At 70.3% G+C, this 115,343-nt stretch carries 102 protein-coding genes and 2 pseudogenes (2 of these 104 only partly in view); 48 read left to right on the plus strand and 56 right to left on the minus strand.

The window, feature by feature from the left end; all coding sequences use genetic code 11:
• Nucleotides 1-459, minus strand: the 5' portion of a protein-coding gene (locus tag OG975_RS04945) for an MEDS domain-containing protein (protein WP_406327697.1). The gene continues 453 nt to the left of window position 1, outside the view; the window shows 459 of its 912 coding nt (coding positions 1-459); the start codon lies at nt 457-459; the stop codon falls past the left edge of the window.
• Between the two features lie 117 nt (nt 460-576).
• Between OG975_RS04945 and OG975_RS04950 the strand changes: the two genes are divergently transcribed.
• From OG975_RS04950 to OG975_RS04960, 3 genes are all read left to right on the plus strand, one after another.
• Complete coding sequence (locus OG975_RS04950; RefSeq protein WP_406327698.1) at nt 577-2,643, plus strand: ATP-binding protein; 2,067 nt, start codon at nt 577-579, stop codon at nt 2,641-2,643.
• Between the two features lie 172 nt (nt 2,644-2,815).
• Complete coding sequence (locus OG975_RS04955; protein ID WP_406327700.1) at nt 2,816-4,000, plus strand: transposase; 1,185 nt, start codon at nt 2,816-2,818, stop codon at nt 3,998-4,000.
• 99 nt (nt 4,001-4,099) lie between these two features.
• The gene (locus OG975_RS04960) at nt 4,100-4,783 is read left to right on the plus strand and encodes a zinc ribbon domain-containing protein (protein ID WP_406336147.1); all 684 of its coding nucleotides are present in this window, start codon (nt 4,100-4,102) and stop codon (nt 4,781-4,783) included.
• Between the two features lie 9 nt (nt 4,784-4,792).
• Here OG975_RS04960 and OG975_RS04965 read toward each other — a convergent pair whose 3' ends face one another.
• Together OG975_RS04965 and OG975_RS04970 are read right to left on the minus strand one after the other, a co-directional pair.
• Entirely contained in the window at nt 4,793-5,605 is an 813-nt protein-coding gene (locus OG975_RS04965) for a helix-turn-helix domain-containing protein (RefSeq protein WP_406327702.1), read from the minus strand.
• Nucleotides 5,606-5,730: 125 nt separating this feature from the next.
• Nucleotides 5,731-6,363, minus strand: a complete 633-nt coding sequence (locus OG975_RS04970; RefSeq protein ID WP_406327703.1) for a hypothetical protein — start codon at nt 6,361-6,363, stop codon at nt 5,731-5,733.
• Nucleotides 6,364-6,463: 100 nt separating this feature from the next.
• Here OG975_RS04970 and OG975_RS04975 point away from each other — a divergent pair, with 100 nt between their 5' ends.
• Nucleotides 6,464-7,297, plus strand: a complete 834-nt coding sequence (locus OG975_RS04975; RefSeq protein WP_406327705.1) for an alpha/beta hydrolase — start codon at nt 6,464-6,466, stop codon at nt 7,295-7,297.
• A 59-nt stretch (nt 7,298-7,356) separates the two neighbouring features.
• Complete coding sequence (locus OG975_RS04980) at nt 7,357-8,178, plus strand: alpha/beta fold hydrolase (RefSeq protein ID WP_406327707.1); 822 nt, start codon at nt 7,357-7,359, stop codon at nt 8,176-8,178.
• Between the two features lie 215 nt (nt 8,179-8,393).
• Here OG975_RS04980 and OG975_RS04985 read toward each other — a convergent pair whose 3' ends face one another.
• From OG975_RS04985 to OG975_RS04995, 3 genes are all read right to left on the minus strand, one after another.
• Nucleotides 8,394-8,675 (minus strand): hypothetical protein, encoded by a 282-nt coding sequence (locus OG975_RS04985; RefSeq protein WP_406327709.1) that lies wholly within the window; start codon nt 8,673-8,675, stop codon nt 8,394-8,396.
• A 220-nt stretch (nt 8,676-8,895) separates the two neighbouring features.
• Complete coding sequence (locus OG975_RS04990; RefSeq protein ID WP_406327710.1) at nt 8,896-9,588, minus strand: SDR family oxidoreductase; 693 nt, start codon at nt 9,586-9,588, stop codon at nt 8,896-8,898.
• Between the two features lie 138 nt (nt 9,589-9,726).
• The gene (locus tag OG975_RS04995; protein ID WP_406327712.1) at nt 9,727-10,542 is read right to left on the minus strand and encodes a methyltransferase domain-containing protein; all 816 of its coding nucleotides are present in this window, start codon (nt 10,540-10,542) and stop codon (nt 9,727-9,729) included.
• A 54-nt stretch (nt 10,543-10,596) separates the two neighbouring features.
• On the opposite strand from OG975_RS04995, the gene OG975_RS05000 reads away from it, so the two are divergent.
• A complete protein-coding gene (locus tag OG975_RS05000) occupies nt 10,597-12,192 on the plus strand; it encodes an alpha-amylase family glycosyl hydrolase (RefSeq protein ID WP_406327714.1) in 1,596 nt (531 codons plus the stop codon).
• Here the strand turns inward: OG975_RS05000 and OG975_RS05005 are convergent.
• The 5 genes from OG975_RS05005 to OG975_RS05025 all read right to left on the minus strand — a co-directional run bounded on the left by OG975_RS05005 (nt 12,189) and on the right by OG975_RS05025 (nt 18,406).
• A complete protein-coding gene (locus tag OG975_RS05005; protein WP_406327715.1) occupies nt 12,189-14,093 on the minus strand; it encodes a hypothetical protein in 1,905 nt (634 codons plus the stop codon). The genes OG975_RS05000 and OG975_RS05005 overlap by 4 nt on opposite strands.
• Before the next feature lie 295 nt (nt 14,094-14,388).
• Complete coding sequence (locus OG975_RS05010; RefSeq protein ID WP_406327717.1) at nt 14,389-15,159, minus strand: SDR family NAD(P)-dependent oxidoreductase; 771 nt, start codon at nt 15,157-15,159, stop codon at nt 14,389-14,391.
• Nucleotides 15,156-16,457 (minus strand): histidinol dehydrogenase, encoded by a 1,302-nt coding sequence (hisD, locus tag OG975_RS05015; protein WP_406327718.1) that lies wholly within the window; start codon nt 16,455-16,457, stop codon nt 15,156-15,158. The genes OG975_RS05010 and hisD overlap by 4 nt, the downstream gene beginning before the upstream one ends.
• A 48-nt stretch (nt 16,458-16,505) precedes the next feature.
• A complete protein-coding gene (locus OG975_RS05020; protein WP_406327720.1) occupies nt 16,506-17,444 on the minus strand; it encodes a VOC family protein in 939 nt (312 codons plus the stop codon).
• Nucleotides 17,441-18,406 carry a fumarylacetoacetate hydrolase family protein gene (locus OG975_RS05025; RefSeq protein ID WP_406327721.1) on the minus strand — a complete coding sequence of 322 codons (966 nt, stop codon included), beginning with the start codon at nt 18,404-18,406 and terminating at the stop codon, nt 17,441-17,443. Before OG975_RS05025 ends, OG975_RS05020 begins: the two co-directional genes overlap by 4 nt.
• A gap of 259 nt (nt 18,407-18,665) precedes the next feature.
• On the opposite strand from OG975_RS05025, the gene OG975_RS05030 reads away from it, so the two are divergent.
• From OG975_RS05030 to OG975_RS05065, 8 genes are all read left to right on the plus strand, one after another.
• Nucleotides 18,666-18,971 (plus strand): antibiotic biosynthesis monooxygenase family protein, encoded by a 306-nt coding sequence (locus OG975_RS05030; RefSeq protein ID WP_381248581.1) that lies wholly within the window; start codon nt 18,666-18,668, stop codon nt 18,969-18,971.
• A gap of 41 nt (nt 18,972-19,012) precedes the next feature.
• Entirely contained in the window at nt 19,013-20,137 is a 1,125-nt protein-coding gene (locus OG975_RS05035; protein ID WP_406327723.1) for an FAD-dependent monooxygenase, read from the plus strand.
• Nucleotides 20,134-21,138 (plus strand): amidohydrolase family protein, encoded by a 1,005-nt coding sequence (locus OG975_RS05040; RefSeq protein ID WP_406327725.1) that lies wholly within the window; start codon nt 20,134-20,136, stop codon nt 21,136-21,138. Before OG975_RS05035 ends, OG975_RS05040 begins: the two co-directional genes overlap by 4 nt.
• Complete coding sequence (locus tag OG975_RS05045; RefSeq protein ID WP_406327726.1) at nt 21,135-22,103, plus strand: cyclase family protein; 969 nt, start codon at nt 21,135-21,137, stop codon at nt 22,101-22,103. Before OG975_RS05040 ends, OG975_RS05045 begins: the two co-directional genes overlap by 4 nt.
• Before the next feature lie 11 nt (nt 22,104-22,114).
• The gene (locus OG975_RS05050) at nt 22,115-23,521 is read left to right on the plus strand and encodes an FAD-binding oxidoreductase (RefSeq protein WP_406327728.1); all 1,407 of its coding nucleotides are present in this window, start codon (nt 22,115-22,117) and stop codon (nt 23,519-23,521) included.
• 3 nt (nt 23,522-23,524) lie between these two features.
• Complete coding sequence (locus OG975_RS05055; RefSeq protein WP_406327730.1) at nt 23,525-24,481, plus strand: fumarylacetoacetate hydrolase family protein; 957 nt, start codon at nt 23,525-23,527, stop codon at nt 24,479-24,481.
• A 191-nt stretch (nt 24,482-24,672) separates the two neighbouring features.
• The gene (locus OG975_RS05060) at nt 24,673-25,662 is read left to right on the plus strand and encodes a LysR family transcriptional regulator (protein ID WP_406327732.1); all 990 of its coding nucleotides are present in this window, start codon (nt 24,673-24,675) and stop codon (nt 25,660-25,662) included.
• Between the two features lie 42 nt (nt 25,663-25,704).
• Nucleotides 25,705-26,475: an SDR family NAD(P)-dependent oxidoreductase gene (locus tag OG975_RS05065; protein ID WP_406327734.1), complete on the plus strand. Its 771-nt coding sequence runs from the start codon at nt 25,705-25,707 to the stop codon at nt 26,473-26,475.
• A gap of 40 nt (nt 26,476-26,515) precedes the next feature.
• Here OG975_RS05065 and OG975_RS05070 read toward each other — a convergent pair whose 3' ends face one another.
• The 10 genes from OG975_RS05070 to OG975_RS05115 form a co-directional block, all read right to left on the minus strand.
• The gene (locus OG975_RS05070) at nt 26,516-26,695 is read right to left on the minus strand and encodes a hypothetical protein (protein WP_406327736.1); all 180 of its coding nucleotides are present in this window, start codon (nt 26,693-26,695) and stop codon (nt 26,516-26,518) included.
• Nucleotides 26,696-26,744: 49 nt separating this feature from the next.
• Nucleotides 26,745-28,013 (minus strand): RNA polymerase sigma factor, encoded by a 1,269-nt coding sequence (locus OG975_RS05075; protein ID WP_406327737.1) that lies wholly within the window; start codon nt 28,011-28,013, stop codon nt 26,745-26,747.
• On the minus strand, nt 28,010-28,351 hold the full coding sequence (locus OG975_RS05080) for a YciI family protein (RefSeq protein WP_406327739.1): 342 nt from the start codon (nt 28,349-28,351) through the stop codon (nt 28,010-28,012). The genes OG975_RS05075 and OG975_RS05080 overlap by 4 nt, the downstream gene beginning before the upstream one ends.
• Complete coding sequence (locus OG975_RS05085; RefSeq protein ID WP_406327740.1) at nt 28,348-29,094, minus strand: nuclear transport factor 2 family protein; 747 nt, start codon at nt 29,092-29,094, stop codon at nt 28,348-28,350. Before OG975_RS05085 ends, OG975_RS05080 begins: the two co-directional genes overlap by 4 nt.
• 161 nt (nt 29,095-29,255) lie before the next feature.
• Nucleotides 29,256-30,797: an MFS transporter gene (locus OG975_RS05090; RefSeq protein ID WP_406336148.1), complete on the minus strand. Its 1,542-nt coding sequence runs from the start codon at nt 30,795-30,797 to the stop codon at nt 29,256-29,258.
• A gap of 17 nt (nt 30,798-30,814) precedes the next feature.
• A complete protein-coding gene (locus OG975_RS05095) occupies nt 30,815-31,237 on the minus strand; it encodes a VOC family protein (protein ID WP_406327741.1) in 423 nt (140 codons plus the stop codon).
• A gap of 6 nt (nt 31,238-31,243) precedes the next feature.
• Entirely contained in the window at nt 31,244-32,014 is a 771-nt protein-coding gene (locus OG975_RS05100; protein ID WP_406327743.1) for an SDR family NAD(P)-dependent oxidoreductase, read from the minus strand.
• 126 nt (nt 32,015-32,140) lie between these two features.
• The gene (locus OG975_RS05105) at nt 32,141-33,394 is read right to left on the minus strand and encodes a cytochrome P450 (protein ID WP_406327744.1); all 1,254 of its coding nucleotides are present in this window, start codon (nt 33,392-33,394) and stop codon (nt 32,141-32,143) included.
• A 102-nt stretch (nt 33,395-33,496) separates the two neighbouring features.
• Entirely contained in the window at nt 33,497-35,101 is a 1,605-nt protein-coding gene (locus tag OG975_RS05110; protein WP_406327745.1) for a Na+/H+ antiporter, read from the minus strand.
• A 78-nt stretch (nt 35,102-35,179) separates the two neighbouring features.
• Nucleotides 35,180-36,223: an NAD(P)-dependent alcohol dehydrogenase gene (locus OG975_RS05115; protein WP_406327746.1), complete on the minus strand. Its 1,044-nt coding sequence runs from the start codon at nt 36,221-36,223 to the stop codon at nt 35,180-35,182.
• Nucleotides 36,224-36,721: 498 nt separating this feature from the next.
• Here OG975_RS05115 and OG975_RS05120 point away from each other — a divergent pair, with 498 nt between their 5' ends.
• Entirely contained in the window at nt 36,722-37,651 is a 930-nt protein-coding gene (locus OG975_RS05120) for a helix-turn-helix transcriptional regulator (protein ID WP_406327748.1), read from the plus strand.
• 33 nt (nt 37,652-37,684) lie between these two features.
• On the opposite strand, the gene OG975_RS05125 is transcribed toward OG975_RS05120, so the two are convergent.
• The 3 genes from OG975_RS05125 to OG975_RS05135 all read right to left on the minus strand — a co-directional run bounded on the left by OG975_RS05125 (nt 37,685) and on the right by OG975_RS05135 (nt 39,925).
• On the minus strand, nt 37,685-38,350 hold the full coding sequence (locus OG975_RS05125; protein WP_406327749.1) for an SDR family NAD(P)-dependent oxidoreductase: 666 nt from the start codon (nt 38,348-38,350) through the stop codon (nt 37,685-37,687).
• Nucleotides 38,351-38,474: 124 nt separating this feature from the next.
• The gene (locus OG975_RS05130) at nt 38,475-39,491 is read right to left on the minus strand and encodes a zinc-dependent alcohol dehydrogenase family protein (RefSeq protein ID WP_406327750.1); all 1,017 of its coding nucleotides are present in this window, start codon (nt 39,489-39,491) and stop codon (nt 38,475-38,477) included.
• 26 nt (nt 39,492-39,517) lie between these two features.
• Nucleotides 39,518-39,925: a cupin domain-containing protein gene (locus tag OG975_RS05135; RefSeq protein ID WP_406327751.1), complete on the minus strand. Its 408-nt coding sequence runs from the start codon at nt 39,923-39,925 to the stop codon at nt 39,518-39,520.
• A gap of 193 nt (nt 39,926-40,118) precedes the next feature.
• On the opposite strand from OG975_RS05135, the gene OG975_RS05140 reads away from it, so the two are divergent.
• Nucleotides 40,119-40,949 carry a helix-turn-helix domain-containing protein gene (locus OG975_RS05140; RefSeq protein ID WP_406336149.1) on the plus strand — a complete coding sequence of 277 codons (831 nt, stop codon included), beginning with the start codon at nt 40,119-40,121 and terminating at the stop codon, nt 40,947-40,949.
• A 54-nt stretch (nt 40,950-41,003) separates the two neighbouring features.
• The gene (locus OG975_RS05145; protein ID WP_406327753.1) at nt 41,004-41,864 is read left to right on the plus strand and encodes a helix-turn-helix domain-containing protein; all 861 of its coding nucleotides are present in this window, start codon (nt 41,004-41,006) and stop codon (nt 41,862-41,864) included.
• Nucleotides 41,865-41,923: 59 nt separating this feature from the next.
• Here the strand turns inward: OG975_RS05145 and OG975_RS05150 are convergent, their stop codons facing one another.
• Nucleotides 41,924-42,844, minus strand: a complete 921-nt coding sequence (locus tag OG975_RS05150) for a zinc-binding dehydrogenase (protein ID WP_406327754.1) — start codon at nt 42,842-42,844, stop codon at nt 41,924-41,926.
• Between the two features lie 103 nt (nt 42,845-42,947).
• On the opposite strand from OG975_RS05150, the gene OG975_RS05155 reads away from it, so the two are divergent.
• The 3 genes and pseudogenes from OG975_RS05155 to OG975_RS05165 all read left to right on the plus strand — a co-directional run.
• Nucleotides 42,948-43,778, plus strand: a complete 831-nt coding sequence (locus OG975_RS05155; RefSeq protein ID WP_406327756.1) for a class I SAM-dependent methyltransferase — start codon at nt 42,948-42,950, stop codon at nt 43,776-43,778.
• A gap of 301 nt (nt 43,779-44,079) precedes the next feature.
• On the plus strand, nt 44,080-45,222 hold the full coding sequence (rho, locus tag OG975_RS05160; RefSeq protein ID WP_406327758.1) for a transcription termination factor Rho: 1,143 nt from the start codon (nt 44,080-44,082) through the stop codon (nt 45,220-45,222).
• Between the two features lie 89 nt (nt 45,223-45,311).
• A pseudogene (locus OG975_RS05165) lies at nt 45,312-46,154 on the plus strand (D-alanyl-D-alanine carboxypeptidase family protein); the annotation flags it as partial.
• Nucleotides 46,155-46,213: 59 nt separating this feature from the next.
• On the opposite strand, the gene OG975_RS05170 reads toward OG975_RS05165, so the two are convergent.
• The 14 genes from OG975_RS05170 to OG975_RS05235 form a co-directional block, all read right to left on the minus strand.
• Nucleotides 46,214-47,596 carry a glycosyltransferase 87 family protein gene (locus OG975_RS05170; protein ID WP_406327759.1) on the minus strand — a complete coding sequence of 461 codons (1,383 nt, stop codon included), beginning with the start codon at nt 47,594-47,596 and terminating at the stop codon, nt 46,214-46,216.
• A 14-nt stretch (nt 47,597-47,610) separates the two neighbouring features.
• On the minus strand, nt 47,611-49,005 hold the full coding sequence (gene mptB / locus OG975_RS05175) for a polyprenol phosphomannose-dependent alpha 1,6 mannosyltransferase MptB (RefSeq protein WP_406327760.1): 1,395 nt from the start codon (nt 49,003-49,005) through the stop codon (nt 47,611-47,613).
• A gap of 140 nt (nt 49,006-49,145) precedes the next feature.
• Nucleotides 49,146-50,084, minus strand: a complete 939-nt coding sequence (locus tag OG975_RS05180; RefSeq protein ID WP_406327761.1) for a glutaminase — start codon at nt 50,082-50,084, stop codon at nt 49,146-49,148.
• 33 nt (nt 50,085-50,117) lie between these two features.
• The gene (gene aspA / locus OG975_RS05185; protein WP_406327763.1) at nt 50,118-51,539 is read right to left on the minus strand and encodes an aspartate ammonia-lyase; all 1,422 of its coding nucleotides are present in this window, start codon (nt 51,537-51,539) and stop codon (nt 50,118-50,120) included.
• Nucleotides 51,540-51,699: 160 nt separating this feature from the next.
• Nucleotides 51,700-52,722 carry an asparaginase gene (locus tag OG975_RS05190; protein ID WP_406336151.1) on the minus strand — a complete coding sequence of 341 codons (1,023 nt, stop codon included), beginning with the start codon at nt 52,720-52,722 and terminating at the stop codon, nt 51,700-51,702.
• Between the two features lie 8 nt (nt 52,723-52,730).
• Nucleotides 52,731-54,197, minus strand: coding sequence for an amino acid permease (locus OG975_RS05195; protein ID WP_406327764.1), 1,467 nt, complete (start codon nt 54,195-54,197; stop codon nt 52,731-52,733).
• The gene (locus tag OG975_RS05200; RefSeq protein WP_406336152.1) at nt 54,194-54,871 is read right to left on the minus strand and encodes a FadR/GntR family transcriptional regulator; all 678 of its coding nucleotides are present in this window, start codon (nt 54,869-54,871) and stop codon (nt 54,194-54,196) included. Before OG975_RS05200 ends, OG975_RS05195 begins: the two co-directional genes overlap by 4 nt.
• A 170-nt stretch (nt 54,872-55,041) precedes the next feature.
• Nucleotides 55,042-55,878: an undecaprenyl-diphosphate phosphatase gene (locus tag OG975_RS05205; RefSeq protein ID WP_406327765.1), complete on the minus strand. Its 837-nt coding sequence runs from the start codon at nt 55,876-55,878 to the stop codon at nt 55,042-55,044.
• Nucleotides 55,879-55,961: 83 nt separating this feature from the next.
• The gene (crcB, locus tag OG975_RS05210) at nt 55,962-56,336 is read right to left on the minus strand and encodes a fluoride efflux transporter CrcB (RefSeq protein ID WP_381248674.1); all 375 of its coding nucleotides are present in this window, start codon (nt 56,334-56,336) and stop codon (nt 55,962-55,964) included.
• Entirely contained in the window at nt 56,333-56,725 is a 393-nt protein-coding gene (locus OG975_RS05215; RefSeq protein WP_406327767.1) for a DUF190 domain-containing protein, read from the minus strand. Before OG975_RS05215 ends, crcB (OG975_RS05210) begins: the two co-directional genes overlap by 4 nt.
• Nucleotides 56,722-57,198, minus strand: a complete 477-nt coding sequence (gene crcB / locus OG975_RS05220) for a fluoride efflux transporter CrcB (RefSeq protein ID WP_406327768.1) — start codon at nt 57,196-57,198, stop codon at nt 56,722-56,724. Before crcB (OG975_RS05220) ends, OG975_RS05215 begins: the two co-directional genes overlap by 4 nt.
• A gap of 291 nt (nt 57,199-57,489) precedes the next feature.
• Nucleotides 57,490-57,777: an ArsR/SmtB family transcription factor gene (locus tag OG975_RS05225; RefSeq protein ID WP_406336153.1), complete on the minus strand. Its 288-nt coding sequence runs from the start codon at nt 57,775-57,777 to the stop codon at nt 57,490-57,492.
• Between the two features lie 189 nt (nt 57,778-57,966).
• Nucleotides 57,967-59,526: a glycosyl hydrolase 53 family protein gene (locus OG975_RS05230; protein ID WP_406327769.1), complete on the minus strand. Its 1,560-nt coding sequence runs from the start codon at nt 59,524-59,526 to the stop codon at nt 57,967-57,969.
• A gap of 223 nt (nt 59,527-59,749) precedes the next feature.
• Nucleotides 59,750-61,771, minus strand: coding sequence for a beta-galactosidase (locus OG975_RS05235; protein ID WP_406327771.1), 2,022 nt, complete (start codon nt 61,769-61,771; stop codon nt 59,750-59,752).
• A 184-nt stretch (nt 61,772-61,955) separates the two neighbouring features.
• On the opposite strand from OG975_RS05235, the gene OG975_RS05240 reads away from it, so the two are divergent.
• The 7 genes from OG975_RS05240 (at nt 61,956) to OG975_RS05270 (ending at nt 69,214) form a co-directional block, all read left to right on the plus strand.
• A complete protein-coding gene (locus OG975_RS05240) occupies nt 61,956-63,275 on the plus strand; it encodes an ABC transporter substrate-binding protein (protein ID WP_406327772.1) in 1,320 nt (439 codons plus the stop codon).
• Nucleotides 63,272-64,195, plus strand: coding sequence for a carbohydrate ABC transporter permease (locus OG975_RS05245; protein ID WP_406327774.1), 924 nt, complete (start codon nt 63,272-63,274; stop codon nt 64,193-64,195). The genes OG975_RS05240 and OG975_RS05245 overlap by 4 nt, the downstream gene beginning before the upstream one ends.
• Entirely contained in the window at nt 64,192-65,097 is a 906-nt protein-coding gene (locus tag OG975_RS05250) for a carbohydrate ABC transporter permease (RefSeq protein WP_406327776.1), read from the plus strand. Before OG975_RS05245 ends, OG975_RS05250 begins: the two co-directional genes overlap by 4 nt.
• Nucleotides 65,094-66,125, plus strand: coding sequence for a LacI family DNA-binding transcriptional regulator (locus OG975_RS05255; RefSeq protein ID WP_406327777.1), 1,032 nt, complete (start codon nt 65,094-65,096; stop codon nt 66,123-66,125). Before OG975_RS05250 ends, OG975_RS05255 begins: the two co-directional genes overlap by 4 nt.
• A gap of 176 nt (nt 66,126-66,301) precedes the next feature.
• Nucleotides 66,302-68,233 carry a protein kinase domain-containing protein gene (locus OG975_RS05260; protein WP_406327779.1) on the plus strand — a complete coding sequence of 644 codons (1,932 nt, stop codon included), beginning with the start codon at nt 66,302-66,304 and terminating at the stop codon, nt 68,231-68,233.
• A 120-nt stretch (nt 68,234-68,353) separates the two neighbouring features.
• A complete protein-coding gene (locus OG975_RS05265; protein WP_327426632.1) occupies nt 68,354-68,707 on the plus strand; it encodes a VOC family protein in 354 nt (117 codons plus the stop codon).
• 114 nt (nt 68,708-68,821) lie between these two features.
• Entirely contained in the window at nt 68,822-69,214 is a 393-nt protein-coding gene (locus OG975_RS05270) for a MarR family winged helix-turn-helix transcriptional regulator (RefSeq protein ID WP_406327781.1), read from the plus strand.
• A gap of 62 nt (nt 69,215-69,276) precedes the next feature.
• On the opposite strand, the gene pqqB is transcribed toward OG975_RS05270, so the two are convergent.
• Together pqqB and OG975_RS05280 are read right to left on the minus strand one after the other, a co-directional pair.
• Entirely contained in the window at nt 69,277-70,161 is an 885-nt protein-coding gene (pqqB, locus tag OG975_RS05275; protein WP_406327782.1) for a pyrroloquinoline quinone biosynthesis protein PqqB, read from the minus strand.
• Between the two features lie 60 nt (nt 70,162-70,221).
• The gene (locus OG975_RS05280; protein ID WP_406327783.1) at nt 70,222-71,337 is read right to left on the minus strand and encodes a hypothetical protein; all 1,116 of its coding nucleotides are present in this window, start codon (nt 71,335-71,337) and stop codon (nt 70,222-70,224) included.
• Nucleotides 71,338-71,718: 381 nt separating this feature from the next.
• Here OG975_RS05280 and OG975_RS05285 point away from each other — a divergent pair, with 381 nt between their 5' ends.
• The 3 genes from OG975_RS05285 to OG975_RS05295 are packed head-to-tail and all read left to right on the plus strand — an operon-like array spanning nt 71,719 to nt 75,327.
• The gene (locus OG975_RS05285; RefSeq protein WP_406327785.1) at nt 71,719-73,140 is read left to right on the plus strand and encodes a family 2B encapsulin nanocompartment shell protein; all 1,422 of its coding nucleotides are present in this window, start codon (nt 71,719-71,721) and stop codon (nt 73,138-73,140) included.
• 5 nt (nt 73,141-73,145) lie between these two features.
• The gene (locus tag OG975_RS05290; protein ID WP_406327787.1) at nt 73,146-74,420 is read left to right on the plus strand and encodes a family 2 encapsulin nanocompartment cargo protein terpene cyclase; all 1,275 of its coding nucleotides are present in this window, start codon (nt 73,146-73,148) and stop codon (nt 74,418-74,420) included.
• A gap of 40 nt (nt 74,421-74,460) precedes the next feature.
• A complete protein-coding gene (locus OG975_RS05295; RefSeq protein WP_406327788.1) occupies nt 74,461-75,327 on the plus strand; it encodes a geranyl diphosphate 2-C-methyltransferase in 867 nt (288 codons plus the stop codon).
• A gap of 44 nt (nt 75,328-75,371) precedes the next feature.
• Here OG975_RS05295 and OG975_RS05300 read toward each other — a convergent pair whose 3' ends face one another.
• Nucleotides 75,372-78,341 (minus strand): carbohydrate binding domain-containing protein, encoded by a 2,970-nt coding sequence (locus OG975_RS05300; RefSeq protein ID WP_406327789.1) that lies wholly within the window; start codon nt 78,339-78,341, stop codon nt 75,372-75,374.
• A 224-nt stretch (nt 78,342-78,565) separates the two neighbouring features.
• Here OG975_RS05300 and OG975_RS05305 point away from each other — a divergent pair, with 224 nt between their 5' ends.
• Entirely contained in the window at nt 78,566-79,828 is a 1,263-nt protein-coding gene (locus OG975_RS05305; RefSeq protein ID WP_406327791.1) for an alpha-L-fucosidase, read from the plus strand.
• Nucleotides 79,829-79,838: 10 nt separating this feature from the next.
• On the opposite strand, the gene OG975_RS05310 is transcribed toward OG975_RS05305, so the two are convergent.
• The 5 genes from OG975_RS05310 to OG975_RS05330 are packed head-to-tail and all read right to left on the minus strand — an operon-like array spanning nt 79,839 to nt 84,640.
• Nucleotides 79,839-80,768 (minus strand): PfkB family carbohydrate kinase, encoded by a 930-nt coding sequence (locus OG975_RS05310; protein WP_406327792.1) that lies wholly within the window; start codon nt 80,766-80,768, stop codon nt 79,839-79,841.
• A 4-nt stretch (nt 80,769-80,772) separates the two neighbouring features.
• Nucleotides 80,773-81,789, minus strand: coding sequence for an ADP-ribosylglycohydrolase family protein (locus tag OG975_RS05315; protein ID WP_406327793.1), 1,017 nt, complete (start codon nt 81,787-81,789; stop codon nt 80,773-80,775).
• Between the two features lie 51 nt (nt 81,790-81,840).
• A complete protein-coding gene (locus tag OG975_RS05320; RefSeq protein ID WP_406327794.1) occupies nt 81,841-82,548 on the minus strand; it encodes a GntR family transcriptional regulator in 708 nt (235 codons plus the stop codon).
• Nucleotides 82,545-83,138: a cysteine hydrolase family protein gene (locus OG975_RS05325; RefSeq protein WP_406327796.1), complete on the minus strand. Its 594-nt coding sequence runs from the start codon at nt 83,136-83,138 to the stop codon at nt 82,545-82,547. The genes OG975_RS05320 and OG975_RS05325 overlap by 4 nt, the downstream gene beginning before the upstream one ends.
• Nucleotides 83,135-84,640 carry a purine-cytosine permease family protein gene (locus OG975_RS05330; protein ID WP_406327797.1) on the minus strand — a complete coding sequence of 502 codons (1,506 nt, stop codon included), beginning with the start codon at nt 84,638-84,640 and terminating at the stop codon, nt 83,135-83,137. Before OG975_RS05330 ends, OG975_RS05325 begins: the two co-directional genes overlap by 4 nt.
• A gap of 224 nt (nt 84,641-84,864) precedes the next feature.
• Between OG975_RS05330 and OG975_RS05335 the strand changes: the two genes are divergently transcribed.
• From OG975_RS05335 to OG975_RS05345, 3 genes are all read left to right on the plus strand, one after another.
• Nucleotides 84,865-85,884, plus strand: coding sequence for a permease (locus tag OG975_RS05335; protein ID WP_406327798.1), 1,020 nt, complete (start codon nt 84,865-84,867; stop codon nt 85,882-85,884).
• Complete coding sequence (locus OG975_RS05340) at nt 85,881-86,762, plus strand: TIGR03943 family putative permease subunit (RefSeq protein ID WP_406327800.1); 882 nt, start codon at nt 85,881-85,883, stop codon at nt 86,760-86,762. Before OG975_RS05335 ends, OG975_RS05340 begins: the two co-directional genes overlap by 4 nt.
• Nucleotides 86,763-86,841: 79 nt before the next feature.
• Nucleotides 86,842-87,819 carry an alpha/beta fold hydrolase gene (locus OG975_RS05345; protein WP_406327802.1) on the plus strand — a complete coding sequence of 326 codons (978 nt, stop codon included), beginning with the start codon at nt 86,842-86,844 and terminating at the stop codon, nt 87,817-87,819.
• Between the two features lie 36 nt (nt 87,820-87,855).
• Here the strand turns inward: OG975_RS05345 and OG975_RS05350 are convergent, their stop codons facing one another.
• Together OG975_RS05350 and OG975_RS05355 are read right to left on the minus strand one after the other, a co-directional pair.
• Nucleotides 87,856-88,914, minus strand: coding sequence for an NAD-dependent epimerase/dehydratase family protein (locus OG975_RS05350; RefSeq protein WP_406327803.1), 1,059 nt, complete (start codon nt 88,912-88,914; stop codon nt 87,856-87,858).
• Nucleotides 88,915-88,925: 11 nt separating this feature from the next.
• Entirely contained in the window at nt 88,926-89,951 is a 1,026-nt protein-coding gene (locus tag OG975_RS05355) for a GlxA family transcriptional regulator (RefSeq protein ID WP_406336154.1), read from the minus strand.
• 200 nt (nt 89,952-90,151) lie between these two features.
• Here OG975_RS05355 and OG975_RS05360 point away from each other — a divergent pair, with 200 nt between their 5' ends.
• From OG975_RS05360 to OG975_RS05380, 5 genes are all read left to right on the plus strand, one after another.
• Nucleotides 90,152-90,742 (plus strand): isochorismatase family protein, encoded by a 591-nt coding sequence (locus OG975_RS05360; protein WP_406327804.1) that lies wholly within the window; start codon nt 90,152-90,154, stop codon nt 90,740-90,742.
• 185 nt (nt 90,743-90,927) lie between these two features.
• Nucleotides 90,928-92,733, plus strand: a complete 1,806-nt coding sequence (locus OG975_RS05365) for a methylmalonyl-CoA mutase family protein (RefSeq protein ID WP_406327806.1) — start codon at nt 90,928-90,930, stop codon at nt 92,731-92,733.
• Nucleotides 92,733-94,907: a methylmalonyl-CoA mutase gene (scpA, locus tag OG975_RS05370; RefSeq protein ID WP_406327807.1), complete on the plus strand. Its 2,175-nt coding sequence runs from the start codon at nt 92,733-92,735 to the stop codon at nt 94,905-94,907. The genes OG975_RS05365 and scpA overlap by 1 nt, the downstream gene beginning before the upstream one ends.
• 4 nt (nt 94,908-94,911) lie before the next feature.
• Nucleotides 94,912-95,898, plus strand: a complete 987-nt coding sequence (gene meaB / locus OG975_RS05375; protein ID WP_406327809.1) for a methylmalonyl Co-A mutase-associated GTPase MeaB — start codon at nt 94,912-94,914, stop codon at nt 95,896-95,898.
• A 182-nt stretch (nt 95,899-96,080) separates the two neighbouring features.
• Nucleotides 96,081-96,800, plus strand: a complete 720-nt coding sequence (locus OG975_RS05380) for an FAD binding domain-containing protein (RefSeq protein WP_406327811.1) — start codon at nt 96,081-96,083, stop codon at nt 96,798-96,800.
• Between the two features lie 79 nt (nt 96,801-96,879).
• Here the strand turns inward: OG975_RS05380 and OG975_RS05385 are convergent, their stop codons facing one another.
• From OG975_RS05385 to OG975_RS05395, 3 genes are all read right to left on the minus strand, one after another.
• Nucleotides 96,880-98,331: a glyceraldehyde-3-phosphate dehydrogenase gene (locus tag OG975_RS05385; protein ID WP_406327812.1), complete on the minus strand. Its 1,452-nt coding sequence runs from the start codon at nt 98,329-98,331 to the stop codon at nt 96,880-96,882.
• 71 nt (nt 98,332-98,402) lie between these two features.
• On the minus strand, nt 98,403-99,485 hold the full coding sequence (locus tag OG975_RS05390) for a sugar ABC transporter substrate-binding protein (protein ID WP_406327814.1): 1,083 nt from the start codon (nt 99,483-99,485) through the stop codon (nt 98,403-98,405).
• Entirely contained in the window at nt 99,482-102,016 is a 2,535-nt protein-coding gene (locus tag OG975_RS05395; protein WP_406327815.1) for a SpoIIE family protein phosphatase, read from the minus strand. The genes OG975_RS05390 and OG975_RS05395 overlap by 4 nt, the downstream gene beginning before the upstream one ends.
• 702 nt (nt 102,017-102,718) lie before the next feature.
• On the opposite strand from OG975_RS05395, the gene OG975_RS05400 reads away from it, so the two are divergent.
• The 3 genes from OG975_RS05400 to OG975_RS05410 are packed head-to-tail and all read left to right on the plus strand — an operon-like array spanning nt 102,719 to nt 105,905.
• Nucleotides 102,719-103,807 carry a substrate-binding domain-containing protein gene (locus tag OG975_RS05400; protein WP_406327816.1) on the plus strand — a complete coding sequence of 363 codons (1,089 nt, stop codon included), beginning with the start codon at nt 102,719-102,721 and terminating at the stop codon, nt 103,805-103,807.
• A gap of 38 nt (nt 103,808-103,845) precedes the next feature.
• Nucleotides 103,846-104,628, plus strand: a complete 783-nt coding sequence (locus OG975_RS05405; RefSeq protein WP_406327818.1) for an ATP-binding cassette domain-containing protein — start codon at nt 103,846-103,848, stop codon at nt 104,626-104,628.
• Between the two features lie 5 nt (nt 104,629-104,633).
• Entirely contained in the window at nt 104,634-105,905 is a 1,272-nt protein-coding gene (locus tag OG975_RS05410) for a sugar ABC transporter permease (RefSeq protein WP_406336156.1), read from the plus strand.
• 82 nt (nt 105,906-105,987) lie between these two features.
• Here OG975_RS05410 and OG975_RS05415 read toward each other — a convergent pair.
• Together OG975_RS05415 and OG975_RS05420 are read right to left on the minus strand one after the other, a co-directional pair.
• Nucleotides 105,988-106,629, minus strand: a pseudogene (locus OG975_RS05415) (GntR family transcriptional regulator); the annotation flags it as partial.
• Nucleotides 106,630-106,845: 216 nt separating this feature from the next.
• Entirely contained in the window at nt 106,846-107,340 is a 495-nt protein-coding gene (locus OG975_RS05420; protein ID WP_406327820.1) for a MarR family winged helix-turn-helix transcriptional regulator, read from the minus strand.
• A gap of 131 nt (nt 107,341-107,471) precedes the next feature.
• Here OG975_RS05420 and OG975_RS05425 point away from each other — a divergent pair, with 131 nt between their 5' ends.
• The 3 genes from OG975_RS05425 to OG975_RS05435 all read left to right on the plus strand — a co-directional run bounded on the left by OG975_RS05425 (nt 107,472) and on the right by OG975_RS05435 (nt 109,956).
• On the plus strand, nt 107,472-108,836 hold the full coding sequence (locus tag OG975_RS05425) for a pyridoxal phosphate-dependent decarboxylase family protein (RefSeq protein ID WP_406327821.1): 1,365 nt from the start codon (nt 107,472-107,474) through the stop codon (nt 108,834-108,836).
• Nucleotides 108,837-109,317: 481 nt separating this feature from the next.
• On the plus strand, nt 109,318-109,569 hold the full coding sequence (locus OG975_RS05430) for a hypothetical protein (protein WP_406327823.1): 252 nt from the start codon (nt 109,318-109,320) through the stop codon (nt 109,567-109,569).
• 198 nt (nt 109,570-109,767) lie between these two features.
• Complete coding sequence (locus tag OG975_RS05435; RefSeq protein ID WP_406336784.1) at nt 109,768-109,956, plus strand: hypothetical protein; 189 nt, start codon at nt 109,768-109,770, stop codon at nt 109,954-109,956.
• A 212-nt stretch (nt 109,957-110,168) separates the two neighbouring features.
• On the opposite strand, the gene OG975_RS05440 is transcribed toward OG975_RS05435, so the two are convergent.
• Entirely contained in the window at nt 110,169-110,966 is a 798-nt protein-coding gene (locus tag OG975_RS05440; RefSeq protein WP_406327824.1) for a maleylpyruvate isomerase family mycothiol-dependent enzyme, read from the minus strand.
• 226 nt (nt 110,967-111,192) lie between these two features.
• On the opposite strand from OG975_RS05440, the gene OG975_RS05445 reads away from it, so the two are divergent.
• From OG975_RS05445 to OG975_RS05455, 3 genes are all read left to right on the plus strand, one after another.
• Nucleotides 111,193-111,414, plus strand: coding sequence for a hypothetical protein (locus OG975_RS05445; RefSeq protein WP_406327826.1), 222 nt, complete (start codon nt 111,193-111,195; stop codon nt 111,412-111,414).
• Nucleotides 111,415-111,672: 258 nt separating this feature from the next.
• On the plus strand, nt 111,673-112,080 hold the full coding sequence (locus OG975_RS05450) for a DUF485 domain-containing protein (RefSeq protein ID WP_406327828.1): 408 nt from the start codon (nt 111,673-111,675) through the stop codon (nt 112,078-112,080).
• The gene (locus tag OG975_RS05455; protein WP_406327829.1) at nt 112,077-113,693 is read left to right on the plus strand and encodes a cation acetate symporter; all 1,617 of its coding nucleotides are present in this window, start codon (nt 112,077-112,079) and stop codon (nt 113,691-113,693) included. Before OG975_RS05450 ends, OG975_RS05455 begins: the two co-directional genes overlap by 4 nt.
• A gap of 62 nt (nt 113,694-113,755) precedes the next feature.
• On the opposite strand, the gene OG975_RS05460 is transcribed toward OG975_RS05455, so the two are convergent.
• Nucleotides 113,756-115,343: the 3' portion of a SpoIIE family protein phosphatase gene (locus tag OG975_RS05460; protein ID WP_406327830.1), read on the minus strand. 833 nt of this gene lie beyond the right edge of the window; the window shows 1,588 of its 2,421 coding nt (coding positions 834-2,421); its start codon lies off the right edge, out of view — the gene reads right to left on this strand; it ends in the stop codon at nt 113,756-113,758.

The raw sequence follows: 115,343 nt of genomic DNA on the forward strand, positions 1-115,343 counted from the left end.
CTGGCAGACGCCGAGCACGGGCAGAGAGGCGAAGACGGGATCGAGGAGGAGCTCGCTGTCGTGCAGCATCTTGAGGCTCTTGCCCGCCCGGCCGCACAACACCTCCATGCTGACGCGCAGACCGAGGAAGCCGTCGGCGACCGCGCGACGGGCCTCCCGGCGGATCACCTCGTCCAGGTCCCACAGCCCCTCGGGGGTGGCCAGCTGCGGGTCGACCGCCAGCCTGCCTACCGCGATCTCCTCGTCCACGGGGCAGCCGTACGCCTCCAGGAAGGACAGGGCCAGGCCCGCCGGAATGTCCCCCGGCGTCAGCACCAGCCCGCGCTGCCCGCTGGCCAGTCCGTCGAGGAGGAACGCGGCGAGTACGGTCTCGCGCTCCTCGTCCGTGTCGTAGCCGAGCAGCAGATGGTCTCCGGGACGCATCTGCCCGACGGCTCGCAGCGCCGGTACGGCTTCCATCCCCCGCACCCCCCAAGGTCGCCACTCGGTGTGCCGGGACGCTTCCACGCTACGCCGGAAGCGGCGGCCGCGTGAGGGGGTTATGGTGACCGCCATCGGGTCCGGTGAGGGGGAACGATGGCGGCCTCAGTGCGCAACGGCAGGTCCGGCAATCTGCCCGCCGAGGCCAACGCCTTCATCGGGCGCACGGACGAACTGGCGGAAATATCAGGCCTGTTGAGCCACACCCGCCTCGTCACGCTCACCGGCCCCGGAGGTGTCGGCAAGTCACGGCTCGCACTCAGGGCCGCGCATGCCGCACGCCGGGCGTTCCCGGGCGGGATGTGGCTCGTGGAGCTGTCGGAGCTGCGGAACCCGGATCTGCTCACCAACGCCGTGGCGCAGGCGACCCGGCTGACCGAGCAGACCCTGCGGCCGCTTCTGGAGGGGCTCTGCGAGCATCTCGCCGGGGCCCCGCCGCTCCTGCTCCTCGACACCTGCGAGCACGTACTCGACGAATGCGCGCGCGTGGTCCAGGAACTCCTCGGACACGTACCGGAGTTGCGCGTGCTGGCCACCAGCCGGCAGCCGCTGGGCGTGCCCGGCGAGCACCTGCTGACGGTGGCACCGCTGCCGCTCGGCGAACAGGACGACGCGGTGGCGCTGTTCGCGGCGCGCGCCTCGGCGGCCGTGCCGTCGTTCGCGCTCACCGACGCCAACCGGGCGGGTGTGGCCGCCGTCTGCGCCCGCCTCGACGGCATTCCGCTGGCCCTGGAGCTCGCCGCGGTCCGGCTGCGCGGTTTCCCCCTCGACCGGCTCCTGGAGGGACTCGACTCCCGCTTCGACCTGCTCGTCTCACCCGCCAGGCCACGGCTGGCCCGCCATCAGACGCTGCGTACGGCGATCGGCTGGAGCCATGAGCTGTGCACCCCGCTGGAGCGGCTGCTGTGGGCACGGCTTTCGGTGTTCGCGGGCGGCTGGGACGTGGAGGCCGCCGAATTCGTCTGCCACGGCGGTCCGTTGGACGCCGAGGAGATCCTCGCGCTGCTCGCCTCGCTCACCGAGAAGTCGATCGTGACCCGCGAGGGCGACGGCGCGGCCGTCCGCTACCGGATGCTCGACACGGTCCGCTCGTTCGGCGCCGAGTGGCTCGGCGGCCTCGGCGAGGAGGAGGCGGTACGCCGCCGCCATCGCGACTACTTCCGCTGGACCGCCCGGCAGGGCGAGGCCGAGTGGCTCGGTCCCGGCCAGCGGATGTGGGCCGAACGGCTCACCGCGGAGCACGCGAATGTGCGGCTCGCGATGGAGGAGTGTCTGACGGCGGCGGAACCGGAGACCGCGCTCGAACTCGCGGGCACGCTCTGGTACTTCTGGTTCGCCTGCGGCTTCGCCGAGGAGGGGCGCGGCTATCTGGAGCGGGCACTGCACCGGACCCACGGCCTCGGCCCCGAGCACACGCTCGCCATCTGGACGCACCGCCTGGTCACCGTCGTACCCGACGACCTGGACGCCGCGGAGTCCGTGAGCGCCGCTTATGTGTGGCTGGCCGAGGAACGCCAACTGCCTGCGCCCGCACTGCCGTTGACCGGCGCGAGCCTGGCGGTGCGCGGGGAGTCGGCGCGGTCGGCGGTGTTGTACGGGAGCGCTCCGCAGTGGCCCGGGGGTGGCGGAGGCGCGGAGTTCTACCAGTTGCTGACGCTCGCCGTACAGGCGTATCTGCTGGCCGGCCAGGGCGCCTTCGAGCGGTGTGCGGTGGTGGCGGAGCGGCTGCGCGCGGACTGCGCGAAACGCGGGGAGCTGTGGATGCGGGCCTGGGGCGACTTCTTCGTCTCGCTCTCCGGCATCGGCCTGGGCCGCCCGGACGAGGCGCTGCGTACCGGGCGCGAGGCGCTGGCCGCGAAGTGGCGCGTGCACGACCGGCTCGGCGCCGCCGCGGTCACGGACCTGCTGGTGGCCGCGCAGGCGTGCCGGGGTGAGCCACTGCTCGCCGCGCAGCTCCTCGGCGTCAGCAGACGCCTCTGGTACGCGGCCGGGCTCCCCCGGCTCGGCAACTCCGAGACGACCGTCTTCCGCAGGGAGTACGTACGCCGGCTCCGCGCGGCCCTCGGCAACGCCCGTTTCACCGAAGCGGTGCGCGAGGGACACGAGTTGGGGCCGGACGCGGCGGTGACGCTGGCGCTGGGCGGGGCGCCGGAACCGGTGTGAGGCTCACGCATTTCCTTCGGGATTTGTAGTGATGTGTCATCCGTCGGCGTCGTGATGTGTGTCCGGCATCAGTGGCGCATCGTAGGTGAGTGCGTAGATCGAATGCGTGACTCTTTCACGGTGGTGTCGTTGATCGGACGACAGCATCGCGCACGCGTGGGGAGGGGCGTCGATGAGCCGGAGGCTGCCGCTCGGCGAGGGCGAGACGGCCCGCACTGCCTGTGCCCGTGGTCTGCTGCGTGCGGGCGTGGTGGAGAAGACGGGTGAGATGCTGTCGGCCGCTGCGCTGGCGGAGCGTGTCGGCTGGGCCGTTGACCTGGTATCCGGCATGGCTGGTGAGTTGACCGCCGGGCACTGGAACACCACCGACGTCGACGTGCTGGCCTCGGGTGAGGACGCCGGGGGCCGCAAGCTGCCGTCGAATGCGTGGATGGCGCTGCGGCGTCTGGGCTGGACCGTCGCACCGCCAGAGGGCATCAAGGTCAATGACCGGATCGTGCGCATGGCTCAGGAACAGGCCGGACGTGCTCTGCGCTCGGCGAAGTGGCGGGCTGATCTCACCGCAGGCGTCCTCGCCACGTGGCCCGTTGGTCCCGCCAAGCGCTCCCCCGACGAGTGGGACCAGGTGCGCGAAGCCATCCCCGGCGGCACGTTCCTGCCGTCCCCCGTGATCCAGTCCCACACCCGCCAGATCGCCGTCTTCGTGCGCAAGCACGGCAGGTTGCCGGTCGATGTGTTCGAGCTGGAGCCCGCACCCCGCATCGCCCGGATGCTGCTGCTGTCCGCGTGCGACGAGCAGCAAGCCACCATCGCGCGCGGCGACGAGCCCGGACGGGCACTGCTCCGCCTGCAGCTCCCCACCCGCCCCGCCCCGGCCTCGTACCGGGACTGGACGTGGGTGGCCTGCCCCATCGCGCTGCCGCCGACGGTTTCCACGGACGCGGTGCTGCACCTGCCCACCCTGCGCATCCACCAGGCAAAGGTGCGGGCCGATCTCGCCTACACCCATGCCGTCCCGAAGCCGCGGCGGAGCGGGCATGTGGTCGCGCTCGGTGTGGACTGGGGCCTGAACACCCTGCTGTCCGCCGGGGCCGCCCGGCTCCACGACGACGGAACCATCACCGTCCTCGGGGCCGGGGCCATGTTCCGCGCCGCCGGGGTCCTCGCCAAACAGCACCGGCTCCGCCGCCAGGGCGAGCACCTGCACGGCAAGGCCGACCACTACCAGCGGCTCATCAACGAGCGCGACGAGCACGCCCTGAGCGGCCCGCAAGCGGTCCTGGCCGAGGAGATCCGTCGGGTGTCCGCGCGCCGCTCGAACCTCAACGACGCTCTCGCCCGGTCTGCCGCACGCTGAGCCGTCGACCAGGCCGTCACCGCCGGGGCCACGGTGATCTATGTCGAAGACCTCCGCTGCATGGAAGCCCGCGGCATGGGCCGCACCCAGAACACCCGCATGTCCCAGACCGTGCGCGGACAGATCGTGAACCGCATGCGGCACCTCGCCGCCGAGACTGGTATCGCCGTCGTGACCGTGCCCGCGAGGAACACATCGAAGCACTGCCCGCAGTGCCTCGTACCTCTGCGGCACCGCAAAGCCCCGGACAGGCCCACCACACCGGGCTGGAAGTGGGCGCTGTGCCGCTCGTGCGGATACCAGGGCGCCCGCGACGTCGGAGCATGGAAGCGCATCGCCGCACGCGGCCTCACCCACCAAACGAAGACCGTCGTTGACCGCGCCAGCGGTGCCATGATCATTCGCGCTGTCGTGGACAAGCTCGAAGCAGGCGCGGTGATCACGCCCGCGCCGAAGACCAGCCGGGATCGGTCCAAGACCGGTCCCACCCGGCACCAGACAACACGCCCCGCGCCCAGGCGACGCAGGGCACCCTCCCCCACCAGACTGCAAGGCCCGGCGGGCAAGCGTCCGGAGGGACACGCACCAACGGGCCGGACCCGGCTGCCCCGCGCAGCCCACCGGCACCAGGGCGTGACGACGATCAGCACACCCACCAACCGGCCCCACAGGCCACGAGGAGCAGCACTCGGCGCTGGCTTTCATCTCCACGCCCACGCTTCCCCTCCACGGTGGGCAGATCCCACGCCGGACACTATGTCTTGCATGGGATCGCTTAGGTGATCAGAGACGCTACAGAGCCCTGCGCGACTCCTGCGGTGTCACCCCGTACGCCTCCTTGAAGCGGCGCGTGAAGTGGCAGGGGTCGGTGAATCCCCAGGCGCGGGCGACCGAGCCGATGGTGCGGGTGAGGCCGACCGGTGAGGCCAGGGTGGAGCAGGCGCCTTCGAGCCGCTGCTCGATGATCGTCTGCTCCAGGCTGATTCCCGCCTGCGCGCACAGCCGGTACAGGGCGCGCACGGAGATGCTGTGGGCGTGCGCGATCCAGGCGGCGGTGAGGTCCGCGTCCGTCAAGTGGGTGTAAATGTAGGCCAGCATGCGCGGGATCAGGGACTCGGCCAGGGCGGGCCGGGAGTAGGCGTCCACTCCGGCGGCCGAGGTGAGCAGGGCTCGCATCAGCTCCACGGTCGCCGTGCCGAGGGCGGCCGTGGAGCGGGTCGGCCACGAGGGTGTCCGCGCCGTGGTGGACCGGCTGCGTGACGCGTTCGAGTCGCTGCCGTCGCCTCCGCCTGCGGGGCAGCTGGCGGAGTTGTGCCGGGCCGCCGCATGGCTGGACCGGTTGCATGAATTCCGGTACCAGATCGGCGAGTTGACCGAGCAGGAGCATGGTCGGGGCGCCGTCACGTACGCCGCCGGCGGGTACTGGTTCGCCGCCCACCAGCGCTTCCTGTCCGGGGAGTGGGAGGCGGCCGGGAGCGCGGCGGAGGCGGGGCTCGAACTCTGCGTGCGGCACGGCCTGGACCTGCTCGCCCAGGATCTGCGGTGCTGTCTGGGGTGGATCGCCGCCGCGCGCGGGGACGACGAGCGCACCCGCGCGTACAGCACGACGGTCGAACAGTGGGCGCGTCCGCGCGACAGCGGGCTGCATCTGGCCCTGTCGGCGAGGAATCTGGCGCTCGCCGCCCTGACCCGGGGGGACTTCGAGACGGCGTACGCCGAGTGCGTACGCGTCAGCCCGCCGGGGCGCCTGGAACCGCACCGGTCGTACGCGCCCTGGATGGTCCTCGATCTCGTCGAGTCCGCCCTGCAGACGGGGCGTACGGAGGAGGCCCGCGCCCCATGTCGCCGCGGTCGGGCGGGCGGCGGTCACGCCCCGGCTGCGGCTGCTGGTCCTCGCCGCGCGGGCCATGGCCGCCGAGGAGGAGGACGCCGTGGCACTGTTCGGGGCGGCGCCGGCGCTGCCGGGCGTCGAGCGGTGGCCCTTCGACCACGCACGGGTCCGGCTGGCCTTCGGCGCCCTGCACCGGCGCCGCCTGCGGCCCGGCGACGCACGGCCCGAGCTGCGACGCGCCGCCGACCTCTTCGGACGGCTCGGCGCGGCGGCCTGGCAGCGCCGCGCCGAGCAGGAGCTGCGCGCCGCCGGAGTCACCACGGACCGCACGCCGGCCGGCGCCGGGGCGCCGCTGACCGCGCAGCAGCTCGAAGTCGCCCGGCCGGCCGCCTCGGGCCTGAGCAACAAGGAGATCGGCGCCCGGCTCTCTGTCACCACGGACGGTGGGCGCCCACCTGTACCGGATCTTCCCGAAGCTGGGCATCACCTCGCGCTCCGCGCTGCGCGACGCGCTGGACTCTCTGAGGTGCACGGGAAAGGAGGGGACTATGACGTCAGCACATACCCGTCCGGGGCGGTAATGCAGTCATTCGACCGATCCCAGGGGCGCCGTTCGCGTCTAGCGTCGAGACATGACCACCAACGACGCACAACAGATCGAGCGGGCCAACGCCACCGGGCGCGCCCCGGTCGTCTTCGTCCACGGTCTGTGGCTGCTGCCGAGCAGCTGGGACCGGTGGGCCGCGCACTTCGAGCAGGCCGGATACGCACCGGTCGCGCTGTCCTGGCCCGACGACCCCGACACGGTCGAGGAGGCCAACGCCCATCCGGAGGTGTTCGCCGGCAAGACGGTCGGGCAGGTCGCCGACCACCTGGAGGGGCTCATCGGCGGGCTGGAGAAGAAGCCCGCCGTGGTCGGCCACTCCTTCGGCGGACTCCTCACCCAGATTCTGGCCGGACGCGGGCGGTCCGCCGCCTCGGTGGCGATCGACCCGGCGCCGTTCCGGGGCGTCCTACCCCTGCCGATCTCGTCCCTGCGCTCCGCCGCACCCGTCCTGGGCAACCCGGCCAACCGGCACCGGGCCGTCCCGCTCACCTACGACCAGTTCCGGTACGGCTTCGCCAACGCCGTCAGTGAGGAGGAGGCCAAGGAGCTGTACGACACCTTCGCGGTACCCGCGCCGGGCGCGCCGCTGTTCCAGGCGGCCACCGCGAACTTCAACCCCTGGACCGAGGCGAAGGTCGACACCGAGAACCCGGACCGCGGCCCTCTGCTGCTCATCTCGGGCGAGAAGGACCACACCGTGCCCCCGGCGATCACCAACGCCTCCTTCAAGAAGCAGCTGCGCAACCCCGGCATCACCGAGTTCGTGGAGCTCATGGACCGCGGGCACGCGCTGACCATCGACCACGGCTGGCAGGAAGTCGCCGACACGGCACTGGAGTTCGTCCGCCGCTTCGTCTGACCCACCGGCCGTACGGCGCCCGCACGCCGCTTCGCAGGATCTCTCGAAAGGGAACGCCCATGAGCACGTTCACCACTTCCGACGGCACGGACATCTTCTACAAGGACTGGGGCAGCGGGCAGCCCGTCGTCTTCAGCCACGGCTGGCCGCTCAACGGCGACGCGTGGGACGGGCAGATGAGGCTGGTCGCCGAGAACGGCTTCCGGGCCGTCGCGCACGACCGGCGGGGGCACGGCCGCTCCGGGCAGCCGTGGCAGGGCAACCACATGAACCAGTATGCCGACGACCTGGCCGAGCTCATCGAGACGCTCAACCTCAGCGACGTGATCCTGGTGGGCCACTCGACCGGCGGCGGCGAGGTGGCCCGCTACATCGGCCGGCACGGCACCGTGCGGGTCGCCAAGGCGGTCCTGCTGGGAGCGGTCCCACCACTGATGCTGAAGACGGATGCGAACCCGGAGGGCACGCCCATCGACGCCTTCGACGGCATCCGGGCCGGCGTCGAGGCGGACCGTTCGCAGTTCTACTGGGACCTGAGCGAGGCTTTCTACGGGTACAACCGCCCCGGGGCCACCGAGTCCGAGGGCGTACGCCGGGCGTTCTGGCTGTGGAGCATGCAGGTCGGGCTCAAGGGCGCGTACGACTGCATCAAGCAGTTCTCGGAGACCGACTTCACCGAGGACCTGGCCCGTATCGACGTGCCGACGCTCGTCGCGCACGGTGACGACGACCAGATCGTGCCGATCGCCGCCGCGGGCCTGAAGACGGCCCAGCTCGTCAAGGACGCCACGCTCAAGGTGTACCCGGGCGCCCCGCACGGCCTGGTGGGCGAGTTCGAGCAGGCCTTCAACGCCGATCTGCTCGACTTCATCCGGGGATGAGCGAGCGCCGGAACTCTCAACGGCCGTACAGAACCGGAGAGTTCACTCACACACCGTAGAGGTGAACTCCTCGCACGTGGCGATGATGTCGCACCACGACCTCGTCACCCAGCTCGTCAAGTCGGCGGCGGCAGCCACCGGTTGACGCCCGCCCACGCAGAGGTCTTTCCCCGAGCCCTCGGGCCGGGGGAAGGCCTCCCTTCTCCGGGCTCCCGTTACACGATCAGGGAGTTGTGGATCTCGACCAGCGTCGTCTCGAAAGGCGGCGTCCCGAGCTCCTGTGCGGCGGGGAAGATCACCTCTTCCGCGAAACGCCGGTACGCCTCTTCCGACTCCCATACGTCGACGACCTGCCAGCCGCCCGCGACTCGGGGCGTGCCGAAGTGGGCGATGAGCCCGCTGGGTGGATTCGTACGGTCCGGGACCACCCGGTCGAAGATCGTGTCGTAGAGCTCCTTGTTCCAGTCGGCACCTTGGTTGTGCACCAGAACGGCCATCTCGGTTCCTCGATTCACCTGCGAAGACGTCTTGATTGCGACGCTATGTCGGCAGGTGGGCAGCGGCGAGCGCGGCTGGGCCGTCGGACGGAACGGGATGTCCACGGAGGCGCGGCGCTCTCCCGTTCAGCGCTCCCCGGCGAACCGTGGGGCGACCGCGGTACCGCGCCGGGTCCACACCGAGACGGCGAGTCGCGGCCCGGTCGCCGTGCCGCGCGGATCAGACGCCATCGGGCACCCCGCCGGACAGTGCGGCCTTGACCTGGCGGGTGATGTCGTCGGCGAGCACTTCCTCGCGGCCGGCCTCGATGGCGTCGAGGACCTGGCGGGCGACGTCGGCGGTGCTGATCTTCGGCCCGTCGACCGTGGCCGCCATGTCCGTGTCGATGAACGCGGCGTGCACGCCCACCGTCAACGTGCCCTGCTCGCGCAGCTCTTCACGGATCGCGTTCGTCATCGACCACGCGGCCGCCTTGGACACGCCGTACGCGCCGATGCCCGGGATCGTGTGCCACGACAGCACGGAGAGCATGTTGACCAGGGCGCCGCCGCCGTTCTTGGCGAGCACGGGGGCGAAGGCGCGGCTCATGGCGAGCGTGCCGAAGAGGTTCGTCTCCAGCTCGGCACGCGCTCCGTCGAGCGATTCGGCGGTGAGGAGCGAACCGCCGCGCACGATACCGGCGTTGTTGATGAGGAGGCCGGTGTCCGCGCACCGCTCCGCGGCCGCGGCGACGGCGGCCGGGTCGGTGATGTCCAGCTCGATGGGCGTGAGGCCGGGGTCGGTCACGGTCCTCGGGTCGCGGGCGGCCGCGTACACGGTGTGCGCGCCCCGCTCCAGGAGCGCGAGCGCGAAGGCGCGCCCCAGTCCACGGTTGGCGCCGGTGACGAGCGCGGTGGCTCCGGTGATGTTCATGAGGTCTCCTGTTACGGGCGTGAAGGCGGCCGCCACCAACCCAGCCAGTTTGAAAAACAGACTCACTATACCTCCGTGAGTTGGAAAAACAAACGCTCGCCCGGGCAGGCCTGCCCCCGACAGATGGACCTGGAGTTCCTAGACGGGCGTCGCGCCGCCGCCCCGCGTGGCCACGACCATCCGGCACCGCGGGCTGCCGTCCCGCCGATACCCGAACTCGGACAGAGCGTGCAGCTCCACCGCGAAGCCGGCCCACGCCAGCTCCCGCTGTACGTCGCCCAGGCGGAACGCCCGGTAGTACATGACGAACGGCGGACGCCAGAGGGCATTGCGCACCCGCATCGCCGCGTCGAAACCCAGCAGAGCCCAGTACCAGGGCGAGCTCGGCCGGGGCGGGGCCGCGATCGGGAATGCGAAACGCCCGCCGGGGCGCAGCACGGAGTGCACCTGGGCGAACAGGCCCGGCAGCTCACGCGGCAAAAAGTGCCCGAAGGCACCGAAGCTCACCACCAGGTCGAACGCGGGGCCGAAGGGGAGAGCGCGGGCGTCGCCGCGCACCCAGGCGACGGACGGGCCGTGCTCCCCGATGGCGGCCGGGCCGCGCTCCCCGACGACGGACGGGCCGTGCTCCCCGATGACGGACGGCGGGCCGCCGGCAGGCAACCGCTCACGCCCGACCGTCAGCATCCCGGCGCTGATGTCGACCCCGGTGACGTTGTCCCGGCACAGCGTCGCCAGGACGTCCATGCCCGCCCCGGTGCCGCAGCACAGATCGAGCCCGCTCTCGAACGGCCCCATCGGGCGCAGCGCTCCTCCCACCGCGTCGAGGATCGACTCCGGTGTCCGGAACGGTGTGTGGTCGAACTTCGGCGCGAGCAGGTCGTAGCCGTGCTCGACGGACGAAAGGGCCTGCACGGCCAGCTCGCGGAGGGTGGGACCTTGCGGGGTGAACATCGCCTTCAGCTTAGGGGCAGCGGGCGCCGCGCGGGCTGATCTATGGTCCCCTGCATGACCTCGTTCCGTCCCGCCCCCGCATGGCTGGCCGACGCCGTCTTCTACCAGATCTACCCGCAGTCGTTCGCCGACTCGAACGGTGACGGCATCGGCGACTTCAACGGGATCGCCGAGCGCCTCGACCACCTCGCGTGGCTGGGCGTCAACACCATGTGGCTCAACCCCTGCTTCGCCTCACCGTTCCGCGACGCCGGATACGACGTCTGCGACTACCTGAACACCGCACCCCGCTACGGCTCGAACGACGAGCTCGCCAAGCTGGTCGACGAAGCGGGCCGCCGTGGCATCCGCGTACTGCTGGACCTCGTGGCGGGTCACACCTCCGACGAGCACCCGTGGTTCAAGGCCGCGGCCGGCGATCCGGCCGACGACCGGTACATCTGGGCGGCCGAGGGCACCCCCGACGGTTTCATCCCCTCCCCCGGGACCCGTCCGGGCGCGTACCTCCCGAACTTCTTCGCCTTCCAGCCCGCCCTCAACTTCGGCTACGCGCGCGAGAATCCGGCCGAGCCCTGGCGCCGCCCGGTCGACGCGGAAGGCCCGCGCGCCAACCGGGCGGCCCTGCGCGCGATCATGGACCACTGGCTGGGCCTCGGCCTGTCCGGTTTCCGCGTCGACATGGCCGCGTCGCTCGTGAAGGACGACCCCGGCAAGACGGAAACCGCCAGGGTCTGGACGGAGTTGCGCCACTGGCTGGACGGCGCGCATCCGGACGCGGTGCTGCTCTCGGAGTGGGGCGAGCCCGAGGTGTCCGTCCCCGAGGGCTTCCACGCGGACTTCTTCCTCCAGTTCGGCGGCCCCACTGACGGCCTCGCCCTGCGCTCGCTGTGGAGCAACGCCGAGGGCACGGTCAGCGAGGCCTGGGATCCGCTCGACTGTTTCTTCGACCCGGACGGCAAGGGGTCGCCCCGCCCCTTCCTCAAGGCCTGGGAGCAGGCCTCCGCAGCCCTCGGCGACAGCGGCTTCATCTCCCTGCCCACCGCCAACCACGACTTCTCCCGCCTCAACTGCGGCCCCCGCACGGCCGGCCAACTCCCCGCCGCCTTCGCCTTCCAGCTCACCTGGCCGACCCTTCCGGCGATCTACTACGGCGACGAGATCGGCATGCGCTACGTCCCGGGCCTGCCCGACAAGGAGGGCAGCGTCCTCGGCCCCCGCTACAACCGCACGGGCTCCCGCACCCCCATGCAGTGGGACGACAGCCCGGGCGCCGGCTTCTCCACTGCCCCGTCCGACCGCCTCTACCTCCCCCTCGACCCTTCCCCGGAGCGCCCGACGGTCGCCGCCCAACTCGCCGACGACACCTCCCTCCTGCATCTCGTACGCCGCCTGATCGCGCTCCGCACCAGCACACCCGAGCTGGGCCCGGGCGGCTCGGTGGAGGTACTGCACGCCGGATACCCGTTCGTGTACGTGCGGGGCGGACGGTACCTCGTGGTCGTCAACCCGCGCCGGAATGCGGCGAGTTACGCCGTCGACGGCGCCCGGGACGCCGGGGCCCTGGAGGCCTCCGGCGTCCACATCGAGGGCGCGACGATCTCCGCGGACGGATTCGCCTACGGGATCTTCGACCTCCGGTCCGCGGACTAGCTCACCGTCAGCACGATCGCACCGGAGTAGCTGACGCCCGCCGCGATCGCCGTCGCGGTGCCGTCGACCGTCATGGTCACGGACTTGCCGCGCGGCGCCGTCACCGCCGCGTCGGAGGCCACGGTCAGCTTGGTCAGGTACGAGGTACCGGTCACCGTCCAGGCCGAGCCGCTGTTCAGCTGCACGATCACGCCGTTGTTGACGGCCGCCTGGACGGTGTTGGTGACCTCGCCCAGCTTGTAGAAGGTCGAGGAGTCGATCGAGGAGACGTTGTGCTTGGCCTTCGTCGCCGAGATGGCTCCCTGGACGGTGGAGTCCTCGAAGGTGAGGACCATGTTCTTGCCCTTGCGCATGCCGTTGTAGAAGTCGCCCTTGAGCGCGATGGAGGTGAAGGTGGCAGCCCCGTCGGCCGTGTGGACGGCGGTGGTGTCGAAGGTGGAGTCCTTGGTCGGGTCGGTCGTGGGCTCGGTGTAGACGCCGACGTTCATCATCTTGCCGTTGACGTTCACCGGGCCCGGGTCGTCCAGCTCGATCATCTGCAGGACGATGCCGTTGCGCGGGTTGAGCCGGGCGCCCTGCGAGCCGTCCACGGTGATCGTGGTCTGCTGGCCCTTGTTGAGGAAGGTCGACTTCTCGGAGTTGATGACCGTGCCGCCGTCGAGCTTCAGGGTGCCGGCGCCGAAGAACATATAGCCGAAGTGACCCGAGTTCACGGTCGTGCTCCGGACCGGGAGGGCCGCCAACTCGGCGTTGCTCAGACCGAGTTCCAGCTCGGTGTTGAGCGCGGCGACCGCGTCGCGGGTGCTGTCGCCGTAGTGCACCGACGCCGCGGGGCCCGCGATGATGGTCGCGTAGCTGCCGACGTCGAACTGCGAGCCGAGCACTCGCACGGTCGCGTCACCGATGGCGTAGGTGCCGTAGCCGTACTCCCCGGTGTTCCCGACGCGGCTGTTGATCGCGGTCAGCTTCAGGCCGCTGCCGCCCTCGACCGACAGGGCGCCCCAGGTCTCCGAGAACACGGTGGAGTTGAGGTAGGTGGCCCGGCTGTTCTTGCCGATGAGGTTGGTGGCGCGGACGTTGCCGTCGAGGCCGAGCATCCACGGCACGGACTGCATGTACGGCGTCTCGACGGTGGCCTGGTAGTCGCTGGGCAGGACGCCGTTGCGGGTGCGGACGGCGGAGTTCTTGACGATCACGTTCGCGCCGTTGTTGGAGATGACGCCCGTGCGCACGACCCCCTTGGTCGCGATGCGCGCGCCGTCCAGGACCAGCTTGGTCGACGATCCGTCGCCGACGACGGCAGCGCCGTATCCGGCGAAGTCGCAACGGCCGTTGCCCGTGAGGGAGATGGTGGGGCCGGTGAGCGTGTAGTCGGCGTCCTGCACGAAGACGCCGTCGAAGCACTCACCGGTCGAGGTGATGGAGATGTTCCTGGCGAGGGTGTTGGTGAGCTTTCCGCCGAGTACACCGGCGAGGACCGACTTCGCGGTCGTGACACCGTCGGCGTCCACGTACACGGCCTGCCGGAAGGGGAAGGTGAGGGTCTCGTAGGTCACCTCGTTGGCCTCGGTCACGGTGAGTACGACGTCGCCCCGGTAGGTTCCGGCCGAGATCAGGGTGTCCGTGCCGCCCGTCTCGGTCAGCAGCTGGCCGGTCTCCACTCCGTCGACGGTCAGCGTGACGCTGTAGCCGTCGGGCGCGGCGATCTTTCCGCCTTCGGCGATGGACAGCTCGCTCACCCGGGTCGTCGTGGAGAGCTCGTATGTCTCGTCGGCTCCCACCGAGATCTTGTTCTTGGTGGACGCCGAGGGCGCGGCGGAGGCGGAGGCCGCCGGAACCAGCAGGGCTCCAGCCGTGGCCGTACCGGCGATAAGGAACGAGCGTCGGGTGATCAGCGTCATTGCATGCCTTCCCAAGGAATGAGTGCGTCATCGCGCAGCGTGACCGTCCGGCCGGCGAAGAGAGCCAAGCGACGGCTCAGACGGAGGCACCGGTGGTGCGCATGAGGGAGTGAATCAGCCCTGCACACAAGGGAATAGGCGTCGTACACACACATACCGGAGCCCGATGCCTCGGATCACGCAGCCCACTTCATGGCGGTCACACAGAGTCGCCACAGCGCGTGCCGGAGGGCACGCACGACGACGAGGCGGGCGGCCTGAGCCGTCCACCTCGTCGTTCAGCGGCACTGGGGAACTACGCCGGGGCGATCATCCCCGCCGACAGATCGATGTCCGCCCCGCACAGCCCCGGCATGGCGAGCATCGCCACCAGCGCGCGAGCTACCTCGTCCTCCTCCACCAGCCGGTTCAGGGCGGCGCGCGAGGCGAAGTCCCGCTCGGCGTCCTGCACGGTGGTGCCGGTGAGCTCGGCCGTCAGGCGGAAGTTGCGGTCCATGCGCGGACCCCGAACCGGGCCCGGGGAAAGGGAGTTGACCGACACACCGTGCGGTCCGACCTCCCCCGCCAGTGTCCGGGTCAGGCCGAGCAGTGCCATCTTGGAGGCGGTGTACGGGGTCCGGTTGAGCAGGGGCCGTTTGCCGCTCACGGAGGCGATGTTGACGATGTCCCCGCGCCCGGCCGCGATCATCGGCGGCAGGAAGGCCCGGCAGAGCAGATACACACCGCGTACGTTGGCCGCGAACACGTCGTCCCACTCGTCGGGTTCGATGTCCGTGAGCGGCTTCACCGGGCCCGCGACGCCGGCGTTGTTGACGAGCAACGACACTTCTTCGTCGGCGAGTTCGACGGCCAGAGCACGCACCGAGTCCGGGTCGGAGACGTCGCACACCGCCGTCCGGGCCCGGCCGCCCTCCTTGACCACCCGGGTCGCCGCGTCGGCGAGGGCCTGTTCGCTCCGGCCCACGAGGATCACCCGGGCGCCGGCTCCCGCCAGGGCGAGCGCGAAGGCCCGCCCCAGCGGTCCGCCACCGCCCGTGATCAGCGCCGTACGCCCGCGCAGCGTCATGCGCCGTTCCAGGGCAGCTCGTCGCCCGCGGCCTTCGCGGCCCGTACGTCACCCGAGCGGGCGTGCCCCTCGAACAGCTCGACGCGCGAGGCGCGCCCGCAGAGTCGGCCGAGCAGGGCCTGCGACTCGGTGTCGGTGACCTCCTGGTACGTCACCGTCTTGAGGTACTTCCCCACCCACAGGCCGCCGGTGTAGCGGGCGGCACCGAGGGTCGGCAGCACATGGTTGGTGCCGATGACCTTGTCGCCGAAGGACACACAGGTGCCCTCGCCGAGGAACAGGGCGCCGTACTGGGTCATCTTCTCCAGCGCCAGCCGCGGTTCGGCGGTCAGCACCTCCACGTGCTCGAAGGCGAACTCGTCGGCGAGCGCGTACATCTCGTCGAGCGAGTCCACGACGTGCACCTGGCCGTGGTCGCGCCAGGCGGGCCCGGCGAAGTCGCGGGTGGGCATGCCGGGGAGGATCCGCTCGATCTCCGCGATCGTCTTCTCGGCGACCTCGCGCGAGGTGGTGATGAGCACGGCCGGCGAGTCGGGGCCGTGCTCGGCCTGGGAGAGCAGGTCGACGGCGCAGACGAAGGGGTCGGCGTCGTCGTCCGCGAGGACCAGGATCTCGGTCGGGCCGGCGAACAGGTCGATGCCGATCTCGCCGAAGAGCTGCCGCTTCGCCTCGGCGACGTACGCGTTGCCGGGCCCGGCGATCAGGTTCACCGGCTGCATGGTGTCGGTGCCGACGGACATCGCGGCGACCGCCTGCACCCCGCCGAGCAGCCAGATCTCGTCCGCGCCCGCGAGGTGCGCGGCGGCGACGGTGGCCGCCGGTATCTCGCCGCGGATCGGCGGCGTGCAGGCGACGACGCGCGGCACGCCTGCGACCTTCGCCGTCACGATGGTCATGTGGGCGGAGGCGGTGAGCGGGTAGCGGCCGCCGGGGATGTACGCGCCCGCCGCCTGCACCGGGATGTGCTTCTGGCCGAGCCGGACGCCCGGCAGGGTCTCCACCTCGAACTCGCCCATGGAGGCGAACTGGTGGCGGGCGAAGGAGCGCACCTGGTCCTGGACGAAGCGGATGTCGTCGATGACCTGCTGCGGGACCGAGGCGACGATCTTCTCGATGTCCTCGTCGGACAGCCGGAAGGAGTCGGGGCTCCACTTGTCGAACTTCTCGGAGTACGCGCGTACGGCGTCGTCGCCGCGCTCACGGATGTCGGCGATGACACCCGCGACGGTCTCGCGCACCTGGTCGAGCGAGGCCGTGACCTCCGCCTTGGGGACGGCGTGCTTCAGGATCGTTGCCACAACTGCGGCCTTTCTGCGGGTGGTTGGGCTGAACGCGAGGGGGGTGGACTAGACGGGGGGCGCGCTGAAGAGCACGTCGGGGTCGTTGAACTGCTCCTTGGCGACCGATTCGCTCATCGGGTCGGCGGTGCCCCACTGGTCCTGGGTGATCGGGTCGTCCACGTCGTGGCGGCCCGGGTGCCACAAGTCCTCTTCGAGGACGGCGAGTTCGGTCGTGTACTCGACGGTGTTGCCGTGCGGGTCGTGGAAGTACGAGAAGGTGTTGTCGCCCGCGAGGTGGCGGCCCGGACCCCAGGTCAGCCGGGTCCCGGCACGCAGCGCCCGCCCGGTGCCACGCATGTACTCCTCGACACCGCGCATCTCGAACGAGGCGTGGTGCAGCGAGACATGGGGTCCGCGTGCGATGGCGAAGGAGTGGTGGAGCGGGCTGCACCGCAGGAAGTACATGAGGTCGCCCATGTGCGTCGAGTACAGGGTGTCCGTGAGCCGGAAGCCGAGGTGCTCGACGTAGAAGTCCCGCAGCCCTTCCGGGTCCTGGGAGTTGACCACGCAGTGCGAGAGGCGGACGGGGATCGCCTCGCGCTCCTCGATCTTGCGGTGAACGCGGGTCTCGACATCCGCCGAGACCTCCACGACCCGGCCGTCCGGGTCGAAGAAGCGGAAGCCGTAGCCGCCGCCCGGGGTGTCCATCACCCCTGGTTCACTGATGAGCTGGATCCCGGCCCGGCCGAGCCGCACATGCAGCTCGTCCACGGCGGCCGGTGACACGGCACCGAACGCGACCAGGTCCATCCGCTTCCGCTCGTCCTTGCGGATACGGACGATGTACTGCTCGGGACTGCCCTCGGCGGCGAAGAACGCGATACCGCTGTCGTTCGCGACCTCGGTCAGGCCCCAGGTGGTGCCGTAGAAGGCGCGCTGCTTGTCGAAGTCCGGTACGGCGAGGTCGACATGGCGCAGATGGGTGATGGGCTGGAAGGTGGTCACTGTCCGCTCCTGACGGTGTTGCGCTGGTGGCCGAGGCCCGTGATCTCCGACTCCATGACGTCCCCGGCCTTGAGGAAGACGCCCCAGTGCGCGCCGTTGCCCGCCGGGGAACCGGTGAGCAGCAGGTCGCCGGGGCGCAGGGTGGTGGTCGAGGAGACGTAGGCGATGAGCCGGGGAATGTCGAAGATCATGTCCTTGGTGGACTCGTCCTGGCGGACAACTCCGTTGTGGCGCAGGGTGATCCGCACGTCCGACGGGTCGCCGACGAAGGCGGCCGGTACGAGGAAGGGGCCGGTCGGCAGGAAGGTGTCGGCGTTCTTGGCGGTGAACCAGTCGGTGCCGATGGCCTTCAGGTCGGGCCGGTAGAGCCGGTCACGGGTGGTGAGGTCGTTGCAGATGGTGTACGCGGCGACGTACCGCATCGCCTCCTCCGCGGGGATGTTCTTGCCCGGCTTGCCGATGACGAGGGCGAGTTCGAGCTCCCAGTCGTGCTGTTCGCCCTGCTCGGGCAGCACGATGTCGTCGTAGGGCCCGCAGATGGCGCGCGGCGAGCCGAGGAAGACATACGGCACTCCGCTGCGGATCCGCTCGTCCATCATCTTCGCGGCGTCGGCGCGCGCCTCCTCGGGCGTGGCACCGTGCACGCTCTCCTTCTCGGCGGCCACCAGGTCCACGACGTGCTTGCGATAGTTGGCACCGCTCTGCAGGACCTGGCCGGGCTCGATGGGCGCGAGGATGCGCAGACCGGCGAGGTCGTACCAGATCGAGGAGACTTCCTGGGACAGCTCCGTCAGACGCGGGAAGAGGTCGTCCCAGTCCTCGATCACGGCGCGCACGGACGGGGCGAGGTCGGACAGGTCGCGCACCAGGTGCCCGACGACCAGGCCCGGGAAGACCCGGGAGTCGTCCCCGAACGTGCCGAGGGCGAACGGTCCGGCGTGGGAGGGAAGTCGGTCTGGCACGGGCGGTCTCCTCGTACGGCGGGGTGGCTTGCCACCGTGGTGCTGGAACGGGTGGCTTGCCCTCGACGCTAGGCAGCGCAGGGGGTGCGGCGGAAATAGCGATCCGCGATGCCTGGCATCAAGGCCCCGCGAGCCCTGTGATCAGCGGCCCATCGTCGTACGGGATGGATGACGTCCCCCTTGCCGATGCCTCGATCCGTTGACCCTGCATCGACCGCCCAAGCAGGCTCGGAGCACCCCACCGAACCGAGGAGTGAGTGTGATCGTCGAGCATGCCGAGCTGACCGTCGAGGCCGGTCGTGAGGAGGACTTCGAGGCCGTCTTCGAGAAGGCGCGCGAGGTGCTCGCCGAGGCCGACGGCTTCCGCTGGGCCGAGCTGCTGCGCTGCGTGGAACGGCCGCGGACGTTTCTGCTGCTGGTCGGCTGGGAGTCCGTCGAGGCCCACACCGTGGGGTTCCGCGAGTCGGAGCGTTTCCAGCGGTGGCGGTCCCTGGTCGGGCCGTTCTTCGCCGAGCCGCCTGCCGTCGAGCACTACCGGGAGCTCGGCGCCCGCTTCGCCGGCTGACCGCACCACTCGTCTCTCTTCTACGTTCGCAAGGATCGCCCATGTCCGTACAAAAGGTGCTCGTCGTCGGTGGCGGCATCACCGGAAGCGTGCTGTCCCTCGCACTCGCCCAGCGCGGCGCCGAGGTCGAGCTCGCCGAGATCTCGCCCCAGTGGTTCGGTGTGGGCCACGGCATCACCATCCAGGGCAACGCCCTCAAGGCGCTGCGCTCCGTGGGCGTACTGGACCGGGTGCTCGCCCGGGCCGTCCCCTTCGACCGGATGCGGCTGCGCCAGGCCGACGGCGAGCTGATCTCCGAGCTGTCCACCCCGCACACCGGAGGCTCCGATCTTCCGTCGACGGCGGGCGCGCTGCGCTCGGACCTCCAGGACGCGCTGTGCGACGCGGTGTACGCGCACGGGGTCCGGGTGCGCCTCGGACTGAGCGTCGAGAAGCTCGACGAGGCCGCCGACCACGTGGACGTCACGTTCACCGACGGCTCCACCGGACGCTACGACCTGGTCGTGGGCGCGGACGGCATCAACTCGAAGATGCGCGCGATGATCGGGATCACCACCAAGCCCCGTCCGGTCGGCATGTCGATCTTCCGGGTGGTCGCGGAGCGCCCGGCCGAGATGGACTGCGCTGAGGTGTACTACGGCGGCCCGCGCTTCAAGGCCGGGTACAGTCCCATCTCGCCCGACCAGTGCTACGCGTACCTCCTCGACGAGAACCTGGACACCTCCCTGATCGGCCCGCGCGTCCCCCTGTCGCTGCTGCGCGAGCGCGGCGCGGGATACGGCGGCACCTGGGGCAAGATCCTCGCCTCGCTGCCCGACGACACCACAGTCGACTACCGGTGGATCGAGGCGATCCTCGTCGACGAGCCCTGGCACCGCGGCCGTACGGTGATCATCGGCGACGCGGCGCACGCGTGCCCGCCGCTGATCGCGCAGGGCGCGGCGATGTGCGCGGAGGACGCGGTGGTGCTCGCCGAGCTGGTCACCGGGGAGGAGCCGCTCGACCGGGCGCTCGACACGTTCATGGCGCGTCGGCTGCCCCGGGTGCGGATCGTGCTGGAGAACTCGCTGCGCCTCGCCGACTGGGAGATCCACCCGGGCACGCCCGGCGCCGACCCCGGCCGGATCATGTCGGAGACGCTCGACTACCTGACGGCGGCAGCATGAGCACGCCGGTGGTCGACTTCCACGGCCATCTCGCCGTCCCCGCCGCCGACGCCCTGTGCGCGGGAGCCCCCGGCCTCGCCGCCGAACTGGCCGCCGAACAGCGGGCCCACTCCCCCGCGTCACTGGCCGTCAACCGTGCCCAACTCCAGCGCCTGGCACCCAAGTTGACGGACGCCGGGGCCCGGCTCGCCGACCTGGACGCGATGGGTGTCGACATCCAGGTGGTCGGCCCGATGCCGATGCACCACTACTGGGCGGACGCGGATCTCGCCGTACGCCTGGCACGCACCGTCAACGAGGCGGTGGCCGCGCACTGCGCCCAGGCGCCCGAGCGGCTGTACGGCCTGGGCACGGTTCCGCTCCAGCATCCCGACCTCGCGGTCGCCCTGCTGGACAAGGCGGTCACCGAGTACGGCCTGTACGGCGTCAGCGTGTCGACGACCGTGGACGGCCGGGAGCTGGCGGACCCGGCGCACGATCCGGTGTGGGAGAAGGCCGAGGAGCTGGGCGCGGTCGTGTTCGTGCACCCCTGGGGCTGTTCGCTCGGGAAGCGCCTGGCCACCCACTACCTCGGCAACACCGTCGGTCAGCCCGTCGAGACGACGGTCGCGCTGTCACAGCTCATCTTCACCGGCGTCCTGGACCGCTTCCCGCGCCTCAAGCTGGTCGCGGCGCACGGCGGCGGCTATCTGCCGACGTACATCGGCCGCTCCGACCACGCCTGGCAGCTGCGGGAGGACGCGCGCGGCTGCGCCGAACCGCCGAGCGCCTATCTGCGGCGGATGTGGTTCGACGCGCTCGTCTACACCCCGCGTGCCCTGCGCCATCTGGTCGAGGAGGTCGGCGCGGACCGGGTGGTCCTCGGCACGGACTTCCCCTTCGACATGGGCGTCGACGATCCGGTGGCCCGGCTGGACGCCGCCGGGCTGCCGGCCGCCGACCGTGCCGCCGTCGCTGGGGGCAACGCTCTGGATCTGCTGCTGAAAGGACGTACCCGATGAGCCTCGGTCCCATCGAGGAGGAGCTCGCCAAGGCCCGTTCCGCGTACCGCAACTGGGGTCGCTGGGGCGAGGACGACGTGCTGGGCACGCTCAATTTCATCGACGACGCGATCCGGGCGCACGCGGCGAGCCTGGTCCGCCGCGGCCGGTCGTTCTCGCTCTCCCAGGAGTTCAACGAGGACGGCCCGCAGCGCGGTTTCCGCGGCCGGATCAACCCCGTCCACTACATGAAGGACACCGGCTCGGACGCGGCCGCCGGAACGCAGGGTTTCCCGCACGGCTTCGGCGGCGCCGACGACCACATCGTGATGCCGCTCCAGGCTTCCACGCAGTGGGACGGCCTCGGTCACATCTACGACAACAAGCAGGCGTGGAACGGCCGTCCGTGCACCATCGTCAACGGCAACGGCGACTCGGTCACCGGCATCGAGCACATGAAGGACGCCTTCACCGGGCGCGGTGTGCTGCTCGACGTGGGCCGTGCGGTCGGCGACGAACACGGCGAGCTCCCGGACGGCTTCGCCATCCTGGAGGAGCATCTGCGGGCCACGATCGAGGCGCAGGGCGCGACCTCGTACGTACGACGCGGAGACCTGGTCCTGATCCGCACGGGCCAGCTGGGCCGGGTGCGGCGGCTGGGCGACTGGGGCGGGTACGCCGCCGGCGACGCCCCCGGCCTCTCCTTCACGACGCTGGGCTGGCTGCACCGCACCGAGATCGCGGCGATCGCCTCCGACACATGGGGACTTGAGGTGCGCCCGTACGAGTTCCCGCAACCCGCCATGTCCCCGCTGCACCAGATCGCGATCCCCAACATGGGCCTCCCGCTGGGTGAGATGTGGGATCTGGAGGAGCTGGCCGAGGACTGCGCGGCGGGCGGTGTCTATGAGTTCCTGCTGGTCGCGGCGCCCCTGCCGGTGACCGGTGCGGTGGGCGCCCCCGTCAACCCGATCGCGATCAAGTGAGTGAGCAGCGCATGACTGCCATCTATCGGGGGACGACCCCCGAACCCCCGCAGAGCAACCGTTTCTCCGGCACCCTCCACTTCCCCGGTGACGAGGATTTCGAGGAGGCGTGCTTCGGGCGGGTCTTCAACGCCCGCCGCCCGTCGGACCGTTCACCCGCGGCCGTCCTGAAGGCGGTCTGCGAGCAGGACGTCGTCGAAGGGGTGCGGCTCGCGATCGAGCGCGGCTGGCAGGTCGCCGTCCGCTCCGGAGGGCACAGCTGGGCGGCCTGGTCGGTGCGCGACGAGGCGCTGCTCATCGATCTCGGGGGTTTCCACGAGCTGTCGTACGACGAGACGACCGGGATCGTGACGGCCACCACCAGTGTGAAGGGCGGCGACGAACTCAACCCGTATCTGGGCACGTTCGGCCGGTTCTTCAACGGCGGGCACTGTCCGTCCGTCGGCATCGGCGGCTTTCTGCTCCAGGGCGGACAGGGCTGGAACGCGCGCGGCTGGGGCTGGGCGGCCGAGAACATCGTCGCCCTCGACATCCTCACCGCCGAGGGTGAGCTGGTGCGCGCGGACGAGACGCACCACAGCGATCTGTTCTGGGCGGCACGGGGTGCCGGGCCGGGCTTCTTCGGGGTGGTCACCCGTTTCCACCTGCGTACGCGCCCGCTGCCGAAGCATCTGGCGCACACCGTGCACGCGTACCCGCTCGACCTCTTCGACGAGGTCATGACCTGGCTGCACGGCATGCACCACACGGTCTCCGACCTGGTGGAGATCGTCGCGCTGACACAGACCCCGCCCGACGGTGACGGGCCGGTGCTGCTGGTCACGGGCGTGTCGATGACCGACACACCCGAGCAGGCCGCCGAGGCGCTGGCCCCGCTGCACGCCAATCCGTTCGCGGACCGGGCGCTGTTCCGGATCGAGGCACAGCCGACCACACTGGCCGAACAGCTCCAGGGCCAGCGGACCGCCAACCCCGAGGGCCACCGCTATCTCGTCGACAACGCCTGGCTCACCGGGACCGCCGACGAGGTCGTCCCGGCGATCCGCAAGGCGTTCACCGAGCAGCCGACCCGGCAGACCTTCACCATCTGGTTCTCGATGGCCCCGCTGCGCGAACTCCCCGACATGGCCTTCTCGTTGCAGTCGGAGATCTACTGCGCGACGTACGTCATCCACGACGAGCCCGGGCGGGACGCCGAGCTGCGCGGCTGGCTCGACGAGGCGATGGCCGCGATGCAGCCGGTCACGGCGGGCCAGTACCTCGGGGACTCCGACTTCACCGTCCGGCAGCTCAAGTTCATGGGCGACGAGCAGTGGGAGCGCCTCCAGGAGATACGGGCCATGCGCGACCCCAAGGGCCTGTTCGCGGGATATCTGAGCGCGGGCTCCGTCACCAACACCAACCACTGGGAGCAGTGAGGCATGCGGTTCACGACATACGCGTACCAGGGCGTGGAGCGCGCCGGGGTCGTCCGGGACGGGATCATCCATCCGCTGCCCGAGGGGGTGACGGTGCTGGAGCTCATCGAGCAGGAGGCGCTCCAGCACGCCGGTTCCGAAGCACTGGCCACGGACAGCGACTTGACGGTTGATCAGGTGCGGCTGCTGCCGCCGTTGAAGCCCCCGTCCATCCGGGACTTCGTCGGCTTCGAGGCGCACATCGAGGGCGTGGCCAAGTCGCTGGACGGCCTGGAGCACGTGCCCGAGGAGTGGTACCGGGCGCCGAACTTCTACTTCACGAATCCGCACGCGGCGTACGGCGCGCAGGACGACGTGCCGATTCCCGCGGGCTGCTCGGTCCTCGACTTCGAGCTGGAGGTGGGCGCGGTCATCGGCCGTCCGGGCCGGGACCTCACCCCCGAGGAGGCCCGCGAGCACATCGTCGGCTACCTCGTCTTCAACGACTGGTCGGCCCGCGATCTGCAGAAGCCGGAGAAGAACCTCGGCCTCGGCTTCTCCAAGGGCAAGGACTTCGCCAACACCCTCGGCCCCTTCCTGGTCACCGCCGACGAGGTGGCGGACCGGCGCGACCCGGACGGCTTCCTCGACCTGGAGATGACCGTCACCCTCAATGGCGAGCTGATCGGCCGCGACACCCTGGCGAACGTCTCCTGGACCTTCGAGGAGATGACCGCGTACGCCACCCGCGACGCCTGGGTGCGTCCCGGCGACATCCTCGGCTCGGGCACCTGCGGCTGGGGCGCGCTCGCCGAGTTCTGGGGGCGTGTCGGCGAGCGTACTCCCCCGCCGCTGAAGCCCGGCGACGAGGTGACGCTGACCGTGGAACGCCTAGGCACCCTCTCCAATCGCATCGTCCCCGGGCGTACGGACGTGTATCTGCCGCGCGCCCGCAAGCGGGGGCGGACACCGAGGCCGTAGCACGCAGAGCTGTGCCGAGCCCGTGCGGGAGCTGTGTCCGCGCGGGCCCTTCGGCATGCGCGTATTCGCTGGTCCGATGGGTGTCATCGGTTCTTTGTGAGTTTTCCCTTACAGGACTTCCTCGCCGGGGAACCCGTCATTACGCTCGCGTTTCACCGATGCTTCAAGGACGTGGCCGGAAGGGGACACCCGTGGGTCTCGGAGCGATAGATCTCAATCTTCTGGTGGCGCTGGAAGCACTGCTGGAGGAGAAGAACGTCACGCACGCCGGTGTCCGGCTCTCCACCAGCCAGTCCGCGATGAGCGGCTCGCTGGCCCGGCTGCGGCGGCACTTCAACGACGAGCTGCTGGTGCGGGTGGGCCGCGAGTACGAGCTGACCCCGCTCGCGGAGCGGCTCCTGCCGGTCGTCCAGGCCTCCCTGTACAAGGCCGAGGAAGCGATGTCGCTGACCCGGCACTTCGAGCCGTCGCGCAGTCGGCAGCGCTTCTCGGTGGTGATGTCGGACTACGTGATGACGGTGTTCGTGGAGCCCCTGCTGCGGGCCATAGCGCAGGAGGCGCCGGGCGTCCGCATCGACTTCCACCCCATCGTGGACGGGCAGCTGGAGACGGAGACCCATCTGCGCTGTCACGACCTGATGATCGTGCCGCTCGGGTACCAGCTGCCGGGCGTCAGCGAGGCAGTGATGCACGACCGGTTCGTGTGTCTCGTCGACCCCGACAACCCACGCCTGGTGGACGGACGGCTCGCCCTGCGCGACCTGGCGGAGATGCCGCACGCCGCTTGCGGCATCGGCAAGCTCACACCCGCCGACCGCCAGCTGGAGACCCTCGGCATCACGCCCAAGGTGCAGGTCAGCACGCCCGGCTTCAACGTGCTGCCGTTCCTTGTGAGCGGCACCGACCTGGTCGCCCTCGTACCCGAGCGGCTCGCCCGGCGCTACGAGGGCTTCGCCCGCTGCGCCGTCGTACCGACACCGTTCCCGGACGTGCCGCTCGTCGAGGCCATGTACTGGCACCACAACCGGCACGCGGATCCCGCGCACCGGTGGCTGCGGGAGACGGTCCGCAAGGTGGGCGCCGCGCTCGACAAACCCGCGCCACCGGAGGCGGTCGAGATCGCGGACGCGGATGCCAGCCATGAGGAACGTGCGTTTCCGGAGCTGGCCCCGGCTTCCTAGCGTGGTGCGGGAACCCGCATCCCGTACCCCCTGGAGGAAGCCGTGAGCCGCACGCGCCTGGCCGGTCGCACCGTCGTCATCACCGGAGCCGCGCAGGGCCAAGGAGCCGCCGAGGTGACCGCCGCGGCCCGCGAGGGCGCCTCGGTCGTCGCGACGGACGTCCTCGACGAACCGGGCGAGAAGCTGGCCGCCTCCCTGCGCGCCGACGGCCTCGACGTGCGCTACCAGCACCTGGACGTGTCGTCCCCGGACGACTGGACGAACCTCGCGGCGTCGCTCTCCGGGGTGCACGGCCTCGTCAACAACGCCGGAATCCCGATGCGCGCCCGCCTCGGCTCGGTCGAGCTCGCCGACTGGAACCGGGCGTTCGCCGTGAACACCACCGGCCCGATGCTCGGCATCCAGGCCCTCTCCCCCCTGATGGGCAAGGGCTCCTCCATCGTCAACGTCGGTTCGGTCGCGGGCCTCACCGCCCATCACGCGGTCGCGTACACGGCCAGCAAGTGGGCGTTGCGCGGCTTGTCCAAGGTGGCCGCTCTGGAGCTGGCGCCCCGTGGCATCCGTACGAACGTGATCCACCCCGGCTACATCGAGACCCCGCTGATGGCCACCGCGAACCCCGTCTTCACCCAGGCGCACCTCTCGATGACTCCGCAGGGCCGCCCCGGCACCTGCGACGAGGTCGCCCCGCTGGTCGTGTACCTCCTCTCGGACGAGTCGTCGTACGTGAACGGCGCCGAGATCACCGTGGACGGCGGCTACTCGGCGCACGGCGGGGTGAAGGCGATCACGAACGCGCTCGATTCGCAGTGACCGTGCGGGGGCCGGAAGTGGTGACGGTGGCGCTCATCGGTCAGCCTCCGAGGCGCAGGCCCGCGAGCCAGACGTCCGGGGCGCCCGGTCCGTCACCGGCCGGCCCGTGCGGTACCGACTCGGGTGGGGTGGCGGGTGTCCGGCGCATCGGCCTCCGGAGCCGGGGAGGCAGCAGAGCGAGGATCGTGCGGGTGCGGTGCGTGGGCACGAGGGTGGTCATGGGAGCCTCCGGTGTCGTGAGGTGCTTTCACCCCACCGACGAAGGGCCCCTACGCCGATCGACACTCCGCTCGGCACTTCGCGAGCCGTCTCTCCAGAAAGCGTCGCTCGGCGTCGTTCTCCACCAGTTCCAGCGCCCTGGCGTACGCCTCCGCCGCCTCCGCCGGGCGCCCGGCACGTCGCAGCAGGTCCGCGCGCGTGGCGGGCAGTAGGTGGTAGTCGTCCAGCTCGCCCTGCGCCTCCAGCTCCGCCACCCTCGCCAGCCCCGCTTCCGGGCCCTCGGCCATGCCCACGGCGACCGCCCGGTTGAGGCGCACCACGGCGGACGGCACGAAGCGCTCCAGCTCGCCGTACAGCGCCGCGATGTCGGCCCAGTCCGTGTCCTTTGCCGTCTCGGCGGTGGTGTGGCAGGCGGCGATGGCGGCCTGGATCTGGTACGGGCCCGGACGCCCGCGGCGCAGGGCGGTCTCCAGCAGGGCGGCGCCATCGTCGACGGCTGCCTTGTCCCAGGCCGTACGGTCCTGGTCCTCCAGCGTCACCAGCTCGCCCGCCGCGTCGACCCGTGTGCCGCGCCGGGCGTCGTGCAGCAGCAACAGTGCGAGCAGACCCAGCGCTTCGGGCTCGTCGGGCATCAAGCGGGCCAGCACACGGGCCAGCCGGATCGCCTCCGCGCACAGGTTCGTCCGCACCAGGTCGGCGCCTGACGTGGCCGCGTACCCCTCGTTGAACAGGAGGTAGACCACACCGAGCACACCCGTCGTGCGCTCGGGCAGCAGATGTGCGGGCGGTACACGGTACGGGATGCCGGCGTTGCGGATCTTCCGCTTGGCACGGACCAGGCGCTGCGCCATCGTCGCCTCGGGGACGAGGAAGGCGCGGGCGATCTCGGGTGTGGTCAGCCCCGCGAGGGTGCGCAGGGTCAGCGCGACCCTGGCCTCGATGGGCAGCGCGGGATGGCAGCAGGTGAAGATCAGCCGCAGCCGGTCGTCCTGGACCCCGCTGTCGTCGCCGTCGTACTCCGGGTCGTACGGCCCCTCGTCCCGCGCCAGCACCGCCACCTCCCGCAGTTTCACCGCCCCGACCGCCTCCCGGCGCAGCACGTCCAGGGCGCGGTTGCGCGCGGTCGTGGTCAGCCAGGCGCCGGGGCGGCGCGGTACTCCGTCGCGCCACCACCGGTCGAGTGCCTGGGCGAAGGCGTCCTGCGCGCACTCCTCGGCGAGGTCCCAGTCGCCGGTCACCCGGATCAGGGTGGCGACGACCTGGCCCCATTCCTCGCGGAAGGCGGCGGCGACCGCCTCCTCGACGCCGTCGTCGTTCACTCCCAGACCGGCCGCACCTCCACCGAGCCGCCGCCCAGCGCCGCCGGGTGCCGGGACGCGAGCGCGATGGCCTCGTCGAGGTCGGCGACCTCGATGATGTCGAAGCCCGCGACGTACTCCTTGGACTCCACGAACGGACCGTCGCTGAGCAGGACTTCGTCGCCCTGGACGCGCACGGTGGTGGCGTCGGTGGCCGGCCGCAGTCGCGCGCCGCCCTTCACCACGTCGCGGCCGCGGACCTCGTCGATGTACGAGGTGTAGCGGAGGTCGTCGGCGATCTCCTCGGGGCTGAGCTCCTCGCCGCCGACGGGGGCGCAGATGAAGAACACGTACTTCATGACCGGCTCTCCGGGTCTCCCTGGATTCCGGCGTCGAACGGGACCGAGGTGTGCTGGTGGACGATCTGCCACTTGTCGCCGGCGGCCCGGTAGCCGGTGGTCACCCGTGCCGTGGTGTCCAGCGAGTCGCCGCCGGCGAGCGTGGCCCGCATCCGTACGAGCGCGTGGCTGAACGCGACGCTCTCGTCGACCCGGACGCGGAAGTCGAGCACTTCGCGCTCCACGGGTCCGACCAGCGTCGCCCACCACCACTCCTCCGCCTTGCGCAGGGCGTCGATCCCGCGCTGTTCGAGACCGCTCACGGGGTGGAAGACCTCGACGTCAGGGGCGTAGCAGGCCATCGCCCGGTCGAAGTCGCGCTCGCGGGCGGCGGCGGTCAGCTCCGCGTCGAGGCGGCGGATCTCCCCCTCGGTGTCCTCGTCGTCCCAGAACGCGCGCACCTCCATGGCCCCGATGGACGCCACGGGATGCTTGGCGGCCGCCTCGACGGCTTCCTCCAGGCTGTCGCACTCGAGGATGTCGTAGCCGGCGACGTACTCCTTCGTCTCCGCGAACGGCCCGTCGGTGCGCAGCACCTCACCGTCGCGCACCCGCACGGTGACCGCGTCGGCGGGGAGCCGCAGCCGGTGCCCGTGCAGCCGCACGCCGCGCTCGGCGCCCAGCTCCTCGACCCAGGGTTCGACGGGTGCCATGCCCGAGGCGTCGGCGGTGTCGTCGCCGCAGACCAGCAGCATGTACTTCATGGTTCCTCCCGGTGCTCATGAGCTTCCTACACCGCACCGACGAACGGGGTCACGACGATTCGACAGGCCTCGAAATGTTTTTCACGTGCGGGCGGACGGGAGCACGCGAGGGGGCCGGGGCATCAGCCCCGGCCCCTTCGCGTTCGCGTGGGTGTCGCGTGCTACGCGGACGCCGCCTGCACCGCCGTCTCACTGGTGGCGCCGACCGTCGCACGGGCGGTGTTCTTGCGCACCAGCAGCAGGGTGACCGCCGCGCCCAACAGGGAGGCGCAGCCGCAGATCAGGACGCCGAGGGCCATGCCGTGGCCGAGCGCGGTCTGGGCGGCCGCCTTGGCCTGGGCGCTGCCCGCGTTGACGACCGCGAGGGGTCCGGCCGCCGCCTCCATGCCCGCGTCCGCGCCGCTGAGCTTGCCCACCAGGGCCGAGGACGCGGCGCTCATCGCGATGGTGCTGATCACGGCGGGGCCGAGGCCCTGGCCGAACTCGCGGACCAGGCTGGTGGCACCGCTGGCCATACCGGTCATCTCGATCGGTACGGCGTTCACGGCCGCCGAGGTCAGCGAGGACACCACGCAGATGAAGCCGATGCCGAGCAGCAGCACCGGGCCGATGAAGGCCGCGAGGGACGTCGTGGTGATGGGGAGCGCGGCGATCCAGAACTGTCCGGCGGCCATCGGCAGCAGGCCGCCCATCAGGAGCCAGCGGGCGTCGACGCGGGTGAGCATCTTGCTCAGCACCGGCGCCAGCAGCAGCGGGATCAGCTGGAGGATCACGAACGGCATGCTGGCCCGCAGCGCGCTCAGGTGCATCACCGCGCCGAGCCGGATCGAGACGCAGTACGCGGTGCCGATGAACCCGAACATTCCGGCGAGGGCGACGACGGCTGCCGCGGCGAACGACGGGATCTTCAGCAGGTCCAGGTTGAACATGGGCGAGGCGGAGCGGGTCTCCGCGACGATGAATCCGACGAGGGCCACGGCCGCCAGGGACAGCGAGCCGACGATCGCCGCGCTGCTCCAGCCGCGTTCACCGCCCTCGATGATGCCCCAGAGCAGGGCGGTGAGGCCGACGGCGATGGTGATCTGGCCCGGCCAGTCCAGGCTGCGGCCCTCGGGAGCCTTGGAGTCGGTGACCAGCTTCCAGCACGCGCCCGCGACCACCAGGCCGAGCACGACCGGCGGCACGAACGCCCAGCGGAAGTCGGCGACCGTGGCGAGAATGCCGGAGGACAGGGGCCCCACGGCGGAGGCGAGGGAGATGCTCAGCGCCCACGTGGAGACCGCTTTCGCACGGTCCTTCCCGTCGGGAGTGGCCGCCGCGATGACCGCGAGGGAGCTGGGGAAGAGCGCGGCGGCACCGACGCCCGCCAGGGCCTGGCCGGTCCACATCATCGTGATGTTCTGCGAGGTGGCGTTGAGAAGCTCGCCGAGGGCGAGAACCAGTCCGCCGAGCACCAGGAGGCGCTTTCGGCCGAAGAGATCTCCGACCACACCGAAATTCAGTTCAAGAATTGCGGTGGGGAGAATGAAAGCGGAAGTGACCCAGGCCACCTGGGAACCCGACGCCCCGAAGGCGGCCTGGATTTCTCCATTGATGGGGGACGGAACGGTAATACACAGCTGCGCGGCGGCAACTGCGAGGCAGCAGGCTATCAGCGTGCCTCTGTCGAGCCTTTTCACGAGATTCGTCATCCCGCACTCCATCTCACTCGGGCTATTTCTCACTTGGAAAAATTGGTGCTGCGCTCTATCAGTTCGATGAGGTTGCCCTCGGGGTCGGTGACCCAGGCCATGCGGATGCCCGGCTCGGGGGACGGTCCCGGCGGCATGGCTTCGCCCGCTCCGTGGGCCACCAGGGCCGCGTGGACGGGGTCGAGTTCGGGGGTGGTGACCGCGAAGTGTCCGTATCCCTCGGTGAGGGCGGCGGTCAGCGGGTCCGGCGCCCGGAGTCCGGGCGTGGATCCGGGCCTGGCGAGGAGTTCGATGCGCCAGCCGTGCGGATGCTCCAGGACGACGCCGCTGAGGCCGGGCCCTTCGAGGGCGAACTCGAAGACGCTCTTCAGTCCGAAGGCGTCCTTGTACCAGGCGGTGAGCGCGGGCAGGTCGCGTACGTTGACGCCCACGTGGTCGAGTCGTGTGTTCACCGGCGCTCAGCCCGCCATCGCGCTGTCGCCGCCGTCGACCATGAGGTTGGCGCCGTTGACGAACGCGGCCTCCTCGGAGCAGAGGAAGGCCGCGGCACGGGCGATGTCCTCGGGCTGCCCCACGCGTCCGACCGGGATCCGCGCCTCCAGCTGCGCCTTCGGACCGTCGGGGTCGTCGAGGAAGGGCGCGGTGGCGGATGTCCGGGTCATGCCGGGGGCGATGGTGTTGACGCGGATGTGGTGCGGGGCGCCGGCCGCGCACAGGTGCATGCTCATCGCCAGCACCCCGCCCTTGGCGGCGCCGTGCGGCACCATCGGCATGAAGGGGGCGCCCCGCACGGCGGCCACCGAGGCGACGTTGAGGACGGCTCCGCCGCCGCGGGCGATCAGATGCGGCCAGGCCGCCTGCGTACAGAAGTACGGGATGTCGAGCTCATTCTTGATGGTGAAGTACCAGTCCTCGGCCGGCATGGTCTCGAACGGCCCGTTCCGCAGGGCGGAGGCGTTGTTGTAGAGGATGTCGATCCCGCCGAAGGCGGCGATCCCCGCGTCGATCCACTCCCGTGCACCCGCTTCGGTGGAGAGGTCCACCGGCGCGAGGGACTGCATGACTCCGCCGGCCTTCTCGACGAGTTCCACCGTTTCGGCAGCGGCATCGGAGTCGATGTCACAGCCGAATACGGTGGCGCCTTCCGCAGCGAATATCTGAGCCGCGGCCCGCCCTATTCCAGCCCCCGTCCCGCTGATGAAAGCGATTTTTCCGGCCAGTCGACCCATGATTGCCGTTCCCTTGTCCAGTGCCGCCGGTGTGCGGTGGTGGAAGCGTAGGTACGGCGTTTGGCGAGAACAAGAAAAGGGTCAGCTCAGGGCCATCGCGGTGTCGTATGGCTGGTATGCGCGGGGTCAGCGGCGGGAGGTCCCCAGCCGCACCGGAAGCGCTCGCACACTGTTGCCCACGAAGCTGGAGTGGCGGGAGAGTTCCGCCTCGGGGAGGGCGAGTTCGAGGTCGGGGAAGCGGGTGAACAGCCGCTCCAGGGCGATGGTGGCCTCCAGGCGCGCCAGTGGGGCGCCGAGGCAGTAGTGGGCGCCGTGCCCGAGGGAGAGGTGCCGGGCGGCGCCGGTCCTGCCGGGGCGCGTGACGTCGAAGCGGTCGGCGTCCGGTCCGTGCGCGGCCCGGTCGCGCCCCGCGGCCGCATACCCGGCGAGGACCGGTGTGCCCTGGGGGATCACGGTGCCGTCGAGGGTCAGGTCCCGCACCGGATACCGGAACGGGAAGTAGCTGACGGGCGCGTCCCAGCGCAGCGTCTCCTCGACCACGTCCGCCCAGCTCGCCTCGCCCTTGGTGACCAGGTCCAGCTGATCCCGGTGGCCGCACAACGCCCGTACGGCGTTGGTGATGAGGTTCAGCGTGGTCTCGTGCCCGGCGATGATCATCAGTACCAGGGTGCCGATGAGCTCCTCCTGGCTGAGCCGGTCGCCCTCCTCGTCGCGGGCGGCGATCAGCGCGCTGGTGAGGTCGGTGCCGGGTTCCTCGGTCCGCGCGGTGGCCACGGCGCCCAGTACGGCCACCAGCTCACGGTTCGCGGCGACGGCCTGCTCCGGGCCGATGTCGGTGGCGACCACCTGGTTCGACAGTTGGTGCAGCCGGTCGCGGTATTCGGCATCGACTCCGAGCAGTTCGCCGATGACGCCCATCGGCAGCGGCAGCGCGAAGTGCCTGCGCAGATCGGCGACTCCGCCCGCCTCCTCGGCCGCCCGGTGCAGGCCGTCGAGCAGTCCTTCCGTCAACTCCTCGATCCAGGGCCGCAGTTCCTCGACCCTGCGCGCGGTGAACGCCTTGCTCACCAGGGACCGCAGCCGCCGGTGGTCCTCGCCGTCGGCGGTCGTCATCCCCCGCACGGTGGCGAAGGTCAGCAACGGCCACCCGGCCGCTATCCGCCCCTCGCTCAGCGCGGTGAAGTGCCGGGCCCCCTTGGCGACATCGGGGTGCGCGAGGAACTCCTTCAGCGCGTCGTGCCCGAGCACCGCCATGCCCTCCACCTCACCGGGCAGCACCACCGGCGCGACGGCACCCCGCGCGAGCAGCCGCGCGTTGTCGGCGTGCGGGCAGCCGCCTGCGGGGTCCATGCGGTGCGGGGTGACGGGTGAGGTGTCCACCGGGTTCTCCTGACGGGGGTGCCGAGTCGATCCGTACGACGAATGATTCTGCCCGTCTCACACGGTCGATCGAACACGCTGGAACGCCCGTTCAGGCGCCGATCACTCGACCGTCTCGCGCCGGGACAGGCGTACCTCCTCGATGTCGAGTTGCCTCTGGACCTGGCGCAACACGGTGTCGTCGATGCGGAGTTCGTCGCGGAGCCGGAGCACGGTGGCGCGTTTGTGGGAGAGGAGGGCGAGGCGGAGCGCGGTGTAGTGGCGGTCGTGGCGCAGCACCTCCTCGTCGTCGGCCTCGCCGCCGTCGGCGCGGACCACGAGCAGATGGGTCTCGTACTCGTGCCGCATGCGTGCGACGACTTCCGGGGCGACGTGGAGGTCGGCCGCGAGCTCCGGCAGCGCCTTGAGCGCTTCCTCCGTGGCGGTGGTCTCGGCGAGGAATCGCTCCTCCTGGACGGAGGTGTCGCGGGGCAGCCGGGCCCAGCGCACCACGCCCGGCAGCAGCAGGCCCTGCACCACCAGCGTGATGACGATGACCCCTGACGTCACGAACACGATCGTGTCGCGGTCGGGGAACGGTTCGCCCGAGTCGAGCGTCATCGGCACCGAGAGCGCCACGGCGAGCGACACCGCGCCCCGGAAGCCCGCCATCGCGCTGACGACCCGGGGGCGGTAGCCCATGCGGCGCAGCCGCTGCTCGGGACGGCGGTCCAGGAGGCGGATCAGGTACGGAACGGTGAACAGGAAGGCAAAACGCACCGCGACGACCACCACCGACACGACCCCGACGGCGATCAGGGCGTGGGTGAGGTCAGTGCCGGTCAGGCCGCGGACGGCGGACTGCGCCTCCACGCCCACGAGGACGAACAGGGCGCCGTTGAGCAGAAACGTCGCCAGTGACCAGAACTCCTCCGCCTGGCGGCGGGTGGCGGCCCCCACCAAGCGCGGCCCCGCCTGGCTCATGATCAGCCCGGCCACCACGACGGCGAGCACACCGGAGGCGTGGATCAGCTCGGCCAGCAGATAGGCGGTGAAGGGGGTGAGGATCGTGGCCACGTTGCCGAGCAGCGGATCGTCGCAGACGCGACGCACCCGGATGCCGAACCAGGCGGTCACCACGCCGGCCGCGGCCCCACCGCCGTACGCGAGCAGGAACAGTCCGCCCACGTGCAGCGCGCTCAGGTGCTCCTCGCCGACGGTGATGCCGACGGCGAGCCCGTAGATGACCAGCGCTGTACCGTCGTTGACCAGGCTCTCGGCGCGCAGCAGGGTCACGTTGCGGCGCGGCAGCGCCTTCGCGAGCACCCCGACGGCGGTGGCGTCGGTGGGCGCGACCGCCGCACCGAGCACCCACGCCGGTCCCCACCCGAGCCCCAGGGCGTGCGCCACCGCCGCGACGGCTCCGGCGGTGCCGATCACCAGCATGGTGCTCAGCAGCACGATGCCGCGCAGGTTGCTGCGGATCTCGCGCAGCGAGGTGGTGAGGCTCTCCCAGTACAGGAGCACCGGCAGGAAGAGCAGCAGCACCACCTCCGGCGGCAGATGCGCCTCACGCAGCGCCGGGATGAACCCCAGCAGCGCGCCGACGGCGAGCAGCAGGACGGGCGGGGCGATGCGGAAGCGCTGCCCGACGGCGTTGCCCACCAGCACCGCCACGCCGAGGACCACGACGAGTTCGAGTGCGAGCACGGTGTTTCTCCTGGTCAAGCGGCCGTTGTAGGTCCACCCCGCACGAGGGGTCGGGGGCGCCTCGTACGGGGTGGTCAAAGCCGGAGCCGGCCATGGTCAAGCCAGCGTCGCGGTGTCGATCACGAAGCGGTAGCGCACGTCGGAGGCGACGACACGCTCGTACGCCTCGTTGATCTTGTCGGCCGGGATGACCTCGACCTCCGCGCCGATGCCGTGCTCGCCGCAGAAGTTCAGCATCTCCTGGGTCTCGCGGATGCCGCCGATGAGCGAACCGGCGTAGGAACGGCCCTGCATGATGAGCGAGAAGACGCTGAGGGAGAGCGGTTCGGCGGGAGCGCCGACGTTGACCATGGCGCCGCCCACCGCCAGCAGCCCGAGGTAGGCGTCGAGGTCGAGCTTCGCGCTGACCGTGTTCACGATCAGGTCGAAGGTGCCGCCCAGCTGCTCGAAGGTGGTCGGGTCGCTGGTGGCGTAGTAGTGGTCGGCACCCAGCCGCAGGCCGTCGTCCATCTTCTTCAGCGACTGGGACAGGACGGTCACCTCGGCACCCATCGCGTGGGCGATCTTCACGGCCATGTGGCCGAGTCCGCCGAGGCCGATGACGGCGACCTGCTTGCCGGGGCCCGCGCCCCAGCGGCGCAGCGGCGAGTAGGTCGTGATGCCCGCGCACATCAGCGGGGCCGCCTCGTCGAGGCCGATGCCCTCGGGGATGTTGACGACGAAGTCCTCGGTCACCACGACATGGGTGGAGTAGCCCCCTTGGGTGAGCGTGCCGTCCTTGTCGATCGAGCCGTAGGTGAGGGTGTTGCCCTTGAGGCAGTACTGCTCGTCGCCCTTGCGGCAGTTGACGCACTCGCGGCAGGAGTCGACCATGCAGCCGACGCCGACCCGGTCACCGACGGCGTGCCGGGTGACCTCTGAGCCGACCTCGGTGACGATGCCGGCGATCTCGTGGCCGGGGACCAGGGGGTAGGTCGCCGGGCCCCATTCGCCGCGGACGTTGTGGAGGTCGGAGTGGCAGATGCCGCAGTACTTGATCTCGATGAGGACGTCGTGCGGGCCGACGTCGCGGCGCTCGACGGTGGTCGGGGTGAGCGGTTCGGTCGCGGAGGTCGCGGCGTAGGCGTTGACGGTGAGCATGGTTCTCCGGTCCTGTGTTTCTGGTGGAACTGCTGGTGGAACTGCCGTTGGGGGTAGGGGGCTTGGTCGGTTCGGGACGATCCGCGTCGCGGCGGAGCTCGCCTCGGGAGTGGTGATGGCCTGGCGACACGCGCGGAATAATGTCCGCGTTTCGCACGGTACGCGGCCTTGACCGCTTCATCGCGCTCCCCATCGGCGTCCACGAGGGTGACTTCCTTGTCGACAGCGCCTGTCCGGATGCGGCCGTTCGTGACCAGGGGGTGCGGTCAGGGCTGGATGAGGACCTTCAGGGCCTCGCCGCCGGCCATCGCCCGGTAGCCCTCCGGTACGTCCGTACGTTGTTCGGATGCGTGTAGAAGAGATCTCCCACGGCACCGACCCTCCCCGCCGGGCTCGCCGCGTGGCAGACCGCGCTGTGCCGGGGAGCCGTGTTCCGGGGTGCGACAGGGCCCCCCACGCGCCTGCCGCACAGGTCACGGCGCCGCCACACTGGAAGCCATGAAGAGTGAGCAGCAGAACGGCACTGAGCTGGGGCGCTTCCTGCGCGCCCGCCGGGCCCGGGTGACCCCCGAGGAGGCCGGCCTGCGGGCCGGCGCCGGCCTGCGCCGTACGCCCGGGCTGCGCCGTGAGGAACTGGCCACTCTGGCCGGGATCAGCATCGACTACTACGTCCGTCTGGAGCGCGGCAAGGAGACCCGCCCGAGCCCGTCCGTGGTCGACGCCCTGGCCCGCGCCCTCCTGCTGGAGGAGACCGAGCACGAGCACCTGCGCAGCCTGGCCGCCCTCGCCGCCCGGCGCGCGCCCGAACCGCCGGCCGCGCCCAGCCGTGCTGTACGGCCCGGCGTCAGACTCCTGCTGGAGAGCCTGCGGCCGGGCCCCTCGCATGTGGTCAGCCGCACCAACGACCTGCTGGCCTGGAACCCCGCCGGGCTCCGGCTGCTCCCCGGTATGGAGGACTGGCCGCTCAGACAGCGCAACATCGCGCGCTACGTCTTCCTCCACCCCGCGGCCCGTGAGCTGTTCCACGACTGGGACCACCAGATCCGCGGCTGCGTCGCCCGGCTGCGCGCCCTGGCGGGCACCGACCCCGACGCCCCCGACCTGGCCGGGCTGGCCGGTGAACTCCTGCTGAAGAGCCCGGAGTTCGCGCGTCTGTGGGAGCGCTACGACGTCAGGGGGAGCACCCACGGGCGCAAGACGTTCCACCACCCCGAGGTCGGCGACCTCACCCTCGGCTACCAGTCGATGGAACTGGAGGGCACCCCCGGCCACCGCCTGATCACCTACTACGCCGAACCGGGCACCGCCGAGTACGAGGCGATCGTCCTGCTCGACATGCTCGCGCCCGAGAACGCCCCCCGCCGGCCGGTGCCGAGCGACGGTCCGTCGGCTTCCGCACCGAACGGCGCCTCGGCTCCGTCCTTCTGACGCCTGGGCGTCAGAAGGACGGAGCCGAGGGGTTCAGCTGTCGAGGTCGTCGGCGAAGTGCCGGAACCCGTGCCGGTCCTGGTGCATGCTCCACAGGGTCTCCGCGAGCGCGGCCGGGTCCTTCCTCGGGTGACCGGGAATGATCGCGCCGGGGATGATGAGCTGCGCGACGTGGATGCCGTCGGCGGCGAGCGTGTCGTGCAGCAGATGACCGTACGCGCTCTCGGCGGCGAAGGCGATCGACGTACCGGCGCGTTCGGGGTGCGGAACCACGGCGGTACCGCCGTTGACGAAGAGGATGGTGCCGCGGCCGAGAGCGCGCATACCGGGCAGCACCTGTCGCACGGCGGCGACCGGCCCGTAGACGGAGAACTCGATCGGGCCCACCAGGTCGGCGGGGCCGGTCTCCAGGACGGGCCGCATGAAGTCCCGGTGCGGGACCGGGCTGTACTGCAGGACCTCGATCGGGCCCAGGGTGGCGGTGGCCGCGTCCAGGGCGGCTTCGAGGGCCTTCGGATCGCGTACGTCGGCGGCGAAGCCGCGCGCCGAGATGCCCTCCCCGGTCACGTCGGCGGCGAGGGCATCGGCCCGTTCCCGGTCGCGGGAGATGAGCGCGACGTCGTACCCCTCGCGGCCGAACCGCCGGGCGACGGCGGCTCCGAGACCGGGTCCCGCTCCGATGACGGCGATGGTGGTCAATGTTTCCTCCGGGTCGTGCGGGTCCGGGTGACCTCTGGCTGACGGTACCCGTCGCGAGGGCGGCTTTCCGGGCCGGGCGCGCGGGCCTGCGGACCCACGGGCCCGGCCTTTGTGTGCAGGGCGTTCAGGGGCGCAGCAGTGCCTTGACGGCGCGGCGTTCGTCCATGGCGCGGTAGCCCTCGGCGACCTCGTCGAGGGGGAGGGTCAGGTCGAAGACCTTGCCGGGGTTGATACGGCCGTCCAGGACCCGGTCGATGAGGTCGGGCAGGAAGCGGCGCACGGGCGCCGGGCCGCCACGCAGGGCGACGTGGGAGAAGAACAGTTCCTGGCCGTCGATGGCCACGCCGTGCGGGACGCCGACGAAACCGACGTTGCCGCCGGGGCGGGTGGAACGCAGCGCCTGGAGCATGGACTCCTGGGTGCCGACGCACTCCAGGACGGAGTCGGCGCCGATGCCACCGGTGAGTTCCTCGACGCGGGCGATGCCTTCGTCGCCGCGTTCGGTGACGATGTCGGTGGCGCCGAACTCGGTCGCGAGCCGCTGCCGCGACGCGTGGCGGCTCATCGCGATGATGCGTTCGGCGCCCAGTTCCCTGGCGGCGATGACCCCGGACAGGCCGACCGCGCCGTCACCGACGACGACCACCGTGGAGCCGGGCCCGACCTCGGCGGCGACGGCCGCGTACCAGCCGGTGCCCATGACGTCGGACAGCGTCAGCAGGCTGGGGATCAGGTCGTCGGCCGGCTGGTCCGGGGTGGCGACCAGGGTGCCGTCGGCCGTCGGGACACGGATGTACTCGGCCTGGCAGGTGCTCATGAACTCCCGGTGCACACACGAGGACTGGTATCCGTTGCGGCAGTTCGGACAGGTGTTGTCCGAGGTGGCGAACGAGCCGACGACGAACTGGCCCGGCTTGACGGAGGTGACCTCGCCGCCGACCTCCTCGACGACGCCGACGTACTCGTGGCCCATCGGGTGGGGCTCGTCCACGGGGTTGATACCGCGGTAGTCCCACAGGTCGGAGCCGCAGACGCAGGTGGCGGCGGTGCGGATGATCGCGTCGGTGGGCCTGAGGATCTTCGGCTCGGGGACGTCCTCGATACGGATGTCACCGGGCTTGTGGATGATGGTTGCGCGCATGGTGGTGTCTCAGCTCATGAGGGGGCTCAGGGGCGGGTGCGGGTGCTGACGCGCTTGCCGCCGCAGTCCGCGTCGGTGACGTGTTCGAGCCAGTTGACGTCGTCGCCTTCCCACAGGGCGATGTGGCTCATGAACTGGTCGGGGGCGGCGCCGTGCCAGTGCTCCTCACCCGCGGGTGTGTGGATGACGTCGCCGGGGTGGGCTTCGAGGATGTCGCCGCCGCGGGACTGGATGAGGGCGATGCCTTCGACGATGTAGAGGGTCTGGCCCAGTCCGTGGGAGTGCCAGGCGGTGCGGGCACCCGGCGTGAAGCGGACCATGTTCGCCCGGGCCCGGGAGGGCTCCTGGCCCCGGTAGATGACATCGGCGTACGCGTCACCGGTGAACCAGTCGGCGGGCAGCTTCATGGTCGGGGGCGGCTTCAACAGTTCCATGGGGTCTCTGTCTTTCTGTACTGTGACGTGCTGCGACGCGGGTGCTGGGGGAATGCCGAAACAAGTGCGAAAAGCAGTCACGCCTGTTCGGACGATTGCCTTTCGTGGACCGTTCACACCACCGGCCGCATCACCGACATTGCCACCGTCGCGTGAGCCCGCAAAGAGGAGAATTCCATCCCGGGAGAAGAACATCCAGGGAGAGAACTCTCCCCCTCACAGGACGGAGAGGTGGTGCCAGACTGGCGGCCCCCGGCGGGCCTCCGGGCTGCGCCGTGCGGAGGTCGCCCTGCTCGCCGCCATCAGCACCGACTACTACACCCGCATGGAGCAGGGCCGCATGCGGCCGTCCGCGCCCGTGCTGGCCACCATCGCCCGTGTACTGCACCTGGGTGACGATCAGCGGGACTATCTGTTCGAGCTGGCCGGAAAGGAAGCGGGACGGCCGCGCAGGCGTTCCGTGCAGAAAGTCCAGCCGCAATTGCAGCGGCTGCTCGACGATCTCACGGCCACCCCGGGAATGGTTCTGGGCCGCCGTGACGACATTCTGGCGTGGAATCCTTTGGCCGCCGCCCTGGTCACCGATTTCGGGAACATTCCGGAGAAGAAGCGGAACTATGTCCGGCTGCTCTTCACCGATCCCGCGATGAAGTCGCTGTACGCGGACTGGGAAGGCGTCGCCCGGGGCACGGTCGCCAAGCTGCGCAGGGAAGCCGCACGGTATCCCGACGATCCCCGGCTGACCGCCCTCGTCGGCGAGCTGTCGGTACAGGACGCCCACTTCCGGCAGTGGTGGGGAGCCCACCATGTGGCGGCCCGCACGGTGGGCACCAAGACGCTCAACCACCCGGTCGCGGGCGAACTCGTCCTCGACTGGGACACCCTCACCTGCAGCACCGACCCCGACCAGCAGCTCGTCATCTGGTCCGCGGAGCCCGGCACGCCCTCGTACGAGGGCCTGCGCTTCCTCTCCTTCTGGGCCACGAGCGACCGCCGGCCGGCCGCGCCCCACACCGCCGGCTGAGCCGGCACCGCCTCCACCCTTCCCCCGTGGCCGGCTCCTGCGAAAATGGCTGCCATGACGCGCAACGCACCCAGTGAGCTGGGGGAATTCCTCAAGGCCCGGCGCGCGGAGCTCACCCCTCGTTCCGTGGGGCTGCCCGGCGGGGCCGTACGGCGGGTGCCGGGCCTGCGCCGGGAGGAAGTGGCCATGCTGGCCGCGATCAGCACCGACTACTACACCCGCCTGGAACAGGGCCGCATTCAGGCGTCCGAGCCGGTGCTGAACGCCATCGCCCGTGTCCTGGACCTGGACGAGGACCAGCGCGCCTACGTGTTCGAGCTGGCCGGGAAGGAACCCGCCCGGCCGCGCACGCACGGCGTGCAGACGGTCCAGCCGCAGTTGCAGCGGCTGCTCGACGACCTCGGTTCCATCCCCGCCATGGTCCTGGGCCGCCACATGGATGTGCTGGCGTGGAATCCGCTGGCCGCCGCCCTGGTCGGCGACTTCGGGCAGATCCCGGAGAAGGACCGCAACTACGCCCTGATGGTCTTCAGCCCCGCCATGCGCGAGCTCTACGCGGACTGGGAGAACACGGCCCGTATCGCGGTCGCCCAACTGCGCATGGAAGCGGCGCACAACGCCGGCTCCGCACGGCTCACCAGCATCGTCAACGAGCTGTCCGAGCGGGACCCGGACTTCCGGCGCTGGTGGGCCGCTCACCACGTGGCCGCCCGCACCGTCGGCACCAAGACGCTGAACCATCCCATCGCCGGGACCCTCGTCCTCGAATGGGACACCCTCACCTGCAGCACCGACCCCGACCAGCAGCTCGTCGTCTGGACCGCGGCGCCTGGCACGCCCACCCACGAAGGGCTGCGTTTCCTCGCCTCCTGGGCCGCCGGCAGCCACGAGCCGACCCGCGGCACCACCAACTGATCGTCCGCTACCCGGGACCGGTGGCACAGGTGAGGTGCCGTCCGGCGTCGGACGCCGCCTCAGCCCACGTCCAGCACCGCCTTCCCCCGCAACCGGCGGCTCCCCAGCGCCTCCACCGCGTCCGCGATCTTGTCCCACGGTCCGCGCCAGCCGACCGGGACGCGCAGCCTCCCCGCCGCGACCAGGGTGAGCAGTCTGCTCAACTGGGCCTGGCGGTCGGTGAGTCCGCCGCCGTTGTAGACCGAGACGATGGCCTTCGGGACGGGGCTGCCCAGGGTGGATCCGACGGGCAGGGTGGCTTCGCGGCCGGAGGCCCAGCCCACGCTTTGCAGGGTGCCGCCGGGTGCCAACAGGGTGTAGGACGCGATCAGTTGGTCGCCGCCCACGGTGTCGATCACCACGTCGACCGGTTCCGTCGGACCGGCGAGGCCGATCGCGACCTCGTCCGCGCCGAGGTCCGTGAGCCCCCGGGCGCTCTCCTCGGAACCGGCGACCGCGATGACGTACGCGCCGCCGAGCGCCGCGAGCTGCACGGCGAACCCGCCGACGCCGCCGGACGCGCCCGTCACCAGGACCCTGCGGCCCACCAGCGGTCCCGCCTGTTCCAGCGCCCGCAGGGCCGTGCCGGCGGCGACCGGCAGTGTGGCCGCCTCGCCCAGGTCGACGGCGTCGGGCACCACGGCCACGTCCGCGACGTCCATGGCGCGCAGCGCGCCGAAGCCGCCACCGTCGGCGAAGCCCACCACCCGGCTGCCGACGGCGGGTCCGCCGCCGTCCGCCGCGGCGGTCACGACGACACCGGCCGCGTCGAAGCCGATGACCTCGCCGGGCTCGGCGCGCTCGGCGAAGAAGAGCTCGGCGGCGTTGAGCGAGGTGTGCCGGACCTCCACCAGGACCTGGGCGGGGCCCGGTACGGGATCGGGGGCTTCGCCCAGGCGCAGCCTTCCGGGTGCCGTGGGGTCGACGATCAGTGCGCGCATGAGAGGTACCTTCTCTCGTAGTCGGCGGCTCGCCACGCACCAACTCCCGCCGATCCGGAGTTCTTCCCACCGCTCCCCCGCCGCGCACGGTTGGATGGTCCCCATGACCGAGGAGCACGAGCGGATGATGCGGGCCAACCAGGCCAACTGGGATGCGCGCACCCCCGTCCATCTCGCCAGCCGGTTCTACGGGCTGCACGGGAAACTCGATCCGTCCCGCTGGTTCGCCGCCTTCGAGTGGGAGGACCTCGGTGAACTCGCGGGCCTCGACGTGCTCCATCTCCAGTGTCACCTCGGCACCGAGACGATCGCCTTCGCCGAGCGCGGCGCCCGCGCCGTCGGCCTCGACATCTCCGAGGCGTCCGTGGCGGCAGCGGCCGGCATCGCGGCACGCGCGGGCGCCGGCATCACCTACGTACAGGCCAATGTGTACGACGCCGTCGAGGCGCTGGGCGGGCAGCGGTTCGACGTCATCTACACCGGCAAGGGCGCCCTGTGCTATCTGCCCGACCTGGAGCGCTGGGCCGCCGTCATCGCCCAGCTCCTGCGTCCGGGCGGGCGGTTGTACCTGGTCGAGTTCCACCCGCTGCTCAACTCGCTCGGCCCCAAGCCCGCCGAGGGCGAGGGAGGCGAACTGCTGCTGCGCCACGACTACTTGGGCGGCCGGGACGCCGTCCACCGGGACGCGACGTACACCTACACCGACGGTCCGGCCGTGCAGGGTGCCACCGACAGCTTCGAGTGGATGCATGGAATGGACGAGGTCGTCAACGCGTTGGTAGGAGCGGGGCTCGGTATCCGGCGACTGCGGGAGAGCGACGAGCTTCCCTGGCCCCGGTGGCCGCAGATGACCCGTACCCCGTCCGGGTGGTGGCGTCTGCCGGAGACCGAGCCGCGTATTCCCCTGCTGTACGGCCTCCTCGCGGGCCGCTGAGTCACAGATCACAGCGGGACCCCGTCACCGGGTGGTACAGTGCGAGCAGCACCTGTGTACGCCCCGTCTCGGGCGCCGGTGCCAGTTCCCTCTCTTATCGCTGAAACGCCCGTTGCTTTCCGACCGGCGGACCAGCTTCTCAGCACAACCTCTTGAGCGCGGCCACGGGCAGTTCTTTCCGTCCGCCGTACCCGAGGTGTTGTCTCCCCGCCGTACGGACGCGTGAGCACGCCGCCTCCGCCGGCACCTCCCCTCCCTTCCTCATGACCTCATGAATCCGTCCTCGAAAGGACCCCCTCTCATGACCACCACACTCGAACACCCCCCTGTACAGCAGCAGCCCCAGGCCCAGGTCGCCACCGGTGTCCTCGACATCGACGGCAACGGGAAGGGGCACCTGCGCTCCGCGAACTGCCTGCCGACGCCGAACGACGTCCAGGTCTCCGCCGCGCTGATCCGCCGTTACGGCCTGCGCAAGGGCGACACCGTCGAAGGCGTACGCGGCGGACCCCGCACGCTCGGCGAGGTCGAGCGGATCAACGGCCGTACGCCCCAAGAGCTGCGCGGCCGCCCGCACTTCCGCGACCTGACCCCGCTGCACCCCCGCGACCGGCTTCGCCTGGAACACCCGGCGAGCGGTCTGGCCGGGCGCGTCGTCGACCTGCTCTCGCCGGTCGGCAAGGGCCAGCGTGGCCTGATCGTCGCCCCGCCCAAGACCGGCAAGACGGTGCTGCTCCAGCAGATCGCCGCCGCCGTCGCGGGCAACCATCCCGAATGCCACCTGATGGTGGTGCTGCTCGACGAGCGGCCCGAAGAAGTGACCGACATGCGGCGCTCCGTCCGGGGAGAGGTCTTCGCCTCGACCTTCGACAAGACGCCGAAGCAGCACATCGCCCTCGCCGAGCTCGTCATCGAGCGCGCCAAGCGGCTCGTCGAGCAGGGCGAGGACGTGGTCATCCTGATGGACTCGCTCACCCGGCTGTGCCGGGCGCACAACAACGCGGCGGCCTCCGGTGGCCGCACCCTCAGCGGCGGCGTCGACGCCGCCGCCGTGCACGGCCCCAAGAAGTTCTTCGGCGCCGCGCGCCTCGCCGAGGAGGGCGGCTCGCTCACCATCCTCGCCACCGCCCTGGTGGAGACCGGCTCCCGCGCCGACGACTACTTCTTCGAGGAGCTGAAGAGCACCGGCAACATGGAGCTCCGCCTCGACCGGACCCTCGCCTCACGACGCGTGTTCCCGGCCGTCGACATCACCCCGTCCGGTACCCGCCGCGAGGAACTCCTGCTGCCCGCCGCCGAGTTGACGGCCATGCGAGGCCTGCGGCGCGCCCTGCAGACACGGGACGGCCAGGCCGGCCTCGAAACACTCCTGGAGCGGATGCGCGCCACCCCGGACAACGCGGCCTTCCTCCGCCAGGTCCAGCCGACCCTGCCGGTCGCCTGACCTGCCTCGCGTGCGGCATCCGGGTACTCGATCCGGCCGCTCGGCCCTGGCACCCCGGCGTACGGCGACTCCGTTCCTACGTTGGCGGAATGACCATCGGATACTCACCCCGCGCCATCGCCTCCCGCGCCGCCGTGTCCTGTTCCATCGTCTGTGCGGTGGGCGCGCTGGCCCTCGCGCCGAGTCCGGCTGCCGCCCGGGCCCACACGGACCCGGGCGCGCCGAGGCCCGCGGCCTCGCAGCCGCCGCCGCTGTACCGGCCGGGGACACAGGTACGGCTCCGGGCCGGGGCGCCCGAGGTCCCCGACGACGTCTCCGCGCTGTCGTGGCTGGTGGCCGACGCCCGCACCGGCGATGTGCTCGCCGCGCGCGACGCGCACCTCAGGCTGCCGCCCGCCAGCACCCTCAAGACCCTGTTCGCACTCACGGCGCTCCCGGCACTGCCTGGCGGCATCCGGCACACCGTCAAGGAGGAGGAGCTCCAGGACATCGGCCCCGGCAGCAGCCTGGTGGGCGTCGCGGAGGGGCGCACCTACCGCGTGGCCGACCTGTGGCGCGGTGTCTTCCTCAACTCCGGCAACGACGCCGTGCACGTGCTGGCGGCGATGAACGGCGGCTGGGAGACCACGGCCGCCCGGATGCAGGCCAAGGCCCGTTCGCTGGGCGCCCTCGACACCCGCGTCATCTCGCCCGACGGCTACGACACACCCGGCCAGGTCTCGTCCGCGTACGACCTCGCGGTCTTCGGGCGGGCCGGACTGCGCAACCCGGAGTTCGCGCGGTACTGCTCCACCGCCGAGGCCATGTTCCCCGGCGACGGCTACGCGTTCGAGATCCACAACACCAACCGGCTGCTGACCGGCGCCGACGGGGTGGAGCCGTACCCGGGCCTGATCGGCGTCAAGAACGGCTACACCTCCGACGCGGGCAACACGCTCGTCGCCGCCGCGCGGCGGGGCGGGCGCACCCTTGTCGTCACGGTGATGAACCCTCAGGAGGGCGGCGGGTTCGCCGTGTACGAGGAGGCACGCTCGCTGCTCGACTGGGGCTTCGGGGCGGCCGGGCACGTCGATCCCGTCGGGACGCTGCTCGACACGCGTCGGGTACCGGCCGCGGGACCCGAAGCCCTGCCCGCGACTCCGGCGGAGAGCGACGGAGCCGGCTGGTCCGAGGCCGCCGTCATCGCGGGCGCGGCGGGCCTGGGCGCCGGCGGCGTCGCCCTGGCCCTGCGGCTCAAGGGCACACGGCCCACGCGTGACTGACCGACGGGCAGCCACAGCAGCAGCCCGAGCGTGATCCACGTATACGTGTTGCTGCCGAGGAACCCGTCGAGGCCGGAGGCGTCGTCGAACCACAGCCACACCACGCTGCTGCACAGCACGACGTACAAGGCGGCCGCGATCCGCGGCCGGCCCCGGTGCAGCAGTACGGCGAAGGACGGCAGCAGCCAGACCAGATGGTGCACCCAGGTGATCGGGCTGACGAGGCAGGCGGCGAGCCCGGTGAGGGCGAACGCGGCCGTCCAGTCCTCGTCGGCCAGGGCACGGGAGGTCCGCCACGCCCACACGCACAGGACCAGCAGGGCGGCCGTCGCCCAGGCGGCCCTGCTCGGTTCGTCCGGTGCCGCGAGCCGGGCCAGGACGCCCTGCAACGACTGGTTGGAGACATAGCCGAGCTGTCCGATGCGGGCTGTGTCCCACACCGCGCCGGTCCAGTAGAAGCGAGAGGCGCCCGGTGCCGCCCAGGCGGCCAGCGCGGTGGCCGCCGCGGCGACGGCCGTCGCGACCCCGGCGGCGCGCCAGCGGCGGGCGAGCAGCAGCAGGCCGATGAAGAGCGCGGGGGTGAGCTTGACCGCCGCCGCCAGGCCGATCCCGACGCCCGCCCGGCGTCCCCGGCCGGTGGACAGCAGCCACGCGTCGCTCAGCACGAGGGCCAGGAGCAGCAGGTTCACCTGGCCGAAGCTGAAGGTGTCACGGACCGGTTCGAGCAGCGCCAGCAGACAGCCCGCCAGGGCGAAACCGAACCAGCCGTAGCGGCGCAGCGCGGGCCCGACCAGGACCCACACGACCGCGCCGAGGGCGGCGAGGTTGAGCAGCAGCCCGACGGCGATCGCCGTGCGCAGCCCGACCAGCGCCATCGGCAGCATGCCGAGGGCCGCGAACGGCGGATAGGTGAAGCCGTACGTCGTCCCCGGCACCCGGTAGTCGTAGATCCGGCCGCCGTGGTGGACCCAGGTGTCGACGGCCCCGTAGTAGACGCGCAGGTCGAACCAGTCGCGCAGCAGCGGCACGGTGGCGGTGAACACGCCGACGGCGACGGCGAGTACGAGCACGAAGAGCAACCGCCGGCGATCGGTGCCGCCCGGTCTTCTCATGCCCTCCGGTCCTCTCATGCCGTACGCCCGAGCACCGGTGCCTGCGCCGCCTGGTGCGCGTGCCAGAGCACGACGAGGGCGAGTACTCCGCCGGAGACGGCCAGGACCACCTGTTCGGCGTCCGGCGGTCCCCCGCTCGGCAGCACGGCGAGCGCGAGCACCGCGCTGGCGGCCGCGACCCGGTGGCGTACCGAACCGCTCGGCGCCGCCGCCGCGATGAGGAACAGGCCCCACAGCGCGTACCAGGGCCGGATCGCCGGGCCGAACACGGCGACGGCGGCCAGGCTCAGGCCCAGCGCGTAGATCGGGCCGGGCCGCAGGCGCAGCCATATGAACAGAACGACCAGCACGGTCAGCGCGAGTCCCGCCGCGTGCCAGACGGGCAGCGCCAGGGGTGCCAGGCCGCTGCCGAGTTTCTCCAGCAGGGCGCCGGTGGCGCGGCCGAGGACGCTGGTGGGCGACCAGTTGTGCGGCGAGACGGGGGTCTTCAGGGCCGCGATCCAGCCGTATCCCGTACCGGTGGCGGCGGTTGCCGCGACCGTCGTGGCGAGGGCGACCCCGGTCGTGGTCAGGGCGGACCTCAGCATCCCCCGGCGCCCGCGCAGCGCGACCACCGCAAGGAGGCCGAGCACCGCGGGCGCCTTCACCAGGGCGGCGAGGGTGATGAGGACGACGCCCAGGACGTGCCACCGGCCGCGCGCGGCCACCAGTCCGACACCGAGCAGACCGAGCATGATGGCGTCGTTGTGCGCACCGGCCACCAGGTGCAGCAGGACGAGGGGGTTGAGCGCCCCCAGCCACAGCGCGGCGGCCGGATCCGCGCCGCTGTGCCGGGCGAGACGGGGCAGCGCCGCCGCCATCAGGGCGACGCCGAGCAGGGCGACCAGGCGCATGCCGAGCAGTCCGGCCGGTATCTCCCCGCGTGTGAGTCCGGACAGCGCGGAGGCGACAGCGAGGAAGACCGGGCCGTACGGCGTCGTGGTCTGCCGCCACACCGGCGCCACCTCGTCGGCGAGCGGACCGCCGAGCTGCGCGGGCCCGTGCGCGTACACGTCGATGTGCGCGTCGACCATGGCGCCCTGCGCGAGATAGCTGTACACGTCCCGGCTGAACAGCGGCGGCGCGAGCAGCAGCGGCGCCGCCCACACGGCGAGAACGAGCAGCAGGGAGCGGGGAGTCGGTGGTTCGGGGCCCCGTACGACGGTGCCCAGCAGCGCCCACGCGGCTATCAGCAGGACGACGCCGAAGTAGACGCCGACCAGGCCGAGTACGGCACGGCCGGACTCGGGGGCGAGAAGGTCCTGCATGGGCAGCGCCCCGGCCGTCTCACCGCCCAGGGCGAGGAAGGCGGTACCGGCCAGGCCCAGGGCCTGGCAGCGGCGGAGATCGACGGGAGCCTTGGCCAACACTTGGCCAGCGTGTCAAGGGCGGGTGGCCGGAAAGCGACGGGGTGCCCTCCGGGCGGGGGCCGTCTCATGGCCTCCGTGTAATCGGACGGGGGTCTGCTGGTGGTTTGTCGGGTGCGGGTGCTTCATGGCTGACACCCTTCTCAGAACACCGACACGCCCGTCAGTGTCGTGAAGCGGTCCAGTGCCGCCACGCCCGCCACCGAGTTACCCCGCTCGTCCAGGCCCGGGCTCCAGACGCACAGCGTGCAGCGGCCCGGTACCACCGCGATGATGCCGCCGCCGACGCCGCTCTTGCCCGGCAGGCCGACCCGGTAGGCGAAGTCGCCCGCCGCGTCGTAGGTGCCGCAGGTGAGCATGACCGCGTTGACCTGTTTGGCCTGGCTGCGGGTGAGCAGCCGGGAGCCGTCGGCGCGGACGCCGTGCCGGGCCAGGAAGCCGGTGGCAAGGGCGAGGTCGGCGCAGGACGCCTCGATCGAGCACTGGCGGAAGTACTGGTCGAGGAGGGCCGGCACCGGGTTGTCGATGTTGCCGTAGGACGCCATGAAGTGGCCGAGCGCGGCGTTCCGGTCGCCGTGCGCGGCCTCGGACGCGGCGACGTCCTTGTCGAAGGTCAGCAGGGGGTTGCCGCTCTCGGCGCGCAGGAAGTCGAGGAGTGCTCCCGCCGCGTCGCCGGTCTGGGTCTGGAGGCGGTCGGTGACGACGAGGGCGCCCGCGTTGATGAACGGGTTGCGCGGGATGCCGTTCTCGTACTCCAGCTGGACGAGCGAGTTGAAGGGGTTGCCGGAGGGCTCGCGGCCGACGTGCTCCCACAGCTCGTCGCCCTCGCGGGCCAGGTCGAGGGCGAGGGTGAAGACCTTGGTGATGGACTGCGTGGAGAACGGCTGCTGCCAGTCCCCCACGCCGTACACCGTGCCGTCCAGCTCCGCGACGGCCATGCCGAAGCTGCGCGGGTCGCGGGCGGCGAGCGCCGGAATGTAGTCGGCGGGTCGCCCGCGCCCCGGCGTCTGCGCGATCTCGGTGGCGATGCGCTCCAGGACCGGCTGGAAGGCCAGAGACGACGAATACGACATGATCACCATTGTGCCGCCCGGCCGGTCCCGCTGCTCATCGGCTCAGACCTCCAGCCGGGCGCCGCTGCCGGCGAGCACCTCGGGCCGCAGCAGCGCCTCCAGGCGCTCGGCGGGCAACAGGCCCTTCTCCAGGACGAGTTCGGCGACGCCGCGTCCGGTGGCGAGGGCCTCCTTGGCGATGTCGGTGGCCGCCGTGTACCCGATGTGCGGGTTGAGCGCGGTCACCAGCCCGATGGAGTTCTCCACGGCCGCCCGCAGCACCTCCGTGTTCGCGGTGATCCCGGCGACGCACCGCTCGGCGAGGGTCAGACAGGCGGCCCGCAGGTGCGTGATGCTCTCGGACAGGGAGTGCAGGATGATCGGCTCGAAGGCGTTGAGCTGGAGCTGGCCGGCCTCCGCCGCCATGGTGATGGTGACGTCGTTGCCGATCACCTCGAAGGCGACCTGGTTGACGACCTCGGGGATGACCGGGTTGACCTTGCCTGGCATGATGCTCGAACCCGCCTGCACCGGCGGCAGGTTGATCTCGTTGAGGCCCGCGCGCGGCCCGGAGGACAGCAGCCGCAGGTCGTTGCAGCTCTTGGAGAGCTTGACCGCGATCCGCTTCAGTACGCCCGACATCTGGACGAAGGCGCCGCAGTCCTGGGTCGCCTCGACCAGGTTGGCGGCGGTGACCAGCGGCAGCCCGGTGATGTCCGCGAGCTGGCGGCGCACCGACTCGGCGTATCCGGCGGGGGCGTTGAGCCCGGTGCCGATGGCGGTGGCGCCGAGGTTGATCTCGTGGATCAGCTCGACGGCCTCGGCGAGCCGGCTGCGGTCCTCGTCCAGCATCACCGCGTACGCCGAGAACTCCTGCCCCAGCGTCATCGGTACCGCGTCCTGGAGCTGGGTGCGCCCCATCTTCAGTACGTCGCGGAACTCGACGGCCTTGGCGGCGAACGCGTCCTGGAGCACGGCCATCGCCTTGAGGAGCCCGCGCACGGCGAAGACGGTGGCGACCTTGACGGCGGTCGGGTAGACGTCATTGGTGGACTGGCCGAGGTTGACGTCCTCGTTGGGGTGCACGTACTGGTACTGGCCCTTTTCGTGGCCCAGCAGTTCCAACGCCCGGTTGGCGACGACCTCGTTGGCGTTCATGTTCGTCGAGGTGCCCGCGCCGCCCTGGATGACGTCGACGACGAACTGGTCGTGCAGTCTGCCGTCCCGGATCTCCCGGCAGGCCTCGACGATGGCGGCCGCCTTGCGGGGCTCCAGCAGGCCGAGTGACTCGTTGGCGCCGGCGGCTGCCTCCTTGACGGCGGCGAGGGCGTCGATCAGATGCGGGTAGGCGGAGATCGGGGTGCCCGTGATGGGGAAGTTCTCCGTGGCGCGCAGGGTGTGGATACCCCAGTACGCGTCGGCGGGGACGTCGCGGTCTCCAAGCAGATCGTGCTCGCTACGGTGCGCTGCTGCGACGGTGGTCATGGCTGGGCGGTCCTCTTTCGGAGGGTGAGGGTGAAAACGTGAGGGTGGGAGGGGTGAGACGTAAAGCAGGGCGAGAGGCAGCAGGCCTAAGGGGCGCGAGGAACTGCGCGACCAGCCACAACGAACCAGCACCCGCCGCACAGCCCTACTCGCACGGCGCTCAGGCGCACACGTCGTGCGCCGGCAACGCTTCGAGCGCCCGCACCGCCCGGATGTGACCGACCACCGCACCGCCCCCAAGGAGCGGCACGCCGGCGAACTCGGCGAGCGCCGCCGGATCAACGCCCGCCCGAGCAAGGGCCGCCGCGGCCACCGGAACCCGCGCCCGATCGGCACCGTCCGCGATCTTCACGGCGACGGCCCGCCCGTCCGGCAGCGCAGCGACCTGCACGCCTTCGAAGCCGTCCTTGGCGAGCAGCCCCGGCACGGCCCGCATCAGCGCGGCCACGTCACGCCCGGACCCCGAGGCCATCTCGGCGTGCTCGCGCATCGCGTCGGCGACGCGCGCCTCGGGGGTGCCCGGCGCGGCGGTGGTGATCCGGGCGGCGGCGCGGGCGAGGCCGTGCAGCGAGACGGAGAACAGGGGCGCGCCGCAGCCGTCGACGGTCACCTGGGCGATGGCCTGTCCGGTGAGGTCCTCGACGATCTCGGCGATGGCCTGCTGAAGCGGGTGCGCCGGGTCGAGGTAGTCGTCGAGGGACCAGCCGTTGAGGTGGGCCGTGTACAGCATCGCCGCGTGCTTGCCGGAGCAGTTCTGGGCGAGCTGGGAGGGCAGGCGCCCCTCGCGCACCCAGGTCTCGCGGACGACCGGGTCGAACGGCAGGTCCGGGACGTTGCGCAGCCGGTCGTCCGGCAGCCCGGCGAGTTCCAGGATCCGCCTGGTTCCGGCCAGGTGCCGTTCCTCGCCGGAGTGGCTGGCCGCCGTCAGCGAGAGCAGTTCGCCGTCGAGCGGGAGTCCGGCGCGCAGCATGGCCACGGCCTGGACGGGCTTGAGCGCCGAGCGCGGGTAGAAGGCGGCCTCGATGTCGCCGATCTGGAGTTCCACGGTGCCGTCGGCGGCCAGCACGACCACCGAGCCGTAGTGGATGCCCTCGATGACACCGCCGCGTACGAGATGGGCGACGGGGGCGTGCAGGGGTTCGCGGATCGCCGGGGCCGCGGCGAGTGAACTGCCGTACGTCATGGCCGGGTTCACGCGTCGGCCCCGTCGCGTATCCCGGCGACTCGGCGGCGCACTCCGTACCAGCCCGCGACGAGCGTGGCCGCGATCAGTGGCAGACACAGCACGGTCGTACGGCCCGCTCCCCCGTCGGCGTACATCAGCACGAGCACGGAGGCGAGGAAGCCGATGGTCACGATCTCGGTCCACGGCGAGCCGGGGAGGCGGTAACCCGGCCTGGACAGTTCGCCGTTCTGGGTCTTCTTCCAGAACAGCAGGTGACAGAGCATGATCATGCCCCAGGTGGCGAGGATGCCGATCGCCGCGAAGTTCAGCACGATCTCGAAGGCGTCGGCGGGGACCACGAAGTTGAGGCCGACGCCGAGGACGCACATGCCGCTGGTGAGCAGGATGCCGCCGTACGGGACCTGGCTGCGGCTCATCACGCCGGTGAACTTCGGGGCGGAGCCGGACATCGCCATGGAGCGCAGGATGCGGCCGGTGGAGTACAGACCGGAGTTGAGGGACGACATGGCGGCGGTGAGGACGACGAGGTTCATCACGCCGCCCGCGGCCGGAATGCCGATGTTCGACAGCACGGTGACGAAGGGGCTCTGGTCCGCGCTGTACTTGCTCCAGGGCAGCAGCATCGACAGCAGGACGACCGAGCCGACGTAGAAGAGGCCGACGCGCCACATGATCGAGTTGATGGCCTTCGGCATGATCTTCTCGGGGTTCTCGGTCTCGCCCGCGGCGACGCCGACCAGCTCGACGGAGGCGTAGGCGAAGACGACGCCCTGGATGATCAGCAGCATGGGCAGCAGGCCGTTGGGGAAGACGCCGCCGTTGTCGGTGATCAGGGACGGGCCGGGGTTGTGGCCGTCGACCGGGTGCTGGGTGACCAGCAGGAAGATGCCGATGAGCATGAAGACGACGAGCGCGCTGACCTTGACGAACGCGAACCAGAACTCCAGTTCGCCGAACAGGCGAACGGATATGAGGTTCACGGTGAGGACGACCGCGAGCGCGACGAGCGCGATCACCCACTGCGGGATGTCGGAGAACATGCCCCAGTAGTGGGTGTAGACGGCCACGGCGGTGATGTCGGCGATGCCGGTGGTGGCCCAGTTCAGGAAGTACATCCAGCCCGCGACGTATGCGCCCTTCTCGCCGAGGAACTCACGGGCGTACGACACGAAGGCGCCGGACGACGGCCGGTACAGGACGAGTTCGCCCAGCGCGCGGACGACGAGGAAGGCGAAGAGGCCGCAGACCGCGTACGCGACGAACAGCGACGGCCCGGCGTCGGCGAGGCGGCCGCCGGCGCCGAGGAAGAGGCCGGTGCCGATGGCGCCGCCGATGGCGATCATGTTGACGTGCCGGGACTTCAGGGACTTGCTGTAACCCGCGTCTCCGGCGTCGACGTGTGCGGCGGGCCGCGCCGACGTCGTCGTCGGGTCGCCTTGAACGGATTCTTCTTGCAGGGACTGCTCGCTCACGCCTCGGGTCCGCCTTCCGTGGGAATGTCCGTACGCGCGGGGCGCACGATGTCGGTGAGGGTGGTCTCCACGCGGTCGAGGTGATGGGACATCGCCTCCACCGCGTCGGTCTCGCTGCCGTCGATCAGCGCCTCGACGATCGCGCGGTGCTCTCGGTTGGACTGCTCGCGGCGGCCGCCGAGTTCGTTCAGGAAGGCCGACTGACGGGCCAGGGCGTCCCGGATCTCCTCGATGACCCGGCGGAACACCGGGTTCTGGGAGGCCTCGGCGACAGCGATGTGGAAGATCGTGTCCATCGCGACCCACGCGGTGGTGTCGGTCTCCCGCTCCATCCGGTCGAGCAGATGGGCCAAGTGGTCGAGGTTCTCCGGGGTGCGGCGGGTGGCCGCGTACCCGGCGACGGGGATCTCGACGTGGCGGCGCACTTCGAGCAGGTCGCTCGCCGCGTAGTCGCCGAAGGTGGGGTCCTCGACCGTGTTGGCGATGACGAAGGTGCCCTTGCCGGTACGGGACACGGTCAGGCCCATGACCTGAAGGGCCCGCAGCGCCTCGCGGAGCACGGGGCGGCTGACTTCGAGGCGGCGGCAGAGCTCCGCCTCGGAGGGGAGCTTGTCGCCGATGGCGTACTCGCCGCGCTCGATGGCGCCGCGGAGGTGGGTGAGCACCGCTTCCATGGCGCTGACGCGCCGCGGTACCGAGCCACCTGTCTGGCTGTCTGACAGGTTCACGGTGGTGATCCTGCGGGTGCCGGGAGGTGACTGTCAAGGGGAGCGAAAAGAAAAATTCAGGGGGCGTGAAGTCTGAAAGTCGACTTCACGCCCCCTGTGATCAGCTGTTTCCGTCCTCAGCTGTCGAGGACTCCGGTGGTCAGCAGCCCGAACAGCGCCACGCCGATGACAATCCGGTAGATCACGAACGCGTTGAAGGAGTGCTTGGCGACGAACTTCAGCAGCCAGGCGATCGAGCCGTACGCGACCACGAAGGAGACGAGGGTGCCGACGGCCAGCGGGGCGGCGCCCACCCCCGTACCCAGGGCGTCCTTCAGCTCGTACAGACCGGCGCCGGTCAGGGCGGGGATGCCGAGGAAGAAGGAGAGCCGGGTGGCGGCGACGCGGTCCAGGTCGAGGATGAGCGCCGTGGACATGGTGGCGCCGGAGCGCGAGAAGCCCGGGAAGAGCAGGGCGAGGATCTGGGAACTGCCGACCAGCATCGCGTCCTTGAACGAGGTGTCGTCCTCACCGCGCTTGTGCCGGCCCATCTGGTCCGCCGCCCACATCACACCACTGCCGACGATGAGGGAGCCCGCGACCACCCACAGCGAGCCGAGCGGGCCGTCGATGAGCTTCTTGGCCGCGAGGCCCACGACCACGATCGGGATGGTCGCGTAGATGACCCACCAGGCGAACTTGTAATCGTGATGCTGGCGCTCCTCCTTGTCGCGCAGCCCGCGCCCCCAGGCGGAGACGATCCGCACGATGTCCTTGAAGAAGTACGCGAGCACGGCGGCGATCGCGCCGACCTGGATGACCGCCGAGAACCCGACTACGGCGTTGTCGTCGACGGGGATGTTCATCAGCCCCTCGGTGATCTTGAGGTGGCCGGTCGAGGAGACGGGGAGGAATTCGGTCACCCCCTCGACGACTCCGAGGACGACGGCCTGACCGACGTTGATGACGCTCATGGGATCCAGTTCTGAGGAGTTGGTCGACAGTGCTGTAGACGGTGCGGGGGACAGTCTTGCCTATGCGCGCGAACGCCCGACGCCTAGGCCCACAAAGCTTGCGCAAACGAGACCCCGGCGAAGGCCGCGCCCAGGCCGGCCGTCACGCTCACGATCGCGTTGGCGGCAGCGTAGAACCCCGCGCCGGTCTCGGTCAGCCGCAGTGTCTCGTACGAGAACGTCGAGTACGTGGTCAGGGCCCCGCACAGGCCGGTGCCGATCAGCAGTTGCAGGTGCCCGGAGGCGTGGCCCGCGGAAGCCGCGCCGGTCAGCAGGCCCAGGATCAGACAGCCTGTCACGTTGACGACGAGGGTGCCCCAGGGGAAGACCGTGTCATGTCTCAGCTGCACCGCCCGGTCGGTCAGATAGCGCAAGGGCGCGCCGACCGCGGCACCGATGATCACCAGCAGCCAGTTCACAACGACTTCTCACCTTTCCCGCCCCTGCCCCGGGGGCGGTCGTGCGAGGTGTCATCGCGTCCGGCGTACCGGATGACCTCGCAGTCGTCGAGGATCACCAGACCCTCGGTGACGAGTTCGTCGAGCTTCGGCAGGAAGGCCCGTACACGGTCCTCGGTGTCCACGATCACGATGGCCACCGGGAGGTCCTCGCTCAGCGAGAGCAGCCGGGAGGTGTGGATCAGGGAGGAGGCGCCGAAGCCCTCGATGCCCCGGAAGACGCTGGCACCGGCCAGACCGGCCGCGTGGGCGCGGTGCACGATCTCCGAGTAGAGCGGCTTGTGGTGCCAGGTGTCGTTCTCGCCGATGAAGATCGTCACCCGCAGGGCGTTGCCCGTCAGCCTTGTCATCGCTGCCTCCATGCCAGAGCGCGGCGTACCGCCGTCACCGCGAGCCACACCGCCGCGAGCGCCGCGAACAGGGTCGCGGCCAGGTAGGCGAACCCCGTCCCGGGGTGGCCCGCGTCCACAAGTTTCTGGATGTCGACGGCGTACGTCGAGAAGGTGGTGAAGCCGCCGAGCACCCCGGTGCCGAAGAAGGGGCGTACCAGCCGGTGGGCCGCCCACACATCGGTGATGACGACCATGAAGGCGCCGATGACGGCGCAGCCGACGACATTGACCCAGAACGTGGTCCAGGGGAATCCACCCGTCTCGGCGGGCCACAGCCGTGCCGCTCCGTAGCGGGCCGTGGCGCCGATGGCGCCGCCGAGCGCGACCATCGCGACGACCGGCCCCTGGCCGCGCCAGGGAGACGCCTTCCGCACGGGCATCCGTACAGGAGTGTCGGGGCCGTCGACACGCTCGGAGTGCGGGACTGTCATGGACGTACTTCTCCTACTCGCCGGGGCCCGGGCAGCACCTGGGCACGCGCCATCGCAAGTAGGGACCGTTGGCGGCACCGATGCCGCGGTTCGGGTACGGCGGGCCCCACCACCGCGCCGCGACACAAGATCGCGGCCGGTCAAAGGGTAACGCCGGGGGTACCGGCGGCGCACACGCGGCTCAGTCCGTGGAACCGGGCAGATCGCGGATCGCGAGGCCGCGTTCCCACAGGCTTCCCAGGATCCGGCGGCCGTCGGCCGCGCAGGCTGGTGACCATGCGGCTCGCGCCGCTACCAGCCCTTCTCGAAGAAGTGGCTGACCTCGGCGATGCGGTACTCGTCGCGGCGGTAGAAGGTCCGCCGTCCGATCTTCGTGGCCCGCAGCAGACCGATCCCGGTGAGCAGGTCGAGATGGGTGCGCGCCACGGCACGGCTCACGCCGAGTTTGGCGGCGAGGGCCGCCGGGCTGACGCCGTCCTCGACGAGGTCGCCGTAGCGCTGTGGTGGGAAGTGCGCGGTGGGGTCCCGCAGCCACTCCAGAATGTCCAGGCGTTGCCCACTGACGGGAACCCTCAGCATCTCGTCCCCCTCCGTCACGGCGGTCTCCCGCTACTGTCCCGCAGCCCGGAGCGTCACGCACGGGCTTCCGCGACCCTGGCCGAGGCCGAGCGGGTGAAGCTCACCCGACGCCGCGGCTCAGAACAGCACGAAGGCCCGGCCACCGCATGGCGGCCGGGCCCTCATGGGCTCAGTGGTGACCCTGCCGGGTCAGCGGTGACTGAACACCGACATGGCCGGAAGCGCCTTGTCGTCGAAGCCGAACAGGGCCTGGTTCTCCCAGCCGTTGCCCGACGTGGCGTCCGTCGGGTCCCAGCCGTTGCCGGTGACCGCCGTCCAGGTGGCCTCCCAGTAGAAGACACCGAGACCGCGGCCGTTCGGGACGGCCTCCACGATGTTCATCACGTCGCGGAACCAGGCGGTCTGCCCGGCCGTCGTCGCCGGGTAGCCGCTGACCAGTTCACCGGTCGTGTCGATCTGGTTGACGAGCGAGTCGTCGCTGTCGAGACGGAAGGGGTAGGCCGTCTCGGCGATGAACACCGGCTTGCTGTAGCGGGAGGCGACGTCGTCGAGGGTGGTCTGCGCGGCCCCGAGCGAACCGTGCCAGTAGCCGTAGTACGAGAGGCCGATCACGTCGTAGTTGATCCCGTACGTGGCCGCGTTGTCGAACCACCAGCGGACCGTGGCGTCGTCTCCGGCGTTGGCCAGGTGCAGGGCGACCAGGGTGCTGGAGGAGACCGCCTTCGCCGCGCTGTAGCCGGAGTTGAGCAGGCCGGCGAGCTGCGACCAGTTGGAGGTCGAGCCCTCGGACCACAGCATGCCGCCGTTGATCTCGTTGCCGATCTGCACCATGTCGGCCGTGGTGCCCTGCGCCTTGAGGGCGTTGAGCACGTCGTACGTGTGGTCGTAGACGTCCGTCTTGAGCTGGCTGTAGGAGTGGCTAGCCCAGGCGGCCGGCTTGGTCTGCTTGCCCGGGTCGGCCCAGGTGTCCGAGTAGTGGAAGTCGACCAGCAGCTTCATGCCCTGCGCCTTGATGCGCTTGGCCATGGCGAGGACGCGCGTCTTGTTGTTGTAGCCGTCGGCCGGGTTCACCCAGACCTTGAGGCGGGCGTAGTTCATGCCGGACGACTTGAGGATGGCGACCGCGTCACCGGTGGTGCCGGAGCTGGTCTTGTAGACACCGCCGAGGGCCTCGCTCTTGGCGAGGGAGGAGATGTCGGCACCCTTGATGGCCACGCTGCTCGTGCCCGAGGTGAACGTCAGGTCGTCGACGTTGATCCAGTTGCCCGCGTTCGCGTCGGAGTAGACGCTGATCGTGCACTGGTTGCCGGTGACGGAGACGGGCACGACCAGATGTATCCACTCGCTGGTGGAGACGGGCAGGTCGGTGCGCTGCTCGGTGCCGCCGCAGTTCTTCAGCGCGAGGTAGGCGGAGTTCTGGCCGCCACCCGAGCGCACCCAGGCGGTGAGCTTGTAGTTCCCGTTGGTCAGCCCGGAGAGGTACTGGTACGTCTCCACCTTGTACGCGGCGGAGGAGTACTGCGTCAGCCGGTAACTCCCACTGTGGCCACCGGCCTCCACGTAGGAGGCGCCGGTGTCGCCGTACTCCGACCAGCCGCTGGGCACGGCGGCGCCGGTCCCGTCGGTCTCGAATCCGGCGTTCGTGAGCGTGCTCGCCGCCTGCGCGGTCTGCGCGGGGAGGGCGGTGAGGGCGAGTCCGGCCACGAGCGGCAGCAGCAGGGCCCTGAGTGTGCGTCTGGGATGGAACATCTTCGTCCGTCGTCCCTTCGACGTAATGGGGATGGGGATGCCCCCCGATGGAGCTGGGGGAACCCCTCCGCCCGCGGCTCGGGTGCTCGCACGGGCGGAGGGGAGTCGGCTCGGCCGTCGGGTCCTGCGGCCCGGACGGCTGTTCACTCGGCCGGACGGGTCCAAGGACCCGGACGGCGGTCGGTGCGGCTGCCCGGGCCGGACGGCCCGGACGGCGGTCGGCTCAGCCGTCGAGTCGTACGACCCGCACGGCTCCCGCGGGTACCGCGAGGCGGCCCGCGGCGCGTTCGCCCGTCAGCAGCTCGGTGCCGTGTGCGTCCAGCGGCACCTTGGCGTCCGACGAGGTGTGGTTGATGGCGAAGACGTAGGTGCCCGACTCACCGGTGCGGCGCACCACTTCGACATCGCGGGGCAGGTCGGCGCGCGGCGCGATGCGCGCGTCGTCGGCGGCCCAGCCGATCAGGGCGTCCAGTCCCTGCGCGGCCAGGCGCGTGGACACGTACCAGGCCGAGCCCTCGCCGAGGCGGTGCCGGGTGACGGCCGGCCCACCCGCGGTCAGACCGTCGGCGTAGGTCCAGACGGTCTCGGCGCCGCGCGGGACCACGAACTCGGTCCACACGTCGCCGGTGAGCTCGGAGCCGTCGGGACCCGTGATCCGGACCAGGTCGCCCTGGAGGAGCGGCGAGAACTCCTCGACGGTCAGGCCGAGTACGTCGCGCAGGGCGCCCGGGTACGGGCCGTCGTGCACGGCGTCGTGCTCGTCGACGATGCCGGAGAAGTACGAGACGACGAGGGTGCCGCCGTTCTCGACGTACTCCCGGAGGTTGTTCCCGGCGGCCTCGGTCATCAGATACAGCGCGGGCACGACGACAAGGGGATACGCCGACAAGTCGGCTTCCGGGTGGGCGAAGTCGACCGTGAGGTGGCGGTCGTAGAGGGCTTCGTAGAAGGCGTCGGCGCGCTCGCGGGGGTCGTGGTCCTCGCTGGGGCGCCACTGGAGGTTCTGCGCCCACCAGGAGTGCCAGTCCCACAGCACGGCGACGTCGGCGACGGTGCGGGTGTCCTTGACGGAGGCCAGCGAGTCGACGGACGCGCCGAGTTCGACGACCTCGCGCCACACCCGGGATTCGGTGCCCGCGTGCGGCAGCATCGAGGAGTGGAACTTCTCGGCGCCGCGCCGGGACTGCCGCCACTGGAAGAACATGGCGCCGTCGGAGCCGCGCGCGACATGCCCGAGGGAGTTGCGCGCCATCTGGCCCGGGGCCTTGGCGGGGTTGCGGGGCTGCCAGTTGACGCCCGACGTGGAGTGTTCGAGCAGCAGCCACGGGGCGCCGCCGGCCACCGACCGGGTGAGGTCGGCGGCCATCGCGAGGTTCACATGGGTGCGGCGGCCGTCGGTGATCAGGTAGTGGTCGTTGGTGACGAGGTCGACCTCGCGGCCCCAGGCCCAGTAGTCGATGGAGTCGCACTGGCTCAGGGCGGTCATGAAGTTGGTGGTGACCGGGATGCCGGGCGAGAGGCGGTGCAGGATGTCCCGCTCGGCCACGAAGTTCTCGCGCATGGTCTCGTCGGCGAACCGCTTGTAGTCGAGGGCCTGGGTCGGATTGCCGACGGTCGGGGTCAGGCGCGGCGGGTTGATCTGGTCGAAGTCCGCGTAGCGCTGGCCCCAGAAGGCGGTGCCCCAGGCCGCGTTGAGCGCGTCGATCGTCCCGTATGTCCGGGTCAGCCAGCGGCGGAAGTGCGCGGCGCAGGACTCGCAGTAGCAGGCCGAGACGGGGACGCCGTACTCGTTGTGGACGTGCCACAGGGCGAGCGCGGGGTGGTCGGCGTACCGGGTGGCGAGCCGTGTGGTGATGTTCGCGGCGGCGGCACGGTAGTCGGTGTTGCTGTGGCAGATGGCGCCGCGCGAGCCGAACTCGTAGCGGGTGCCGTCGGCGGCGACGGGCAGTGCGTCGGGGTGTTCGCGGTAGAACCAGGCGGGCGGTGCCACGGTCGGCGTACCGAGGTCCGCGCGTATGCCGTTCTCGTGGAGCAGATCGAGCAGACGGTCGAGCCAGCCGAACTCGTAGGTGCCCGGTGCCGGTTCGAGCAGCGCCCAGGAGAAGATCCCGACGCTCACCATCGTGACGCCGGCCTCGCGCATCAGCCGGACGTCTTCGTGCCAGACGCTTTCCGGCCACTGCTCGGGGTTGTAGTCCCCACCGAAGGCGAGCCTGGTGAGGCCCCTGGGGGTGGTCTCCGGCATGGATCTCTCCCGGTTAATCGATCATTTGGGAACGTTCACACACAGCGCCAGCGGCGCGAGCCCAACATAACCGCACAGCAACAACCATTGACAAGTGTCCGGGATGTTTCTCTACTGTGAACGCTCACAGAAGCATGGCAGGTCTTCGCAGCAGGCGGAGGCCCAGGTCAGGGGAGAACGATCCATGCCCATCACGAAGCACAGCCGCCTCGTGGCCACCACCATCGCCGTCGCGCTCGGCGCCACCTCTCTCGCCGCTTGCGGCTCGGAGGACGCCAAGGACGACGCCCAGTCCGGACCCGCGTCACTGACGTACTGGACCTGGACCCCGGGCATGGACAAGGTCGTGGACCTGTGGAACAAGGGGCCGGGGAAGAAGCAGCAGATCACCGTCACGGTGAAGAAGCAGGCGTCGGGCGACACGCTGATCACCAAGATCCTCACCGCGCACAAGGCGAAGAAGGCCCCGGACCTGGTCCAGGCCGAGTACCAGGCTCTGCCGACGCTCGTCAGCAATGACGCGCTGGCCGACATATCGAGCGAGTCGAAGGACGCGAAGACCAAGTTCGCCGACGGTGTCTGGCAGCAGACGACGCTGGGTACGGACGCCGTCTACGCGATCCCGCAGGACATCGGCCCGATGATGTTCTACTACCGCGAGGACCTCTTCAAGAAGTACGGCCTGACGGTCCCGACCACCTGGGAGCAGTTCGCGGAGACCGCCCGCGCGCTGAAGAAGAAGGCGCCGGACAAGGACCTCACCACCTTCTCCGCCAACGACTCCGGCCTCTTCGCCGGTCTCGCCCAGCAGGCCGGCGCCAAGTGGTGGACCACCTCGGGCGACAAGTGGAAGGTCGGCATCAACGACGCGGCGACGCAGAAGGTCGCGAAGTTCTGGGGCGGTCTCGTCAAGGAGGGCGTGATCGACAACCAGCCGATGTACCAGCCGGCCTGGAACAAGGCGCTGAACACCGGCAAGCAGATCGCCTGGGTGAGCGCGGTGTGGGCGCCGGGCACCCTCACCACCGCGGCCCCCGACACCAAGGGCAAGTGGGCGATGGCCCCGCTGCCGCAGTGGTCGGACAGCGAGAACGTCACCGGCAGCTGGGGCGGCTCCTCGACGGCCGTCACCACGGACTCGAAGCACAAGGCGGCCGCCGCGAAGTTCGCCGCCTGGCTGAACACGGACCCGGACGCGGTGGCCGCGCTGGCGAAGGAGAGCGGTATCTACCCCGCCTCCACCAGCGCCCAGCTCAGTGACGCGTTCATGCAGCCGCCGGCCTTCTTCTCCAACCAGCAGGACTTCTACACGAAGGCCTCGGCGATCGCCAAGACCACCGCGCCGTCCGCGTGGGGCCCGAACGTGAACGTCGCCTACACGTCCTTCAACGACGCCTTCGGCGCCGCCGCGAAGAACAAGTCGGACTTCGGTGCCGCCCTGAAGACCATGCAGGACGACACCGTCGCCAACCTGAAGAAGCAGGGCTTCGGGGTCGCTCAGTGACAACCGCACGTCGGAAGTCGTACGGGGTCAAGGGGGCCCCGTACGCTTTCCTCCTTCCCGCGACGATCCTGTTCGCCCTCTTCTTCGCGCTGCCCATCGGCTACGCCTTCTGGCTGAGCCTGCACAAGGTGAAGGTCAGCGGCCTGGGCCTCGGTGCCGGCGCCCGCAAGGAAGTCTGGGCGGGCCTGGAGAACTACACCGACGCCCTCACCGACAACGAGCTGCTCGACGGCGCGCTGCGGGTGCTGGGCTACGGCGCCATCGTGATTCCGGTGATGCTCGGTCTCGCGCTGCTGTTCGCGCTGATGCTCGACACGGACAAGGTGCGCCTCGCCCCCTTCACCCGGCTGGCGATCTTCCTGCCGTACGCCATTCCCGGCGTCGTCGCCGCGCTGCTGTGGGGCTTTCTGTACCTCCCGGACGTCAGCCCCTTCTACTTCGTCCTCGACAAGCTGGGGATGCCGCAGCCGAACCTGCTGGACGGCGGCCCGCTGTATCTGGCCCTGTCCAACATCGCGGTCTGGGGCGGCACCGGCTTCAACATGATCGTGATCTACACCTCGCTCCAGGCCATTCCGGCAGAGGTGTACGAGGCGGCGAAGCTGGACGGCGCCACGCCCTTGCAGATCGCGGTGAAGATCAAGATTCCGATGGTGGCGCCCTCGCTGGTCCTCACCTTCTTCTTCTCGATCATCGCGACGCTCCAGGTGTTCAGCGAGCCCACCACCCTCAAGCCCCTCACCAACTCCGTCTCCACGACGTGGAGTCCGCTGATGAAGGTGTACCGGGACGCGTTCAACGCGGGCGACATCTACGCGGCATCCTCCGAGGCCATGATCATCGCCATCGTCACGCTGATCGTGTCCTTCGGATTCCTGCGCGCCGCGAACTCCCGTAACAAGCAGGAGGAAGCACGATGAGTTCTCTTGCCGTAGGCAAGGCGGCACCGGCCGCCGGCACGACCCCCGGAACCGCCCAGGGGCCGCCGCTGCGCCGCCGGATCGCCCTGGTGCCCACGCTGACGCTGCTGCTCGGCGCCCTCTACTGTCTGCTGCCCGTCGCCTGGGTGGTGATCGCCTCCACCAAGTCGGGCCGTGAGCTGTTCTCGACGTTCACGTTCCTGCCGGGCACCGGCTTCACCCAGAACGTGAAGGACCTCAACGCCTACCGCGACGGCATCTACTGGAAGTGGATGGGCAACTCCGCCCTCTACGCCGGTCTCGGCGCCCTCCTGTCGACGACCGTCTCCGCGCTCGGCGGCTACGCGCTCGCGCTCTACCGCTTCCGCGGCCGCGAGACCGTCTTCAGCATCCTGATGGCGGGCGTGCTGATGCCGCCGGTGATCCTCGCGATCCCCCAGTATCTGCTGATGGCGAAGGCCGACCTGACGGACTCGTACGCCTCCGTCCTGCTCCCCCTCGTCCTCTCCCCGTACGGCATCTATCTCGCCCGGATCTACGCCGCCGCGGCGGTGCCCGGTGACGTGGTCGAGGCCGGGCGGATGGACGGCGCGAGCGAGTGGCGGATCTTCACCCGGATCGCGCTGCCGATGATGGTGCCCGGACTGGTGACGGTGTTCCTGTTCCAGTTCGTGGCGGTGTGGAACAACTTCCTGCTGCCGTACATCATGCTCAGCGACGACGAGAAGTTCCCGATCACCCTCGGCCTGTTCACCCTCCTCGAACAAGGCTCCAACACCCCGGCCCTGTACACCCTGGTGATCACCGGTGCGATGCTCGCGGTCATCCCGCTGGTCGCGCTGTTCCTGGTCATCCAGCGGTTCTGGAGCCTCGATCTGCTGTCCGGAGCCGTAAAGTCATGACCATGCATCACACGGGGGGCAGGCGCAAACCGCCGACGATCCACGACGTGGCACGCGAGGCCGGTGTCTCACGGGGGACCGTGTCGCGGGTACTCAACGGCGGGCACTATGTCAGCCCCGCCGCCCAGGAGGCGGTCAACGCCGCCATCCGCAGGACGGGTTACGTCGTGAACCGGCACGCCCGCTCGCTGATCACCGGACGCTCCGACTCGATCGGCTTCCTGCTGACCGAGCCTCAGGAGAGGTTCTTCGAGGACCCCAACTTCAACGTCCTGCTGCGCGGCTGCACGCAGGCGCTGGCCGCGCACGACGTTCCCCTCCTGCTGATGCTCGCGGGCACCCAGGACGAACGGCGGCGCATAACGCGGTACATCACCGCGGGCCACGTCGACGGGGTGCTGCTGGTCTCCAGCCACTCCGGCGATCCGGTCGCCGAGGAGCTGCGCGAGGCGGGCGTGCCGCTGGTCGCGTGCGGCAAGCCCATCGGCATGGGCTCCAAGGTGAGTTACGTCGCCGCGGACGACCGGGACGGCGCCCGGGACATGGTCAGGCATCTGCTCTCCCTCGGTCGCCGCCGCATCGGCATGGTCACGGGACCTCTCGACACCCCCGGCGGAGTCGAGCGTCTCGCGGGCTACCGGGAGGTGCTCGCCGAGGCCGGGATCGAGGCCGACGACCGCCTCGTCGTCCCCGGCGACTACAGTCGGGCCAGCGGCGAGGCGGGCGCGGAGCGACTCCTCGAACGGGTCCCGGACCTGGACGCCGTGTTCGTCGCCTCGGACCTGATGGCACAGGGGGTGCTGTCCGCACTGCACAGGGCCGGCCGCCGGGTCCCCGAGGACGTGGCGGTCGGCGGCTTCGACGACTCCCCCGCCGCTGTCGCGTCCACCCCCGCCCTCACCACGATCCGCCAGCCCTGGGATCGCATCAGCGCCGAGATGGTGCGGGTGCTGCTCGCCCAGATAGGGGGCGATGATCCTGCGGCGGTGATCCTGCCCACGGAACTGGTGCGACGCGAGTCCACGTGAGGCACTCCGATCACCTCTGACGTCCATGCCCCGTGGCCTCCCGGCCGCGGGGCGGACGTCCGTCGCCGCGCTCGCTCGAACACCGATACTGTTCGGATCAGTTGTGTGAGTGACAGCTGATGTGTGAGTGACAGCAGAGCGCTACGGGAGTCGGGAACGTGCAGACGGGTGCGGGGATGTTCCAGCCGCTTGAGGACGACGATCCGCGCACCGCAGGGGAATACCGCCTGCTGGCACGACTCGGCGCCGGGGGCATGGGGTGCGTCTACCTCTCCCACACACCCGGCGGCAGGGCCGTCGCCGTGAAGGTGATCCGCCCCGAGCTCGCCGACGACCCCGACTTCCGCGACCGGTTCCGGCAGGAGGTCGCCAACGCCCGCCGGGTGCAGGGCGTGTGCACGGTGCCCGTCCTCGACAGCGACACCGAAGGGCCCATGCCCTGGCTCGCCACCGCGTATATCCCGGGCCCCTCCCTCGCGGATGCCGTCAAGGAGCACGGGCCGCTGCCCAGGGACACGGTGCTGCTGCTCACGGCGGGGGTGGCCGAGGCGCTCCAGGACATCCACCGCGCCGGGGTCGTGCACCGCGACCTCAAGCCGTCGAATGTACTGCTCGCTTTCGACGGGCCCCGCGTCATCGATTTCGGGGTGGCGCGCGCGGCGGACGCCACCGCCCTGACCCGCAGCGGTTCCGCCATCGGGACGCCCGCCTTCATGGCGCCCGAGCAGGCACTCGGCGGGGAGATCACCGGCGCGACCGACGTGTTCGCGCTCGGCCAGATCGCCGCCTTCGCCGCGACGGGCGCGGGCGCCTTCGGTGACGGGCCCTCGCACGGGGTGCTGTACCGCATCGTGCACGAGGAGCCTCGGCTCGGCGAACTCCCCGACTACCTGGTGGAGTTGGTGGCCGGATGCCTGCACAAGGACCCGGCGCTGCGGCCGTCCCCGGCCGACGTCATACGCCTGTGCGCGGCCGCCGACGCGGAGCGGGGCCTGCGCCGCGCGGAGAGCTGGCTGCCCGCGTCGGTGGCGGGGCAGCTCGCACAGCACGCGGTGCGCGAGCCGGAGCCACAGACCCAGGGCCAGCCGCAAGCGCGGCCGCAGCCGCATTCGTCCCCGGCGGACACGATGGCCCTGCGCATCCCCCGGCAGGGCGCCTTGGGACAGCGAGCCGCGTCCCCCGCACCGGGCATCACCAGCGGTGAGTTCGGTCCCCCGGTCACTCCCTTTCCCTCGGCGCCCGGCGTCGGCGGCGGCCCCGGCGGCGCGTACGCCGGAATGGCGGCTCCCGGTCCTGTGACGCCCGGCGCGGGCGTGCCGTACTCCGCGCCCACCGGTCCCGTCCTCGTGGGGCCCGCGCCGCGGCGCCGTACCAAGCGGCGGGGGCTGGTCACGGGCGGGGCGGTCGTCCTGACCGTGGCCGCGGTGACCGGCGCCCTGTTCCTGTCCGGCATCCTGAGCCCCGAGGAGCCGGCGGACGGCGCGAGCGGCCAGGCCGGACAGGCCTCCAGCTCGGCCACCGAACAGCAGCCGACCGGCTCGGGTGATCCCTCCGCATCGCCGTCGAAGAAGGCCAAGCCGAAGAAGGCGGACCCGTCCGCGTCCGCGACCCGCACCGCCCCGCCCGCCTCCGACGAACCGGCCACGTCCCAGACGTCGGCCGCCGCCCGCAAGCCGACCGCGACCGCGGCGGCCCAGCCGGCGACGGAGACCTATACCGGCATTCGTATGACCGCCAGCCACGACCTGTATCTGGGCGACAGGCCCCCAGGGCCCAAGGCCGACACGGGCACCAGCGACGAGGACTTCACGTACGCCGTGTACTCCTCCGGCGCCGTGGTGGCCCCCGGCTCCACCAGCCAGAGCCAGCTGACCCGCTTGGCGCCGCGCGCCGCCGGGACTTTGGATTCCTGTCTCGCACAGACCGGCAGCGAGAAGTACCTGTGGGTGAGGGACCTCGCTGTCGGCGACCGGCTGTGCGTGGTCAGCGGAACCGGCCACGTCGGCCTCATCACCTTCCGCGGCACGGCGCCCTCGCCGGACACGACGGACTACATCACGGTGGACATCAAGATCTGGCGCAACGCGGTGGACCCGGTGAGCGGCTGACCGGTCAGGATTCGAGAAGCCATCCGGGGCTCCCGGGTCCTAGCGTGAAAGCACCGACGAGACACGCGTCGGCGCAAGAAGAAATTCGCACGCACCGACCAGCACCACGGAGGAGTCGCCATGACCGCCGGCCTGAAGACCATCATCTACCCCGTCAAGGACCTCGCACAGGGAAAGGCGCTGTTCAGCGCGCTGCTGGGGGTTGAGCCCTACGCGGACGAGCCGTACTACGTCGGCTTCAAGGACGCGGGCCAGGATGTCGGCCTCGACCCCAACGGTCACGCCAAGGGCATGACCGGGCCCGTCCCCTACTGGCACGTCGCCGACATCAGGGCGACCCTCGCGGCCCTGCTCGACGCCGGGGCCGAGTCGCTGCAGGACGTCCAGGACGTGGGCGGCGGCAAGCTGATCGCCTTCGTCAAGGACGCGGACGGGAACCTGATCGGGCTCACCCAGGATCCTTCCGGCGAGTAGAGCGGCCGCGCGGAGGGGGCGGGCGGCAGGGCCGCGCCGTGGCAGGGGGCGACTGGATGCAGCCGCACTAGTTGCACACGCAACAACTGGCCGGATCTCTGTTACCGTTCAGTTATGGCAGCGAAGACGCCCGGCTCCCCCCTCGAAGACCAGTGGCGGGAGATCCTCTCGGTGCACGCGCGCACGATGTGCGAGATCGACCGCGCGCTGCATCCCCACGGCCTCGGAGCCAGTGACTTCGAGGTCCTGGACATCCTGGCGTCGGGCGCGGCCACGGAGCCCGGCGAGCAGTGCCGGGTGCAGAACATCGCGGGCCGGGTCCACCTGAGCCAGAGCGCCCTGTCCCGCCTCATCGGCCGGCTCGAGAAGGACGGCCTGGTGGAGCGCACCGTCTGCCAGGAGGACCGACGCGGAGTCTGGGTCGCGCTGACCGAGAAGGGGCGCGACCTGCATGCCGAGGTGCTCCCCCTGCAACGCGCCGCCCTGGAGCGCGTACTGAACGGCTAGGCGGCGTGGGGGCGTGAATGCACTTCCCCGACACACTTCCCCGACATCACTCGGCACCCCCGCTAGACCACGAACTCCGCACCGTCCGGCAGGACTTCGACCCCGGTCCCGGTCACCCGCGCAGAGGCGTCCGAGGCCGGGTCGAGCAGCGGGTTCGTGTTGTTGAGGTGGGTGTAGATGCGGCGCGGCCCTGGATGGCGGGCCAGGGCGGCCAGGCTGCCGCGCGCTCCCGAGACGGGCAGATGTCCCATGGCGGCCTGCCCGGCGGGCGCCCGCACCGCCGTGCCCATCTCGTCGGCCGCGTAGAAGGTGCCGTCGAGCAGCGCGCAGGTCGCCGTGGCCAGCAGTTCGTCCAGCGCGGGTGTCCAACCGCCCAGGCAGGGCGCGTAGACGAGCACTCCCCCGCTGGCCAGGTCCTCGATCCGGTACGCCGTCACCCAGCCGGCGTCCGCGACGGGTCCGGCGACGTACTTCGGGGCCTTGGAACCGACCGGGTGAGCGCTCACCACCAGACCGCCGGCCAGCACGAACCCGCCCTCGGTCAGGCTGTCCGCCCACTCCCACGGGGCATAGCGGTCGAGCATCGCGCGCAGCGGGGCCAGCGTGGCGAGGACGGGAGGCGCGGCGTAGAGCTTGAGGCCCGCGCCGCCGCGCAGGACGGTCAGCCCCATGACGTGGTCGGCCTCGGCGTCCGTCAGGAGCACGCCGCGTACCGGCGTGTCCCTGGGGCCCGGCCCGGGTGCGAGCGCGGGTGTGGTGATCAGCTGCGTACGGATGTCGGGTGAGGCGTTGAGCAGCCACCAGTCACGGGAGTCGCCGCTGACGGCGACGCACTCCTGTGTCCGCGCGGGCAGTTTCCCGTCGCGGGCGGCCGCGCACAGCGCGCAGGCGCAGTTCCACTGAGGGAAGCCGCCACCGGCGGCCGTGCCCAGCAGGACGACTTTCAAGGGAACCCCACCCCTCCGTATCGGACCCTCCGAGGGATCTTCCCGCCAGGACGCGCCGGACTACCCGGCGGAGGGGGGCAGTTCCGGACGGCCTTCGGCGCCCGGGCGCCGGTCCATCGGCCGCCGGGGAGGGATCGGGCTGGTGGCGAAGTCCCGCGGACCGGTCCACAGGGCGGGGACCGCGTCGACGCGACGGCACAACTCGTAGGCGATCGTCTCGTAGTTGACCCGCCAGCCGTGGAAGTGCGGCCATGCCTGCTCGGCGGTCCGCTCGGTGGGGAAGCCCGCCGTCTCCACCATCGCGACGGCCGCGTCGAACTCCAGGAAGGACAGCTGGATCGGCGCGTCGGGGCTGGGGTCCGTTTCGAAGGGAAAGCGCAGCACGCGGGCGATGTCGCGCAGCGCGGTGAAGCCGGCGCGCAGCATCAGGCGCGCCTCGGGCGGGGCGCCGCGCGGTGCGAGCGCCAGCTGCATGGCGGCCGCGTCCATGACGGCGACCAGGCCGACGATCCAGCTACGGTACGGCTGCGGCGATCGGAACGAGAGCAGGATCGGGTACGTCGAGTGGCTCTCACCGATCTCCGCGGCGAGCCGTTCCCAGCCTCGGTACAGCTCGGGCAGCGCGGTCTCGGTGTCGACCAGCCACTGCCGGGCGAGGATCTCCGGGCCCCAGGCGGGTTCCCCCGCGCGCGACTGGAGCAGGGTCACTTCCACTTCGCGGCGGTTGTAGGCGCCGTACAGCGTGGGCAGATACGCGATCTGCAGGGCGATCACCACGGGTCCGGTGGCGGCCGCCACGAAGTCCACGACGGACAGGTGCAGCCGGTGGCCGCTGGCGAAGCCGAGCGTGAACAGGCTGGAGCCCGCCTCCCGGACGGAGTTGGTCCAGGACAGCGTGGACAGGGAGTGCAGCAGCAGCCCGAAGCCGAGCAGCGCTCCGCCCAGCCAGCTCGTGAGCATGCCGACCAGCATGAGCGGGGCCAGCCAGGTCTGCGCGCGGTCGTGCGCGTCGTAGCTGCCGCCCGGCGCGGCCATACGCAGCAGGAAGCGCAGCGAGCGCCACCACCGGGTCACCAGCGAGGAGTAGAGCCCTCGGGGCACCACCAGGGTGCGCAGAACACTGACGAGAACCAGCGCCAGGAGCAGCCCGCCGGCCACGCCGGAGATCCATTTCATGGGGTCATTGTCACGCTGGTGACAGCCGCGTCATTCGCCAGGTGGCGGGCCGCGCCCGTCGGGCGGGGCAGGTTCACCTCAGGGCAGCAGCGGGATGCCGTCCGACGGCAGGCCGAGGCGGTCGCAGCCGACGCGCCGGTGGAGCGGCTCGGCCATGGTGGGGCCGACGTGGGTCCAGTACGTGGCCACGTACCGCCCGGATACCGCCAAGCGGGCGCATCCGGGGGAACCGGGGGTGGTGCGGAGGCACTTCTCCACGCGACGTGCCTCGCACGCCCCGTGAGGCCATCACTCGCCGCGGCCGATCATGGGTAGCTGTAGGCGCGGAACGTGACAGTCCGGAAGCGTACTGTCACCGGTGCGACTGGAGAGAAGGAACCCATGTCGGTCGAGACCGATACGGCGCCCGCGGCGGGCGCCGAGGAACGGGAGCAACAGAGCCTCGGTACCGCCGCGGCACGGAACCTGACGACGACGACCAAGTCCGAACCCCAGATGCAGGGGATCAGTTCGCGGTGGCTGACCCGCATGCTGCCCTGGGTGGACGTGCCGGGCGGCACGTACCGCGTGAACAGACGTCTCTCGTACACGGTCGGCGACGGCCGGGTGACGTTCGTGAAAACCGGAGCGCAGGTCAGGGTCATCCCGGCGGAGCTGGGCGAACTCCCGCTGCTGCGCGGGTTTTCGGACGGCGGAACACTGGGTGCGCTGGCGGAGCGGTTCGAGCAGCGGGAGTACGAGCCCGGCCAGCTCATCGTGGAGGCCGGCACGACGGCCGACCATGTGTACCTCGTCGCGCACGGCAAGGTGGAGAAGGTCGGAGCGGGGCCCTACGGGGACGAGGCGGTCGTCGGTCTGCTGGCCGACGGCGACACCTTCGGCGGGCATGTGCTCGCCGGGCCGGACGGGGCCTGGGACTTCACGGCCCGTGCGGCGACGGCCACCACGGTGCTCGCGTTGCCGCACGCGGCGTACCAGGCGGTGGCGGAGCGGTACGACGGGCTGCGGGCGCATGTCGAGCGGGCCGGCTCCGACGGTTACCGGCCGCGCAACCGCTCGGGCGAGGCCGACATCGCGCTCAGCTCGGGGCATGTGGGCGAGCCGGATCTGCCCGGCACGTTCGTGGACTACGAACTGCGGCCGCGCGAGTACGAGTTGAGCGTCGCGCAGACCGTGCTACGGGTGCACACCCGGGTCGCCGATCTCTACAGCCGGCCGATGGACCAGACCCAGCAGCAACTGCGGCTGACCGTCGAGGCGTTGCGTGAGCGCCAGGAGTACGAGCTGGTCAACAACAGGGACTTCGGGCTGCTGCACAACGCCGACTACGACCAGCGGATCTCCACCCGTTCCGGGCCGCCGACACCGGACGACCTGGACGAGCTGCTCAGCATGCGGCGCGGCACCCGCTTCCTGTTCGCCCACCCGAGGGCGATCGCCGCGTTCGGCCGGGAGTGCAACAAGCGCGGCCTCTACTTCGGCGGTGTCGAGCTCAACGGCCATCATCTGCCCGCGTGGCGCGGAGTGCCGCTGCTTCCGTGCGGCAAGATCCCGGTCAGCCGGGCCCGTACGTCGTCGATCCTCGCCCTGCGCACCGGCGAGGACGACCAGGGTGTCATCGGGCTGTACCAGACGGGGATCCCGGACGAGGTCGCACCGGCGCTGAACGTACGGTTCATGGGCATCAACGAGCAGGCGGTCATCTCCTACCTGGTCAGCACCTACTACTCGGCCGCGGTGCTGGTGCCGGACGCCCTCGGCATCCTGGAGAACGTCGAGGTCTCCCGTTCGAGCGGGAGCTGACGCCCGTGTCCCTCATCTCCAGGACCCTCGCCCCTCCCGCGAGCCATGAGCTGGCGGAGGTCGTGACGGCACTGCTGTCGGAGCGGGTCACGGCCGAACCGCGGCTGCCGCTCGCCCCGCAGCCCTCGGGCACCCCACAACTACCGTCCACACCAACGGGGTTGGGCACCTCCGCGGCACGGCTCCCCCGCCCGACGCTGCCGCCGCGGCCCGGCGTCGTACGACCGTCGCAGCCGGACCTGCCCACCGGTCCCACCGGGCTGGGCACTTCGGCCGCCCGGACGTTCACTCCGGAAGCACCACCACCGCGGGAGCCGCCCTCCGTCGCGCCGGCTTCGCGGCTGTACTGTCCACCCGCCCTCCGTGACGACCCCGCCCTCGGCGAGACCGTCAACGAACGGCTGGTCGAGTGGGCCGCGGAGGTCGGCATCTATCCCGGCCAGCTCGACAAGGTGCGCAGGGCCGACTTCGGGCGGCTCATCATGCTCGCCCATCCGGAGTCCGACGACCCCGACCGGCTGCTGGCGGCGGCGAAGTGCGCGCTCGCCGAGTGGTCCGTCGACGACCACTATGTGGACGGCCTGGTGGAGGAGGCCCAGCACGAACTGCTGGGCCGGCGGCTGGCCATCGCCCACTCGGTGATCGACCAGGCTCACCTCCCGTCGGCGTACGCGCCGCAGTTGGAGGCGGTGGTCCGCAAGGACCCCGTGATGGTCGCCCTGCGTTCCGGCCTCGACAACCTCGCGCGGTACGCGACGAGCACACAGGTCCGCCGGCTCCGCAACGAACTGTCGATCATGTTCGTGGCCTACGGCCAGGAGGGCGTCTGGCACACGGCCGAACAAACCCCGCCGGTCTGGGAGTTCCTGATGCACCGGCACGAGAACAGCTTCGTGCCGTGCATGGTGCTCATCGACGCGGTCGCCGGATACGAGCTGCCGCAGGGCGAGTTCGCCGATCCGCGGGTGCGGCGGGCGTTCACGATGGCGGGCTCGGCGAGCGTGATCGTCAACGACCTGTACTCCATGGGGGTGGAGGACCCGACGGACTTCAGTCTGCCCCGGCTGATCGCCGCCGAGGACGACTGCTCCCTGGAGGAGGCGGTCGACCGCACCGTCGAGATCCACAACGAGCTCATGCACACCTTCGAGGCCGAGGCGGCCGCGCTCGCCCTCACCGGCTCCCCCGAGCTCCGCCGCTTCCTGGCCGGCACCTGGGCCTGGCTCGGCGGCAGCCGCGAATGGCACGCGGGCAGCGCCCGTTACGCCACCGCCGCCTGACATCCCGAAATCCCCCTTGTCGCAAGGAGATCGCTTCAGCATGTCTGTCACCGAAACGGAAAACACCGTGACCAGCGTCCTGCGCACCGCGTACCAGAAGTCGGTCGCCAACTACTGGAACGCGGAGAAGAACGACGTCAACCTCAAGCTCGGCGAGATCGACGACCTCTACCACCACCACTACGGCCTCGGCGACTACGACCCGTCCGTCCTGGAAGGCTCGGCCGAGACCCGCGAGCAGCGCATGATCGAGGAGATGCACCGCCTGGAGACCGCACAGGCGGACGTCCTCCTCGACCATCTCGGCGAGATCCGTCCGGAGCACCGTCTGCTGGACGCCGGCTCGGGCCGCGGCGGTACCAGCATCATGGCCAACGCCCGCTTCGGCTGCTCCGTGGACGGCGTCAGCATCTCGCAGCAGCAGGTGTCCTTCGCGAACGAGCAGGCCTCGCGGCGGGGCATCACCGACAAGGTGGGCTTCCACTTCCGCAACATGCTCGGCACGGGCTTCGACACCGGCTCGCGCCGGGCCATCTGGACCAACGAGACCACGATGTACGTCGATCTCTTCGAGCTCTACGGGGAGTTCGCGCGGCTGCTGGAGTACGGCGGCCGGTATGTGTGCATCACCGGCTGCTCGAACGACGTCCAGGGACTGCGTTCCAAGGCCGTGAGCAAGATCGACGAGCACTACACCTGCAACATCCACTCGCGCAGTGAGTACTTCAAGGCGCTGTCCGCGAACGGCCTCGTACCGATCAATGTCGTCGACCTCACGGCGGCGACCATCCCCTACTGGGAGCTGCGGGCCAGGTCCGAGGTGGCGACGGGGATCGAGGAGGCGTTCCTGACGGCGTACAAGGAGGGAAGCTTCCACTATCTGCTGATCGCGGCGGACCGCATCTGACACGGGTGTGGGGCCCGGACTTCCGAAGTCCGGGCCCCACACGGCTACTTCAGGTACGGCCCGTCACTTCCGATCTTCCCGGGCCCGTTCAGCACGTACACCCGGAGGTTGCCCTTCCCGGGTGCCGCCACGGACAGCGTGCCGTTCGAGACGGTCTTCACGTCACCGGTGACGGCGTCCGTGTAGGTGCCGTTCGGGATGCCGGTGTACGTCGCGTCGCCGGTGACCGTGACGAGCGCGAAGCTGTCCGTCGAACCGCTGGTGTAGCGGCGTTTGAAGGCCATCGAGCCGCTGACGCCGTCGGTGGAGTACTGGCCCATCTGGAGGGCCGGGATCGCCCGGCGGATCTGGTTGAGTCGCTGGAGGTGCTTGACCAGGGGTTGGGCGAGCGTCGTGGCGACCTCCCCGCTCGCGGAGTCCGCCTTGCTGAAATCGGAGGCCGTGACGCTTCCCGCGAGGTGGTCGCCGTAGTACGCGCGGCCGGTGGTCGCCAGCGGGCAGGTCGGGCCGCAGTCGATCTGCTTGCCCTTCTGGAACTCGATCTCCGAGCCGTAGTACAGCGTGGGGATCCCCCGGAAGGTCCACATCAGCGCCATGTTCTCGGCCCACGCGTCGGTGCCGCCGCTGTAGCGGGTGCTCGACTTGTTCGGGCCGTAGTCGTGGCTGTCGACATAGACGACGTTGTACGTCGCGTCGTTGACGGAGTCGTCGGAGTCCTTGCCGTTGTTGTAGGCGTTCTGCGCGTCACCGAAATTCATGTGCATGCGCATGTCGATGATGTTCATGCCGGAGAACTGGCTGCGGTCCGGGGTGTGGTAACTGTTGCCGCTCAGGAAGGCGTTGGTGGACGTCGGCTGATTACCCGTGCCCAACTGCTCTTCGTAGTTGTACTGCTCGATGGCCGCCGTGGCGTCGTCCGCGCTGTATTCCTTTCGCTCCTTCCAGGTGTAGAACTGCGCCGAGTGGTTGACGGACCCGCGGTTCCACTTGTCGTTGACGAACGCGCCGACCTCGCCGAAGACGAAGAAGTTCTTCGCCGCGTCGGTGCCGAACTTCTGGGTGACGCGGTCGTAGATGGCGGGCAGGAAACGGCGGTTCCAGGTGACGCGCGGAATGTGCACGGCGGTGTCGATGCGGAAGCCGTCGACGCCCATGTCGATGTACTTGTCGTACGCGCCGATCAGGTAGTTCTGGACGGTGGTGTTCTCGGTGTTGAAGTCGGCCAGGTCCTCGTGCAGCCAGCAGGAACGCGAGTCCTCGCCCTCCCAGTTGCCGATCCAGCACTGGTGGTAGTACGCCTTCGGGAACATGCCCGAAGTGGGGCTCGGCCACTGGCAGTTGTAGAGCGTGTAACCCTCGGAGCTCTTGGAGCCGGTGGGCTTGCCCCAGTTGAGGCAGGTGTTGCCTGAGGGTTCGGCCGTCGACCACAGGTCACCGTTGTAGTACGACTTTCCGGACTTGGGCTCGACGGTCAGACCGTCGTACTCGAAGCCCTCGTTCTTCTCGTCGTAGTACCAGCTCCACTCGGTGTCGCGGACCCCGTACACGGTCGGGGTGAACAAGCCCTTCGCGCCCCAGCGGGAGCTGTGGTTGTAGACGACGTCCTGGTAGATCTTCATGCCCTTGGCGTGGGCGGCGTTGATCAGGTCCTGGTAGGAGGCGCCGGCCGACTCCAGGCGCGGGTCGACCTTGTAGAAGTCGTAGCCGTGATAGCCGTGGTAGTCGTAGTCCGAGCGGTTGAGGACGACCGGGGTGATCCAGATCGCCGAGAAGCCGAGCGCCTTGACGTAGTCGAGCTTGTCGACCAGGCCCTTGAAGTCGCCGCGGAACATGGGGTCGTTGTTCGCGGCGTTGCCCGACTTCACGTTCTGGCTGCCGCCGCGGTTGTTCGAGCTGTCACCGTCGTAGAAGCGGGCGGTGAGGACGAAGTAGATCGGGTCCTTGCGGGGGTCCGTGCCGAGCGGTGTGCCGGAGGCCGGTTCGGGTGCCTTCGCGCCGGTCGTCGCGGTCGCCTCGGCCGAGACGGGCGAGGTGTTTCCTGCCGCGTCGACGGCCTTCACGATGTACGTGTAGGTGGTCTTCTCCTCAAGTCCCGTGTCGGAGTAGACCGTTGAGCCGATGTCGGTGACGACTGTGCCCTTGGTGCCGCCGGTGCGGGTGACCTGGTACTTGGTCACTGCCGTGTTGTCGGTGGAGGCGTCCCAGGAGAGCACGATCGAGGTGTTGGTGGCGCTCGCGGTGACCTTGGTGGGCGCGGTCGGGGCCTCGGTGTCGGGCGTCTCGGCGGCGCACGGGTCCTTGGCGTCGGCGGTGACCGTCTTGTCCTTCACGGTCGTGGTGCCGGTGGGGATGGTGTAGTCGGCGCTGTTGTTGTTGTCCCAGACGCCGTTGCCGTTGTTGAAGGCGGCCTTCAGCGAGGTCGCCGTGCCGATGTCGAGGGTCTTCTTCCACCAGCCCGTGCAGGCCGTCTCCATGCCGACGCCGGGGACCGTCGTCCAGGAACCGCCCGTGGGCGCGTAGTGGATGTTGGCGGTGGTCCAGCCGGAGGTCGCGGTCGAGTAGTAGACGGTGGCCTGGTTGCCGCTGCCCGTACCGGTGTCGGCGCACGGGTCGCTGTGGGCGATCACGCCGTCCTTGACGGTGATGGTGCCGGTGCCGAGCGCGTAGTTGTTGCCGCCGTTGTTGTCCCAGGTGCCGCTGCCGTTGTTGAAGGTGGCCTGGAGTCCGGTGGCCGAGCCCAGGTCGACGGTCTTCTTCACCCAGTCCGTGCAGGCCGTCTCCATCTGTACGCCGGGCACGGTGGTCCAGGAACCGCCGTCCGGCGCGTAGTGCAGGTAGGTGGCCGGCCAGTTCTTGGTCTTCGTGTAGTAGAAGACGGTCGCCGTGTTGGATGTGTCGGCCGTCTTCTCCATGGGTGTGGAGCCCGCGTCCGGTGGGATCAGTCCGAACAGCCCGGTCGCCGCCACGAACGCCACCAGCGGGCGCGTCAGCAGGCGTGGGGGTCTCCGTCTCATGGACGTCATGGGCGTCATGGGCGTCTCCAATGCGGGGCGGGGAGCGGGGAGTTGGATTGCAAGAAGAACCGGTAACTTCCTGAAAGCCCTTGCGGCCGGAAGCTACAGGGACATGACAGCCGCGTAAAGAGATCGCACAGCGCTCGGAAACCGGGGTGAAAACAGACCAGTAGTGGTGACCGGCGCCCACGCGCGGACCGAGCCTTGGAACCTAGCTTGGGCGCATGCCGATGCAACCCTGGTTCACCGATGCCAAGCTGGGCATCTTCATCCACTACGGCATCTACGCCGTCGACGGATGGGCCGAGTCCTGGTCCTTCTATACGGGCGAGGTCAGCCACGAGGAATACATGAAAGAGCTCGAAGGCTTCACCGCTTCGCGCTACGACCCGCAGGCCGGGGCCGAGCTCTTCGCCCGCGTCGGCGCCCAGTACGCGGTGCTGACCACCAAGCACCACGACGGTGTCGCCCTGTGGGACACCGCTCACGGCGACCTGAACGTCGTACGGCACACACCGGCCGGCCGCGACCTGGTCGGCGGATTCGCCGACGCACTCCGCGAGCGGGGCCTCAAGGTCGGCCTCTACTACTCGCACTCCGACTGGAACCACCCCGACTACCCGAGCATCCGGCACGTCAAGCCGGGCGAGACGCCGAGCCCGTACTCCCACGCCGAGCCCGGCAAGGAGGACCCGGCGGCCTGGGAGCGCTATCTGGCGTACCGCGACGGGCAGGTCGGCGAGCTCGTGGACCGCTTCCGGCCCGATCTGCTCTGGTTCGACGGCGAGTGGGAGCGCACCGAGGAGCAGTGGCGGATGCGGGAGCTGGCCGAGCTGATCCTCGCCGGCAACCCGGACACCGTCCTCAACGCCCGCATGCTCAGTTACGGCGACTACGCCACTCCCGAGCAGGGTGTTCCGCTCCAGGCACCCGACGGCCCCTGGGAGTTGTGCCTGACGGTCAACGACTCGTGGAGCTACCGGCCGAAGGACCGCGACTTCAAGTCGGTGCGCCAGCTGGTGCGTTACTTCACGGAGACGATCGGGATGGGCGGCAATCTGCTCCTCGGCGTCGGCCCCCGGGAGGACGGGACGATCCCCGAGGAGCAGGTCGAACGCCTGGAGGGTCTCGGCGCCTGGGTCACGAAGCATGCCGAGGCCGTGTACGGGACGGTCGCCGGGCTGCCCGCCGGGCACCACTACGGACCCAGCACCCTCTCCGCCGACCGGCGCACGCTGTATCTCATGTGTTTCGACGCGCCGCGCGAGTCCGTGTCGATCCGTGGACTGCGCAACGCGATCCGGCGGGTGACCGTCCTCGGCACGGGCACCGAACTGGGCCACCACGTCACGGGCGGCCTGGACGTGGTCCCCGGCGTGACCTGGATCGATGCCCCCGCCGCGGCCGACCTCGACGAGTACGCCACCGTGCTCGCCGTCGAGCTCGACAGGGAGCTGGACCTCTACCGGGGCACGGGGCGCGACTGAGGCCGGCCCGCTACCCGGGTGCGGGACGCGCCTGACGGAGGAACGCGTCGAGCGCGTCCGCTCCCGGCGCGGTCGCGGGCCCGGACTCCGTGACGGCCAGCGCGGCCGCCGCGTTGGCGCGGCGCGCCGCGGCGGCCGGGGCAAGTCCCCGCGCGAGGCCGGCCATGAAGACGCCCGTGTGCGCGTCGCCCGCGCCGTTGAGGTCGACGGCGCGGACGGCGAAACCGGGGATCGCGTCGAGTGTCCCGCCGTGATGCAGGAAGCATCCGTCGGAGCCGGTACGCACCAGGGCCGAGCCGCGCTTCAGCCGGGACCGCACGGCGTGGGCGGCGGCGGACGGGTCGTCGATTCCGGTGAGCAGCGCTGCCTCGCGGGCGTTGCAACTCCACCAGTCGGCGCGCGCCGTCAGCAACTCCAGTGCGTCAGAGGGAATGTCGCGCACCAGCGGCCCCGGGTCGACGATCACCGTGACGGCCGGGTCCAGTCGGGGCACCCAGGCGGTGAGGGCGGCGCGGTTGGCCTCGTACAGCAGGCTGTAACCGGAGAGGTAGACCAAGTCCCTTGCTGTGGGCCGGAGTTCGATGAGGTCATCGAGGGTCAGTGTCGCCTCGGCTCCCGGGCTGGTGACGAAGGTGCGCTCGCCCTCGGCGTCCACCAGGCAGACCACGAAGCCGGTGTCGCGTTCGGTGCGCGGGGCCAGCAGTACGTCGATGCCCTCGTCCCGCAGCGCGGCTCGCGCCCGGTCACCGAAGGGGCCGCTGCCGTGGGCGCCCGCGTATGTCACCGGCAGGCCCTGGCGGGCGGCGGCGGCCATGACGTTGAAGCCGCCGCCCGGTGCGCTCCGGGTGTCCGTGGCCAGCACGTCGCCGCCCCGCTCGGGCAGCGCGGGCACGGCGAGGACCAGGTCCATCATCACGTTGCCCAGGTGCAGAAGTCTCATGCGATCACTGCCGCCCGCGCAGCGCGAGCAGCGCCATGGCCGTCGCGTCGAGGTCGAGCTTGTTGACGCGGTCCAGGGTGGCCCGCGCGTCGGCGGGGAAGGCCTCGACCCCGTGACACGCGCCCCCGACGGCGCCCGCGACGGCGGCGATGGTGTCGCAGTCCCCGCCGACCGAAGCGGCGAGCAACACCGCCTGCCAGGGGTCGTCCTGACAGGCCGTCAGCACGGCGAAGGCGGCCGGTACGGACTCCTGGGTCGCCAGGCTGGTGCCCACCAGCGCGTACACCCGCTCGCACACGTCGGTCGCGGACAGTCCGCGTACGAGCCCGGTGGCCCAGACGATCCGCTCGGCCACGTCGGCTGCCGCCACCCAGTGCCCGCGCCCGGCCCCGAGGCGGGCCGCGCCGACCGCTGCCTCCACCGCCTCCGGCACGGACGCACCGTCAAGTCCCGCGCTGACCGCGGCGGCGACGGCCGCGGCGCCCGCGAGCGCGACGCCCGTGTTGTGGGTCAGCCTGCTGGCCTCGACCACTCGGTCCACCAGGGCGACCGGGTCCCGGGAGGGTACGGCGATGCCGACGGGCGCGATGCGCATCGCCGCGCCGTTGGTGGTGCCGTACCGGCCGACCTCGTCCACCGGCGTCCCCGCGAGGACCAGCTCCACCGCACGCTTGGTGGACGGGCCGAGCAGGTCGAGCGAACCGCGCGCCCGCATGTCGTCCTCCCAGGCCACCAGGCGCCGGGCCAGCTCCGCCGCGTCGACGGTTCCCTCGCCGTCGAGCAGCAACTGGGCCAGCAGCAGGGCCTGTTCGGTGTCGTCGGTGATGGCTCCGGCAGGCATCCCGGCGGCCAGCGGATGGTCCGGCGCGGCAGCGTGGAAGCCGGTCAGGACCGGCCCGTAGCGGGCGGTGATCCGGGGGCGGGACAGCATTTGCGTCGGCATGCCGAGGGCGTCACCGAGCGCGAGGCCGTAGAGGGCTCCGGTGGCGCGGCTGTGGAGGGTGGGGCTGATGGTGCTCATGGGTGCTTTCCGTGGTGGGGTCAGCGGAACTTCGGGGGCAGGTACCGGGCGTCAGCCGAATTCGAGGGACAGCTGAAAGTGGTCGGGGTCGAGCAGGCTCACGACATGTTCGACGAACGAGCCGTCGGCCGCGCGGCTCGTGCGCCGCGTGTCGAGGAACCAGTCCCCCGGCGCGCGGCGCAGCACCTCCGCCTCCCGGACGTCGATCCGCCGCCCGGCCAGACGCTGCTCACCGTGGTCCGGCCGCAGTCCGGCCCGCAGCATCACCTCGGTGAGCGAGAGGTCGCCGAGGCTTTGCTCCGGCAGTTCCCGGACACCTGGAACGGGCGGCAGGGAGCTGCGCTCGTACGAGATCACGGAGCCGTCCGCGACCAGCTCCCGGGTGCGCTCCACCCGGATGAACACGGGTGTGTCCAGGCCGAGCCGACCGGCCAGCTCCTCGTCGTGGACCTCCTCGACGGCGAGGGTCCGCACGCGCGTGTCGATGCCCTGGTCGGCCAGGGCGTGCGCCCAGCCGAGCCGGTCGTCCAGCGGGCGGCCGTCGAAGAGGACGTACGAGCCCTTGCCCGTGCGGGTGGCGATCAGCCCCGCTTCGTTCAGCTCGGCGAGCGCGGCCCGCACGGTGGTGCGGCTGACGCCGAAGCGCTGGGCGAGGGCGTGCTCGCCCGGCAACTGCTCCCCCGCCGGGCGGTGTCCGCTGCGGATCTCCTTCGCGAGCGCCTCGGTGATCTGCTGGTGCTTGAGCCGGACCGCGGTCATTCCGCGCCCCCTGCGAGCACCTCGTCCACGGTGACGACGCGGATCAGCGGCCGGTACAGGTCCATCACCTGGAGGGCCTTGGCGTGCGAGTCGTCGTCGACGCCCGCGCAGGCGTCGGCCACCACCAGCACCTCGACTCCGGCGTCGGCGGCCGCGAGCGCGGTGGACAGCACACAGCAGTCCGTGCTGACTCCGGCCAGGACCAGCCGTCCGTCGGTGCCCAGGCGTTCGGTCAGTTCGGGGGTCCACTTGCCGAAGGTCGTGGCGTCCACCAAGTGCTGGGCACGTGCGGCGAATTCGTCCGTCAGCTCCCACAGCCGGGCCTGCGGCGGCTGGAGCGCGAAGGGCCACTGGTCGTAGTACGCACGCCAGGCCCCGAAGGGCTTCTCGGGCGCGAGGAAGCGGGTGAAGGTGACGCGGTCACCGAAGGCCGGCAGCAGTCGCCGTACGCCGTCGGCCGCGTCCTCGAACCGCGGGGTCGCCCACGGGCTGTCGGGCTCCGCGAAGACACGCTGCATGTCGATGACGGCGAGCAGGCCGTGCGGTGTCCCCGGGGCCCCGCGCTCAGCCGGTGTGTTCTCCGTGCTCACGCGCTGACCACCTGCTCGCTCGCCGCCGGGCTCGGGTCCTGTCGCTCCTGGGCGCGCACCCGGCCGCGGCCGAGGGCCAGGGTGCCGAGGAAGCCGAGGGCGAGCGCGAGCAGGACGCCGAGGTTGGCGTAGGCCCAGGCGCCGGTCTTGCCGCCGAGTCCGAACGGGTCGAGCAGATAGCCCTGCCACTCCAGCCAGCTCGCGGCGGAGTTGGTGACCAGGCCCCAGCCGAGCGCGGTGGCGGCGAGGGTGAGCAGCAGCGGCTGCAGCGGGACATCGCCGTAGCGGCCGCCCGGACGGAACAGATCCCCCTCGTCGTAGTGGCGGCGGCGCATCGCCAGGTCGGCCAGCATGATCCCGCACCAGGCGGCGACGGGGACGCCCAGTGTGGTGAGGAAGCCGATGAACTGGCCGAGGAAGTTGTCGGTGAAGAAGACGATGTAGACCGAGCCCGCGATCATCAAGACACCGTCGACGAGCGCCGCCAGATAGCGCGGCACGCGCAGACCGGCGGACAACAGGGCCAGGCCGGAGGAGTAGATGTCCAGGACCGCGCCGCCCACCAGGCCGAGCACGGCGACCACGGCGAAGGGGACCAGGAACCAGGTCGGCAGGATCGTGGTCAGCGCGCCGATCGGGTCGATGGCGATGGCCTTGCTGAGGTCTTCGGAGGAGCCCGCGAGAAGCAGTCCGAAGACCAGCAGGAGCAGCGGTGCCACCGAGGCGCCGAAGGTGGTCCAGCCGATCACGCCCCGGCTGGAGGAGGAGCGCGGCAGATAGCGCGAGTAGTCGGCGGCGGCGTTGACCCAGCCGAGTCCGAAGCCGGTCATCATGAAGACCAGGGCGCCGATGAACTCCTGCGCGGAGCCCGCGGGTACGGAGCTGACGGTGTGCCAGTGGATGTGGTCGGCGACCAGCGCTATGTAGACGACGGTGAGTACGCCGGTGACGACCGTGATGACCGTCTGCAGCCGCATGATCAGGTCGAAGCCCATCACCCCGCCGACCACGATCAGCGCGCCCACCAGGATCAGGGCGACCACCTTGGTCTGGGTGCCGCCGCCCCAGCCGAGCCGCCCGAAGACGGTCGCTGTGGCCATCGTGGCGAGCGCCGTGAGCACGGTCTCCCAGCCGACGGTCAGTATCCACGAGATCACCGAGGGCAGCCGGTTCCCCCGTACGCCGTAGGCCGCCCTGCTGAGCACCATCGTCGGCGCGGAGCCCCGCTTGCCCGCCACCGCGATGAAGCCGCAGAGGAGGAAGGAGAAGACGATGCCGATGACTCCGGCGGCCAGCGCCTGCCAGAAGGAGATGCCGAAGCCGAGCGCGAAGGCGCCGTAACTGAGGCCCAGGATCGAGACGTTGGCCCCGAACCAGGGCCAGAACAGCGTCCGCGGGGTGCCCTTGCGCTCGGCGTCGCCGATCACGTCGAGCCCGTGCGTCTCCACCTGGAGCTGCCGGCCGGCGGATCTGCTGTCGAGGGAATCCAGGGAATCTGCCATCGTCGACCTACCTGTCTAGACGTGTTCAGTGGAGGGTAGGCCGACCGCCTGGGACCGTCAAGAGACATGAGCGGACCGGCATCGGCCCGCGGAGGTGGGATGCGCCGATTCGCGGGGCTCGCCGATTCACCGGGACTCGCGGTGAGAAGCTGTGCCCGAACCGGCGTACTCAAGGTCGAGGGGCACCAGCCACCGAGCCCTTCCCTACCGGAGGTACCTCACCCGTGACCATCACCAAGGCAGCCCCGCCCCCGGTCGACCACCGCGAGGCGGCCGACCGGCAGGGCTGGCGGGGCTGGCAGTTCAACTCCCCGCTCGTCCTGACCATGCTGCTGCTCCTGGTGGTCGCATTGCAGGGGACGGTGCGCCGGGCGCTGTCGGCGCCGGTGATGCAGAGCTGGATGACCGTGTTCGTCGCGGTGGTGATCCAGGCCCTGCCCTTCCTCGTCCTCGGTGTGCTGCTGTCGGCGGTCATCGCGGTGTTCGTCCCGCCGTCGTTCTTCGCCCGCGCGCTGCCCAGCCGGCCCGCCCTCGCGGTGCCGGTCGCCGGGATGGCAGGTGCGATCCTGCCCGGCTGCGAGTGCGCCTCCGTGCCGGTGGCCGGGGCGCTGGTACGCCGGGGCGTCACGCCGGCGGCGGCGCTGGCGTTCCTGCTGTCCGCTCCCGCGATCAACCCGATCGTGCTGACCGCCACCGCTGTGGCGTTTCCGCGTAATCCGGAGATGGTCCTCGCCCGGTTCGTGGCGAGTCTGCTCGTGGCGTGCGCGATGGGGTGGCTGTGGCAACGCCTCGGCCGCACGGACTGGTTGCGCCCACCGGCCCGCCCGGCGCACGAGGGCCTCGGAAAGGGGGCGGCGTTCTGGGGGTCCGTACGGCACGACGTGATGCACGCCGGCGGGTTCCTCGTCGTCGGCGCGATGGCCGCGGCCACACTCAAGGCCGTCGTACCGGCGAGCTGGCTGCACGCCGCGGCCGGCAACCCCGCGGTGTCGGTCCTCGCCCTGGCGGTCCTCGCCGTGCTGCTGTCGATCTGCTCGGAGGCGGACGCGTTCGTGGTCGCGTCGCTGTCCCAGTTCTCGCTCACCGCACGGCTGGCGTTCCTCGTCGTCGGACCGATGATCGACCTCAAGCTGTTCGCCATGCAGGTCGGCACGTTCGGCCGCGGATTCGCCCTCCGGTTCGCCCCCACCACCTTCGCCCTGGCGATCCTCATGTCGGTCCTGGTCGGGACGGTGCTGCTGTGAACCGGCAGGCGCAGGCGGCGGTCCTCTTCCTGGTCGGCGCCGCGGTGCTGCACGCGGGCAGCACCGATCTCTATCTGCGGTACGTCAAGGCGGGGTTGCAGCCCTTGCTGCTCGGAGCGGGCGTGGTGCTGATCGTCGCGGCTGTGGCCACGGTCTGGTACGAGGTGCGGGCGGGACGTTCGGGGCGTGGGATGCGCTGGCTGCGCGGGGCGCGTTCGGCACAGGGAGACGGCCTGCCCAAGGCCGAGGACGACGACGTACACGTGGAGGGAGACGGGAGCGGAGACGGAGACAGCCACCGGGACGGCCTTGGGGACGACCTTGGGGACAGCCATGGCGATGAGCACGGGCACGGGCACGGACACGGACACCGTGAACCGCGTATCTCCTGGCTTCTCATCCTCCCGCTGCTCGCCCTGATCCTGGTCGCCCCGCCCGCCCTGGGCTCCTACAGCGCCATGCGCACCGGCACGGCCCTGCAAGCACCGTTCGGCTACCCCGCCCTCCCCGCCGGCGACCCGATCCCGCTCGGCCTGGTCGACTACGCCGGCCGCGCCGCCTACGACCACGGGCGCTCCCTCGGCGACCGGCGGATCAAGATCACCGGCTTCGTGGCCCTCGACCGCAGCGGTACGCCCTACCTGGTCCGCATGGCCCTGAACTGCTGCGCCGCAGACGCCCAGCCCGTCAAGATCGGCCTGTCCGGACGGATTCCGCCCGTCCTCCAGCCCGACACCTGGCTCGAAGTCACCGGCACCTACACCAGCAAGCGGACCAAGGATCCCGTCAATGGCGGCATCATCCCGTTCCTCAAGGTGAGCCAGGCCAGGCCGGTGCCGACGCCGCGCGACCCGTACGACGAGAGCTGGAACAACTGATTTCGTTCAGCCGGGCGTTCGGCTGCCGTCCGCCACCGGCTCGGTGGCGGACGGCAGCGCCCCCGGTCAGGCTGAGGCCATGCGACAACGCCTGCCCGTCGGGATGCTGGCGCCGACCGCCGCGGCGCTGATGCTGCTGTCCGGCTGTGACACCCTCCCGGCCGCCCGCGCCGTGACGGAGACAGCGACCGCCTCCGCGGTCGCGGCGGCGACCGCGGCGAGCGGTGACGTGACTCGGCAGGTGGACATCGGCGGTGGCCGGAAGCTCTATCTGCACTGCCGGGGAAGCGGCAGTCCGACCGTCGTCCTGGAGTCGGGGCTCCACGACTCCTCCGACACCTGGAGCATCACGGACACCCGCCCGCCCGTACCGAAGGCCCCGGCGGTCTTCCCGGGCGTCGCGGAGTTCACCCGTGTCTGCGCCTACGACCGGCCCGGCACGGTCCGGTACACCGAACCCCCGGCTCTCACCACGCGCAGCACCCCGATGGCCGGTACGCGCTCGCTCCAGGACATGGCCCGCGACCTGGACAAAGTGCTGACGTCGGGGCACGTGCCCGGCCCCTACCTGCTGGTGGGCCACTCCTTCGGGGGAATGATCACGCGGTTGTACGCGCAGCAGCATCCGGAGCGGGTCGGCGGTCTCGTCTTCGTCGACTCGTTCGGTACGGACATCGAGCCGCTCTTCGGCACGGACTGGGCCGCGTACGTGCGGCTGCTCAACCATCCGGGCACGCCCTTCGACAACGACCCGGCATTCGAGACCGTCGACATCGGCGGCGCCGTCACGGCGGTCGACCGTGCCGGTCCGCTGCCGAAGGTGCCGCTCGCCGTTCTCAGCAAGACGGAACCCTTCGCCGCCCCGGCGGGAACCCCGAAACAGCTGCTGGCGCGCTTGGAGGCGGCCTGGCCCCGGGTGCAGCAGACGCTGGTGGACCTGGCACCGCAGACCCCTCACCTGCTCGCGACGGGCAGCGACCATTACGTGCAGGTCCACGACCCCGACCTCACGATCAGCGCGATCCGGCTCGTCGTGGGCCGGACCTCGCACGCTTGATCCCGCGCGTCCGGGGTGTCACAGGGCCCGACGCCTTCAGTTCGCCCCTCGCTGCCGCCGCCACGCTTCGTAGTGGTCCAGGAGGGTCTCCTCGATCGGGCGGTAGGTGAGGCCCAGTTCGTGCGCGCTCCTGCTGTTGTCCACCCGGAACCGGATGCCGAGGTGTTTGCGGATGTAGTCCTGGGTCAGACCGAAGGCCGGGCCCAGGACGCGTACCGGCCAGTGCGGGAGCGCGGTACGGGGCAGCCGGAGATCGCGGGGGTAGCGGGTGCGGATGATGCGGGACATCTCGTGGAAGGAGGTCATCGTCTCCGCCGCGACGATGTAACGGCCCTTCGCCGCGGGGTTCTCCGCCGCCGCGATGTGCGCGTCGGCCACGTCGCGCACATCGGCTGTCGTGAAGCTGAAGTCCGGTGCACCGTAGAAGAAGTAGCCCTTGAACAGCTCGTCGAGCAGGAACAGGCTGCCGGACTCCGACATGGGGGTCAGCGACGGGCCCAGTATCAGGCCGGGGTTGACGGACACCATGCGCCAGCGGTCCTGGGCCGCCTCCGCCGCCCATGCCTCGCGTTCCGCGACCGTCTTCGCGTAGTGGTACGGGTTGTTCTCCGCCGTGCTGGTGGTGTTGAAGTACTTCTCCGACAGCACCTCGCCGTCCATGTCCAGCACATCGATGTAGTCGCCGAAGACCGCGCCCACCGTGGACGTGAAGACCAGCTTCTCGACCGTCGCGGTCCTCTCCACGCTCGCCAGCACGTTGCGCGTGCCGATCAGGGCCGGGTCGACCATGTCCCTGCGGCCGTCCTTGATCTTCTCGGGCATGAGGAACGGCGACGCCACATGGAAGACCACGCGGCAGCCGCTCATCGCCTCGTCGAAGGAGCCCTCCGTCAGCAAGTCCGCCTCGGACAGGGCGAGTCGGCCGGGAAAGGCGTCCTGCATCTCCCTCAACGGCGACACCTTCGCCGTGTTCGCCACGCTGCGTACGGTGGCGCACACCCGGTAGTCCCGCTCCAGCAGCCGCCGGACCAGATGGCTGCCGACGAACCCGCTGCCGCCGGTCACCAGCACCGTCGTCGCGCCGTCTCCACCCACGCTGTCACTCCTCACGTCCTGGAATGCCGAAACCGGCTACGGTACTCCGTCGGCGTCGTGTTGAGCTTCCGGCGGAACGCCCGGATCAGGGTGTCGATCGTGTTGAACCCGCAGACGGACGCCACCCGTTCGAGGGTGTCATCCGTGGATTCGAGTCGGTTCCGTGCCGCTTCCACCCGGGCCGACTCGATGTAGACGGCCGGGGTCATACCGAGTTCCGTCTTGAAGATCCGGGTCAACTGCCGTTCGCTCACATGGGCGTGCTGGGCGAGATCGGCCACGGTGAGGCGATCGGCGAGGTGCCGCGCGATGTGGTGCCGGAGATCGTCCATGCGCCGGGTGGTCGAGACGGGCTCGATGGGGACGCTGAACTGGCTCTGCCCGCTGGGCCGTTTCAGGTACATCACGAGCTGCCGGGCGACGCGCAGCGCGACGGCCTCGCCGAAGTCCTCGGCGACGAGGGCGAGCGACAGATCGAGGCAGGCGGTGATGCCCGCGCCCGTCCAGACATGGCCGTCGCGGATGAAGATGGGGTCGGCGTCGACCTCGACGGAGGGGTGGTCGGCGGCGAGTTGCCGCGCGGTCGACCAGTGGGTGGTGGCGCGTCTGCCGTCGAGCAGTCCGGCGGCCGCGAGGATGTGCGCTCCCACACAGACGGACGCGATGCGCTGTGTCCGGCCGGCGAGTGTCTTCACCCAGTGGACCACGGTGGGATCGGTGAGGGCGTGGACGCCGCGTTGGTCGTCGACTTCGACCGCCCCGGGAACCATGAGGGTGTCGATGCTTCTCGCGGCGGCCTCCTCGAAGGTGATGTCCGGGAGGACGCGCACCCCGGCCGAGGTGGTGACGGGGTCCATGGTTTCGGCGGCCAGGACCACCTGGTAGCAGGTGGTGTCGCCGGTTTCGCGCTGGAGCAGGGCGAACACCTCGGGTGGGCCGGTGACGTCGAGGAGGTCGACGCCGGCGAAGAGGAGAACGACGACGAACCGGCTGATGCCGGCCGCGGGCAGGGGCGCTCCGTCCGGAGAGGCGGGCATGGGCGCTCCGTCCAGGGAGGCGGGCAGGGGTGCCGAGTGGTGGGCGGGCAGGCCGGTGGGCGGGTAGGCGGGTACCGGCGCCCGCCCCGATGTCGGTATCTGCAAGTTACGTGACATTGCCGCCATGCGGATCGGGTTCGTAGCGTGGGTTGTGTCACCGCTCGGTGACCTCTTCCCTCCATCCAGCACGAGGTGCAGCCATGCCTACGACGACTCTGCGGGAACTCAACGGCTTCGACCAGACGCCGGCCTCACTCGCGTCCGCGACGCTGATCCTGATCGACTACCAGAACACCTACACCCAGGGGGTGATGGAGCTGGACGGGTGGCAGGACGCGCTCGACGCCGGCGCGGCGCTGCTGGCCCGGGCCAGGGAAGCGGGTGCGCGGATCATCCATGTCATCAACGACGGCGGCGAGGGCACCCCGTACGACATCCGGGCCGAGATCGGCCGGATCCACCCGAAGGCCGCCCCTGTCGAAGGCGAGGCCGTCGTCGTCAAGCAGGTGCCCGACGCCTTCCTCGACACCGACCTGGCCGACCGCGTGGACGCCGCCGGGAACAAGGACGTCGTGATCGCCGGCTTCATGACACACATGTGCGTGGCATTCACCGCCCAGGGCGCGTTCCTGCGCGGCAACCGGCCCACCGTCGTCGCCGACGCCTGCGCGACTAGGCCCCTGCGGACGACGGTTGCCGAGGTGTCCGCCGAGCAGGTCCACCACAGCGCGCTGGCGACGATCGAGGACCTGTACGGCGTCGTCGTCCCGTCCGCCGCCTCCCTGAGCTGACCGCCCCGGCCCGGGTCTCGCTACCGCTCCGCAGGTGATGTGTCCGCTTCGGTGGTGGTGCTGTGATCCACGCAACACCTCCTACTAGTACGCACCCGTCCCGGCTATCAAGGCCACCCCGGAGAGGGCAAGGTCACAGCCGCGTCCCCTGCTGCTCACCTGCGGTTCTGGCCTAGCATCCGAGCATGACGGTCCTGCCTGACGACGGGCTCTCGCTGGCCGCCGAGTTCCCTGACGCGACACATGAACAGTGGCAACGCCTGGTGGCGGGTGTACTGCGCAAGTCCGGCAAGGAAGTCTCGGACGACGCAGCCGAGGACGCTCTGTCCACCGCGCTGGAGGACGGGTTGCGCGCCCGCCCCCTCTATACCGCGCACGACTCCGCGCCCGATCCCGGCCTTCCCGGCTTCGCTCCCTTCGTCCGGGGCGGCCGGGCCGAGGGCAACACCCTCGGCGGCTGGGACGTACGGCAGCAGCACACGGCCGCCGACGGCGACGCGGTCGTCGCGGACCTGGAGAACGGCGTCACCTCGCTCTGGCTGGTCATGGGCGAGGGCGGGATCCCGGTTTCGTCGCTCGGCCGGGTCCTCGACGGTGTCTATCTCGACCTGGCGCCCGTCGTTCTCGACGCGGGACGCGAAGTGGAGCCCGCCGCACGCGAGTTGCTACGGCTGTACGGGGAGCGCGGGGTCGCCAAGGAGGCGGCGCGCGGCAACCTGGGAGCCGACCCGCTGGGCTTCGAGGCCCGTACGGGAGACGACAGCTTCGACTTCGCACCCGTCGCCGCTCTCGCGCGACGGTGCTCCGAGGAGTACCCGGGGCTGCGGACGCTGACCGTGGACGCGCTGCCGTACCACGAGGCCGGCGGCTCGGCGGCCCAGGAGCTGGGCAGTTCGCTGGCGACCGGTGTCGCCTATCTGCGCGCGCTGACCGAGGCGGGACTGACCGTCGAACAGGCCGCCGCCCAGCTGGAGTTCCGGTACGCGGCCACCGCCGACCAGTTCCTCACCATCGCCAAGTTGCGTGCGGCGCACAGGCTTTGGGCGCGGGTCGCCGAGGTCTGCGGGGCCCCGGGCTCACAGGTGCAGCACGCGGTGACCTCGCCGGTGATGATGTCCCGCCGCGACCCGTGGGTGAACATGCTGCGCACGACGGTCGCGACGCTGGCCGCAGGGGTGGGCGGCGCCGACGCCGTCACCGTGTTGCCCTTCGACCATGCGCTCGGCCTGCCCGACGCGTTCGCGCGCCGGATCGCGCGCAACACCTCGACGATCCTGGTCGAGGAGTCGCATCTGTCCCGGGTGATCGACCCGGCCGGGGGCTCCTGGTACGTGGAACGGCTCACGGACGAACTCGCCCACGCGGGCTGGGAGTTCTTCCAGCGGATCGAGCAGGAGGGCGGCCAGGCGGCGGCCCTGCGCTCCGGCCGGCTCCGCCAGGACCTCGCCGACACCTGGGCGGCGCGCAGCGCGAAGCTCGCCAAGCGACGCGAACCCATCACCGGGGTCAGCGAGTTCCCGAACCTCGCCGAGCGCCTCGTGGAGCGCGAACCCGCCCCCGTACAGCCGTCCGGCGGGCTGCCGCGCGTGCGGCGCGACGAGGCGTACGAGGCACTGCGGGCCCGTTCCGACGCCCACCTCGCGGCGACCGGCTCCCGGCCGCGGATCTTCCTGGCCGCCCTCGGCCCCGCCGCCGCCCACACCGCGCGTCTCACCTTCGCCTCGAACCTGTTCCAGGCGGGTGGCATCGAGCCCGTCACCGAGGGCTCGTTCGAGGACAGCGGTGCCACCGAGGTCTGCCTGTGCTCCAGCGACCCGCTCTATGAGGAGCGGGCCGCCGAGGTCGCCGCATCCCTCAAGTCGGCAGGCGCCGCACAGGTGTTCCTCGCCGGGCGCCCCGGGCAGTACCCGGGTGTCGACGCCTACGTCTTCGCGGGCTGTGACGCCGTAGCCGTGCTCTCCGCCACCCTCGACCGCATGGGAGTGTCCTGATGCCCATCCCTGACTTCTCCGGGATCGAGCTGGGCGTCCCGACCGCCGACGCCGGCACCGACGAATGGCGCAGCGCCGTCAAGAAGGCCACCGGTGGCGACGACCTCCTCTGGGAGACCCCGGAGGGCATCGCGGTCAAGCCGCTCTACACCGGGCAGGACCTGGAGGGCCTGGACTTCCTGGGCACCTACCCGGGTGTCGCCCCGTATCTGCGCGGCCCGTACCCGACGATGTACGTGAACCAGCCCTGGACCATCCGCCAGTACGCGGGCTTCTCCACCGCCGAGGAGTCCAACGCCTTCTACCGGCGCAATCTGGCGGCCGGCCAGAAGGGCCTGTCCGTCGCCTTCGACCTGCCCACCCACCGCGGCTACGACAGTGACCACCCGCGGGTGACCGGTGACGTCGGCATGGCGGGCGTGGCGATCGACTCGATCTACGACATGCGGCAGCTCTTCGACGGCATCCCGCTCGACAAGATGACCGTGTCGATGACCATGAACGGGGCTGTTCTGCCCGTTCTGGCGCTGTACATCGTGGCGGCGGAGGAACAGGGCGTACCGCCCGAGAAGTTGGCCGGGACCATCCAGAACGACATCCTCAAGGAGTTCATGGTCCGCAACACCTACATCTATCCGCCGAAGCCGTCGATGCGGATCATCTCCGACATCTTCGCGTACACCTCGCAGCGGATGCCGCGCTACAACTCCATCTCCATCTCCGGCTACCACATCCAAGAGGCAGGTGCGACGGCCGACTTGGAGCTGGCGTACACGCTCGCCGACGGAGTGGAGTACATCCGGGCGGGGCGGGCGGCGGGGATGGACGTGGACGCGTTCGCGCCCCGGCTCTCCTTCTTCTGGGCGATCGGCATGAACTTCTTCATGGAGATCGCCAAGATGCGGGCGGCACGGCTGCTCTGGGCCAAGCTGGTCAGGCAGTTCGACCCGCAGAACGCCAAGTCCCTTTCCCTGCGCACTCATTCGCAGACCTCCGGCTGGTCGCTGACCGCGCAGGACGTGTTCAACAACGTGACGCGTACGTGTGTGGAGGCGATGGCGGCGACACAGGGCCACACCCAGTCGCTGCACACCAACGCCCTCGACGAAGCGCTCGCCCTGCCCACCGACTTCTCGGCGCGCATCGCCCGCAACACGCAGCTGCTGATCCAGCAGGAGTCCGGCACGACCCGGGCGATCGACCCGTGGGGCGGCAGCGCCTACGTCGAGAAGCTGACGTACGACCTCGCGCGCCGGGCCTGGCAGCACATCGAGGAGGTCGAGGCCGCGGGCGGTATGGCCAAGGCCATCGACGCGGGCATCCCCAAGCTGCGCATCGAGGAGGCCGCGGCCCGCACCCAGGCCCGGATCGACTCCGGACGCCAGCCGGTCATCGGCGTCAACAAGTACCGCGTGGAGACCGACGAGCAGATCGACGTCCTCAAGGTCGACAACTCCTCCGTACGCACCCAGCAGATCGAGAAGCTGCGCCGGCTGCGCGCCGAGCGCGACGAACAGGCCTGTCAGGACGCGCTGCACGCGCTGACCCGGGCCGCCGAAAGCACCGGCAACCTGCTGGAGCTGGCCGTGAACGCGGCCCGCGCGAAGGCCACCGTCGGCGAGATCTCCGACGCCCTGGAGAAGGTGTACGGGCGGCACGCGAGCCAGATCCGTACGATCTCCGGTGTGTACCGCACCGAAGCCGGCGAGTCCCCGTCCGTCGAACGCACCCGCACGCTGGTGAACTCCTTCGAGGAGTCCGAGGGCCGCCGCCCCCGCATCCTGGTCGCCAAGATGGGCCAGGACGGCCACGACCGCGGCCAGAAGGTGATCGCCACCGCCTTCGCCGACCTCGGCTTCGACGTCGACGTCGGCCCGCTGTTCCAGACCCCGGGCGAGGTGGCCCGCCAGGCCGTCGAGGCGGACGTGCACATCGTCGGGGTGTCCTCGCTGGCCGCCGGGCACCTGACCCTCGTACCGGCGCTTCGGGAGGAGCTGGCGGCGGAGGGCCGCGAGGACATCATGATCGTGGTCGGTGGGGTGATTCCGCCGCAGGACGTGCCCACACTCCTTGAGATGGGCGCGGCGGCCGTCTTCCCGCCCGGGACGGTGATCCCGGACGCGGCGTACGACTTGGTGCAGCGGCTGGCGGTCAATCTCGGACACGACGTCTGATCCGATGGCACTCGATCTCGACACCTATGTGAAGGGCGTACTCGACGGGAAGCGGGCGCTGGTGGCGCGTGCCATCACGCTCGTCGAGTCGACGAGGCCCCAGCACCGTGCCCTGGCGCAGGAGTTGCTCACCGAGCTGCTGCCGCACAGCGGGCGGGCCCGGCGGATCGGCATCAGCGGCGTGCCCGGTGTGGGCAAGTCGACCTTCATCGACGCGTTCGGCACGCTGCTCACCTCGCTCGGGTTCCGGGTCGCGGTGCTCGCCGTCGACCCGTCCTCCAGCCGGACGGGCGGGTCGATCCTGGGCGACAAGACCCGGATGGAGCGCCTGGCCGTCGACCCGGCGGCGTTCGTACGCCCCTCCCCCACCGCGGGCACGCTCGGCGGGGTCGCCAAGGCGACCCGCGAGTCGATCGTGGTGATGGAGGCGGCCGGTTACGACGTGGTCCTGGTGGAGACGGTCGGCGTCGGTCAGTCCGAGACCGCGGTCGCGAACATGGTCGACTCCTTCCTGCTCCTGACCCTCGCCCGTACGGGGGACCAGTTGCAGGGCATCAAGAAGGGCGTCCTGGAACTGGCGGACGTCATCGCCGTCAACAAGGCGGACGGGCCGCACGAACGTGACGCCCGCGCCGCGGCACGCGAACTGGCGGGCGCCCTGCGCCTGATGCACCCGATGGACGCCGCTTGGACGCCACCCGTGCTGAGTTGCAGCGCGCGCGAGTCAACGGGCCTCGACACGGTCTGGGAACGCCTCGAACAGCACCGCACGCTCCTCGACTCCACCGGCCGCCTCGCCGCCAAGCGCCGCGACCAGCAGGTGGACTGGACGTGGACGATGGTCCGCGACGAACTCCTCGGCCGTCTGCACGCCGACCCGGCCGTACGCGCCCTCGCCCCTGGCCTCGAACAGCAGGTGCGGGAAGGGGAGTTGACGGCCACGCTTGCCGCAGAGCGCATCCTGGGGGTGTTCGGCGCCGAGGGTCGCTGAACCGCGCTTGAAGACGCGGGGAAAGATCCACAGTGCACCTCGTGTGCGAGGGGCGCACCGGGGGAAGGAGTGAGCCCTGTACGCGCCCCCGCGTGCCCGGGGAAAATGCGCCATGTCGACGGTCATGTGGCTGGGGTATCGCGTACCCGGCCGCCAGTTTCCCAGAAAGCAGGTCGGCTGCCGTGCTGTTGCGTCTGCCCACGTCCGTTTCCGAAGCACAGGAGTGCATGGCTGAGGGGGCGGTGCCGATAGGCGGCGCGACGCTCGTGTGGGCCAACTGGCAGCGGGACGGCTTCCCCGAGCACGCCATGTCGCTGCGTGAGCTGCCGGAAGCCAATGCGATCGGGCGGGAGGCGCTGGGCGCGGCCGTGGTGCTGAACCGGATCGACGACCGCGTACCGCAGGCCCTGCGACTGGCGGCCGCCACCGTGGGAACCGGAGCCGTGCGCCGTACGGCCACCGTCGGTGGAAACATCGTCGGCAGCACGCTGCGCGACCTGCTGCCCGCGGCACTCGTCCTGGACGCCCGTGCCGTGGTCCTGGAACCTGACAGCTTCTACGAGACCGACCTGGCCGAGGTTCTGGCCAAGAGCCCCCTGCTGCTCAGCCTCCGCTGGCGCGCACCCATCGCGAGTGGATTCCGCAAGCTGGCGGGCGAAGCGGGTGATCCGCCGCCACTCGTCGCCGCCGCTCTGCACGCCGCCGACGGCGGAGGAACCCGCCTTCGCGTCGCCGTCCGCGACGGCTACGAGGTGCTCAGCGAGAGCACCGAGTGCACCGCCGACTCCGAACAGGCCCTCGACGACCTGCGCCGTACGGCCATCGGCGCACTTCACTCCACGGTTTGGGAAGTGGTCCGCCAGCAGGTCACCGACCTCGTGCCCCGCCCCGCCGACGGTTGAGAACTCCTGGCGGCTCACTTGACGCCCCATGGAACGAGCGTCAAGTGAGCGTCAGCCCACCGGGATCAGGCCACGAAGATCAGGCCACCGGGACGGGGACCGGGTACGTCGGGTACTCCACCCCGGAGACATGCTGGACGACGCGGATGACCTGGCAGGAGTAGCCGAACTCGTTGTCGTACCAGAGGTAGAGGATCGCGTTGTCGCCGTCGACCTTGGTGGCGCCGGCGTCGACGATCGAGGCGTGGCGCGAGCCGATGAAGTCGCTGGAGACCGCGTCGGGGGCGGTGGTGAAGTCGATCTGACGCTTGAGCGGCGAGTTCAGCGACACGTCGCGGAGGTGGTCGAGGACCTCTTCGCGGGTGGTCTCGCGGCCGAGCCGCAGGCTGAGGATCGCGATCGAGACGTCCGGCACCGGGACGCGGATCGAGCTGCCGCTGATCGGCGCCTTGAGGTCGGGCAGCGCCTTGGCGACGGCGGAGGCGGCTCCGGTCTCGGTCATGACCATGTTGAGCGGCGCCGAACGGCCGCGACGGTCCGCGCTGTGGTAATTGTCCAGCAGGTTCTGGTCGTTGGTGAACGAGTGGACGGTCTCCACGTGGCCGCGCAGCACGCCGTACTCGTCCGCCATCGCCTTCAGCGGCGGGACGATCGCGTTGGTGGTGCAGGACGCGCAGGACAGGATCTGCTCGTCCGGCTTGATCGTGTCGTGGTTGACGCCGTGCACGATGTTGGGGACGTCGCCCTTGCCGGGCGCGGTCAGGACGACCTTGTCGATGCCGGGGCGCAGGTGCTGCGAAAGGCCCTCGCGGTCGCGCCACTTGCCGGTGTTGTCGATGAGGATGGCGTCCTTGATGCCGTACGCCGTGTAGTCGATCTCCGACGGGTCGTTCGCGTAGATGACCTGGATCTCGTTGCCGTTGGCGGTGATCGTGTTCGTCGCTTCGTCGACGGTGATCGTGCCCTGGAACTGGCCGTGGATGGAGTCGCGGCGCAGCAGCGAGGCGCGCTTGACGATGTCCTGGTCGCCGCCCTGGCGTACGACGATGGCGCGCAGGCGCAGGCCATTGCCGGAGCCGGACTTCTCGATCAGCAGGCGGGCGACGAGGCGGCCGATGCGGCCGAAGCCGTAGAGGACGACATCGCGACCGTCGCCGCGCTCGATCTTGTTGGCACCTGTGGCGCCGGCGACGGCCTCGGTGGTGAACTCCTCCACGGACAGACCGCGGCCATCGGCTCGGTACGTCGCGGCCAGCATGCCGATGTCGATCTGGGACGGGCCGAGGTCCAGCGTGGTGAGAGCTTCCAGGAACGGCAGCGTCTCCGTGACCGAGAGTTCTTCCCCGGCTATCTGGCGGGCGAATCGGTGAGTCTTGAGAATGCTCACCACCGACTTGTTCACCAAGGAGCGGCTGTGAAGCAGGACGGTGACGTCACGCTCCCTGTGCAGCTTCCCGATGATCGGGATCATCGACTCCGCGATCTCCTCACGGTTCTTCCAGTTGGTGAACGAGTCCTCGTTGACAGTCACAGATTTATCTTTCGAGCTAGGCGGCGCTCACATGCTAACTCCTCGCCACTTTGATCATGTAAGCGGATCGTCTACCGCCCAAGTCCGGCCTTGTCGCAGGCGGGCCGGAGCTGCCCGGTGCAGATCTGGTCGATGGTGTAGACGCCGTCCTTGACGAGTGTCTGCTTGATGTTGCCGACCGTCACCGCTCTCGGAGTGAGCAGGACGGACGGGATGTGCCGGGTGGTGGGGCTGTCGGTCGTCGTCGTGGCGATGTCACGGAGACCCTCGCCGCGCCCCAGGGCGACGGCCATGGAGGCGACCGCGGCGGCTTCCGTCCTGAACGGTTTGTAGACCGTCATGTACTGCTCGCCCTTGATGATGCGCCGCACGGCGTCGAGGTCGGCGTCCTGGCCGGTGACGGGAGGGAGCTTGCCGACACGGGCGCTCTTGAGAGCGGAGATGACGCCTGCGGCTATCCCGTCATTGGCCGCCAGGACACCGCCGATCCGGTCCGGGCCGAGGGCCGCGACGGCGGCGGCCATGCTGGCGTGGGCGTTCTGCGTGCTCCAGCCCACGATGTCGTACGACCGGGCGATGTTCACCTTGCCTGTGATGACGGACAGCGCGCCCCTCCTGAACCACGCGGCGTTGGCACTGGTCGGATCGCCGTTCATCATGACGATGTTCCCGCCGCTCGCCTTGTCGCCCATGCCCTTCAGAAGCGCCTCGCCCTGGAGCCTGCCGACCTGCGCGCCGTCGAAACTGACATAACCCGCGATCGGGCCTTCGGCGAGCCGGTCGTAGGCGACGACCGGGACACCCGCGTTGTGTGCCTCCTGGACCGAGGAGCGGAGCGCCCGGGTGTCGGCGGCGTCGAGGATCAGAACCCTGACCCCCTTGGTGATCATGGACATCATCTGTTGCCGCTGCATCGTCGCGTCGTCCTCGGCGTTGGCGTACTCCAGGGCGCAGTGGGGGCACAGCTCCTTCAGCCGCTTCTCGATCAGCGGCTTGTCGGAACGCTCGAAGCGGGGAACCGCTCGGCTCGGGAGCAGCAGGCCGACGGTGAAGCTGTCCGCGGCCGCCCGGTTCTCCCTTTCGCAGGAGGTCAGGGACATCGTCAGGAGCCCCGCGACGAGCGCCGCGACGACATGGCACGTACGGGGCCTCATCGCAGACCCCCCTGCTCCGTTCGGGGCCCCGAGTCCGCAAGAGCCGGCTCGCGCCGCGGCACGACGATCTCGCTCCACACCTGTTTGCCGCCGGCCACCGGCACCGAGCCGAAGGACTCCGACATGGCTTCGACCAGAAGCAGACCGCGGCCGCCGGTCGACTCCCAGTCCACGATCACCGGCTTGGCGGGCGCACGCGGCGAGGAGTCGCTCACGCTGACTCGCACCCGGTCCCCGCGGAGCATCAGGTCGAGGCGGACCGGGCCCTGGGTGTGCACCAGGGCGTTGGTGACAAGTTCGGACACGACCAGCAGCACCGCATCGCCCACTTCTTCGACGTTCCACCGCCGCAGAGTGCGCGCGGTGAAACGGCGGGCGTGCATGACGGCGTCGGGCAGCCGCCACACCACCCAGCCGACCCGTATCGGCCGGGTCTTCATGCCGTCGTAGCGCATCAGCAACAGCGCCACGTCGTCCTCGCGACGGCCGATGTCGCCGAGCAGCCCGTCGGCCATCTGCTCCGGATCCGCCGGATCGCCCGCGGCGAGCGCGGTGCGCGTCCGGTGCATGCCCTCGTCCAGAGGCAGGTCGTGGGCCTCGACCAGGCCGTCGGTCACCAGGGCGAGCACCGATCCGGGGGCCAGTGCGACCGCGGTCATGGGGAACTCCGCGTCCAGGGAAACGCCCAGCGGGAGCCCACCCTCGACCTGCACCTCCTCGGTGCTGCCGTCGGGGTGGCGTATCAACGGTGACAGGTGCCCGGCCCGGACGAACAGGATGTTGCCCTCATCCATGTCCAGTTCGGCATAGCAGCAGGTGGCGAACAGATCGGTCTCCATACCGACGAGGAGGCGGTTGGCGTGCGAGACGACCACGTCGGGCGGGTGCCCCTCCACCGCGTACGCCCTGACCGCGGTACGCATCTGCCCCATGATCGTCGCGGCTCCGGCACTGTGTCCTTGCACGTCACCGATGACCAGCCCCACCCGATCCTCGGAGAGGGCTATGACGTCGTACCAGTCACCGCCCACCTGCAACCCCCGCCTGGCGGGCAGATAGCGGGCGACGGCGGTTCCCCCGGGCAGCTCGGGGAGGCGCCGGGGCAGCAGACTGCGCTGCAGCATCGTCGCGAGCTCCTCCTCGGCGTCGTGCGCGTGCGCCCGCTTGAGGGCCTGCCCGACCAGCGCCGCGGTGGCGGTCAGCAGGGACCGCTCCTCGGGGACGAACTCGTGCGGCTGATCCCATCCGACCAGGCATACGCCGGCGATCCGGCCCTTGGCGGGGAGCGGCAGGACGGCCAGACCTCCGGTGCCGATGCCCGCGAGTCCGGGTTCGAAGGCTGAGCCGGCGGGCCACAGGTCCATGCGTCCGTCCTGCAGCGCCATCTGAAGGGTGGGCAGGGCCCTGACCGGCGCGTTGGGCCACTCCGAACGCCACTCCGAACGCCATGTCTCCGGCCAGGCGGCGGGCTGCGGCGGGTCGAGCACGGTGACCATGAGCCGGTCGTCCTGCAACTCGGCGAGCGCCACCCGGTCGGCGCCCAGCGGCTCACGCAGCGCGGTGACCACAACTCGGCCGACGTCAGGGACTGTTGCGGCATCGTCGAGTACGGCGGTCAGCCACTGGATCCTGGAAACGTCGTCGGCGCCCCGGCGCAGGACCGAGGTCGCCGTCACCATGCCCAGCACCTGCTCGGGCCGGTCGTCGGTGCTCACCACCACCCGGCAACTCAGGCTCAGCCAGCGCATTTCGCCGGTGGGGCGGCGGACTCGGAACTCCAGCTCCCGCCGGCCGAACGCCTGAGTGGACGGATCCAGGATCGACATCAGCGCGGGCATGTCCTCCGGGAGGGCGTGCGCGAGCAGGGTGTCCGCCTTGCCGTCGAAGTGATCCGGCGTGATGCCGACCAGCTTGAGCAGCGTCTCGTCCGCCTCGATCAGGCCGGTGTCCGGCACCAGGGCGAAGGAGCCGACGCGCAGACTCCGCAGGGCGGGACTCAGCAGCGACGACGGCGTGGGCCGGCTGGCCCCGGCCTGGAGCATGTCGGCGACCGCGTTGGCGTACCGCTCGAGGAAGCGCCGTTGCTCGGCCTCGAAGCCGTCCGCCGAAGCGCCCACGACGACGAGGCAGCCCAGCCGCCTGCCCTCCGTCCCGAGTGGCAGCGCACCGAGCGACGCCTCCGGTCGCGGTGGCGTGGGCCCGCCCTCCGAGTAGGAGGCAAGCGCCGCGGGGTTCAGCCACAGTGGCCGGTGGATGCGGAAGGCGTGCGCCGCGGGTGAGCGACCGGACAGGGGCAGACACACCGGCAGCCCGCACTCGGAAGTGGCACATCCGGCCGCTTCCACCAACCGAAGCGCTTCCTCCCCGGCACCGGGCACATAGACCGCCGCCAGCGCCGCTCCGGCGAACGTCAGGGCCCGATCACTCGCGGCGGTGTCTGGCACCGGAGGCGATGAGCCGGTGTCGGCGGCGTGGGCCTCGGATACCCGCGGCTCCGAGACCCCGGCCGGGGCACGGCCGTCATGAGGCATGTCCGCAACCTTCCTCCCGTCCATGCCGCAGGTGCCAACAGGTTGAGATCGGGGCATCCACTTACCAGAGTCGCATATATGCAGTAACTGGACAGATCTACTTTATTGCTGATGAAACACCCGTATGCGGGATTGCATGCACATGCAATCATCCGCGGGAGGGCGGCCCGCCACGGGAGCCGAACCCCGGCGGCCGGAGCCGCTGCGTTCGCAGATCACCGCGGCCGGTGCCACACTGACGACGTGGTCGTCTTGCCACGTCCACGCGATACGTTCCAGGCGGACAACGGGCGTCGGCATCGTGGCCGGCTGTCGGCTGCTGGACCTCTTGCCGACAGCATGCGTGGCATGGTGAGGAGGCCGGGTGTCGCCATGCTCTACGAGGGAGCCGCCGATGCCGGGCTGGTCGGGCCGAGTCCCCACCTCGCCGGGACGGGCGAGGCCGTACCGCGACCGGCGGGGCCACAGCTGCCCTTGAGGGCGCGGACTTGCGTTCGCCCGGATCTCCATGCCGACATCGCCGCCCGGCTCAACCTCGACACGGCCCGTGCCATCGCGCCGCGTCACACGTGTCCCCTACGGCCCGTCCGGCCGCACACGCCCCTCGACGCCCACCCTGCACGCGAGCCGTTTCCCCACGCGCGGCACCGCGCACCGCGCCGGCCAGGCGCGACGGGAGAGGCTGGTAGGGAGGTCTCTCACATGAAGGCCTGTATCCGGGACGCGGCCATCGCCATGACCGCGGTCTCGACGGCCATTGCCCTCGCGGCCTGCGGGTCGGGCGCCGGGAACGTCTCCCCCGGGGGAGACGCGCCGCAGATCGGGGTGCTGCTGCCGGACTCCACCACAGCTCGTTGGGAGACACAGGACAGGCCCTTGCTCGAGAAGAAGATCAAGGAACTGTGCGCCGACTGCACCGTCGAGCACGTCAACGCCAGGAACGATGTCGCCACCCAGCAGGCACAGATGGACTCGATGATCACCAAAGGGGTCGATGCCATCGTGCTCGTGGCCGTGGACGCCAAATCGCTCGGCCCTGAGGTCAAGAAGGCGCACGAAGCGAATATCCCGGTCATCGCCTACGACCGCCTCGCCGAGGGCCCGATCTCGGGTTATGTCTCCTTCGACGGCGAGGAAGTCGGCAGGCTCCAGGGCAGAGCACTGCTGAAGGCCATGGGCGACGAGGTGCCCGGCGCCCAGATCGTCATGATGAACGGCGATCCCAGCGACCCCAACGCGGTGTCGTTCAAGAAGGGCGCACTGTCCGTACTCAACGGGAAGGTGAAGATCGGCAAGGCGTACGACACACTCCAGTGGAGGACGGAGGCTGCGCACGTGAACATGTCCGGCGCCATCGCCGCCCTCGGCCCCGACAACATCGACGGGGTCTACGCCGCCAACGACGGCCTTGCCGCCGGCAGCATCTCCGCCCTCAAATCGAACAAGGTCGACCCGCTGCCCCCGGTCACCGGCCAGGACGCCGAACTCGGAGCCGTGCGGCGCATTGTCGGCGGCTCTCAGTACATGACCGTCTACAAACCCTTCGGACCCGAGGCTTCCGCCGGCGGCGCCATGGCCGTGGCCGCGGCCCGCGGTGAAAGCCTCGACCGGGTCGCCACGAGCAACGTGAGGACCCCCAGTGTGAAGGCGGTTCCGGCCGTCCTGCTCACCCCGGTGTCCGTGACCGTCGGCAATATCAAGGACACCTTGGTGCGGGACGGCGCGTACACGATCCAGCAGATCTGCACCCCCCAGCTCAGGGCCGCCTGCGACAAGGCCGGGCTGACCTGACAGTGAGGTTGCGACCAGGTCGGTGCCCCGGGAAGGAGATGGTTTCCGTGCCGGCTCCCCCCTTGCTGGCGCTGCATGGCGTGTGCAAGCGCTACGGCGTCGTCGAGGTCCTCGCGGACATCGAGCTGGAGGTTCACGCCGGGCAAGTTGTCGCTCTTCTGGGCGACAACGGTGCCGGCAAATCCACCCTGGTCAAAGTGATCTCCGGCGTCGCCCCCGCGGACAAGGGCGTCATCGAGTGGGAGGGCCGGACGGTCCATATCAGGCGCCCCCACGACGCCCGGGATCTCGGCATCGCCACCGTCTTCCAGGACCTCGCGCTGTGCGGGAACCTCGATGTGGTCGGCAATCTGTTTCTCGGACGGGAGATCCGCAGCTTCGGGTTCCTCGACGAGATGGAGATGGAGCGCCGCACCAGACACCTGTTGGAACGCCTGACCAGGGGTGTCCCCGATCTGCGCGGCCCCGTCGTCTCGCTGTCCAGCGGCCAGCGGCAGACCGTCGCCATCGCTCGCTCGCTCCTCGGCGACCCGCGGATCCTCCTCCTGGACGAACCGACCGCAGCGCTGGGAATCGAGCAGACCACCGAGGTCCTGGACATCGTCGACCAGCTGCGTGACCGCGGTATGGGAGTACTGCTCATCAGCCACAACATGGGCGACGTGAAAGCCCTCGCGGACCGGGCCGCCGTGCTACGGCTCGGTCGTAACAACGGCTTCTTCGACGTGAACACCACGTCTCACGAACAGATCATCTCCTCCATCACCGGCGCGTCGGAGAATGCGCCCCGCCGGGTGGCCCACCAGGAGGCGGGGTGGTGAAAGAGATGCGCAACAGGGCGGACAGCACGCGGGCCGAACCCGCCGCACCCACCGCCGAGGCCCGTCAGCCGCACCGCGCGCGGGCCGTCGCCCATGCCGTGGAGGGCTGGGTAGCCGTCTTCCGGCGCAAGCTGCGCGCCGGTGAAGTGGGCTCGCTCCCCGTCGTCCTCGTCCTCGCCGCGGTCTGGATCACCTTCGAGGCCCTCAACGAAAACTTCCTCTCACCCCGGAACCTGTCCAATCTCAGCGTGGACATCGTGGGCACGGGTCTGATCGCGGTCGGCATCGTCTTCGTGCTGCTGATCGGTGAGCTCGATCTGTCGGTCGGCTCGATCAGCGGCCTGGCGGCGGTTGTCTTCGCCGTTCTGAACGTGAACAACGGCGTGCCGGAATGGCTTGCCCTGATCCTCGCGGTGCTCGCGGGTACCGCGGCGGGGACCGTCCAGGGCTTCTCCTTCGCCAAGACCCGGGTACCGGCGTTCGTCGTCACACTCGCGGGGCTGCTCACCTGGAACGGCGTCATGCTCTCCATCCTCGGGAACAGCGGCACCGTCAACCTCGACGAGGACGGGCTCGTCGCCAAGCTGACCAGCTATTACTTCACCAACGACGGCGCCGCCTACGGACTCGCGGCGGTCAGCACGGGCATGGTGTTCCTCGTGTCCTACCTGGGCAGGCGGCGCCGCACGGTCGCCGGCATGCCGCACCGCTCGCTCGGGGGAATCGCGGTGCGCACGGGAGCGGTCGCGGTGATCGCGTTCGCCTCCGCGTATGTGCTCAACCAGTTCCAGGGCCTGCCACTCGCCCTCCTGATCTTCCTCGTGGTGGTGGCCGGCCTCGACGTCGTTCTCCGCCGCACGCACTACGGGCGGTACGTCTACGCACTCGGCGGCGGTGTCGAAGCAGCCCGTCGAGCCAGTGTCAGTGTGACGCGGGTGCAGACCGCGGTGCTCGCGGTCTCGGGGACCATGGCCGCGGTCGGCGGCCTGTTCCTGGCCTCGCGCATCACCTCGGTGAGCCAGAGTTCAGGCTCGGGCGTCCTGCTGCTCAATGTCATCGCGGCAGCCGTGATCGGTGGCACCAGTCTGTTCGGAGGACGCGGTACGACCTGGTCCGCCGTGCTCGGCATCCTGGTCATCCAGTCGATCGCCTCAGGCATGGCGATCACGGACACTCCCGCCGCCCTCCAGTTCGTGATCACGGGCGGGGTGCTCTTCGCCGCGGTGGTCATCGACTCGCTGTCACGACGCTCGCAGGAGGCACACGGGCGGGCTTGACGTGAGTGTTCGATCAGATCTGGGACCAACGGTTTTGCTGCAGCTTCGCCTTGAAAGTCAGCACCGAACCAGCGTGGTGGTCTCAGGGCTTCCGGTCCTGGCTGAGCTGGCGCTGAAGGCTGGGTGTGAGGTGCTCCGCCATGGCTTCTGCGGCGCGGTCGGGCTTGCGGCGCAGTACCGCGCGTACGACACGTTCATGTTCCGTGAGCGTTGGGTCGTCGGCGCTCCTGACGCTTCTCAATCGAAAGACATGCAGATGGGAGTGGAGCCGTTCCACCGCATCGGCGAGCAGCGGACGCTGCGAGGCCACCGCGATCGCGTCGTGAAACCGCTGGTCGAGAGCAGCGAAGTCGCGGTAATCCGCGTACCGCCCCGTCGGTCCCGGATGAGTCTGCATCTCCTCCACAAGCCGCTCGATGACGTCGAGTTGCTCCTCGGTGGCGTTGACGGCGGCGAGCGCCGCCGCTCTCGGTTCCAGGAGTAGCCGCATTTCGAAGAGCTCCTCGAGGCCCTCGTGGGTCAGCAACTCGGTCGCACGGTGACCGGAGAGTGATCTCTTCACCACAAGTCCGTCGGACTCCAGCCTGGCCGGCGCCTCACGGACGGGCGTGGGCGAGACACCGAGGGCACGCGACAGCGCTTCGATCCCCACGCGTGCGCCAGGAGCGATCTCATGGTCCATGACCATGGCCTTGATCTGCTCGTAGACGCTGTCCGAAAGGACCTGGCGACCAGGACCGGCGGATTGGCTTCTTCCTTCGGACTCCTGGGCCCTGGCAGAGGAACTGTCATGTGCGGCAGGCGGGGTCGATCAAGTCCGTGATCACGCCGTGCGGGGGCTCACACAAATCTCCCGGGTGATTGCAACAAGATCACCACGGCGGGCACGGTGCACCTGTCGGCCAGCACCCCTACTCTTCGATGCGTTCCTCGGTGACCCTCACCCCGCGTCGTCGCGAAGCGCCCTGGTGATCTCGCTCAGTGCACTGGTCATCCGTGCGTAGTCGTCGGCCGCCAGTGGCTTGACGAAGTACTCCTCGACCATCCGGGCGTGGACGGCCGCCGCACGCAGGAACGTCGTGCGTCCCTCGGTGGTCGGTTCCACCAGGGCCACCCTCCGGTCCCCGGGTGACGGGACGCGGCGGACCAGGCGGGCCCCCTCCATACGGTCGATCAGCCGAGTGGTGCCACTGCTGGTCAGGGTGAGGTCGTCGGCCAGCTGCCGCTGGGAGATCTCCTCGCCGGGGTGGCGCCAGAGCCGTATCAGCACCTCAAGCATGGTGTGACTGACCCCGCACTCCCGCCGTAGCGCGCTGTCGATCCGCTGTTCCAGGCGGGTGGCGGACTTGATCAGCAGGCCGAAATCCCGCACGAGCCGGCTGTTGGCGGCGAGGGCGGCTTCGTGATCGTCGCGGTGCTGGGGCGTGGCGTTCATCGCCGCCGAGCTTACTGCTTCCTCGACTACTGCTTCCTCAACTACTGCTTTCTCAATTACTGAGCAAGCAATTGCTGACTAGTCAATGAAATCCTACAGTGGGCGCATACGCACGAGCGAGAGGAAGATCAGTGGATCTGCAGCACTGGCTCGGCCGAGCCACTCACGCGATACAGGACTGGGCCGACACCTTCAGCCCCTACCAGCCGCACCCGTCCCTCCGGGTGGACGACGACCGCTTCGCGGCGGCGTTCGAGGAGTTCACCGGGCGGCTGAACGACAACTACCCGTTCTTCCACCCCCACTTCGCGGGCCAGATGCTCAAGCCCCCACACCCAGCGGCCGTGGTCGGCTACCTCACCGCCATGCTGATCAACCCCAACAACCACGCCCTGGACGGCGGCCCCGCCACCGCGGCGATGGAACGTGAGGCGGTCGCGCAGCTCGCCGCGATGTTCGGCTACGACACCCACCTCGGCCACCTCACCACCAGCGGCACCATCGCCAACCTCGAAGCCCTCTTCGTCGCCCGCGAACTCCACCCCGGCCGGGGCGTCGCCCACAGCGCCGACGCCCACTACACCCACGGCCGCATGTGCCACGTCCTGGACATGACGAGCCACCCCATCCGCACCGACAGCCAGGGCCGCATGGACCTCGACGCGCTGGAGGACCTCCTGTGCACCGGGGACGTGGGCACCGTCGTCCTCACCACCGGCACCACCGGACTGGGCGCCGTCGACCCCGTCCACGAGGTCCTGCCCCTCGCCGAACGCTACGGTGTCCGCATCCACGTCGACGCCGCGTACGGTGGCTTCTTCACCCTCCTCGCCGGCGGCGACGGCCCCGAGTCGCTGCCACCCGAGCCCTGGCGGGCCATGGCGCAGGCCGACTCGATCGTCGTCGACCCGCACAAGCACGGACTCCAGCCCTACGGCTGCGGCGCCGTCCTCTTCCGCGACCCCGAGGTGGGCCGCTTCTACCTCCACGACTCGCCCTACACCTACTTCACCTCGACCGAGCTCCACCTCGGCGAGATCAGTCTGGAATGCTCCCGCGCCGGCGCCGCCGCGGCCGCCCTGTGGCTCACCTTCCAGCTCCTGCCGCCCACCCGCGACGGGCTCGGCCAGGTCCTGGCCGCCGGCCGGCGAGCGGCGCTGAAGTGGGCGGAAATGATCGAGGCATCCGACTTCCTGGAGCTCTACCAGCAACCCCAGCTGGACATCGTCACCTACTTCCCCGCCGTCGCCCCGGCGACCCTCACCGGCATCGACGCGGCATCCGCCCGCATCCTCGCGGACGGCATGGCGAACCCTGACCCCATCTTCCTGAGCACCCTCAAGGCCGACCGCGAGGCGTTCACCGCCCGCCACTCCAAGATCACTGCGGACGCCGACGGCGCCCGGATCCTCCGCAGCGTCCTCATGAAGCCGGAGTCCGAACACCACGTCGAGCACCTGCACCACCGGATCGAACAGCTGGCCCAGACCGGCTGACCTCGGCAGATCAAACAAACCCGGACAGTGAACGGAGCACCCTCGCGAAGATCCTCCTCATCGGCGCAACCGGCGTGATCGGACCGCCGCCGACGGCACCAGCTTCATCAGCGCCGAGGACTACGCCGTGGCCCTCGTGGACGAGCGGCTGGTGCTGCTCGGTCTCACCGAGGAGGGCGAGGCGCTGATGCGGCGGTTGTCCCCGGAGTCAATCACGAGGATCGACCGCCGCCTCCGCGGTGCACCCGGCACGCCTGCCTATATCAACAGGTGCGCCTAATCGAGCCCCTCGTCGCGTGTGGGATCGATCTGATGGACGGCCCCCCCCCCCAGGCGGGAGGCGGACAGATCAGGTCCTCGAGCTCCGCGCGGGCCGGAGCCGCGTACACAGGCACGTCCGCACTGCCACTGCCGGGCTGCGCGATGTCACCAAGGTAGTACTTCCAGCTGTAGGGCGAGTTGGCAGCACAAGGCCCCAGACTTGCCACAGACCTTCAGGCTCGTCGCACTCGGCAGCGTCGTCTGCTTCTTCCCCGCCTCGCTCACTCGGCGGTATCCACGGCCCGAGATCGCCTACTGGCCGGTCCGCGACCTGGAACCGGCCACCGTGGCCGTGGCGTGGCCACAGGGCTCCCGCTCAACAGCCGTCGCCGCGTTCGTACGTGCGGCCACCAAAGTCGCGGCGGCTGCCCAACCCCAGCAGCAGAAAACACCACAGACGGCAGCTTCCTGACACCTTCGCGGGCCGCTCGTACGAGGGCGTCGAAGAGGAGGACGCCTCCGTCTCCTCAAAGGGGCAGGTTCAAGTCCAGTGCCCTACGGGCCGCTTCGAGGCCAAAGCGTCCCGAGGCCGCCGCGGGGACCCCGACACCGCCGCCATGGTGGGCGCACGCACTCAAATGTCCCCGTCGAACGCCAGGATGTGGCGCCGATGTCCTCCCCCGCGACCGCTCCGCCAGCCCCCACCAGCCTCCCCCGCATCGTCGCCGCCAGCCTCATCGGCACCACCATCGAGTGGTACGACAACTCATCCGACCAGAGCTACAACCTGCGGTTTTGCCTCATCGACGCCATGGTGGTCAGCGCCGAACCAGCACGGGTAGGAAACCGTGCTGACTGACGAATGGGGAGCCAGTCCGTCCGCCCTCCAAGACGCAAGCATGCGACGCCTCCCGCAGTACTGCACCGCCCCGCGCGGCTCGAGGAAGGATCCGCCGGGGCAGCTATTCCTTGGCCGCCGCCTGCTTCGGACCAACCAGCGGATTCGGATACGGCACCCGCCCGGTGAACGTCGCCTCCCGTACGCCGTCCTTGGGAAACACCCGTCGGGCCTCAGAAAGCAGAGTTGGCGAACCAGTTGGCCAGCAGGTGATCGTCCCCGTCGTGGGTGAGATCCTCTGCTTCGTAGGGCAGGCGGCCGTAAACGAGCAGGAGCAGGTCGGCCGCGGTTCCCCGGACGGTCGCATCAGCGGTGTCCGCGGCTGCGTGGGCCGTATCGAGTCCGAAGCCGTCCGGCCGCAGGCGAACGAGCCAGGCATCGTCTCCGTCGGTCGTGCGGAAGAGGATGGTCTTGTCGGGGCCGCGCAGGTTGGTCACCTTGGGAGCGAAGAAGGCGGCGAAGGGCAGGTTGACGAGGAACTCGTCGATCCCGTCGACAGCGACCGGGCGGTCGATGGCGGGCCGCAGGCCGAGTGCGACCTCGGCGTCGGCCCGGTGCAGCACGGTCTCGAAGAGCATGCGGCGTACCCAGAAGCGGGCGTGCTGGTCGGCGCCCCAGGCCCACATCGGCAGGTTCGGGTCGGTGGCTGCGAACGCGTCCGCGGCCACGGTCGCGCTCTCGGCCAGCCAGTCGGCGTATCCGTCCTCCCGCTCCGGGAGCTTCAGGTCCACGTCCCGCTTGCGCGGGGGTTCCTGGATGCGCGCCCGCAGCAGGGCCGAGAACCAGCGCTGGACGCTTCCTGCGTGCCTGACCAGGTCGGCGAGCGTCCAGCCGGGGCAGCTGGGCACCGCGGTAGCCAGGTCGGCATCCTTGACCGCTGCAACGAAGCGGGCGGTCTCCGCCACGACCGCCGCGCGGTGATCGACCGGTGTGGCGACGGATGCGTGGTCAGTGTGGTCGGACGTGTTCATCGTGCCATGCCTTTCGGAGAAGCTGAGGTTCAGCCGGACGGCTGATGAGGGCAGCTCGAGAAGGGCTCGTGATCATACTCAGGACGGGCGTACGAGGTGCATGCGCCGACTTGATTCCGACGAGGGCAACGGTGACCACCAGGTTTCATGCCACTCCGGCGATCCCGAAGCTCATCGTGAACCGGCTCCCTCGGGCAGTTGGGCATTCCGTCCGTAAGCGGGACAGGTGACGGACAACGCCCCCACGGCCCGGTACGGCTGCCGCCCCGCCCGCATTCAGCCTGGCGACTACGAACTCCCTGCCCGGATCCCTCTCACCCAGGCCGGCCGGATCAAGCCGGAAGCTGTGGTCTCCCACCGCTTCCCCTCTCCGAAGGCCCGGCAGCGTACGAACTGTTCAACAGCCGCGCCGCCGGGCCGCAAGATCCTTCTCGACCACACCCGTTGATCCACCGCCATCGGCCGATCTCCGCCCGGCACATCAACTCCGAAACGTGACCCACAGCAGGCTTACAGACATCCCAACCAGTCGGTATGGTGCGCCGCTGAACCATTCTCCCCGTATTCACCTGCACGGATCCGAGCCGTAGTGGAAGGCCAGGCGATGACATACGCCGACGAGAACCGGTACCCACCATCAGCACCTAAGGGATGGCCACTGCCGCACCCCGAGCCCCATGGGGACCCCCCTCGACACGAGACGTGCGTGCAGAACCCGTGGCCGGAGTCGTACGGGTACGACGCCCCGCGATACGACTCGTACGGGCGACAAGCCCGTTGGGACAACTCCTACGCGCACGAAACTCATCGACACGATGCCGACCTCGCAGCCCTCCGCTCGGCCTACCGCCTGCTCCGCCGAATTTCCACGCTCGCCGCGCTCGGCTCCTTCGTGGTGTATGTCGTGCTGTCGTGCTATGCGCCCGGCCTGATGGGATCCAGGATCACCGGAGAGCTGAGCCTGGGCATGACCCTGGGCGTCCTCCAACTCGTCGTCACCTTCGGGGCGGTCTTCTGGTACGGACGCAGCGCACAACGCTCGGTAGATCCGCTGGCCCGCGCCGTCAGGGAACGGGCGGTCTCCACCGGCCGGAACGCGGGGGTGGCGAGATGAACGACTTCAACTCCGGGACGCAGGCCACCGTCCTGGTTCTGTTCACCACGCTGGTCACCGTCACGCTGCTGATGTGCGTGATGGCGGGACCGGACCGCGACGACCTGACGAACTTCTACACCGGCTACCTCTCGCTCACCCCGCTCAAGAACGGCCTGGCGATCGCGGGCGACTACATCTCGGCGGCCACGGTGCTGAGCACCACGGGCATCATCGCGCTCGCCGGATACGACGGCTATGTCCTCGCAGTCAGCACCGCCCTGTCCCTGGTGCTGCTGATGTTCCTGCTGGCCGAACCCCTGCGCAACGCCGGCAGGTTCACCATGGGCGACGTCCTGGCCCGCAACATGCCTGGGCGGGCCGTGCGTATCGCCGCCTGCGTGGTAACGCTTTCGGCGACCCTGCCCTTCCTGGTCGTCCAGCTCTCCGGGGCCGGGTCGCTGCTCACCTTCATCCTGAACATCCCGCACGTGCCGGGCGCCAGGACGGCGTGCATCGTCATCGTCGGCAGCCTGATGATCATTTATGCGGCGATCGGCGGCATGAGGGGCACCGCGCTCATCCAAATGATCAAGATCGTGCTCCTGCTCGGCACCAGCGCCGTCGTTGCCGCTCTCGTACTCAGCCGATTCGACTGGAGCCCCGGCGACGTCCTCAGGGCCGCCCAGCACGGCAGCGGCGCTGGCCCCGCCTTCCTCCAGCAGGGCCTTCAGTTGGGTACCTCCGCCGTTGACCGGCTGGACTTCGCGGGTCTCCAGATCACCGTGGTCCTCGGTGTCGCCTGCCTGCCCCACATCACGATGCGTCTGTACTCCGCGCAGGACGTGCCGGCCGTGCGTCGCTCCATGTCGTGGGCAGTCGGCACGGTCACCACCTTCTGCCTGCTCGTGATCGTCATGGGCACGGGTGCGGCGGCCCTGGTGGGATCGCGGTACATCACGGCGGCCGACCCGCACGGCCGAACGTCGATGCTCATGCTGTCGCAGGTGCTCGGCGGAGCCCCCGACTCCGCAGGCGCGACGATCCTCTACTCGGCCGTGGCGGGCATGGTGTTCATCACTCTGCTGTCCTCCGTCGCGGGGATGACCCTGGCCGCGGCCTCGTCACTTGCCCATGACCTGTTCGCCCACGCGGCGCGGCGGGGACAGGCCGAGCCGCGCACCGAGATGACGGTGGCGGCGTGGACGAGCGTGGCCGTGGGAATCGTCGCCATCGGGCTCGCCACCCTGCTGCAGAACTGGGACGTCGGCGTGTTGACCACGCTGGCCATCTGCATCGGGGCATCCGCGGTGGCACCCGCGCTCACCTACTCCCTGTTCTGGCGCGGGTTCACGCGCACCGGCCTGCTCGCCACCCTCTACGGCGGCGCGGCCTGCGCGACGCTGCTCATGGTCTTCTCCAAGGCCGTTTCGGGCACGCCCGCCGCCGTCTTCCCGGACGCCGACTTCCACCTGTTCCCCATGCAGTCCACCGGACTGGTCTCCATCCCGTTCGGCTACCTGGCGGGCTGGCTGGGCAGCTGTCTGGACCACCGACGCCGCACCGCCGACAGCCGCGAGCACCGACGCCTGTACGAGGAGAGCGAGGCACGGCTGCTCGCCGCAGCCGAATGACCACGGCGGCGTGGGCGGGCCGACTCCAGGCGGCCTCCCGCGCCGGCCGCTGCCCGAGACGGTCAGACGAGGGTGCCGGTCAGTGGTTGTTCGGTCCACACGGTCTTGCCCTCGCGGGTGTAGCGGGTACCCCAGCGTTCGGTCATCTGGGCCACCAGGAACAGACCGCGTCCGCCCTCGTCGGTCGTACGGGCCCGGCGCAGGTGTGGTGAGGTGTGGCTGGTGTCGCTGACCTCGCACACCAGACGCCGTTCACGGATCAGCCGTAGGGTCGCAGGACCGCCGGCGTAGCGGTAGACGTTGGTGACCAGTTCGCTGGCGATCAACTCGGTGGTGAACGCCAAGTGCTCCAGACCCCACTCGGTCAGCTTCGCCGTGGTCAGTTCCCGGGCCCGGGCAGCGCTGGTCGCCTCCGGCGGCAGACGCCAGGAGGCGACGTCGTCCGGTGGCAGCGTGCGGGTGCGGGCGATCAGCAGAGCGACGTCGTCGCTGGGACGCGATGGCACGAGCGCGTCGAGCACCGCTTGACATGTCTGTTCCAGCGCGTCGGCCGGGCGGGTGAGCGCTGCGCACAGCTTGGTCAGGCCGACGTCGGCATCGAAGTGGCGTTCGCCAATGACTCCGTTGGTGTACAGGCACAGCAGGCTTCCCTCGGCCAGTTCGATCTCCCTGGCCTCGAACGGCAGGCCGCCCAGACCGAGCGGCGGGCCGGCGGGCAGGTCGAGCAGTTCCACATGTCCATCCGGAGCGGTCACCACCGGCGGCAGGTGTCCGGCGCGCGCCAGCGAGCAACGCCGGGAGACCGGGTCGTACACGGCGTACAGGCAGGTGGCGCCGACAACCTGCTCGTCCACGGGCCGTTCGCCGGCTGCTTCCTGCTCGGCCGCCAGCAGGAGGACCAGGTCGTCCAGGCGGGAGAGGACCTCGTCCGGTTCCAGGTCGAGGCTGGCGAGCGTATGCACGGCGGTGCGGAGCCGGCCCATGGTGGCGGCAGCATGAATGCCGCGTCCCACCACGTCGCCGACGACGAGGGCGACCCGGGCCCCGGACAGGGCAATGACATCGAACCAGTCGCCGCCCAGGCCCGGGGCCGCGCTGGCCGGCAGGTAGCGCAGGGCCACCTCGACGGCCGACTGGTCCGGAACCGCCCGGGGCAGAAGACTGCTCTGCAAGGTGAATGCGGTCTGCTGCTGCTGGGTGTAGCGCCGGGCGTTGTCAATGGCGACGGCGGCGCGCGAGGCGAGTTCCTGAGCGAGGGTGAGATCGTCCACCTCAAAGGAATCGGGGCGGCGCGAACGCCACAGGGTCATCACGCCCAGCACCAGGCCACGCGCGGCCAGAGGCACCACGATCAGCGAGTGGACGCCCAGGTCCGGAGCCTGGGCCCCCAGGCGGCCTTCCGTCGAGAACCGGTCGGGCGGGAGAACCGCTTCCAGGACGGGCCGCCCTTCGGCCAGGCATCTGGCCTGGGGTGTGTCGGACCCGAACTCCACCGGCTCGCCCTGGGGGTGGGGTGGGCTGGGTTGCTGGGCACCGACGCCGCAGGCTCCCACTCGTACCACCGGCCCTGCCAGGGCCGGTGCCAGTTCCTCACCCCGCGTCACCGACTGGAGCAGGTCCACTGACGCATGGTCGGCGAGGTGAGGCACC

The sequence above is a fragment of the Streptomyces sp. NBC_00203 genome (assembly GCF_045206325.1).
GTDB lineage: Bacteria > Actinomycetota > Actinomycetes > Streptomycetales > Streptomycetaceae > Streptomyces > Streptomyces lutosisoli.

Coding starts and splice junctions, on each gene's coding strand:
- OG975_RS04950 (WP_406327698.1), top strand. CDS start 577: ATGGCGGCCTCAGTGCGCAACGGCAGGTCCGGCAATCTGCCCGCCGAG.
- OG975_RS04955 (WP_406327700.1), top strand. CDS start 2,816: ATGAGCCGGAGGCTGCCGCTCGGCGAGGGCGAGACGGCCCGCACTGCC.
- OG975_RS04960 (WP_406336147.1), top strand. CDS start 4,100: ATGTCCCAGACCGTGCGCGGACAGATCGTGAACCGCATGCGGCACCTC.
- OG975_RS04975 (WP_406327705.1), top strand. CDS start 6,464: ATGACCACCAACGACGCACAACAGATCGAGCGGGCCAACGCCACCGGG.
- OG975_RS04980 (WP_406327707.1), top strand. CDS start 7,357: ATGAGCACGTTCACCACTTCCGACGGCACGGACATCTTCTACAAGGAC.
- OG975_RS04985 (WP_406327709.1), bottom strand. CDS start 8,675: ATGGCCGTTCTGGTGCACAACCAAGGTGCCGACTGGAACAAGGAGCTC.
- OG975_RS04990 (WP_406327710.1), bottom strand. CDS start 9,588: ATGAACATCACCGGAGCCACCGCGCTCGTCACCGGCGCCAACCGTGGA.
- OG975_RS04995 (WP_406327712.1), bottom strand. CDS start 10,542: ATGTTCACCCCGCAAGGTCCCACCCTCCGCGAGCTGGCCGTGCAGGCC.
- OG975_RS05000 (WP_406327714.1), top strand. CDS start 10,597: ATGACCTCGTTCCGTCCCGCCCCCGCATGGCTGGCCGACGCCGTCTTC.
- OG975_RS05005 (WP_406327715.1), bottom strand. CDS start 14,093: ATGACGCTGATCACCCGACGCTCGTTCCTTATCGCCGGTACGGCCACG.
- OG975_RS05010 (WP_406327717.1), bottom strand. CDS start 15,159: ATGACGCTGCGCGGGCGTACGGCGCTGATCACGGGCGGTGGCGGACCG.
- OG975_RS05035 (WP_406327723.1), top strand. CDS start 19,013: ATGTCCGTACAAAAGGTGCTCGTCGTCGGTGGCGGCATCACCGGAAGC.
- OG975_RS05040 (WP_406327725.1), top strand. CDS start 20,134: ATGAGCACGCCGGTGGTCGACTTCCACGGCCATCTCGCCGTCCCCGCC.
- OG975_RS05045 (WP_406327726.1), top strand. CDS start 21,135: ATGAGCCTCGGTCCCATCGAGGAGGAGCTCGCCAAGGCCCGTTCCGCG.
- OG975_RS05050 (WP_406327728.1), top strand. CDS start 22,115: ATGACTGCCATCTATCGGGGGACGACCCCCGAACCCCCGCAGAGCAAC.
- OG975_RS05055 (WP_406327730.1), top strand. CDS start 23,525: ATGCGGTTCACGACATACGCGTACCAGGGCGTGGAGCGCGCCGGGGTC.
- OG975_RS05070 (WP_406327736.1), bottom strand. CDS start 26,695: ATGACCACCCTCGTGCCCACGCACCGCACCCGCACGATCCTCGCTCTG.
- OG975_RS05080 (WP_406327739.1), bottom strand. CDS start 28,351: ATGAAGTACGTGTTCTTCATCTGCGCCCCCGTCGGCGGCGAGGAGCTC.
- OG975_RS05085 (WP_406327740.1), bottom strand. CDS start 29,094: ATGAAGTACATGCTGCTGGTCTGCGGCGACGACACCGCCGACGCCTCG.
- OG975_RS05090 (WP_406336148.1), bottom strand. CDS start 30,797: ATGGAGTGCGGGATGACGAATCTCGTGAAAAGGCTCGACAGAGGCACG.
- OG975_RS05100 (WP_406327743.1), bottom strand. CDS start 32,014: ATGGGTCGACTGGCCGGAAAAATCGCTTTCATCAGCGGGACGGGGGCT.
- OG975_RS05115 (WP_406327746.1), bottom strand. CDS start 36,223: ATGCTCACCGTCAACGCCTACGCCGCGACCTCCGCGACCGAACCGCTC.
- OG975_RS05120 (WP_406327748.1), top strand. CDS start 36,722: ATGAAGAGTGAGCAGCAGAACGGCACTGAGCTGGGGCGCTTCCTGCGC.
- OG975_RS05130 (WP_406327750.1), bottom strand. CDS start 39,491: ATGCGCGCAACCATCATCCACAAGCCCGGTGACATCCGTATCGAGGAC.
- OG975_RS05135 (WP_406327751.1), bottom strand. CDS start 39,925: ATGGAACTGTTGAAGCCGCCCCCGACCATGAAGCTGCCCGCCGACTGG.
- OG975_RS05145 (WP_406327753.1), top strand. CDS start 41,004: ATGACGCGCAACGCACCCAGTGAGCTGGGGGAATTCCTCAAGGCCCGG.
- OG975_RS05150 (WP_406327754.1), bottom strand. CDS start 42,844: ATGCGCGCACTGATCGTCGACCCCACGGCACCCGGAAGGCTGCGCCTG.
- OG975_RS05155 (WP_406327756.1), top strand. CDS start 42,948: ATGACCGAGGAGCACGAGCGGATGATGCGGGCCAACCAGGCCAACTGG.
- rho (WP_406327758.1), top strand. CDS start 44,080: ATGACCACCACACTCGAACACCCCCCTGTACAGCAGCAGCCCCAGGCC.
- OG975_RS05170 (WP_406327759.1), bottom strand. CDS start 47,596: ATGAGAAGACCGGGCGGCACCGATCGCCGGCGGTTGCTCTTCGTGCTC.
- OG975_RS05180 (WP_406327761.1), bottom strand. CDS start 50,084: ATGGTGATCATGTCGTATTCGTCGTCTCTGGCCTTCCAGCCGGTCCTG.
- aspA (WP_406327763.1), bottom strand. CDS start 51,539: ATGACCACCGTCGCAGCAGCGCACCGTAGCGAGCACGATCTGCTTGGA.
- OG975_RS05190 (WP_406336151.1), bottom strand. CDS start 52,722: ATGACGTACGGCAGTTCACTCGCCGCGGCCCCGGCGATCCGCGAACCC.
- OG975_RS05200 (WP_406336152.1), bottom strand. CDS start 54,871: ATGGAAGCGGTGCTCACCCACCTCCGCGGCGCCATCGAGCGCGGCGAG.
- OG975_RS05205 (WP_406327765.1), bottom strand. CDS start 55,878: ATGAGCGTCATCAACGTCGGTCAGGCCGTCGTCCTCGGAGTCGTCGAG.
- OG975_RS05215 (WP_406327767.1), bottom strand. CDS start 56,725: ATGACAAGGCTGACGGGCAACGCCCTGCGGGTGACGATCTTCATCGGC.
- crcB (WP_406327768.1), bottom strand. CDS start 57,198: ATGACAGTCCCGCACTCCGAGCGTGTCGACGGCCCCGACACTCCTGTA.
- OG975_RS05225 (WP_406336153.1), bottom strand. CDS start 57,777: ATGCTGAGGGTTCCCGTCAGTGGGCAACGCCTGGACATTCTGGAGTGG.
- OG975_RS05230 (WP_406327769.1), bottom strand. CDS start 59,526: ATGTTCCATCCCAGACGCACACTCAGGGCCCTGCTGCTGCCGCTCGTG.
- OG975_RS05235 (WP_406327771.1), bottom strand. CDS start 61,771: ATGCCGGAGACCACCCCCAGGGGCCTCACCAGGCTCGCCTTCGGTGGG.
- OG975_RS05240 (WP_406327772.1), top strand. CDS start 61,956: ATGCCCATCACGAAGCACAGCCGCCTCGTGGCCACCACCATCGCCGTC.
- OG975_RS05250 (WP_406327776.1), top strand. CDS start 64,192: ATGAGTTCTCTTGCCGTAGGCAAGGCGGCACCGGCCGCCGGCACGACC.
- OG975_RS05255 (WP_406327777.1), top strand. CDS start 65,094: ATGACCATGCATCACACGGGGGGCAGGCGCAAACCGCCGACGATCCAC.
- OG975_RS05260 (WP_406327779.1), top strand. CDS start 66,302: ATGTTCCAGCCGCTTGAGGACGACGATCCGCGCACCGCAGGGGAATAC.
- OG975_RS05265 (WP_327426632.1), top strand. CDS start 68,354: ATGACCGCCGGCCTGAAGACCATCATCTACCCCGTCAAGGACCTCGCA.
- OG975_RS05270 (WP_406327781.1), top strand. CDS start 68,822: ATGGCAGCGAAGACGCCCGGCTCCCCCCTCGAAGACCAGTGGCGGGAG.
- OG975_RS05280 (WP_406327783.1), bottom strand. CDS start 71,337: ATGAAATGGATCTCCGGCGTGGCCGGCGGGCTGCTCCTGGCGCTGGTT.
- OG975_RS05285 (WP_406327785.1), top strand. CDS start 71,719: ATGTCGGTCGAGACCGATACGGCGCCCGCGGCGGGCGCCGAGGAACGG.
- OG975_RS05295 (WP_406327788.1), top strand. CDS start 74,461: ATGTCTGTCACCGAAACGGAAAACACCGTGACCAGCGTCCTGCGCACC.
- OG975_RS05300 (WP_406327789.1), bottom strand. CDS start 78,341: ATGAGACGGAGACCCCCACGCCTGCTGACGCGCCCGCTGGTGGCGTTC.
- OG975_RS05305 (WP_406327791.1), top strand. CDS start 78,566: ATGCCGATGCAACCCTGGTTCACCGATGCCAAGCTGGGCATCTTCATC.
- OG975_RS05310 (WP_406327792.1), bottom strand. CDS start 80,768: ATGAGACTTCTGCACCTGGGCAACGTGATGATGGACCTGGTCCTCGCC.
- OG975_RS05315 (WP_406327793.1), bottom strand. CDS start 81,789: ATGAGCACCATCAGCCCCACCCTCCACAGCCGCGCCACCGGAGCCCTC.
- OG975_RS05320 (WP_406327794.1), bottom strand. CDS start 82,548: ATGACCGCGGTCCGGCTCAAGCACCAGCAGATCACCGAGGCGCTCGCG.
- OG975_RS05330 (WP_406327797.1), bottom strand. CDS start 84,640: ATGGCAGATTCCCTGGATTCCCTCGACAGCAGATCCGCCGGCCGGCAG.
- OG975_RS05345 (WP_406327802.1), top strand. CDS start 86,842: ATGCGACAACGCCTGCCCGTCGGGATGCTGGCGCCGACCGCCGCGGCG.
- OG975_RS05355 (WP_406336154.1), bottom strand. CDS start 89,951: ATGCCCGCCTCTCCGGACGGAGCGCCCCTGCCCGCGGCCGGCATCAGC.
- OG975_RS05360 (WP_406327804.1), top strand. CDS start 90,152: ATGCCTACGACGACTCTGCGGGAACTCAACGGCTTCGACCAGACGCCG.
- OG975_RS05365 (WP_406327806.1), top strand. CDS start 90,928: ATGACGGTCCTGCCTGACGACGGGCTCTCGCTGGCCGCCGAGTTCCCT.
- scpA (WP_406327807.1), top strand. CDS start 92,733: ATGCCCATCCCTGACTTCTCCGGGATCGAGCTGGGCGTCCCGACCGCC.
- meaB (WP_406327809.1), top strand. CDS start 94,912: ATGGCACTCGATCTCGACACCTATGTGAAGGGCGTACTCGACGGGAAG.
- OG975_RS05390 (WP_406327814.1), bottom strand. CDS start 99,485: ATGAGGCCCCGTACGTGCCATGTCGTCGCGGCGCTCGTCGCGGGGCTC.
- OG975_RS05395 (WP_406327815.1), bottom strand. CDS start 102,016: ATGCCTCATGACGGCCGTGCCCCGGCCGGGGTCTCGGAGCCGCGGGTA.
- OG975_RS05400 (WP_406327816.1), top strand. CDS start 102,719: ATGAAGGCCTGTATCCGGGACGCGGCCATCGCCATGACCGCGGTCTCG.
- OG975_RS05405 (WP_406327818.1), top strand. CDS start 103,846: ATGGTTTCCGTGCCGGCTCCCCCCTTGCTGGCGCTGCATGGCGTGTGC.
- OG975_RS05410 (WP_406336156.1), top strand. CDS start 104,634: ATGCGCAACAGGGCGGACAGCACGCGGGCCGAACCCGCCGCACCCACC.
- OG975_RS05420 (WP_406327820.1), bottom strand. CDS start 107,340: ATGAACGCCACGCCCCAGCACCGCGACGATCACGAAGCCGCCCTCGCC.
- OG975_RS05435 (WP_406336784.1), top strand. CDS start 109,768: ATGTCCTCCCCCGCGACCGCTCCGCCAGCCCCCACCAGCCTCCCCCGC.
- OG975_RS05440 (WP_406327824.1), bottom strand. CDS start 110,966: ATGAACACGTCCGACCACACTGACCACGCATCCGTCGCCACACCGGTC.
- OG975_RS05455 (WP_406327829.1), top strand. CDS start 112,077: ATGAACGACTTCAACTCCGGGACGCAGGCCACCGTCCTGGTTCTGTTC.